Annotated in this window: 81 protein-coding genes, 1 tRNA gene and 1 riboswitch; of the genes, 54 read left to right on the top strand and 28 right to left on the bottom strand. The window is 59.5% G+C overall.

What is annotated here, in order from left to right; all coding sequences use genetic code 11:
- Positions 1-461: 461 nt before the first annotated feature.
- A complete protein-coding gene (gene rpsA / locus HMPREF2928_RS07875; RefSeq protein WP_005506223.1) occupies positions 462-1,916 on the top strand; it encodes a 30S ribosomal protein S1 in 1,455 nt (484 codons plus the stop codon).
- Positions 1,917-2,140: 224 nt separating this feature from the next.
- On the opposite strand, the gene coaE is transcribed toward rpsA, so the two are convergent.
- The gene (gene coaE, locus HMPREF2928_RS07870; protein ID WP_070688125.1) at positions 2,141-2,776 is read right to left on the bottom strand and encodes a dephospho-CoA kinase; all 636 of its coding nucleotides are present in this window, start codon (positions 2,774-2,776) and stop codon (positions 2,141-2,143) included.
- A 58-nt stretch (positions 2,777-2,834) separates the two neighbouring features.
- On the opposite strand from coaE, the gene HMPREF2928_RS07865 reads away from it, so the two are divergent.
- From HMPREF2928_RS07865 to HMPREF2928_RS07850, 4 genes are all read left to right on the top strand, one after another.
- Positions 2,835-3,521 carry an IMPACT family protein gene (locus HMPREF2928_RS07865; protein WP_012903629.1) on the top strand — a complete coding sequence of 229 codons (687 nt, stop codon included), beginning with the start codon at positions 2,835-2,837 and terminating at the stop codon, positions 3,519-3,521.
- Between the two features lie 526 nt (positions 3,522-4,047).
- Complete coding sequence (locus tag HMPREF2928_RS07860; protein WP_070688123.1) at positions 4,048-5,376, top strand: 2-oxoglutarate dehydrogenase; 1,329 nt, start codon at positions 4,048-4,050, stop codon at positions 5,374-5,376.
- 146 nt (positions 5,377-5,522) lie between these two features.
- Positions 5,523-7,691: an excinuclease ABC subunit UvrB gene (gene uvrB, locus HMPREF2928_RS07855; RefSeq protein WP_070688120.1), complete on the top strand. Its 2,169-nt coding sequence runs from the start codon at positions 5,523-5,525 to the stop codon at positions 7,689-7,691.
- A 165-nt stretch (positions 7,692-7,856) separates the two neighbouring features.
- Positions 7,857-8,636 (top strand): ornithinee aminotransferase, encoded by a 780-nt coding sequence (locus HMPREF2928_RS07850; RefSeq protein ID WP_246823586.1) that lies wholly within the window; start codon positions 7,857-7,859, stop codon positions 8,634-8,636.
- A gap of 99 nt (positions 8,637-8,735) precedes the next feature.
- Here the strand turns inward: HMPREF2928_RS07850 and HMPREF2928_RS07845 are convergent, their stop codons facing one another.
- Complete coding sequence (locus tag HMPREF2928_RS07845; protein ID WP_083311403.1) at positions 8,736-9,197, bottom strand: winged helix-turn-helix transcriptional regulator; 462 nt, start codon at positions 9,195-9,197, stop codon at positions 8,736-8,738.
- Between the two features lie 189 nt (positions 9,198-9,386).
- On the opposite strand from HMPREF2928_RS07845, the gene HMPREF2928_RS07840 reads away from it, so the two are divergent.
- On the top strand, positions 9,387-9,989 hold the full coding sequence (locus tag HMPREF2928_RS07840) for an NAD(P)-dependent oxidoreductase (protein WP_070688117.1): 603 nt from the start codon (positions 9,387-9,389) through the stop codon (positions 9,987-9,989).
- A gap of 339 nt (positions 9,990-10,328) precedes the next feature.
- Positions 10,329-11,534, top strand: coding sequence for a TerC family protein (locus tag HMPREF2928_RS07835; protein WP_070688115.1), 1,206 nt, complete (start codon positions 10,329-10,331; stop codon positions 11,532-11,534).
- A 142-nt stretch (positions 11,535-11,676) separates the two neighbouring features.
- On the opposite strand, the gene HMPREF2928_RS07830 is transcribed toward HMPREF2928_RS07835, so the two are convergent.
- A complete protein-coding gene (locus HMPREF2928_RS07830; protein WP_070688112.1) occupies positions 11,677-13,128 on the bottom strand; it encodes an alpha/beta fold hydrolase in 1,452 nt (483 codons plus the stop codon).
- A gap of 81 nt (positions 13,129-13,209) precedes the next feature.
- Positions 13,210-15,810 (bottom strand): DEAD/DEAH box helicase, encoded by a 2,601-nt coding sequence (locus HMPREF2928_RS07825; RefSeq protein ID WP_070688111.1) that lies wholly within the window; start codon positions 15,808-15,810, stop codon positions 13,210-13,212.
- Between the two features lie 445 nt (positions 15,811-16,255).
- On the opposite strand from HMPREF2928_RS07825, the gene HMPREF2928_RS07820 reads away from it, so the two are divergent.
- The 3 genes from HMPREF2928_RS07820 (at position 16,256) to HMPREF2928_RS07810 (ending at position 22,044) form a co-directional block, all read left to right on the top strand.
- Positions 16,256-18,157 (top strand): ABC transporter transmembrane domain-containing protein, encoded by a 1,902-nt coding sequence (locus HMPREF2928_RS07820; RefSeq protein ID WP_070688110.1) that lies wholly within the window; start codon positions 16,256-16,258, stop codon positions 18,155-18,157.
- 1 nt (position 18,158) lies between these two features.
- Positions 18,159-19,907, top strand: coding sequence for an ABC transporter ATP-binding protein (locus tag HMPREF2928_RS07815; RefSeq protein ID WP_070688108.1), 1,749 nt, complete (start codon positions 18,159-18,161; stop codon positions 19,905-19,907).
- Positions 19,908-20,117: 210 nt separating this feature from the next.
- Positions 20,118-20,304: riboswitch (TPP riboswitch) on the top strand.
- Positions 20,293-22,044: a bifunctional hydroxymethylpyrimidine kinase/phosphomethylpyrimidine kinase gene (locus HMPREF2928_RS07810; RefSeq protein ID WP_210399881.1), complete on the top strand. Its 1,752-nt coding sequence runs from the start codon at positions 20,293-20,295 to the stop codon at positions 22,042-22,044. It overlaps the preceding riboswitch by 12 nt.
- Positions 22,045-22,501: 457 nt before the next feature.
- Here the strand turns inward: HMPREF2928_RS07810 and HMPREF2928_RS07805 are convergent, their stop codons facing one another.
- The 4 genes from HMPREF2928_RS07805 to HMPREF2928_RS07790 form a co-directional block, all read right to left on the bottom strand.
- Complete coding sequence (locus HMPREF2928_RS07805; protein WP_158676578.1) at positions 22,502-23,212, bottom strand: YoaK family protein; 711 nt, start codon at positions 23,210-23,212, stop codon at positions 22,502-22,504.
- Positions 23,213-23,464: 252 nt separating this feature from the next.
- On the bottom strand, positions 23,465-24,238 hold the full coding sequence (locus HMPREF2928_RS07800; RefSeq protein ID WP_005506196.1) for a slipin family protein: 774 nt from the start codon (positions 24,236-24,238) through the stop codon (positions 23,465-23,467).
- A 287-nt stretch (positions 24,239-24,525) separates the two neighbouring features.
- Complete coding sequence (locus HMPREF2928_RS07795) at positions 24,526-25,368, bottom strand: transposase (RefSeq protein WP_070629640.1); 843 nt, start codon at positions 25,366-25,368, stop codon at positions 24,526-24,528.
- Between the two features lie 2 nt (positions 25,369-25,370).
- Complete coding sequence (locus HMPREF2928_RS07790; RefSeq protein ID WP_005506188.1) at positions 25,371-27,788, bottom strand: nitric-oxide reductase large subunit; 2,418 nt, start codon at positions 27,786-27,788, stop codon at positions 25,371-25,373.
- Positions 27,789-28,407: 619 nt separating this feature from the next.
- On the opposite strand from HMPREF2928_RS07790, the gene HMPREF2928_RS07785 reads away from it, so the two are divergent.
- The 9 genes from HMPREF2928_RS07785 to HMPREF2928_RS09105 all read left to right on the top strand — a co-directional run bounded on the left by HMPREF2928_RS07785 (position 28,408) and on the right by HMPREF2928_RS09105 (position 43,720).
- Positions 28,408-29,088, top strand: a complete 681-nt coding sequence (locus HMPREF2928_RS07785; RefSeq protein WP_049357039.1) for a lysophospholipid acyltransferase family protein — start codon at positions 28,408-28,410, stop codon at positions 29,086-29,088.
- A 200-nt stretch (positions 29,089-29,288) separates the two neighbouring features.
- On the top strand, positions 29,289-31,229 hold the full coding sequence (gene uvrC / locus HMPREF2928_RS07780; protein WP_005506184.1) for an excinuclease ABC subunit UvrC: 1,941 nt from the start codon (positions 29,289-29,291) through the stop codon (positions 31,227-31,229).
- A gap of 198 nt (positions 31,230-31,427) precedes the next feature.
- Positions 31,428-32,633 carry a methionine adenosyltransferase gene (gene metK / locus HMPREF2928_RS07775; RefSeq protein ID WP_049341317.1) on the top strand — a complete coding sequence of 402 codons (1,206 nt, stop codon included), beginning with the start codon at positions 31,428-31,430 and terminating at the stop codon, positions 32,631-32,633.
- Positions 32,634-32,666: 33 nt separating this feature from the next.
- On the top strand, positions 32,667-35,063 hold the full coding sequence (locus tag HMPREF2928_RS07770; RefSeq protein WP_070688106.1) for a primosomal protein N' family DNA-binding protein: 2,397 nt from the start codon (positions 32,667-32,669) through the stop codon (positions 35,061-35,063).
- Between the two features lie 237 nt (positions 35,064-35,300).
- A complete protein-coding gene (locus tag HMPREF2928_RS07765) occupies positions 35,301-37,781 on the top strand; it encodes an aconitase (protein ID WP_246823584.1) in 2,481 nt (826 codons plus the stop codon).
- 231 nt (positions 37,782-38,012) lie between these two features.
- Positions 38,013-38,264: a DNA mismatch repair protein gene (locus tag HMPREF2928_RS07760; RefSeq protein WP_070688104.1), complete on the top strand. Its 252-nt coding sequence runs from the start codon at positions 38,013-38,015 to the stop codon at positions 38,262-38,264.
- Positions 38,265-38,615: 351 nt separating this feature from the next.
- On the top strand, positions 38,616-38,867 hold the full coding sequence (locus HMPREF2928_RS07755) for a DNA mismatch repair protein (RefSeq protein WP_070634098.1): 252 nt from the start codon (positions 38,616-38,618) through the stop codon (positions 38,865-38,867).
- 419 nt (positions 38,868-39,286) lie between these two features.
- A complete protein-coding gene (locus tag HMPREF2928_RS09110; RefSeq protein WP_141754965.1) occupies positions 39,287-41,149 on the top strand; it encodes a hypothetical protein in 1,863 nt (620 codons plus the stop codon).
- A gap of 477 nt (positions 41,150-41,626) precedes the next feature.
- Positions 41,627-43,720 (top strand): hypothetical protein, encoded by a 2,094-nt coding sequence (locus HMPREF2928_RS09105; protein ID WP_141754964.1) that lies wholly within the window; start codon positions 41,627-41,629, stop codon positions 43,718-43,720.
- Between the two features lie 387 nt (positions 43,721-44,107).
- Here HMPREF2928_RS09105 and HMPREF2928_RS07745 read toward each other — a convergent pair whose 3' ends face one another.
- Positions 44,108-45,235, bottom strand: a complete 1,128-nt coding sequence (locus tag HMPREF2928_RS07745) for a glycosyltransferase family 4 protein (protein WP_049337671.1) — start codon at positions 45,233-45,235, stop codon at positions 44,108-44,110.
- Positions 45,236-45,244: 9 nt separating this feature from the next.
- Positions 45,245-46,300 (bottom strand): alpha/beta fold hydrolase, encoded by a 1,056-nt coding sequence (locus HMPREF2928_RS07740; RefSeq protein ID WP_070688101.1) that lies wholly within the window; start codon positions 46,298-46,300, stop codon positions 45,245-45,247.
- 288 nt (positions 46,301-46,588) lie between these two features.
- Here HMPREF2928_RS07740 and leuS point away from each other — a divergent pair, with 288 nt between their 5' ends.
- The 18 genes from leuS (at position 46,589) to HMPREF2928_RS07655 (ending at position 73,141) form a co-directional block, all read left to right on the top strand.
- On the top strand, positions 46,589-49,030 hold the full coding sequence (leuS, locus tag HMPREF2928_RS07735; RefSeq protein WP_210399882.1) for a leucine--tRNA ligase: 2,442 nt from the start codon (positions 46,589-46,591) through the stop codon (positions 49,028-49,030).
- Between the two features lie 195 nt (positions 49,031-49,225).
- The gene (locus HMPREF2928_RS07730; RefSeq protein ID WP_070688097.1) at positions 49,226-50,284 is read left to right on the top strand and encodes a DegV family protein; all 1,059 of its coding nucleotides are present in this window, start codon (positions 49,226-49,228) and stop codon (positions 50,282-50,284) included.
- Between the two features lie 635 nt (positions 50,285-50,919).
- Positions 50,920-51,924 carry a type I glyceraldehyde-3-phosphate dehydrogenase gene (gene gap, locus HMPREF2928_RS07725; RefSeq protein ID WP_049327141.1) on the top strand — a complete coding sequence of 335 codons (1,005 nt, stop codon included), beginning with the start codon at positions 50,920-50,922 and terminating at the stop codon, positions 51,922-51,924.
- Positions 51,925-52,267: 343 nt separating this feature from the next.
- Positions 52,268-53,491, top strand: a complete 1,224-nt coding sequence (gene pgk / locus HMPREF2928_RS07720) for a phosphoglycerate kinase (RefSeq protein WP_070688095.1) — start codon at positions 52,268-52,270, stop codon at positions 53,489-53,491.
- A gap of 438 nt (positions 53,492-53,929) precedes the next feature.
- Positions 53,930-54,520: a DUF6318 family protein gene (locus tag HMPREF2928_RS07715; protein ID WP_070688093.1), complete on the top strand. Its 591-nt coding sequence runs from the start codon at positions 53,930-53,932 to the stop codon at positions 54,518-54,520.
- A gap of 16 nt (positions 54,521-54,536) precedes the next feature.
- Positions 54,537-55,388, top strand: coding sequence for a DUF6318 family protein (locus HMPREF2928_RS07710; RefSeq protein ID WP_070688091.1), 852 nt, complete (start codon positions 54,537-54,539; stop codon positions 55,386-55,388).
- A gap of 485 nt (positions 55,389-55,873) precedes the next feature.
- A complete protein-coding gene (locus HMPREF2928_RS09160; RefSeq protein ID WP_168165537.1) occupies positions 55,874-56,050 on the top strand; it encodes a hypothetical protein in 177 nt (58 codons plus the stop codon).
- A 44-nt stretch (positions 56,051-56,094) separates the two neighbouring features.
- Positions 56,095-56,688, top strand: coding sequence for a DUF6318 family protein (locus tag HMPREF2928_RS07705; protein WP_070688089.1), 594 nt, complete (start codon positions 56,095-56,097; stop codon positions 56,686-56,688).
- Positions 56,689-56,690: 2 nt separating this feature from the next.
- Positions 56,691-57,572, top strand: a complete 882-nt coding sequence (locus HMPREF2928_RS07700) for a DUF6318 family protein (RefSeq protein WP_070688087.1) — start codon at positions 56,691-56,693, stop codon at positions 57,570-57,572.
- Positions 57,573-57,636: 64 nt separating this feature from the next.
- Positions 57,637-58,194 carry a hypothetical protein gene (locus HMPREF2928_RS07695; protein WP_049354609.1) on the top strand — a complete coding sequence of 186 codons (558 nt, stop codon included), beginning with the start codon at positions 57,637-57,639 and terminating at the stop codon, positions 58,192-58,194.
- A gap of 244 nt (positions 58,195-58,438) precedes the next feature.
- Positions 58,439-59,215: a triose-phosphate isomerase gene (gene tpiA / locus HMPREF2928_RS07690; RefSeq protein ID WP_070634090.1), complete on the top strand. Its 777-nt coding sequence runs from the start codon at positions 58,439-58,441 to the stop codon at positions 59,213-59,215.
- Positions 59,216-59,440: 225 nt separating this feature from the next.
- Positions 59,441-59,905: a hypothetical protein gene (locus tag HMPREF2928_RS07685; RefSeq protein WP_070688085.1), complete on the top strand. Its 465-nt coding sequence runs from the start codon at positions 59,441-59,443 to the stop codon at positions 59,903-59,905.
- 108 nt (positions 59,906-60,013) lie between these two features.
- A complete protein-coding gene (gene secG, locus HMPREF2928_RS07680; protein ID WP_005506130.1) occupies positions 60,014-60,271 on the top strand; it encodes a preprotein translocase subunit SecG in 258 nt (85 codons plus the stop codon).
- Positions 60,272-60,461: 190 nt separating this feature from the next.
- Positions 60,462-61,871 (top strand): SWIM zinc finger family protein, encoded by a 1,410-nt coding sequence (locus HMPREF2928_RS07675; protein WP_070688083.1) that lies wholly within the window; start codon positions 60,462-60,464, stop codon positions 61,869-61,871.
- A gap of 82 nt (positions 61,872-61,953) precedes the next feature.
- Entirely contained in the window at positions 61,954-64,704 is a 2,751-nt protein-coding gene (locus HMPREF2928_RS07670) for a DUF6493 family protein (RefSeq protein WP_070688081.1), read from the top strand.
- A gap of 65 nt (positions 64,705-64,769) precedes the next feature.
- Positions 64,770-67,676, top strand: coding sequence for an endonuclease (locus tag HMPREF2928_RS07665; protein WP_070688079.1), 2,907 nt, complete (start codon positions 64,770-64,772; stop codon positions 67,674-67,676).
- On the top strand, positions 67,669-70,035 hold the full coding sequence (locus HMPREF2928_RS07660; protein ID WP_070688077.1) for a DUF6493 family protein: 2,367 nt from the start codon (positions 67,669-67,671) through the stop codon (positions 70,033-70,035). The genes HMPREF2928_RS07665 and HMPREF2928_RS07660 overlap by 8 nt, the downstream gene beginning before the upstream one ends.
- A 460-nt stretch (positions 70,036-70,495) precedes the next feature.
- Entirely contained in the window at positions 70,496-73,141 is a 2,646-nt protein-coding gene (locus HMPREF2928_RS07655; RefSeq protein WP_070688075.1) for a TerD family protein, read from the top strand.
- 116 nt (positions 73,142-73,257) lie between these two features.
- Here the strand turns inward: HMPREF2928_RS07655 and HMPREF2928_RS07650 are convergent, their stop codons facing one another.
- From HMPREF2928_RS07650 to HMPREF2928_RS07610, 9 genes are all read right to left on the bottom strand, one after another.
- Positions 73,258-73,602 carry a type II toxin-antitoxin system HicB family antitoxin gene (locus HMPREF2928_RS07650; RefSeq protein ID WP_070604265.1) on the bottom strand — a complete coding sequence of 115 codons (345 nt, stop codon included), beginning with the start codon at positions 73,600-73,602 and terminating at the stop codon, positions 73,258-73,260.
- Positions 73,595-73,846: a toxin HicA gene (locus tag HMPREF2928_RS07645; protein WP_005506120.1), complete on the bottom strand. Its 252-nt coding sequence runs from the start codon at positions 73,844-73,846 to the stop codon at positions 73,595-73,597. Before HMPREF2928_RS07645 ends, HMPREF2928_RS07650 begins: the two co-directional genes overlap by 8 nt.
- 119 nt (positions 73,847-73,965) lie before the next feature.
- Complete coding sequence (locus HMPREF2928_RS07640) at positions 73,966-75,069, bottom strand: 6-phosphogluconolactonase (protein WP_070688073.1); 1,104 nt, start codon at positions 75,067-75,069, stop codon at positions 73,966-73,968.
- A complete protein-coding gene (locus HMPREF2928_RS07635; RefSeq protein ID WP_070688071.1) occupies positions 75,062-76,048 on the bottom strand; it encodes a glucose-6-phosphate dehydrogenase assembly protein OpcA in 987 nt (328 codons plus the stop codon). Before HMPREF2928_RS07635 ends, HMPREF2928_RS07640 begins: the two co-directional genes overlap by 8 nt.
- Positions 76,045-77,592, bottom strand: a complete 1,548-nt coding sequence (gene zwf / locus HMPREF2928_RS07630) for a glucose-6-phosphate dehydrogenase (protein ID WP_070604267.1) — start codon at positions 77,590-77,592, stop codon at positions 76,045-76,047. Before zwf ends, HMPREF2928_RS07635 begins: the two co-directional genes overlap by 4 nt.
- Before the next feature lie 393 nt (positions 77,593-77,985).
- Complete coding sequence (gene tal / locus HMPREF2928_RS07625; RefSeq protein WP_070506337.1) at positions 77,986-79,086, bottom strand: transaldolase; 1,101 nt, start codon at positions 79,084-79,086, stop codon at positions 77,986-77,988.
- A gap of 171 nt (positions 79,087-79,257) precedes the next feature.
- Positions 79,258-81,360 carry a transketolase gene (tkt, locus tag HMPREF2928_RS07620; protein WP_070688069.1) on the bottom strand — a complete coding sequence of 701 codons (2,103 nt, stop codon included), beginning with the start codon at positions 81,358-81,360 and terminating at the stop codon, positions 79,258-79,260.
- Positions 81,361-82,025: 665 nt separating this feature from the next.
- Complete coding sequence (locus HMPREF2928_RS07615) at positions 82,026-82,976, bottom strand: ABC transporter permease (RefSeq protein WP_070688067.1); 951 nt, start codon at positions 82,974-82,976, stop codon at positions 82,026-82,028.
- Positions 82,973-84,106, bottom strand: coding sequence for an ABC transporter ATP-binding protein (locus HMPREF2928_RS07610; RefSeq protein ID WP_070688065.1), 1,134 nt, complete (start codon positions 84,104-84,106; stop codon positions 82,973-82,975). Before HMPREF2928_RS07610 ends, HMPREF2928_RS07615 begins: the two co-directional genes overlap by 4 nt.
- Before the next feature lie 175 nt (positions 84,107-84,281).
- On the opposite strand from HMPREF2928_RS07610, the gene HMPREF2928_RS07605 reads away from it, so the two are divergent.
- From HMPREF2928_RS07605 to HMPREF2928_RS07580, 6 genes are all read left to right on the top strand, one after another.
- Positions 84,282-85,130, top strand: coding sequence for a helix-turn-helix transcriptional regulator (locus HMPREF2928_RS07605; RefSeq protein ID WP_070688063.1), 849 nt, complete (start codon positions 84,282-84,284; stop codon positions 85,128-85,130).
- Between the two features lie 220 nt (positions 85,131-85,350).
- A complete protein-coding gene (gene sufB / locus HMPREF2928_RS07600; protein WP_049341273.1) occupies positions 85,351-86,808 on the top strand; it encodes a Fe-S cluster assembly protein SufB in 1,458 nt (485 codons plus the stop codon).
- The gene (gene sufD, locus HMPREF2928_RS07595; RefSeq protein WP_070688061.1) at positions 86,808-88,082 is read left to right on the top strand and encodes a Fe-S cluster assembly protein SufD; all 1,275 of its coding nucleotides are present in this window, start codon (positions 86,808-86,810) and stop codon (positions 88,080-88,082) included. Before sufB ends, sufD begins: the two co-directional genes overlap by 1 nt.
- 19 nt (positions 88,083-88,101) lie before the next feature.
- Entirely contained in the window at positions 88,102-88,860 is a 759-nt protein-coding gene (gene sufC / locus HMPREF2928_RS07590) for a Fe-S cluster assembly ATPase SufC (RefSeq protein WP_044150468.1), read from the top strand.
- A 40-nt stretch (positions 88,861-88,900) separates the two neighbouring features.
- Positions 88,901-89,230 carry a metal-sulfur cluster assembly factor gene (locus HMPREF2928_RS07585; RefSeq protein WP_012903572.1) on the top strand — a complete coding sequence of 110 codons (330 nt, stop codon included), beginning with the start codon at positions 88,901-88,903 and terminating at the stop codon, positions 89,228-89,230.
- A gap of 236 nt (positions 89,231-89,466) precedes the next feature.
- On the top strand, positions 89,467-90,036 hold the full coding sequence (locus HMPREF2928_RS07580) for an Ltp family lipoprotein (RefSeq protein ID WP_049356988.1): 570 nt from the start codon (positions 89,467-89,469) through the stop codon (positions 90,034-90,036).
- Positions 90,037-90,114: 78 nt separating this feature from the next.
- Here HMPREF2928_RS07580 and HMPREF2928_RS07575 read toward each other — a convergent pair whose 3' ends face one another.
- Positions 90,115-90,615: an HD domain-containing protein gene (locus HMPREF2928_RS07575; protein ID WP_049356986.1), complete on the bottom strand. Its 501-nt coding sequence runs from the start codon at positions 90,613-90,615 to the stop codon at positions 90,115-90,117.
- Positions 90,616-91,156: 541 nt separating this feature from the next.
- Between HMPREF2928_RS07575 and HMPREF2928_RS07570 the strand changes: the two genes are divergently transcribed.
- The gene (locus HMPREF2928_RS07570; RefSeq protein WP_070688059.1) at positions 91,157-92,011 is read left to right on the top strand and encodes a DUF4253 domain-containing protein; all 855 of its coding nucleotides are present in this window, start codon (positions 91,157-91,159) and stop codon (positions 92,009-92,011) included.
- A 79-nt stretch (positions 92,012-92,090) separates the two neighbouring features.
- On the opposite strand, the gene HMPREF2928_RS07565 is transcribed toward HMPREF2928_RS07570, so the two are convergent.
- The 3 genes from HMPREF2928_RS07565 to HMPREF2928_RS07555 are packed head-to-tail and all read right to left on the bottom strand — an operon-like array spanning position 92,091 to position 94,316.
- Positions 92,091-92,765 (bottom strand): energy-coupling factor transporter transmembrane component T family protein, encoded by a 675-nt coding sequence (locus tag HMPREF2928_RS07565; protein WP_049356983.1) that lies wholly within the window; start codon positions 92,763-92,765, stop codon positions 92,091-92,093.
- Entirely contained in the window at positions 92,755-93,642 is an 888-nt protein-coding gene (locus HMPREF2928_RS07560; protein ID WP_070616338.1) for an energy-coupling factor ABC transporter ATP-binding protein, read from the bottom strand. Before HMPREF2928_RS07560 ends, HMPREF2928_RS07565 begins: the two co-directional genes overlap by 11 nt.
- Before the next feature lie 32 nt (positions 93,643-93,674).
- Entirely contained in the window at positions 93,675-94,316 is a 642-nt protein-coding gene (locus HMPREF2928_RS07555) for a biotin transporter BioY (protein WP_049358339.1), read from the bottom strand.
- A gap of 291 nt (positions 94,317-94,607) precedes the next feature.
- Here HMPREF2928_RS07555 and abc-f point away from each other — a divergent pair, with 291 nt between their 5' ends.
- Positions 94,608-96,206 (top strand): ribosomal protection-like ABC-F family protein, encoded by a 1,599-nt coding sequence (gene abc-f / locus HMPREF2928_RS07550; protein ID WP_070688057.1) that lies wholly within the window; start codon positions 94,608-94,610, stop codon positions 96,204-96,206.
- Positions 96,207-96,975: 769 nt separating this feature from the next.
- On the opposite strand, the gene HMPREF2928_RS07545 is transcribed toward abc-f, so the two are convergent.
- Together HMPREF2928_RS07545 and HMPREF2928_RS07540 are read right to left on the bottom strand one after the other, a co-directional pair.
- The gene (locus tag HMPREF2928_RS07545; protein ID WP_049341259.1) at positions 96,976-97,704 is read right to left on the bottom strand and encodes a metal-dependent hydrolase; all 729 of its coding nucleotides are present in this window, start codon (positions 97,702-97,704) and stop codon (positions 96,976-96,978) included.
- Between the two features lie 186 nt (positions 97,705-97,890).
- Positions 97,891-98,118, bottom strand: coding sequence for a hypothetical protein (locus HMPREF2928_RS07540; protein ID WP_049341258.1), 228 nt, complete (start codon positions 98,116-98,118; stop codon positions 97,891-97,893).
- Positions 98,119-98,404: 286 nt separating this feature from the next.
- On the opposite strand from HMPREF2928_RS07540, the gene HMPREF2928_RS07535 reads away from it, so the two are divergent.
- The 6 genes from HMPREF2928_RS07535 to HMPREF2928_RS07510 all read left to right on the top strand — a co-directional run bounded on the left by HMPREF2928_RS07535 (position 98,405) and on the right by HMPREF2928_RS07510 (position 103,846).
- Complete coding sequence (locus HMPREF2928_RS07535) at positions 98,405-99,121, top strand: beta-ketoacyl-ACP reductase (protein WP_005509097.1); 717 nt, start codon at positions 98,405-98,407, stop codon at positions 99,119-99,121.
- A gap of 73 nt (positions 99,122-99,194) precedes the next feature.
- Positions 99,195-99,938, top strand: a complete 744-nt coding sequence (locus tag HMPREF2928_RS07530) for an SDR family oxidoreductase (RefSeq protein ID WP_049356976.1) — start codon at positions 99,195-99,197, stop codon at positions 99,936-99,938.
- Between the two features lie 227 nt (positions 99,939-100,165).
- Entirely contained in the window at positions 100,166-100,954 is a 789-nt protein-coding gene (locus HMPREF2928_RS07525; protein WP_049327170.1) for an ABC transporter ATP-binding protein, read from the top strand.
- Positions 100,951-101,829: a TrmH family RNA methyltransferase gene (locus tag HMPREF2928_RS07520; protein ID WP_070629680.1), complete on the top strand. Its 879-nt coding sequence runs from the start codon at positions 100,951-100,953 to the stop codon at positions 101,827-101,829. The genes HMPREF2928_RS07525 and HMPREF2928_RS07520 overlap by 4 nt, the downstream gene beginning before the upstream one ends.
- A 253-nt stretch (positions 101,830-102,082) precedes the next feature.
- Positions 102,083-102,337, top strand: coding sequence for a type B 50S ribosomal protein L31 (locus HMPREF2928_RS07515; protein ID WP_070688056.1), 255 nt, complete (start codon positions 102,083-102,085; stop codon positions 102,335-102,337).
- A 336-nt stretch (positions 102,338-102,673) separates the two neighbouring features.
- The gene (locus HMPREF2928_RS07510) at positions 102,674-103,846 is read left to right on the top strand and encodes an LCP family protein (RefSeq protein ID WP_049356971.1); all 1,173 of its coding nucleotides are present in this window, start codon (positions 102,674-102,676) and stop codon (positions 103,844-103,846) included.
- Between the two features lie 200 nt (positions 103,847-104,046).
- Here HMPREF2928_RS07510 and HMPREF2928_RS07505 read toward each other — a convergent pair whose 3' ends face one another.
- Both HMPREF2928_RS07505 and pepN read right to left on the bottom strand, forming a co-directional pair.
- On the bottom strand, positions 104,047-105,303 hold the full coding sequence (locus HMPREF2928_RS07505) for an HIRAN domain-containing protein (protein ID WP_070629684.1): 1,257 nt from the start codon (positions 105,301-105,303) through the stop codon (positions 104,047-104,049).
- A 388-nt stretch (positions 105,304-105,691) separates the two neighbouring features.
- Positions 105,692-108,364: an aminopeptidase N gene (gene pepN / locus HMPREF2928_RS07500; RefSeq protein WP_070688054.1), complete on the bottom strand. Its 2,673-nt coding sequence runs from the start codon at positions 108,362-108,364 to the stop codon at positions 105,692-105,694.
- 222 nt (positions 108,365-108,586) lie between these two features.
- Here pepN and HMPREF2928_RS07495 point away from each other — a divergent pair.
- Positions 108,587-108,672, top strand: a tRNA-Leu gene (locus HMPREF2928_RS07495).
- Between the two features lie 201 nt (positions 108,673-108,873).
- Here HMPREF2928_RS07495 and HMPREF2928_RS07490 read toward each other — a convergent pair.
- Positions 108,874-109,959 carry a 2,3-butanediol dehydrogenase gene (locus HMPREF2928_RS07490; protein WP_070688051.1) on the bottom strand — a complete coding sequence of 362 codons (1,086 nt, stop codon included), beginning with the start codon at positions 109,957-109,959 and terminating at the stop codon, positions 108,874-108,876.
- A gap of 339 nt (positions 109,960-110,298) precedes the next feature.
- Between HMPREF2928_RS07490 and HMPREF2928_RS07485 the strand changes: the two genes are divergently transcribed.
- Positions 110,299-111,873, top strand: coding sequence for an amidohydrolase (locus HMPREF2928_RS07485; RefSeq protein ID WP_070688049.1), 1,575 nt, complete (start codon positions 110,299-110,301; stop codon positions 111,871-111,873).
- Between the two features lie 276 nt (positions 111,874-112,149).
- A complete protein-coding gene (locus HMPREF2928_RS07480; protein WP_012903553.1) occupies positions 112,150-113,109 on the top strand; it encodes an L-lactate dehydrogenase in 960 nt (319 codons plus the stop codon).
- Positions 113,110-113,155: the final 46 nt, after the last annotated feature.

Genomic DNA, 113,155 nt, shown 5'->3' with positions numbered 1-113,155 from the left:
GGCGCGGAGGAAATATGCGGCGCCCCGCCCTTCCCAGGTTGAGAGGAACGAGGACGAGCACCGTCCCGCGAGTCGTCTCCGTCCTACCTGCAAAATAGGGGAGCAAAACCGGGCGCGTAACCATTGACGACACGCCCGGGATTCCCGTACACTATTAATCGCGTGTACCAACGTACGGGTTTTCTATGCTCTTTTTCTCCTTAAGTTCTCCTTAAGAAAACGGGGAGAAAACGGGCACGGACTGCTCGTGCACCCTGCTGAGAGCATCTGCTTCCGGTGGGTGGTACACATTGTAAGTATCCGTCAGCTCGACGTTTCCTCACCCCGTTCAAAGGCGTTATCGGCCCTATGCCGTGCGCGCCGGGGTGAAAAAGTGAGCCGGTCGGCGCCTCCACCCGGGGGTGTTGAGCGGTGAACCGGTAGCGTCGACCTATTAGAAATCCAATTGGAGCCCTCACTACATGAGCACCAACATCCCTCAGGTCGCAATCAACGACATCGGCGACGAGCAGGCATTCCTCGAGGCAGTCGAGAAGACCATCAAGGTCTTCAACGACGGCGATCTCGTCTCCGGCCAGGTCGTTAAGATCGACCACGATGAGGTTCTGCTCGACATCGGTTACAAGACCGAAGGCGTCATCCCCTCCCGCGAGCTGTCCATCAAGCACGACATCGACCCCTCTGAGGTTGTCGAGCTCGGCTCCGAGGTTGAGGCACTCGTCCTCACCAAGGAGGACAAGGAAGGTCGCCTGATCCTCTCCAAGAAGCGCGCACAGTACGAGCGTGCATGGGGCGACATCGAGAAGGTCAAGGAAAACGACGGCGTCGTTACCGGTACCGTTATCGAGGTTGTCAAGGGTGGCCTTATCCTCGACATCGGTCTGCGTGGCTTCCTGCCCGCATCCCTCGTTGAGATGCGCCGCGTCCGCGACCTCGCACCTTACATCGGTCAGCAGATCGAAGCTAAGATCATCGAGCTGGACAAGAACCGCAACAACGTTGTTCTGTCCCGCCGTGCATACCTGGAAGAGACTCAGTCCGCTGTTCGCTCCTCCTTCCTCAACGAGCTGGAGAAGGGTCAGGTCCGCGAGGGCGTTGTCTCCTCCATCGTCAACTTCGGTGCATTCGTGGACCTGGGTGGCGTGGACGGTCTGGTTCACGTTTCCGAGCTGTCCTGGAAGCACATCGACCACCCGTCCGAGGTTGTCGAGGTTGGCCAGCCCGTTACCGTCGAGGTTCTCGAGGTGGACCTGGACCGCGAGCGCGTGTCCCTGTCCCTCAAGGCAACCCAGGAAGATCCGTGGCAGGCATTTGCTCGCACCCACGCTCTGGGTCAGATTGTTCCCGGCAAGGTCACCAAGCTCGTTCCCTTCGGTGCATTCGTGCGCGTTGAGGACGGCATCGAGGGCCTCGTCCACATCTCCGAGCTGGCAACCCGCCACGTTGACCTGGCTGAGCAGGTCGTCTCCGTTGGTGAAGAGGTCTTCGTTAAGATCATCGACATCGACATGGACCGCCGCCGCATCTCCCTGTCCCTCAAGCAGGCAAACGAGGGCGTTGACCCCAACGCTACCGAGTTTGACCCCGCTCTGTACGGCATGGCTGCAGAGTACGACGAGGCTGGCAACTACAAGTACCCCGAGGGCTTCGACCCCGAGGCTAACGAGTGGCTGGAAGGCTTCGACGCACAGCGCGAGGCTTGGGAAGCACAGTACGCAGAGGCACAGGCTCGCTTCGAGGCTCACAAGGTTCAGGTTGCTAAGGCTCTCGAGGCTGACGCAGAGGCTGCAGCAGCAGCTCCCGCAGCAGCTGAGCCCGCACCGACCTCCTACTCCTCCGAGGAGCCCGCTTCCGCAGGTACCCTCGCATCGGATGAGGCACTGGCTGAGCTCCGCAAGAAGCTGACCGGCAACTAATCTGCCGCTCAGATGAGCACTCATCAGGCGTAATAGCCGATAGGTAACCCCCGCGTGGGGTGCCTAGAGCAGAGGAACCCCCTCACCTCCCGTTTGGGAGGTGAGGGGGTTCTTTGCGTTATTGGGGGCCGGGTGAGTCGGGGTTGGGGGACGTTGGGAGCCGGGGTACGTGCCCGGTGTTGCTGTGCTCTGTATTGCTGCGCCCCGTGTTGCTGGGGAGGATTTTAGGCGGCGGTCATCTGCTCCCAGACGGCGCGCACCTGCTCGGCGGTTTCCTCCAGCGAGCCGCCATTATCGATAATCCAGGTTGCGACCGCCTCACGCTGCTCGTCGGTTGCCTGCGCGGCGATGCGGGCGCGCGCATCCTCCTCACTCATGCCGCGTGAAGATACGAGGCGCTGCAGGCGAGTCGCCAGGGGAGTGCGCACCACGACCACGCCCTCAAAAGCGGACGGGTCGCCGGTCTCCACGAGCAGAGGAATATCCTCCAGCACCACGCCGCTAAAACCGGGTTCGGACTGCGCCTGCTCCACCAGCTGTGCGGCACGCTCACGAATGGCCGGATGCACGATTGAGTTCAGGCGCAGGCGCGCCTGCTCATCATTGAACACGATACGCGCCAGGGCGGGGCGGTTGAGGCGGCCGTCCTCATCGAGCAGATGCTCACCGAACTCCGCGACCGTGCGGGCGAGCACCGCCTCGCCGGGCTCCATGAGGGAGCGGGAGATAGCGTCCGCATCCACCAGGAATGCGCCCTGCTCCACGAAAAGGGAGGCGATGGTGCTCTTACCGCTACCGATACCGCCAGTGAGAGCGTAACGGCGCAGGGCAGTAGGCGCGGGGGAAGAAGACTGGGACATGGACGGTGCTCCTGACGGGCTGTGCCACAATAGATAGGTACTGATTAGAGGAGGACACATGCAGGAAGAAACCCGCGCCAACCGCTACCTTGTGCCGCGCGGCGATGAGCCCTATGAGAGCCTCCTCGAAATTAAGCGTAGCGAATTTATTGGCCACATCAAGCGCGTGAGCACCGTCGAGGAGGCGCGCGCCTACATTGAGTCGGTGCGCAAGACCTACCACGATGCCCGCCACGTGTGTTCGGCGTTCATTATTGGTGCTGACCGCGATATTCAGCGTTCCTCCGATGATGGTGAGCCCGCCGGTACCGCCGGTGTGCCGATGATGCAGGCGTTGCTGGCGCGTCAGACCCGCGAGGACGGCACCACTGACCTGTCGGATGTGGTTGCGGTGGTCGTGCGCTATTTCGGTGGCATTAAGCTCGGCGCGGGCGGTCTGGTGCGTGCCTACACTGATTCGGTGGTGCAGACCCTGGATGGCGCGCTATTCGATTCGCGTGAGCGTCTGCGCGTGGGTAAGGTGCCCAGTTCGCATGCGGATGCTGGCCGCCTGGAGAATGAGATTCGTGCCGCCGGTCTGAACGTTCTGGGTACTGAGTATGGTGCGGAGGGGGCCACGATTTCCCTGGGTGTGTTTGACCGCCCGGAGGAGCTGGCGCGTGCCGAGGAGCTGGTGGTGAGCTTGAGTTCCGGTGCGGCGAGCGTGACCTGGGGGGACACGCAGTGGGTGGATTTGCCGGTCTAGGTTACCGGCCTCTAGATTCCCGGTCTTAGATTTCTGGGCTAGATTTCCAGTCCTAGATTTCGGGGCTAAAGCGCCTGCGTAAAGCCCTCAAAACCCAAAAGGTAGTCCAACCTTAGTTAATAGTTACTCTAGCCCTAGTAATTGCCTGCTAAAGCTGATAGCCTAAAAAGCGTTGCGGAACGCACACGCCCCTCCACGGCACGGGCAACGGGTTCGTCACCAGCGGTAACCCAGTCCGGCGCCTCCACGAGGGAACGCATGCGCCCGCACTGACGGGCAGGGCTCAACGCTGACATCTCAGTGCTGAGAACTGGGTACTATCTCAGCGCTGAGGTCCTGATGCTGACGTCTTGAAGCTATAGCTTAGTTGCTCAAGGAACGAGGCACAGCTGTATGCCGGTACTATACGATTCGGCAGACGGTCGAGTGTGTGCACGAACCATCTGCCGGTAGGCGCTGAGCCCCGCCCGTCACCTTACGAAGAATCAGCTAACGAACGCTCTGAAGAGCGCAAGGTCGTGAAAACGTGACGCAGTCGGGAACCTACTATCAACAAGTAGACGAACAAGCAGGCAAAAACTCATCAGAGCAGTCCGCGGGCAGCCGCGGCACCACCGCAACCCTCAACCGGCAGGGAGCGCGCCTCCCCAAGATGGGCACTGCCGAGCAGCTTGAACCCGCCACCGTCGCCCAGCTACTCAACGCCTACCGCCAGCAGAACCTCGGCACCCTCCTGGGCGTGCTCACGCAGCGTCCGGCGGAGTTTGCCCGTCAGCTCGGCAGACTCTGCCGCGTCTTCCCCGAACACGTTCACGCTATCGCTCAGGCGTTCGGCGCCGTGGGCCGCGCCCTGCCCATTGACGAGCTGGTGCGCCTGCACAACCGCTACTCCAACGCCGCCCGCGGAGTTGGCGAACACCTCAGCCTGGACAACTCCGGTGTGGCGCACCTGGTGCAGAGCCCCGCGCTCAGCCGCGAAGGCGCGGGTCACCTGCTCATGGCGATTGAACTCTGCCTCGCAGGCAGGATGCGCGGGCTCACCATCGCCATGCCCTCCACCGAGGCGTTCACCCCGGCTGATCAGGCGCCGAGCCTCGGATCCTGCAACCCCGCCCTGGACGGTGCACTCAACGCTTTCGAACCGGCTGGCTGGGAGCCGTTCTCCCTGGACGGCAGCGAGGTGCTACTCGCGACCGGTGTGCGTGATGTACCCGATGGCTACGAGCTATCCCTCTGGCTGCTCGACGACGACTATCAGTGCCGCGCCCGCATTGAGCGCGGCGCCCCGCAGGTGTGCGTGGCAAGCTTCTACGATGAAGAAGTCATCACCCGCACTGTGGAAGAAACCGGGTCGGGCGAAGCCGGTCTGGTCGAGAACTACCGTGTGGAGGAGTACGCGGAACTGGACTTCCTCAACGCCATGGACCGGCAGGTACGCTACGTGGCGGTCACCGCCGCGGTGGGGGAGCCGCTGCTGTCTGTGCTGAACGAGAAGAGCGCGGTACCGAATAGTATTCCCGACCCTGCCGCTTTTGCGAACGGTGCGGGCGCCTCCCGGTTCGTGAGGAGTGCCCGCCCGGATATCCGTACCGCTGCCGTGGTCGGTAAGGGTCTGCGCACCATCAATCACCGCGGCATGTTGCCGGTGTTGGGTGTGCCGAACCGCACCGTGTGCGCGGTGATTGACCTGTATAAGCAGCGCATCTGCGTGCCGGGTGTGGGTATTCCGCGCGGGCTGAGCGTGGAGGATGAAGAGCGCACCATGCAGCTGATTTTGAGCGCCCTGAACGGGTACCTTCCGCTGACGAACCGGGCGCTGATGAGCCTCGCCGGAGCGACCGTGGAGGTGCGCTAAATTCTTATCGACGAGGTGCCCCACTGGCGCGTAGCCACCGGTGGGCTGAGGGTATTGCGAGCGCATTGCGCGTGATTATATTGCGCCAGCAGAAAAGGGCGACCAATCCTGGGGCGTATTGGGCGGCTTTCCCCTAGGATGGATACATGAGCTACGCACCCGAAATTAACCGCATCGTCGCCCCCTTTGAAGTGGTCAGCCCCTTCCAGCCTGCCGGTGACCAGCCAAAGGCTATCGCCGAGCTCACCGAGCGTGTGCAGAACGGTGAGAAGGACATCGTGCTGATGGGCGCTACCGGTACCGGTAAGTCCGCGACCGCAGCCTGGCTGATTGAGGCGGTGCAGCGTCCGACTCTGGTGCTCGTGCAGAATAAGACTCTGGCGGCGCAGCTGGCGAATGAGCTGCGCGAGCTGCTGCCGAATAATGCGGTGGAGTATTTCGTCTCCTACTACGACTACTACCAGCCTGAGGCGTACGTGCCGCAGACCGATACGTTCATTGAGAAGGACTCCTCCATCAACGAGGAGGTGGAGCGTCTGCGCCACTCGGCGACGAACTCCCTGCTGACTCGCCGAGACGTGGTGGTGGTTGCGACCGTGTCCTGCATTTACGGTCTGGGCACGCCCGAGGAGTACATTAAGCAGATGGTGACTCTGCGTCGCGGTGAGGAGATTGACCGCGACGAGCTGCTGCGCCAGTTCGTGGCGATGCAGTACGCGCGTAACGACATGGACTTTCACCGCGGCACGTTCCGTGTGCGCGGCGATACCGTCGAAATCATCCCCATGTACGAGGAGAACGCGATCCGCGTTGAGTTCTTCGGTGATGAGATTGAGGCGATTTACACCCTGCACCCGCTGACCGGCGAGGTAATTCGCGAGGAAGAAGAAATGTATGTCTTCCCCGCAAGCCACTACGTTGCTGGCCCGGAGCGCATGGCGAAGGCTATTACCTCCATCGAGGATGAGCTGCGCGAGCGCCTGCAGACCCTCGAATCCCAGGGCAAGCTGCTGGAGGCGCAGCGTCTGCGCATGCGCACCACCTACGACCTGGAAATGATGGAGCAGATGGGCTTCTGCAATGGCATTGAGAACTACTCGCGCCATATTGACGGTCGTGCCGCCGGTAGCGCCCCGAACTGTCTGCTGGATTATTTCCCGGATGATTTCCTGCTGATTATTGACGAGTCGCACGTGACGGTCCCGCAGATTGGTGCCATGTATGAGGGCGATATGTCCCGTAAGCGCACCCTCGTGGAGCACGGTTTCCGTCTGCCGTCGGCGATGGATAACCGCCCGCTGAAGTGGGAGGAGTTCCTGGAGCGTATCGGTCAGACGATTTACCTCTCGGCGACCCCCGGCAAGTATGAGCTATCGCAGGCTGATGGTTATGTGGAGCAGATCATTCGACCCACCGGCCTGATTGACCCGGAAATCGTGGTCAAGCCGACCAAGGGGCAGATTGATGACCTGCTCGAGGAGATTCGCGTGCGCGTGGAGCGCGACGAGCGCGTGCTGGTCACGACCCTCACCAAGCGCATGGCGGAGGATTTAACCGAATACCTGTTGCAGCACGGAGTGAAGGTGCAGTACCTGCACTCTGACGTGGACACCCTGCGCCGTGTGGAGCTTCTGCGTGAGCTGCGCCTGGGCACCTTTGACGTGCTGGTCGGTATTAACCTGCTGCGTGAGGGCCTTGACCTGCCCGAAGTGTCCCTGGTTGCGATTCTGGATGCCGATAAGGAAGGCTTCCTGCGTTCGACCACTTCGCTGATTCAGACCATTGGTCGTGCGGCGCGTAACGTGTCCGGTCAGGTGCACATGTACGCCGATAAGATTACGGATTCTATGCGCGTGGCGATTGATGAGACGAACCGCCGCCGCGAGATTCAGCAGGCGTACAACCACGAGCACGGCATTGACCCGCAGCCGCTGCGTAAGAAGATTGCCGATATTACGGATGTTCTTGCCCGCGAGGAAGAGGATACCCGCGAGCTTCTGCAGCAGCGTAAGAGCGGTAAGAAGGGTGCCCGCACGGTGAGTGCGGGGGCGAAGACCGGTTCTGCGACCTCGTCGAAGATTGCCACGAGCACCCCGGAGTCGGAGGAGCTTCTCGCCCGTGCGGAGGCGCGCGTTCGTGCCGACGGTCTGGCGGCGGCACCCGCCGAGGACCTGCTGGATTTGATTGAGCAGATGAACGAGCAGATGCGCGTGGCGGCGGAGAACCTGCAATTTGAGTTGGCGGCGCGTCTGCGTGATGAGCTTGCCGATTTGAAGAAGGAGCTACGCCTGATGAAGGAGGCGGGTCACGCCTAAACCCGGTGTTCTAAGCCCGGCGTTTAGGGGCCGACGTGGGTTTTTCGCCATGAGGTAACTCATTGTTCATGAAGTTCTACTGAGTGCAGATACATGCTGTACACTATCAAGGTGTTTTACGTGTCAAATAAAACCTTGATGCTTCCGAACGATAAAGAAAAATCTGTGACTATTTCTCATAACTCTTCAGACGAACACACTACGGGAGCTCGTTCCGTTACCCGCCGCAACCTCACCCGCGGCGCGCTCTGGGCTGTGCCCGCTATTGCCGCCTCTACGGCGGTGCCCGCATTCGCAGCCTCGGCTGATGATTGCAAGACGGTTAAGGGCCCGGACTTCACCCAGGTCGGCGGCTGGATGATCACCAACCCCGCCAGCGGCGCCCTGCAGTCGCGCACCAAGAACAAGCCCGTGACTGCGCCGGTGACCGGTCAGGCGTGGTGGTCCATGGAGAATGCAACCTCCCCGAACCCCGCAACGATCCGCCTCATGTCCGTGTACGAGGCGACTCACGGCCCCGAGGGCGACCTCAACCTGAACTGCGGTGAGTTCGTGATGACCTACAACGTCTCCGCGGTGGAGGCGACGGCCGGCACCACGCACCTGCACCCGTCCATGGACATTTATCTCTTCTCGCCCGAGGGTGAAATCATTGACCGTCAGGTCTTCACGACTGACCCGACCGGCGTGGCAACCGTCATGACCCGCAACGGTAAGACTCAGACCGTTCAGGGTCAGGTCATCCCGTTTGCGTCGAGCGTGAACGATCAGGCGACCGGTGTCTCTGCGCGTTTTGCGTTGCGTGGCAATACGCTCATGGAAGGCATGTACCAGTTCGAGGTGGTTATTACCGTCCCGACGATTCAGGAGAACGGCACGCTTGATACGAACAAGCAGGTGAACGCGATTGCTTTCACCCCGCCGACCTTCAACATGGTTTCCTAACTGAATATCCTCATTGAATGAAATATAAAAGTAGCCCTCCCCGTAATAGTTCACGGGGAGGGCTACTGCTTTATCTGGAGGTTGTTCAGAGTGCCTTTTTTACGCGTCGCCGCTCTCTAGTGCGGCGGCGTCGTAGCGCTCGCGGGATTCGAGTACCGCCTGCATATTGTCCTGCGCCCAGTGACGCAGGGCGGTCATCGGCTCAATGAGGGTCGTACCGAGCGCGGTCAGTTCGTAGTCCACACGCGGCGGAATGGACGCGGTGACCCGGCGTTCCACCAGGCCGTCGCGTTCCATAGAGCGCAGGGTCTGGGTCAGGACCTTGGGGGAGACGCCCTGAATCATCGCCTTGAGCTCACCGAAGCGGGCGACGGGCTGCTCGGAGAGCGCCGCAACAATGAGCGGGGTCCACCGGTCGGTGAGGTGGCGCATCACGGTGCGGGAGGGGCAGGCGCTGGCGAGAATATTGGCGGGCAGGTCGTCCTGCGGGGTGCGGGCGGCTTCTATGGTTTCTCGTGTGTCTGTGGTTTCTCGTGTGGGGGAGGTGAGCGTGGTGGTCATAGCTGCTGTCTTTTCAATCTGCTGAGGGGCTGTTATGGGGCGGTGAGGGGTGCGAAAAATATTTTTAAATATTTTCGATACACCCCAAATAGTTACCTTGAGGTACCCAGTTTCTAATAGATACTATAAAACCATCACGCGGAACACCGCAAGAAAAACTACAGAAGACCTACCCGAAAGAAAATCCTCATGAACATCGCAATCATTGGCGCAACCGGCATGGTCGGCGCACGCACCGCAGCAGAAGCAATCTCCCGCGGCCACCAGGTCGACGCCTACACCCGCTCCGGCAAGGCACCCGAAGGCGCTACCGCCCACAGCATCGACCTTGCAGACACCGCAGCACTGGTCGACATCGTCAACAACCACGACGTCACCATTGTTGCCGTCCCGGGCGGTCGCGGCACCTCCGCGCAGCCGATCATTGACGCACACCGCGCACTGATCGTGGCGGCGCCCACCGGTCGCCTGCTGGTCGTTGGTGGCGCTGGCTCCCTCGAGGACGGTAACGGCAACCGCTTTGTTGATGGCGAAGGCTTCCCGGAAGATTACAAGCCCGAGGCGAAGGCATTCGCCCAGATTCTCGACGAGTACCGCGCATCCGAGGGCCTGAACTGGACCATGCTCTCGCCGGCGTTCGAAATCGCACCGGGTGAGCGCACCGGCAAGTACAACACCGCGCTGGACACCCCCGCAGGCGAGTTCGTTAGCGCCGAGGACTTTGCGGTCGCCCTGATTGATGAGGCAGAAGAGCCCAAGCACGCGGGCCGCCGCTTCACCGTTGCCAACTAGACAGTGCTAACTAGACAGCGCCAACTCATAGCGGTGCCAGCTAGACAGCACTAGCTGGCAAGCGCGTATTCATCACGCAGAAACGCCGCATCCGATGGGATAACCCCGCCGGATGCGGCGTTTCGGCGTGCTTCGCTCTTGAAAAATCCTCCGGAGGGGCTCCTGTGCGAAAACCTCAACCTGCTGTATAATCGTTCACCGAGCAAGGGAGTATCCCACCAATCGACTCATCGTCAGCACGTTAGCCGAAGGCGCCTAACCGGTGAATCGAGCCGACCTCCATTCAGGTCGGCGGGAGAGACTTGTGGTCCTGTACGCACACCACAAGAAAGGCTCCCCATGGAAGTTACCGGGTTGCAATGGTTGGTTACTATTCTCATCATCGCGGGTCTGTTGGCCTTCGACTTCGTGTTCCACGTTCGTAAGGCGCACGAACCCTCTGTCAAGGAAGCGGCCATCTGGTCGAGTATCTACATCGGCATCGCGATGCTGTTTGGTCTGTATATTTTCGTGACGAACGGCCCCTCCGCTGCCACCGAATTCTATGCAGGCTACATCACCGAAGAAGCTCTCTCGGTCGATAACCTCTTCGTCTTCATGATTATTATGGGCACCTTCCGTGTCGCCCGTGAGAATCAGCAGAAGGTCCTGCTCTTCGGTATCGTCTTCGCGATCCTTGCGCGCGGCTCCTTCATCTTCGCCGGCGCAGCAATCATCAACTCCTTCGCCTGGGTGTTCTACATCTTCGGCCTGGTCCTGCTCATGACCGCAGGTAACCTGCTCAAGGACGAAATCACCGAGGGCGATGGCGACGACGAAGCAGACAACATCATGGTCCGCCTCGCCAAGAAGTACCTGAAGACCAGCGACCACTTCGATGGCGACAAGCTCTTCACCATCGAAAACGGCAAGCGCGTCATGACCCCCATGATGCTCGTCATGGTCGCTATCGCCGGTTCCGACCTGCTCTTCGCGCTCGACTCGATCCCCGCGATCTTCGGCCTCACCCAGTCCGTCTACATTGTGTTCACCGCGACCGCGTTCTCCCTCATGGGTCTGCGCCAGCTGTACTTCCTCATTGACGGCCTGCTGGACCGCCTCGTCTACCTCTCCTACGGCCTGGCGACCATCCTCGCATTCATTGGTGTGAAGCTCATCCTGCACGCAATGCACGAGAACAACCTGCCGTTCATCAACCACGGCGAGCCCGTGCACGTGGTCGAAATCAGCACCGAAATGTCGCTGATGGTCATCGTGGGCGTTCTGATTATTACCGTGCTTGCCTCGCTGCTCAGCCCCAAGGGCCGCGCACTGCAGACCATTCAGCGTGTTCAGGCGCTCTCCGAGAAGTACCTGGCACTGCCCGAGGATGCACCCGCCGCCGAGCGTGCGGACATCACCGCCCGCTGGCAGCAGGAAACCGAGAAGCTCAAGACTATTCCGCATAAGCTGCGTGACGAGCTGATCGAGAAGGAAGACGAATACCACGCCCTCGTGATGCGTGCCCGCACCGCACAGGATGCGCACGCTTCCTCCTCGAAGTAGTTTGAGCTACTGAGCTTGTAGCCTCACCAGGCTGGTGCTAACACTAAGCCCCTCACACCGGATCAACCGGGGTGAGGGGCTTTAGCTATATCAAAATATATTCGGGGATGCACCCGGGGCAGAATGACTACCCGGCGAAGAATTACTGGTTGTGAACCTCAGCCAGCATGTTCTTCAGGTGACCCAGAATGGTCAGCGAGTCAGAACCGAAACCGTCGTGGTGGTGGGTCTTCGAAGTCCACACGTGGGTGTTACCGACCCAGCGAGCGGTCTCCATGGAGTGCTCAAAGTCCACGTACACGTCCGGGTTGTACGCCGCAGCCACCACGGGAACCTCGTTCTTGTGCAGCTGTGCGTGGTCGTACAGGCGACCCCAGTCCTTCTTCTCAGCCAGCAGGTTCGCAACCTCAGCCAGCGGACGCAGCGAGGGATCCTCCTCGTAGTACCAGGGGAAGATGTGCTCGCCGGTGAAGAGCAGACGGTCCGCATCCGGTGCGAACTCGGGGCGGGAAGCCGCCACGCGAGCAGCAGACCAGTTGGTCGGCGCGGGGGAGGGGGACAGCTCGTAGCCGGGGATGCCGGGCAGAACGCCGTCAGCGGGGCCGTCAGCGTAAATGGTCTCGTGCATCAGGGCGTACAGCGGGTTCGCCTGGAAGGTCACCTCGGCACCCATAGCGGTCAGGAACTGATCGGACAGGTGGTCGTTACCCTCAGCGAAAGCGGTCTCCAGGAAGTAGTGCAGACCGCGCTCGCGCCAGCGGCCACCCAGGAAATGGCCGGCCATCTGGAAGCGGTGATCGGTCAGACGCTCACCGGTGGGCAGGTACTCCTTGTGGGTGCGCAGGTGCTCAGCAATGCGGGTAGCGAGCTCAGCGTCCTCGGGGAACCAGCTGTAGTACTCCTCAACACGTTCCTTCATGCGGTCGAAGGTGTGCTGGTAGACGTTGTCCACGGAGGTGCGAATCGGCGCCAGGCCCGCGGTGATGCGGCAGTCACGCAGCGACTGCGGTGCGAACGACAGGTAGGACAGGGTCAGGAAGCCACCGAAGGACTGACCAATGGTGGACCAGCGCTTGTCGGCACGGTCAGCCAGCAGCACCTCGCGGACAGCCTCCGCGTCAGCGATGATGGAGTCCGCACGGAACAGCTCAGTGTACTCAGCCTGAACCTGCGCGTCACCCACAGCGGTGATGGTGCGAGCAGACAGCGGGGAAGACATACCGGTACCGCGCTGATCCAGAAGAATCACGCGGTGAGTCTTCGCCAGCTCAGCAATCCAGCCGCCAATGGAGCCGGTCTTCGGCGAACCGAAACCGGGGCCGCCCTGCAGGTACACAATGTAAGGACGCTTATCAGCCGAAACGGTCAGAGTCTCGTTGGTGCTCACAACCTCGCGGGCGAACACGGTGATGGTCTGGTCCGCGAAACGGGAGGAGAGAGCGGCATCCTTGCCCTTGGAGAAAATCAGACCGTGGGTCAGGGGAACCTGGAACCAGTGGTCGGTAATCTCGTAGCCGTCGTGCTTGACGACCGAACCCTTGCGGTACTCAACCTTGGGAAGCGAAGAAACGGTCAACGGTGAACCTTCTTTCATTCAAATAGATAGATACTCTGTATTCTAGCCCACTATGGGCAACATCGTGGCAGAGCCTCGGGCGGAGTCTCAATCGGAGTCTTAGAACTCGCCCACGCTCAGAATCTTCAGCACCGGGTAACCCGCCTCATCGGATGCCGCCAAATCAACCTCGGCACGAATACCGAAGTCGAAGTTGTCTTCGGGGTCGGCGAAGCTCTGCTGAACCTTCCACACGCCAGGATGCGCGGCGGTGTCCTCATCCATGCTGACCAGGCGAGGCGAGCGCGCGTCGGCGTCCGTGTAGATGTCGTCGTAGGTGTCGAAGTAGTCGTCCATGGCGTCCGCCCAGCGGTCGGCATCCCAGCCGCACCACTCGTCCAGGGCGCCCAGGGCGCGGTCACGCTCGTCAGCGAAGAGCTCCACACGGCGGAAGAGGGCGTTGCGCACCATCACGCGGAAAGCGCGCAGGTTCTTCGTCACGGCGGGAGGCTCTTCCTCCTCGATGGAGGCGTGCTCGGCCGCAATGGTTGCGGTGTCTTCGCCGGCAGCCAGCTTCTCCCATTCGTCCACCAGGGAGGAGTCGGTCTGGCGTACCAGCTCGCCGAGCCACTCGATGATGTCGTCGAGCTCGTCAGTCACGGCAGAATCGGGGATGGTGTGTCGCAGTGCCTTGTACGCGTCGGAAAGGTAGCGCAGAAGCACGCCCTCGGCGCGTTCCAGCGAGTAGAACTGCACGAAGTCGTTGAAGCCCATTGCGCGTTCGTACATGTCACGCACAATCGACTTGGGGCGCGGTTCAAAACGAGCCACCCAGGGTGCGGACTGCTTGTAGGTCGTGTACGCCTGATCGATGAGCTCCGCCAGGGGCTGCGGGTAGGTGACCTTGTCCAGCTCGTTCATGCGTTCGGTGTAGTCCACACCGTCCGCCTTCAGCTGTGCCGACAGTTCGTTCTTCGCCTTGCGTTCCTGCGCGTACAGCACCTGGTTCGGCGAATCCAGGGTCGCCTCAATGAGGGAGAGCGCGTCCAGTGCGTAGCTGGGGGATTCGGGGTCGAGCAGTTCCAGCGCGGCGACCGCAAAAGCGGACAGTGGCTGGTTCAGGGCAAAGTTATCCTGCAGGTCCTCGGTCAGGCGCAGGTAGGAGCCGTGCTCGTCCGGGGTGTTGGTTCGCTCAATCACGCCGCCGGTCAGCAGCTCCTTGTAGATGCCGATTGCCTTGCGCAGCAGCTCGCGGCGGCGCGCGGGGCTCTCGTGGTTCTCCTGAATGATGCGGTACGCGGCAATGACCGGGTTCTCCGGGCGGTGCATCAGGTTCAGTAGCATCGAATGGGTGATGTCGAAGGAGGAGGTCAGCGGCTCCGGGGCGGCTTCTACCAGTTGCTTGAAGGTCTTCTCGGACCAGCCAACGAACCCTTCCGGCGCCTTCTTACGCTTGGAGGACAGCGACTGGTTAATGCGCTTGGTGTCGTCACCGAACTTCGCCTGAGCCTTAGCCAGCAGGCGAGCGTTCTCAATATCGTGCTCGGGTGCCTGAACCACCACGGTGCCGGCGGTATCAAAACCGGCGCGGCCGGCGCGTCCAGCGATCTGGTGGAACTCGCGGGCACGCAGACGGCGGCTACGGGCACCGTCAAACTTCGACAGCGCCGTAATCAGCACGGTACGGATCGGCACGTTAATACCCACACCCAGGGTGTCGGTACCGCAAATCACCTTGAGCAGACCCTCCTGAGCCAGCTGCTCCACGAGGCGGCGGTACTTGGGCAGCATACCCGCGTGGTGAATACCGATACCGGCACGCACCAGCTTATTCAGCGCCTTACCGAAGCCCGGACCGAAACGGAACTTCGCAATCAGCTCCGCGATGCGTTCCTTATCTTCCTTCGAAGCAATAGCCACCGACAGCAGCGCGTTCGCCTGCTCCAGCGCCGCCTTCTGCGAGAAGTGCACAATGTAGACCGGAGTCTGCTTGGTCTGCACGAGCTCCTGCACCGTCTCCTGAACCGGGGTGGTGGAGTAGTAGAAATGCAGCGGAATGGGACGCTCAGAATGCGCCACCAGGTCGCTCTCACGACCGGTCAGCGCCGTCATCTCCTCCTGGAAGCGAGTCGTATCGCCCAGGGTTGCGCTCATCAGCAGGAACTGCGCCTGCGGAAGCTCCAGCAGGGGAAGCTGCCACGCCCAGCCGCGCTGCGGGTCAGAGTAGAAGTGGAACTCGTCCATGATGACCTGGCACAGGTCCGCATCCTTACCCTCGCGCAGGGCAATATTGGCGAGAATTTCCGCGGTGCAGCAGATAATGGGCGCCTCCGTATTAATGGCGGAGTCGCCGGTAATCATGCCCACGTTCTCGGCGCCAAAAATATTGATTAGGTCAAAGAACTTCTCAGATACCAGCGCCTTAATGGGGGCGGTGTAGTAGGAGCGCTGACCGGTCGCCAGGCCCGTAAAATGCGCGGCAACAGCCACCGTGGACTTACCGGAACCGGTCGGGGTTGCCAGCACCACGTTATGTCCGGCGGCAATGCTCAGAACGGCCTCGTCCTGGGCGGGGTACAGGGTCATACCGCGGGTCGAAATCCACTCGGTGAACGCCTCATAGATTTCTTCGGCGGTGAGGGGGTTGCTCTTAAAATCGCGTCGATTGTAGTCGCCGGGATTCTCACCCAGCGAGGGAGAAAGAAAATTCAAAATACTCATGAGGATTCCAGTCTATCGGGAATAGCGCGGGCGCGGGGGCGTTATCGTTACGAGGGAACAAACGGGTACTCACGGAGTGTTTGCGGGGTGTTCGCTGTATCTTTGCGGGGTGGTTCGCGGTTCCTTCGCGGGGCGTATATAGGGCGTTCGGGAGGCGCGGTGCCGCGCTAACGCGGGAATTCCCCAAATTCGTGTAGTGTAGAACAAAGCACTAAAAGTGCAGTGGTGCAAAAACCTGGTGCTCAGAAGGTCGAAAACGTAGGCCTCCAAGCCGCATAGATTACCGCGTAGATGCAGAATCCGCCGATTGATGTCGGTGTATGTTGAGCGGCTGATACACACCCCAAAATACGTTGCATAAATGACGACACGCCCATCTATTGCGTAAATAGTGTTGCGTGCCACATTGATAAAGGAATAGGGTAAGAGAAAGGAGAGACGTTGAATGACTGAATACAACGCTGACAAGGCACAAGAAAACGCCGCGCGTGAAGAAGCTACGCATGAAGAATCCATGCATAACAAAACCACGCAGGAAAAAGCCGCTCAGAAGAAAACTGCGCAGAAAAAAGCTGCACAGGAAGTAACCGGTAGCGAACAGCGCAAGGCAGAAGAGGAAGCCCTCAAAAAGCGCCTCGCCCTGCGCGTCACCGCACCCGGATACAAATACCCCTGGCACCGCTGGGCAATCCCCGTCCTGGGTGAAACCACCGCGGGTACCGGTGCGATTCTTATCCCCGTCATGGTGGGTCAATTCATCAACCAGCACATCGCCGGCAAAGCCCCCGACGCCTGGCCCATGTTCTGGGTAGTCGTCGCAGCCATCACCTTCATCGTGATCAACGAGTTCTTCGGCTGGGGCACCTCCATGACCCTCAGCGCGGAACTTGGCCGCGACTGGCGCATCTACATCAACCGGCTCATGGGGCGCACCCGCGCTGGCGTAGACTCCGGCGAAGCGGTCACCGTCATGAACAAAGACGTACGCCGCATTACGGACGTCTACTTCTCACTGCCGCTATTCGTCAACGCCATGATCATCGCGACCCTCGGTGCCGTGCAGCTCTGGCTCATCAACCCCGTCACCGCGATCGTGACCCTCATCGGCACGATTATCGTGGTCGGCGTGATCGCCTGGTACTCGACCTTCCTCGAATCGAAGATTGGCGAATACCGCGAAAAGGACGGTGAAGCCTCCTCACGCGCCTCCGATATCGCCACCGGCCTGCGCACCATCGCCGGCCTCGGTGCCGAAGAGCAGATGCGTGAACGCTACCACCGCGGTACCGACGAAGTTTTCGACAGCTACATGCGCTACGAAAAGACGCACCGCTGGATGTACCTCATCCGCGCGCTGCTCGGTGGCGCCGTGACCCTGCTCGGCATCGGCTTCGCCCTCACCGGCCACGTCGAAAACGGCCGCTGGGTATCCGACACGCCTGCCGCGTCCCTGGTGACCGTCGCCTCCATTATCGCGATGATGGGCGGCCCCATCTGGATTACCCAGAACTTCCTCACCGCATGGCGATACGCCAAGATTGCGCTCGCCAAGGTCGCCCGCCTCGAAGGTCACGCGGGCGTACGCCAGGGCGTGCTGAAGAGCCCGCGCACCGACGAGGAAATGGCGCAGCTGGCACGCGCCGAACAGGCAGTCGAGGCGAGCACCCTCGAGGTGCCCGTCCCCGTCGCCCCCGCCGGTGCAAGCAACCCGCGCATCGTGTACGTCAACCCGCGCGACTACAACCTCACCGCGCAAGACTACGCCGAGGCGCTCGCCCGCACCCTGCGACGCGGGGGAGAGGACCTCAAGGACGCCTCCGGCCGCCGCGTGCTGCTGAGCGAACCCAACCCCATGATTTTCGCCGGAACCCTGCAGGAGCACCTGCGCCTGGGCACCGTGCCGAACCCCGACGAGGAGCTGGCACAGGCGAAGGATGAGGAACTGCTGAAGATTACCGACTCCCGCGAAATCGCCTACCGACTGGGCGGACGCAACCCCGAAGACTACTTCGCCGCCCGCATCACCAGCGAAGGCGCGAACCTCTCCGGTGGTCAGCGTCAGCGTCTGGCACTCGCCCGCGCACTCGCACAGGATGCGCAGGTGCTCATCCTGACCGAGCCGCTGAACTCCGTGGACGAACCCAGCCAGCGCTACATCTACGATGCGATGGAAACCCAGATCGGTAGCGACCGCCTGCCCGTCGGCTACCCCGGCCTGCTGCAGGATTTGGAGCAGGTCTACGTTGTCTCCACGACCGCGGAGACGACTCGCCGCATGGAACGCGACGGCTACCCCGTCGCTCAGGCAGAAGCCCCCGCAACCACTCAGAATCAGGAGGTGAACTAGCATGGCAAAGCAACTCCCCATCGAAACCCCCGCCTACGTGGCACGCCGCATGTGGAACTACCTCGCGGCACATAAGGGGCGAGCCCTCTACACCTTCGTCATCTACATGGTCAGCACCCTCATGGGTGCGGTGGTGCCCCTGCAGATTGGTGCCACCGTGGACGACGTGGTGGCGGGTAAGTTCGCCAGCTACCCGTGGCAGCCGATTCTGATTATTCTGGCGGCGTTCATTGTGCAGGCGATAACCCTCATGGTCTCCTCGTACAGTGCGGCGCGACTGGGTGCGCTCGTCACCCGTGACGCCAACCAGGACACCCTCGACGGCACCCTCGACCTGGACGCACGCACCGTGGAAGAAGCCGGTAGCGGTGACCTGCTCACCCGCGTGACCGACGACCTCTCCTCGGCAGCAAAATCCGTCAGTGAGGACCTGCTCGGCGCGATTTACGTGCTGCTGTACTTCATTATCTCCACGCTCTCCCTGGCGTTCGTGAGCCCGGCAATGGGTCTGATTATGCTACCCATGATTGCCGGTCTTGCCCTCATCATGTCGAAGATGCTGCCGCTTATGGCGGCACGCAACCAGACCGCCCAGGAGCGCGTGAGCGACCTCAACAGCGTGCTGACCGAGAACATTCGCGGCACCTCCACAATCCGTGAGCTGGGCATTCATACCGCCCGTGAAGACGCCTTCGCCGGCGAGAACAAGCGCCAGTTCGCCGCGCAGCTGGGCATGGTGCGCATCCGCCAGCTGTACTTCACCGTGGACGCTATCAACGCCTGGATCCCCACGGTTCTGTGCATGCTCTGGGGTGCCGCCTGCGTGGCTCTCGGCTGGGCAAGCTGGGGCGCCGTAGCGACCGCCTCGGTCATGGTTTTCAGCCTGCGAACCCTCGCCGACATGCTGAACCACCACGTCAGCAGCCTGCGTATCATGCTCGTGAACATGGGCCGCGTGTTCGGTGTGGTCTCCCTGGCGAAGAAGCAGCGTGAGGCGCGTGCACAGCACCGCGCCGAAGCGTTCGCCGCCGTGTCTGATGAAGCCGTGAAGAACCCGGAGTACGCCATTGACTGCACCGACGTCTCCTACGGCTACTCGCCGGACGCCCTCGTTCTGGAAGGCATCAACCTGAAGATTCGCCGCGGTGAGGCGCTTGCCCTGGTGGGTCGTTCCGGTTCGGGTAAGACCACCCTGGCTCGTCTGATTGGTGGTTCGCTGACCGCCCTGGACGGCACCATCACCGTGATGGGTCGCCCGGTCGGTCACGGCGACTTCCCGACCGATGCCGCCGCCGACGGCCGCCCGCGCCTGCTGGTCTGCACCCAGGAAGCGCACGTCTTCTTCGGTACTCTCGCCGATAACTTTACGGTGGTCGTGCCGGATGCAACCGTCGAGCAGATGCGCGAGGCGCTGGACGCTATCGGTGCCCGCTGGTGGCGCGACCTGCCGCAGGGCATGGATACTGTCGTGAGCGGCGCGGATTCGCCGCTGACTCGCGATCAGATTCAGCAGCTGGCACTGGCACGTATTGTGCTTGCTGACCCGCACGCCGTGATTCTGGACGAGTCCACCACCCAGCTGGAGCTCGCGGACGCAACCGAGTCCCTGAGCGCCGTGCTGGCGAACCGTGCGGTGCTGATCATTTCGCACGATGCGCGTATCGCCTCGCTGGCTGACCGTGCGGTCCTGCTGCACGAGGGTAGGATCATTGCGGAGGGTTCACCGGCAGAGATTTTCGCCCTGACCTAAGCTCTGAGGATAAGCCCGGCTGATAGTGCCCGGCACTGCGTGAAGCGGTGCCGGGCACTACTCGTTTAACGGGTGGTTTCCGCACAAGGGTGCGCTGAAATCGGCGGCGGGGAGCCCTCGCCGCAACGCAAGACTTAAACGAAAATTTCGGAGAGATTCACTTGTCACCCGCAAAACTTTCAGTTACTAAGAATCATTGTGATAACCTGGCAGAGCGATATGGGGTGCCTTGAGACGCCCGCGACCCGCTAACCCGCCCAACGAAGGGCTACGGCACAGCGAAGAGCTACAGCACAGCGGGCGCACGAAACGGCGTAAGAACACTCAAGGCTGAGAGAATCACCCATTGAACCTGCTCTAGTTCGAACTAGCGAAGGGATTATCGATGATGGCAGAGCAGCCTACTGCGCCCGCGTGCGCACCCACCAACCCCTCCAACCCTGTACCCGGCGTGAGCGCCTCCGGAAACCCCCGGGCACCCCAGACAGCTCGGGTACCGAGGGTTCTCTCCATTGCGGGAACCGACCCCTCCGGCGGTGCGGGTATTCAGGCGGACCTCAAGTCCATTGCCGCATCCGGCGGTTACGGCATGTGCGTGACCACCTCACTGGTCGCCCAAAACACGTGCGGGGTTCGTGAAGTATTCACCCCGCCCCTGGAATTTTTGACCGCGCAGCTTGCCGCCGTTTTTGATGACGTCACGGTTGACGCCGTGAAAATCGGCATGCTCGGCGACGCAGACACGATCCGCACCGTCCGCACCTGGCTGAGCGAGCACCCCGTGCCCGTGGTCGTGCTCGACCCGGTCATGATTGCTTCTAGCGGTGACCGCCTGCTGCAGGCGGAAGCGGAGCAGGCGCTGCGCGATCTCGTGCCGCTCGTGAATGTGATTACCCCGAACATTCCGGAGCTCGCCGTGCTCTGTGAGAAGGAACCCGCCCAGACTTTCGATGAGGCGCACGAGCAGGCAGCGAACCTTGCGGCGGCGACCGGAACTACCGTGATTGTGAAGGGCGGCCACCTGTGCGGTCAGGACGCCGGTAACACCGCGGTCTTCCCGGACGGCACCTGCGCGCACGTGCGTACCCCGCGTCTGGACAGCCGCAATACGCACGGCACCGGATGCTCCCTGTCCTCCTCGCTGGCAACCCGCCTGGGTGTGGAGCTGCTCCAGCACACCGAAGCCGCAGAACACACTGAAGCCGCAGAACAGAGCGTTCTGACCAGCGAAGACACCCACCGCGCCCTGCAGTGGAGCACCCGCTGGCTCCACGAATCCATTGCCGCAGGTGCCGGTCTGCAGGTCGGCTCCGGTGAGGGCCACGGCCCGGTGGATCACGCCGCCCGTGCCCGCCGTCTGGAGGCTGCCGCCTCCGCGTACCCGTGGCATCACCTGCTCGCCACCACCGACTCTGAGGGCAATACTCTGGACGGCACCAGCCCAGAGCGCCTGCTACCGGTCAGCCCCGTGCCCGCCGGTGAAGCCGTCGTAAAGCCCGCCGGTCCCTGGACCGCCGCCCTCTGGGCAGCCGGTGGCGAAACCTGGCACCAGATCCTGGACCTGCCCTTCGTGCGTGCCCTCGGTGACGGAACCCTCGACGAGGACCTGTTCGCCTTCTACCTGGACCAGGACGCCCTTTACCTGCGCGACTATTCGCGTGCGCTCGCGACTCTCTCGGCACGTGCTGATGCCGCTGAGGCGCAGGTGCACTGGGCCGCCGGTGCGCATGAGGCGATTGCCGCCGAATCGCAGCTGCACGAGGGCTGGCTGGCGAACCGTGCGCGTCTGGGTGGGCCCTCGCCGATTACGATGGGGTACACGAATTTCCTGCGTGCCTCCGCCGCTGGTGATGATTACGTGGTCGGTGCCGCCGCTATCTTGCCCTGCTACTGGCTGTACGAAGAGGTGGGCGCTGTGCTCTCCTCGCAGAATCATGCGGACCACCCGTACGCGGAGTGGCTGAGTATGTACGGTGGCGAAGAGTTCGCCGCCGACGTGGCGCGTAGCCTCGCGGAGGTGGAGCGTGCGTTTGAGGCGGCTTCACCGGCTCAGCGTGTGCGTGCGGCGCGGGCGTACCTGTCGGCGTGCGTGTACGAGCGTGAGTTCTTTGACCAGGCACACCGAGCATTGCGTTAGTTCGTCGGGCGCTGCGCTAGAGGCTCGCGCGGGGTTTGGGACGCCGGTGCTTTAGGTGCCGATTTTGGGGCTGAATACCGCCCCGGCATGGCGTGAGATGGGTGATTGATGCTTCACTCAACCTGCCGCCGGTTCGGGTGCCTTGCCGGTTATGCTTAAGGCGTCGGTGAAAACCGTTAGCGGCAGGATTCCGGCCCTCACCCAACTGGCTGATGTACCTGCCGCGCCCGCACCTCTACGGCGTGTAACCGACCAGTTTGGCCCGTCGCAACCACCTCATCCAACCCCCGCGGCGGGCCAAACGCCTTCCTTCCCAGTTTTCGGGGCTTCGTTTGAAAGCGTGTGGCGTGTAAATCCCGCATAGAAATATCCCGTGCAGATACTCTCATCTGCACGGGATATTTTGCTGTTCTGTTTTCTGCTCTGCCCTCGTCTATAGCCGCAGATTGGGTGAATCTTATGCGCCCTGGTTCTCACGAACCTCTTTCTTTTCCGCCTGGTAGCCGAAGCAGAACGCAGCGCCCGCGATCAGCGCCGCCAACCAGATGGAAAATACGCCAAACCATCGGGTGACAAGCGCCATGAGAATCACGCCAGCTATGAAAGAGGCGACTACGAGAGAGTAATCAATGGCTTTGAGCAGAGCCGTACGGCGCTGTGCCTTCGCCTCATTTTTTGTGTCTCCGTCGGGGGTTTTCCGCGTGAGGTACAGCGAACCGGCGGTGTACCAGGCACTGAGCATTTTGCGCCAGTTGCCGCTGGTCATGAAGAGCGAAAAGGGGTTTTCGCCAATGCGTGTATCCGCGAGGGCGTGAATCATCAGACCGACGGTGAACGCCAGCGCGCCCACCTGAAAGCTATTGCTCAGAGTTCTATCCATGAAGGGTACCGCGAAGCAGACCAGAAGGAACGGCAGGAGTGTGCCGATGCGCCAGTGTCTCATCCGGGCACGTTGACCGAGTAGATCATGAATGAAATGCCCTGCCAGATACCCGAAGCTGAAAAGAATAACGGAGAGCCAGCGCAGGTGCACCACATGCGGTGCGTCACGGTGCAGATCGGCGATGAGCAGAATAAAGTTACCGGTCTGCGTGGCAACGAGCGCTTCATAGTGGATGTGCGAGAAGACGTCCACTGCGCCGCCCAGGGAGGCGAGGAGCAGAGCCATGACGCGCCCGTAGCGTCGAGGTGCTGGGATGCGGTGTAGCATCTCGCGGAGGTGGTGTAGCATGCGCCTTCTCTCACGGTGGGTGGGTCTGTGCGTAGCAGTAATGCCGCTGGTTCCATGCTACGGCATAAGTCAGCAGGGTACCGGAGAGGATAAGCACCCCGCCGGGTAACCCCTGTTAAAGCGAAGGCCCCGAGCAGGTGTCTGCTCGGGGCCTGCATACTATTCGGTTTTTAGCTCGGGGAGAGTAGCTTACTTGCTCTCGCCCTTGAGTGCACCCACGAGCGGACCAATCACGTCCATGGGCAGCGGGAAGACCACGGTCGAGTTCTGGTCGGCACCCAGCTCCAGCAGGGTCTGCAGGTAACGCAGCTGCAGGGAGGCGGGGGACTGGCTCAGAATGTCGGATGCTTCCTTCAGCTCGCTGGAGGCCTCCAGCTCACCGCGTGCCGAAATGATCTTTGCGCGGCGCTCACGCTCAGCCTCAGCCTCGCGAGCCATGGCGCGCTGCATAGCCTCGGGAATCTCAACGTCCTTAATTTCGACGAGCTCCACCTGAATACCCCACGGCTCGGTGCGGGAACCGATGATGGAACGCAGGTCCTCGTTCAGGTCCTCGCGGTGTGCGAGCAGGGTGTCCAGGTCAACGCGGCCGAGCAGGGAACGCAGGGTGGTCTGCGCAATCTGGCTGGTGGCAATCGGGTAGTTCTCAACCTCAAGCACGGCGTTCTTGGCGTTGGTCACGCGGAAGAGGACCACGGCGTTCACGCGGGCGGGAACGTTGTCCTTGGTGATGACTTCCTGCGGGGGAATGGTCAGGGTGATAACACGCATATCAACGCGCTGCAGGGAGTCAACGAGGGGGAAGACGACGTTCAGGCCGGGCTTCAGCTCCGAACGCAGGTGACCGAAGCGGAAAGAGATGCCACGCTCGTATTCGGGGATGACGCGGAACATACGAATCAGAATAAAAAGAACAATGACGGCAACTGGGATGAGGATAGTTGCCAAAGTGACGGGATCCATGGTTTTCCTTCACAAATATTGGGGGAGGACGGTATGTGTGCCCACCTGCCCGCGCCTCGTACGGTGCAGGTAGTAGGGGGTGCCCGGTAACCGGGCTGTGTGTGGGGGAGTCTTGGGAGGGGAATTTTCCGTCCCGGCGTACCTCGCGGCGGTCGGTGCTTTAGCGGCACCCCGCATGGAAAACTCAAAAGAGGAATAAAAGAGAATTCCATGCAGGGTGGCCGCCGAAGCTAACAGACGGAACCAATCGACCGGTCAGCCGCCGGAACGGAAAAACTTGTGCAGCGCTACTTCTTCGCCATCTGCTCTGCCAGCTTTTCAGCAGCCTCAACCTCAGCCAGGTTCTGCTCCTGCAGGACCTCGTTCGTGGTCTTGTGCAGTCGCTTAACCGAGGTGCCGGTGCCGCTCCATGCGGGGCGGTCCGGGTCGAGGGCAGAGGTACGAACCGGCAGGGTTGCCTCCGCAATCATCTGCTTGCGGGTCTGCTCGGTACGGCGCTTACGCTCATTCGACACGCCACCCCACTTCGCCGCGAAACGGTCCATCTTCACGTTCACCGATTCATCAGCGGTGGATGCGTGAATATGCTTCGGATCGTTCTCGAAGTTCGCGGGGGAACGCATGAGCTTCACAGCCAGCGGGTAGGTCAGCGACAGGCAGACCACCGCGGCGGCACCCTCCACCAGAAGCTCCAGCGGGGAGTGCCAGACGATGGCGGCACCAATCAGGATGACCACACCCAGCAGCGACACGGCAACCGCGAGCCCGCGGTGGAAACGACCCGACTCGGAGTAGGGCCATTCATCCACTTCGCGGGTGAGCTCGCGGCCGTTCGCCGAGACGGTGCAGCTGTCCTTAATCGGGCAGGTGTTGCACACGCTGGGCTTGGCGCGGTAACGCATCACTCGGTTGTCCGAGTCGAATGCGGTCGCCCACAGCCACTGGTCTTCGGGGCAGAGCCACGCGTCGCTCTCTTCGTGGTAGGTGAACCCGAAGGTTCGCGCCGCCACCATGCGCTGGCTGGTGCGCTTGGCGAGAATATCGAAGCCCCAACCCACGGCGACCAGGCCGAGCGCGTACACGCAGGCCAGCCACACGAGGAAAGAAACTCCAGCAATCTGCTCAGGCATGGTTAGCCTCGACGATCGCTACGGTAGGGGCTGGTCTGCTCGGGCAGCTCCTCGGCAGCCTTAGCGCCGGCGAACTCTGCGATGCGAGCGTCCTCAACCACCTCGTACAGCGGCGGTTCGGGCAGCTCCAGGACGGTTTCCTTAGCGTTCTTGGAGAAGATCTCCTTGATACCCAGCAGCGCCAGCTTAATCAGCGGGATAATGCCGACCAGGAAGATCACGTCACCGGGCATACGCATCCAACCCATCACAGCGGAAGCACCGTCGTGAATGAACGCGAAGGAACGAGCCTCGTAGTAGCCTTCACCCACGGACTTGTACAGCTGAGCAATACCCAGCGGCAGCAGCGAGATGAAGGACATCCACAGCAGACCAATATTCAGGGTCCAGAAGGAGAACTTCAGACCCTTCTCAGGCCACTTGTCCTCAGGGATCAGGTAGCGCAGACCAAACACCGCGAACGCGATTGCGAGCATACCGTACACACCCATCATGGATGCGTGTGCGTGGTTTGCGGTCAGTGCCGTACCAATCTCGAAGTAGGACACGATCGGCAGGTTAATCAGGAAGCCGAACACACCTGCGCCGAGGAAGTTCCAGAAGCCCACAGCAATCAGGAACATAACAGCCCAACGGTGCGGGAAAGGCTTGGTGCGGTTGGAGTACTGGCGAGCACCCAGCTGCATGAAGCCCCACGCCTCAACGGTCAGGAAGGTCAGCGGGATAACCTCAGCAGCCGAGAAGAACGCACCGAATGCCATCTGCTCGGAGGGGGTACCGACGAAGTAGGTGTGGTGCAGAGTACCGATCACACCACCGACGGAGTAGAGCACGGCGTCCATCATGATGATGGAGATTGCGATGCGCTCGCGGACCACACCGAGCAGCACGAAGATGTACGCCACCATGACGGTGGTGAACAGTTCGAGGAAGTCCTCCACCCAGAGGTGAACCACCCAGAATCGCCAGAACTCGGCGACGGTCACGTGAGTACGCTGACCTGCGAGCAGGCCGACCGCGTAGAACATGGGGATGGCGAGGCCGGAGAAGAGGAATAGCCACGGCAGGGAGGTCTTCTTCGAGCCCTTCAGGCGAGCGGAGAGGGTACGCCAGACGATGACAATCCAGATGAACATACCCGCGGTGAGCAGGATCTGGAAGAATCGCGGCAGGTCCAGGAACTCCCACTGCTGCGAGAAGAAGCCGGTGAATTCCTTGGGGATGAGGCCCTTCTGAGAGAACCATTCGTTCAGCAGCGAGCCGAGGACCACGAAGACCACGGCGCCGATGAGAACATAGGTGAGCAGACCCTGCTTCTTGGGTTCGCGGCGGGTAATCAGCGGGGCGATGAAGATACCGCCCGCCAGGAACGCGCCTGCGGTCCAGAAGAGGGAGAGCTGAAGGTGCCAGGTTCGGGATACCGTGTAGGGCAGCAACTGGCCCATGTCGATACCGAAGAATCCGGTGAGTTCTTCACGGTAGTGCTCGGTGAGCGCACCCACCAGAGCCTGCAGCAGGAACAGCACCAGGATCGTTGCGAAGAGCAGGCAGGCTGCCTTCTGCGAGGGGGTCAGGCGAACTTCGTCGGGCTGACGGAAGTCGAGGACGGGTGCCTCTTCCGCGTGCCAGCCGATAGCGCGGGACCAGCGGCCGTAGATAGCGAACATCAGACCGGTACCACCGATGAGGGCAATCAGGGAGAGTGCCGACCAGACCATCAGATCCGCGGTGGGCTTGTTGTCCACGTTGGGTTCGGAGGGCCAGTTGTTGGTGTAGGAGTAGGGCTGGTCGGGGCGGTCTGCCGCCGATGCCCATGCGGTCCAGCCGAAGAATGCGACGATGTCGTGCAGTTCTTCGTCGTTCTTAATGGCGTTGGGGAACAGGCCCTGCGAGGTGTCACCCTTCATCAGGGTTTCGCGGTAGTGCTTGAGCATGAGCTGGTAGCCCTTGGTCTCACCAGCGGACCAGGTGATGGTCTTAGTCTGCTCGTCGTACTTGTTCTCCTTGCGCCACTCGTTCTTGACGAGTTCGCGGGGGTCCTGCTTGCCCTGTTCACGGTACTCCTTGACGGCAGCATCGGTGGTCAGGCGCAGGTATTCTGCAGTGTAGTCGGGGCCGAGGTAGGCACCGTGGCCGAGGACGGATCCGTACTGCTGCAGGCCGCGTCCCTGGAACAGTTCCTGACCGTGCAGGATCTGTTCTTGGGTTGCGATAGTTTTGCCGTCGTTGCCGACGATTTTATCGGGGAGCGGCATGGAGAGTGCGTAGGTGCGCATTGCAAGGACTGCCATGATGGTGAAGCCCAGGAGCATCACAAACGCAACAGCCTGTACCCAGCCTTTTCCGGCATAGGCACCGACCGTGTCTGAGCGGCGGGCAATCTTTGCTGCCTGCGCACGCGAGACGGGTTTTGTAGCCATAGTGTATGTCTCCAGTGTGCGTGGAATTTGTAGGTGGAGTGGTCCCGACGCACATCCGCTGGAGGGGCGGCTCACTATGTTCAGGGTGAATCGTCCTTGAGGGAGGTGCGACAGCCCACCCTTGTTTCATTTTTGCATATTAAATGCGTATTTATAAAACTTTGCTGACGTAGCGTCATAATGTGACACGGCTATTTGACGGGGAAATCAGTAATCATAAGGCGGAAAACCTGAAATATTACGTTGAGGTTGAATCCTTAGCTTCCGTGGCTACTTACCCGCCTGCAACGGGGAAGGAGGCGGTGGGGCGAAAGTCATGCAGGCTCCCCCAGCTGGAGCTTCTACTCGGGCTCTTGCCGGGCCTCTCGCTGGAATTGTTGGCGGGAGGCGCATCCCAGCATGTGGAAGGGGAGCGCGGCACCTTCCACGTACCTACACTCGTGTGTGGAATAATAAAACCCGACGCTACTAAACACAGTACAAATTTTTGCGGTACAGATTATTGCAGTACAGATTTTGTGCTCTTTGGCGGCGTATATTCAGAAGGGGTCACTCACCCCGCATCCACGGCGGGTCGCCGCCACAGCCCGCAATCTATCGGCACCTCAGGAGAGTTCACGTGCTTCTCTACAAATCCACCCAGAAAGCAATCACCGGAATCCTGCGCACCGTCTTCCGCGCCCGCGTGACCGGACTCGAAAACTTCCCCGCCAACGGCCCGGTGATTGTCGCCTCCAACCACCTGTCCTTCCTGGACTCCATCATTATTTCCGCCATGATGCCGCGCCGCGTGGCGTTCCTCGCCAAGGCTGAGTACGTGAACACCCCCGGCCCGCGCGGCAAGATGATGAAGGCATTCTTCGAAGCCGTGGATATTATTCCCGTGAACCGCTCCGACCGTTCCGAATCGCTCAAGGCGCTCGACATTGCCCTGGAGAAGCTACAGGAGGGTAAGGTCTTCGGCATTTACCCCGAGGGCACCCGCTCCCGCGACGGCTACCTGTACCGCGGCAAGATTGGTGTGGCGTGGCTGGCGCACATGACCGGCGCGCCCGTGGTTCCGGTTGGTCTGATTGGCACCGACCGCCTGCAGAAGCCCGGCTCGAACATGATTTACCCGCGCCGCTTCACGATTCGTGTGGGCAAGCCGCTTTACTTTGAGAAGACCGGTGAGAAGATGACCGGCAAGCAGCGCCGCGTCACCACCGACACGATCATGGATGAGATTGCTCAGCTGTCCGGTCAGGCGCGAAAGCATGAGTACAACGTTTCGCCCTCAGCCGCACGTGACGCAGGCTAGGGCACTCGCCGCCTATACCGCGTAGACTTAAACCGCGCATTCACGCACCGACCCCCGCGTTATGGGGGAGATGGGTGTAGGATGCGCGGTTTGTCGTATGCGCGAGCCTGGGATGACCCCGGTAGCCCAGCAGTGGCAACCCCGCACCGACCCCCGTAGAGAAGCACCGTCAAGCCCAGTAGAGCGAGGAGAAAGTACCCATGGCAGAGCCTTCCAGCTACCGCCCCGCCCCCGGCGAAATCCCCACCGACCCGGGCGTTTACCGTTTCCGCGATGCCGACGGCCGCGTCATCTACGTGGGCAAGGCGAAGAACCTGCGCAACCGCCTCAACAGCTATTTTGCGTCCCCGCAGACGCTGAGCCCGAAGACCTACGCGATGGTGCATACAGCGGCGAGCGTGGAGTGGACCGTGGTGGCGAGCGAGATGGAATCGCTGCAGCTTGAATACACCTGGATTAAGGAGTTTTCGCCGCGCTTCAACATTGCGTTCCGCGACGATAAGTCGTACCCGTACCTGGCGATTACCGTCAATGACGTGTACCCGCGCGCGATGGTCACTCGCGGCGAGCGCCGTAAGGGCGTGCGCTATTTTGGCCCGTATTCGCAGGCGTGGGCGATTCGTGAAACCCTGGATGCGCTGCTGCGCGTGTTCCCGGTGCGCACCTGCACGAACGGCGTGTTTAACCGCGCGAAGAATAGCGGCCGCCCGTGCCTGCTCGGTTATATCGATAAGTGCGCGGCGCCGTGCGTGGGCAAGATTAGCGCCGAGGAGCACCGCGAGTTGGCGCGCGGGCTGACCCGGTTTATGGGTGGTGGCGCTGAGAAGCATATCGCCCAGTTGACCGCGGAAATGAAGGCCGCCGCAGCTGATATGGACTTTGAGCGTGCCGCGATTCTTCGTGACGATATTGCCGCGCTGACTAAGGCGTTTGAGCGTAACGCCGTGGTGCTTGGCGCGACCGTGGATGCCGACCTGTTCGCCTATGCTGAGGACGATCTGGAGGCATCCGTTCAGGTGTTCTTCGTGCGCGGCGGCAGGATCCGCGGCCAGCGCGGCTGGATCGTGGAGAAGGTCAACGACAGCACCGATGCGCAGCTCATTGAGCAGCTGATCGCGCAGGTGTACAGCGATATTGCGGCGAGCCTCGCCTCCCAGAAGGACGCCGAGAAGAGCCTGAACAGCTACGATATTCCGCGTTCCGTGCTCGTGCCGGTGGAGCCCGAGAATAAGGAGCAGCTGGCGTCCTGGCTGGCGGAGGTGCGCGGCGGGCCCGTGGAGATTAGCGTCCCGCAGCGCGGCGACAAGGCAGAACTCATGAAGACGGTCGCCGAGAATGCGCGCCAGTCGCTGACCCTGCACAAGAGCCGCCGTGCCGGTGATTTGACCACCCGTAGCGCTTCCCTCGTGGAGCTGCAGGAGGCGCTGGAGCTACCGGACCCGCTGCTGCGCATCGAGTGCTACGACATTTCGCATGTGCAGGGCACGAACGTGGTTGCGTCCATGGTCGTCTTTGAGGACGGCATGCCCGCGAAGAACGCCTACCGCACCTACAGCATTACCGGCGACGCCGCGCGTGACGATACCGCCAGCATGTACGACGTCATTACGCGCCGCTTCAAGAGGCACCTGGCGCAGCAGGCGGAACGCGAAGCCGCGCCCGTGCACTCCGGCGAGATTGACGCCTCCACGCCCGAGCCTGCGAAGTTCGCCTACCCGCCGAACCTGGTGCTCGTGGACGGCGGCCCGCCGCAGGTGGCTGCCGCATCCGCCGCGCTGAGCGACCTGGGCATTACGGACGTGTACGTCGCCGGCATCGCTAAGCGCCTGGAGGAACTGTGGCTGCCGGACGACGACTACCCGGTCGTGCTGCCGCGCACCTCGCAGGCGCTGTACCTGGTGCAGCGCATCCGCGATGAGGCGCACCGTTTCGCTATCACCTTCCACCGTTCCAAGCGTGGTAAGGCGATGGTTGCCTCCGCCCTGGATGAGGTGCCCGGTCTGGGCGAGGTGAAGCGTTCCGCGTTGATTAAGCATTTCGGGTCGGTGGCTCAGATTAAGCAGGCGAGCGCCGAGGAGCTGACGGCGGTGCCGGGTATTGGTCCGGCGTTGGCCCAGAAGATTCTGGCGGCGCTGACCTAATCCTCTGGCTGGTGCTGGCCTAAGTGCCTGCTGGCGCTGACCTAATCCTCTGGCTGGCGCTGGGTGAAGGCCCGCCCGGGGTGTGAACGTAGCACCCCGCCTCGTAATGGCGCTTAACAAACGTGTCATAATTGAAGGAAACCGTCATCATTACGAGCGCGCTATCTTCGCGCGCCCTCAACCAGTAGAGTGGAAACCGTGAGTAATAACCATCTGCGCCTATTCACCAGCGAGTCGGTGACTGAAGGCCACCCCGATAAGATTTGTGACCAGATTTCTGACGCCATCCTTGACGGCATCATCGCCCAGGATCCCGCAGCGAACGTTGCTGTGGAGACCATGGTGACCACCGGGCAGGTGCACGTTGCGGGTGAGGTGACCACCTCCAGCTACGTCGAAATCCCCTCCATCGTGCGCGAGACCATTCTGGGCATCGGCTACGATTCCTCCACCCGCGGCTTCGACGGCGAGTTCTGCGGCGTGTCCGTGTCCATTGGCGAGCAGTCCCCGGACATTAACGCCGGCGTGTACGAGTCCCTCGAGGTTCGTCAGGGTATTGCTGCTGACGAGTACGACCGCCAGGGTGCGGGCGACCAGGGCATCATGTTCGGTTACGCATCCAACGAGACCAACGTGCTGATGCCCGCCCCGATTTGGCTGGCGCACCGCCTCTCTGAGCGTCTGACCAAGGTCCGTAAGGACGGCCTGCTGACCGAGCTGCGCCCCGACGGCAAGACTCAGGTGACCCTCGGCTACGATTCGAACAACAACCCCGTCTCCGTGGACACCGTGGTTGTTTCGAGCCAGCACACCGCAAGCTACGACCTGGCTGACCTGCGTGCAGACATTGAGAAGCACGTTATTGCACCGGTTCTGGGTAGCGTCGACCTGGATTCCTCCAACGCTAAGTTCATTGTGAACCCCGCTGGCCGCTTCGTTCAGGGTGGCCCCGTGGGTGATGCGGGCCTGACCGGCCGCAAGATTATTGTGGACACCTACGGCGGTTCGGCTCGTCACGGTGGTGGCGCGTTCTCCGGTAAGGACCCGTCGAAGGTGGACCGTTCCGCAGCGTACGCAATGCGTTGGGTTGCGAAGAACATTGTGGGTGCCGGTCTTGCCGACCGCGCCGAGGTTCAGGTTGCGTACGCTATCGGCCAGGCAGCGCCGGTCGGTCTGTACGTTGAAACCTTCGGTACCGAGAAGGTCGACCCGATCAAGATTGAGAAGGCTGTGCGTGAGGTCTTCGACCTGCGCCCGCTGGCAATCATTAACGAACTGGATCTGCGCCGCCCGATTTACAAGAAGACCGCAGCTCACGGCCACTTCGGTCGTACCGAGCCGGAATTCACCTGGGAGCGTCTGAACCGCGTGGATGCACTGCGTTCGGCAGTGTCCTCCTCCTAATATCTGTCAGGGTAGAGGAGCACGCTGATTCGGGTGACTCAGAGCAGTTCTGAATCGAACTCTTCGGCACCGTTGGGTGCTCAGCAGGAATCCCTGCAACAGCTTGACCTGTTGCAGGGATTTCCTGCTCTTCGTGATGCCCTGATTCCGGCTACCCCGGAGCCGGTAAACGTTGCCGCCGAGTTGGAGGCGAGCGGCGTGCCGAACCCTGTGGCGCGTGTGCGCGTGGACAGCACCCTGCCGCAGGTGGACCGCACGTTTGATTACCGCGTGCCCGCCGAGCTGAGTGAGGATGCGGTGCCCGGCGCCCGCGTGCGCGTGCTGTTCAACGGCCACGAGCTGACCGGTTACATTGAGGAGCGCGCCGCCACGACTGATTGGACGCGCACCTCGCTGCTGCCGCTCAAGTCGGTGCTGTCGCGTGTGCCCTCTGTTGCGCCCGAAATTTTTGCGCTTGCCGAGGCGCTTGCTGACCGTTACGCCTCCACGGTGGCGAACGTGCTACGCCTGGCGGTGCCGCCGCGCATTGCCGCGCTGGATAAGAAGTACGCGCCTCTTCTGCCGGGGTACGAGTCGGCGTATTTGGGTGATTCTGCCCCGGTAAGCACTTCCGATGCTCCCGAGAACGCGGCTCCGGAGCACGCGGAATCTGAGCCTTCTACCGCCGCCGCTGCCTCCAGTGCCGCTGTCTCCAGCGCTACCGACCCGTACGCGTGGCTTGCCACCCCCGGCGCGCCCGCACCCTTCGTGCTGGACCCGCCGGCGCTGAACCCGGACGCGCCGGATGCCGCCTCCGTCTTCTCTGATTACGAGAACGGCGCGGAGTTCATTGAAGATGTTGCTGCCGGTGCTGCGACTCGCGCCGTGATGACGGTTCTTCCCGGCCACCTGGAGCACACGTGGGCGGATGTTTTGGCGACCGCACTCGCGGCTGCTGCTACCAGTGGTCGCGGCGCTATTGCGGTGGTTCCGACCGCTAAGAACCTGGATCTTCTGGAGGCGGCGCTCGCCGAGCGTCTACCGGCTGACGCGTTTGTGCGTTTGAGTTCTGATTCGACTCCGCATACTCGCTATCACGGTTTTGTGAAGGCGCGTTTGGGTCGGGTGCCGGTGGTGATTGGTACCCGCGCGGCGGCATACGCGCCGGTGGCGAACCTGGGCCTGGTGGTGTGCTGGGATGACGGCGATTCTTCGCTGGTGGAGCAGCGCGCCCCGTATTGTCATGCCCGTGATGTGTTGCTTCTGCGTGCTTCTGCTGAGAATACTGCGGCGCTGTTTGCCGGGTTCAGCATGAGTAGTGAGGCGGCGCGTCTGGTGCGTACCCGTTGGGCGTCTCATGTGCGTGCGCCGCGTGCGTTGGTGCGTGATTATTCGCCGCGTATTTTTTCGACGGGTTCGGAGTTTGAGTTGGCGCGTGACCCGTTAGCGGCGATGGCGCGTATTCCGCACCTGGCGTTTGAGCATGCTCGTCGGGCGTTGGCGCGTGGTCCTGTGTTGGTGCAGGTGGCGCGTAGCGGTTATATTCCGTCGTTTTCGTGTGAGCGTTGCCGCATGCCGGCGCGTTGTGGCGAGTGTAGTGGGCCTTTGTCGGTGGCTTCGGGTTCGTCGGTTCCGTCGTGTTCGTGGTGCGGTCATTTGGCGCAGCAGTGGCGTTGTTCTGAGTGTGGTTTTACGCATTGGCGTTATTCGGCGGCGGGTGCGACTCGTACTGCTGAGGAGTTGGGCCGTGCGTTCCCGAATGTTCCGGTGATTTCTTCGGCGGGTGACCATGTGCGCGCGTCGGTTGGTCCTGAGCCTGCGTTGGTGGTGGCGACTCCGGGTGCTGAGCCGGTGGCTTTTGGCGGCTATGCGGCGGCGCTTCTTCTGGATGCCGATAAGATGCTTCGTTTTGATTCGTTGCGTGCTCCGGAGGCGGCGTTGCGTCGCTGGCTGAATGCGGCGGCGTTGGTTCGTCCGGCGGCTCTTGAGGGTACGGTGGTGACGACTGCTTCGCCGTCGCCGGTGGAGCAGGCGCTGGTGCGTTGGGATCCGGCGTGGTTTGCACGTGAGGAGCTGGAGGAGCGCGCTCAGACGGGTCTGCCTCCGGCGGTTCGTACGGCTGCGGTGACCGGCGCGGAGGCGGATGTTCGCGCCTTCATGGAGGAGTTCTTGGGCTCTTCTGCGCTGCCGGAGCGGGTGCGTGAGCAGTTGCGTATTGTGGGTCCGGTTCCTCTGGATCAGGGGTATTTTGCCTGGTCGGAGTCTCTTGAGGAGGATTCTGAGGAGGCGCCGGTTCAGGGCGATTGGCGTACCCTGATGTTTTTCTCGTATGGCATTGCTCAGCAGGTGACTCGTGAGTTGCGTGCTACGCGTGCAACGATTGCGGCGTTGAAGAAGAACGTGGGGGAGCGCCCGGTTCAGATTCGCTGTGACGGCCTGGACGTGCTGTGATTTTCTAGTCGTGCTGTAGTGTTCTAGTGAGGGGCAGGTTTGTCCCGGGTTGGGCGTTGGCACGCGGGTTTGCGGGTGCGCTGTGCGCAGAGGCGAGGAGGTGAGAGGCATGTCGAAGGTGCCTCATCTGCTGAAGGGTAGTGCGCTGTCTGATGGTGAGCAGCAACGGCTGGCTGAGTATGCTTCTGCGCATCCGAGAGTGCCCTGCACCGCAAGGGCCAGCACCATGATGCGGCGGTGCTGCTGGTTCACGGTATCGGCTACCAGAATCACGGCGAGACGCTCGCGTATTTTGGCAAGCCGGTGGCGCATAGTGTGCAGACTCTGCTGGCGCTGAACACGGATTCTGTCGCCGCCTCCGAAGAGAACCCTGCTGCAGAGGCTTCTGCGCGGGTTCGTGTTGAGGTGATTCCTGACGGTGATACCCTCCCGCCTGCCGCTGAGGTGAACCCGCTGAGCCACCACAGCGAGTTGACGTATTCGTTGACGATTGAGCGCACGGAGTACCCTGCCGACCCCGCTGACTCGGTTGAGGAAAGCCCGCAGGTTGAAGAGAACTCCGCGCAGAAAGAACCCGCCGAAGCCTCCGAGCCCAAAGAATCTACAAAAATCAGTCTGCCGAAAATTGAACTTCCGAAGGTTGAGTTGCCCAAAGTGGAGTTACCCAAGGTGGAGCTCCCTAAGATTGAGCTGCCGAAAATTGAGCTTCCCAAGGTAGAGCTCCCGAACATCGAACTCCCGAACATCGAGCTGCCTAATCTTGAGCTTCCGCGCCTGCCTCAGCCGAAGCCGCGCCCGGTTCGCACGGTCACTCGCCGCAGCCTCCTTTTTCAGGAGGGCTTCTGGCGGCCCAGACATTACCGCCCGTTGAAGGAGCATTTGCCCTGGTTGGCGTCGGTTTTGCCGCTGTTTTTGATGTTCTGCTTCTACTATGAGCGCCCCGGCGCGACCTGGCGTGAGCGTGCCGGGCACCTGCTGCGTTCTACGGCGCGGTTCGTGAACGTGGCACTGTGGCTGGTGCTGGCGGCTATGGCGCTCATGACGTTCCGTGATGCTTTTGTGGCGTCTCTGGGTACTCCGCAGGGTGCATTTACGGGTCTGGCGGCGGCACTCGGCCTGGGTATTGTGGGCTGGGTTTTGGCTCGTCGTGCCCGTGAGCTGTGGGCGCTGATGAAGGCTATTCCGACGCAGCTGATTCAGACGGCAACCAGCCCGGAGTCGCGCGATTTGGAGCGTATTTATGCGCGTCTGGATCGTCAGCTGGACGATTTGAGTTCCCGTAGCGATGCAGTGGGCATTATTGCCCATTCGCAGGGCGGCTATTTGAGCTATGAGCTTCTGCGTCGTCGTGCGGCGGCGGGTAAGAAGCCAATCCGTTTCTTCTACGGCCTGGGTAGTGGCGTGGTCCCGATTAGCATTATCGCTAGTGACCGTAACGACATTCCGGGGCCCCTGGATGTTGCAGGCAGCTACCGTAACCGCGCCATGCTGCTGTGGGTGAGCGCGGTCGCGGCGTTCTCCTGGCTGGTGGAGGCATCCCTGCTGTTTGGTCCGTACCGTTCACTGCTGCACTATACGATGCTGGCGCCCCTAGCGTTGAGCGTGGTGCCGCTGGTTGTGAGTGTGCCGGGTACCTTCAAGGGTAGGGCGCGTATTGGCCGCAAGAGTGCCCGGGACAGCGCCTCCGAAACTCCCTCCGCAACTCCTTCCGCGAAGAGCCCGGCGGATGTGCGCCTGGTCAACCCGTACGGCACGCGCGCCTACGTGAAGTGGCTGATCCCGCTGCTCTTCGTGCACGGCGTTTTCATGCTGTACGCGGTGTTCATGCTACTGCTGGCGCAGTTGCGTGTTGAGGGCGCGGTCCCTGAGCTAACGCCCGCCTCCGTGGCGTTTTGGGGAGCGCTGATCCTGGTACTCATGATGTCGGTGCGTAGCGCCTGCCACCTGTATGTGCGCGCCTACGCGCCGATGTTGCAGGATCTTGATGTGGCTGACCGGTGCGAGATTTCCGCTCGTGGTGACAGCATTGGCAGGTCGAATATTACTCAGCCCGCTGATGTGGACGTCAGCTTTGTGACTCTGCCGGGCCCGTCGGTGAATAGTCACATGCAGTATTTTGATGCGTGCTCGCCGGTGCCGTTGATGCTTGCGCACCGCCTGGTGCCGCACATGATGCCGGAGGGTGAGCAGACGCAGAAGGCGGCGGCTTTCACCGATATTGGTGCGGAACTGAACTGCGGTTTTGCGCGCGTGAAGAAGCTGATGCGCACCATGCATTACGGGCTGTATGCGGTGCTTCTGCTGATGCTGTCGGTGCTGCTGAATGTGGCGTCGCCGGTGAGCCTGTCCGCGTTGACGGGGCTTGATACCTCGCGCCTGCATTCGGAGGGATTTGACCGTCTGGTGGCGGATGCTCAGCAGCTGCGCGAGCAGGCGGGTTCTTCGGATCTGCTGCTGTGGATTCTGGTCAGCATTTTTGTGGTGGAGGCGCTGCTGATGATGGTGCTTTCGCCGTGGACTCAGCGGCGTTTGCAGCGTGCGTTCATGATGCGCAAGGTGGACCGTACGGGTCAGCTGAGCGAGTTCAATCCTTTGCCGATGGTGACTGCTCTTCTGGGTCTTGACGGTGAGGATGAAGACGCTGAGGATGCAGAGGAACATAACCCCGCAGGGGAGAAAAAGCAGGAGAATAAAGCAGGGCAGAGCGCTGTAGTTTAGGGTGCTTAGGTGGTGCCGCTGGAAGGGCACCCCAGAATTTTTATGCATTCGTGTGCACCTAAGATTTGCTGGGGTTTGGGTGATTCTAATTGGCGTAGTCTCCGTATCCACGGTAATATATTCAGCACTGCGGATACTATTTCGGCGCTTGTCGAGGTGGTATTGGCGGTATCTATCACTCAACTCCGCGTGCGCTTCACAACCGCACGCACCTAAGAAAGATAAATACTGATGACTCAGACTCTCATCACCCCCGCCTACGAAAAAGCAGGCGGAGGTTCTGTTGTTGCACGCGCTAACCGCATTAGCCACCCCAATGTTGAACTACTCGCGGACATGACCGTGGCTCAGCGTAATGCAGTGTTCCGTTACCTGGCGCGTTTCCCCGACCTGGATGACGCCCAGATTTTCTACGCGTACGGTCACGCTTACGAGCTGGCTCGTAAGGACGCTGAACGCGGTCTCTACGCAACTATGGCGTAGCATGCATAATTAGCTTTGGAAATGCTGCTGCACTCTGTGTGAGTGCGGCAGCATTTCTGCTTTTCAGGCTGGCTTTCGGGTGGGTTTTAGCTCGGTGGTGAACTCGGCGGTCGCATGCCGCTATGATGCCCCTGATTTCTTCCTGACAACCGGGAACGTGTCCACTATGGGGGCGTTCCCTGATGGTTCTTGAACATTGATTAGCTCTTGGGTAGTTTAGAGGTATCACAACCACTACTGCGAAGAGACTTCCGATGATCTCCGTAGGTTCTTTTCGCGGTGTTGCCTCCGGTAGCGTCTGCATTGTTGCGGTGCTGCCCTAAGAAACGCCCTAAGGAAAGGTTCTCGCCGATGAGCTTCACCAATATTGCCTATGATTACGAGCCGGAATTTGGCGATTCGGCACCGAGCCGCGACAACGGCATTACTCACCCGGACCCTGTTCTGCTGTCCTCGATGACGAAGGCTCAGCGTGGCGCGGTGTGCCGTTACCTGGCTCGTTTTGCTGAGCTGGATGACGCGAAGATTTTCTACGCGTACGGTCACGCGGATGAGCTGGCCGCGAAGGAAGCGGCTCGTACCGGTAGCTTTGCTACGGTCTAAGGATTCCTGCTCCGGTGTGATGCGGTGAGGCTGCACCTTCCGGATGCGCCCTCAGGGTGCCCGAGCTCTGCGAGGGCAGGTTCCCTGCGTAGGCGCGGAGGAAGTGTGTAGCGAACCGCCGCTGTACATCGTTGCTGTAAGCTACCCTCGCATACCGCCGCTACGCAGAATGCGTGCCGCATACGCCACCCTGCGCCCACGAATTGAATATGAGAATGCCGCCGCACCCTCCCGAGTTTCGGGGGAGTGCGGCGGCATTTCTGTTTGTGTTGCAGTGGCAGAGCTGGTTCTTTTCGGTCTTTAAACGTGTGTTGATAAGGGGCTATGCTCTTGTATGAATATAATAAGTGAGGCTGACCATAGGAGGTCGGTGCCATTGTATGACGACGTACGTACATCTAGTTTCAAGGAGGAAGACTATGGCAGAAGAGTTGTCACAGGATTCATCAAGGCCCCAGGAGACATCGAAAGAATCCGGTGTTAGTTCTGAGGAGCAATTGTCTAGCCCGACAGGGGAAAATACTATAGCGCAGAACAATCAAAAATCTCAAGCGGTAACTAAACAAAACAATCAGAATAATAAAAAATATGATTTAGGCGTCCTTTTCGTGCATGGAATAGGAGACCAACAAAAAGGGGATACATTCAAAGCGATGTATGAACCAATTAAGAAAGAACTTGAGGAAAATAAAGAAATTTTATTTGTTGAATTAAATAAAACTATTGCAGAGGCCAGATGTCCAGTTGTAGAAATGGGGCACTCAAAGAAAAATAAGAGAGCTGATGTTATATTTCGTGAATCCCACTGGAATAATCTAATTGGCAAAGTTAATTTAAAAAATCATATAAGTAATGTGTCTTCTTTATGTGGCTTTGCAGTCAGTCTTTTAATTGGTTCTCTAAGAGCACTCAATTATCTTCTAATATCCCTACTGGCCGCCTGTGTTTCACATATAAAGCTCCTCACTGTATTTATTTCACTCTTTGTTATAATTTCTTATATATATAAGGGAAAATTTTCACAAGATGGGGTAGATGCACTAATTGGTGCAGTAATCACAGTGATTGTAGCACTAATTATTATTTACCTTTACTGGTTGTATAAAAAAGGGTTCAAAAAAGGGCTCAGAAATTCTTTCTTGATGTTAATAAAAATCCTTAGGAAAATTATAGATATTTTTATTGTTCTATGTGATGTAAAATCTTGGATGCGTCTGTTTATAAAGATTAAGTCTATTGCAATCTTGTTGATTTGGCTTTATGTGCAGATTGATGAAATATCCAATGGAAAAACTAATCGAAATAATCCTGTCATCATTGTTCGAAACGATATTCAGAAATTATATAATAGCTGTAGTTCAGTTATTGTTATCGCCCATTCCATGGGAGCTTATCTTTCGGTTATGGCGATTCATCACATGCAAAATCTCGGAAGGGATAAGATTAATCTAATTACTTTTGGTAGCGGATTTGCCCCGGTGAGTTTATTGCGGGATTTGAATGGCAGTCGTTACCGTAAGATTAGGTTCTTTGTGAAGAATTTATTGATTTTTTTCACATTGATGGGAAGCATGTATTCCTTTATTTTCTTTACTGTTCTAGCGTACCAAGGGATGCCATTAGGAAAATCTTATGGGCTTTTAACTTTATTCTATGCTGCTACTTTCTATATTCTCTATAAAAATTCTATAAATGAATTATCTAAATCTCAAGCTGTGGACATAGGAAGCAATATCGTTTGGCAAAACCACTCATTCACATCTGATCTTGTTGGGAATTCTGTATCGCTTTTGCACTCAGGGGGTAGGTCTCGGTTAATTCCTGCATACAATCCTTTTATGCATTCAATTAAATCATATTTTCTGGGTTGGCCTATAATGCGCAAGGTTGTTTCTGAAAGTATTCTAAACTTGCTTAATTTAAATCTGGGGGGCAAGAATACTCCCAAGCATCCAGGGGATTATAAAATTTTTATAATTATTTATGTTTTTTTTGCTATTTTAATGTATTCCGGGATGTTTTTTGGAAAGTTAGGGATTTCTTCTGAGTCACTTCTGTATTTTTTGCTTTTTACTCCCTTTTTATTAGCTTCCATGATGTTTTTTTGGCAATTTAATAATTATGTCTATGGCTACAGTCCTTACTTATATTGGGATAAAAAGGCTGGGGTAAAAATCAATTCTCGCGATTTATATGTTTGTTCATTAATTTTTGGATTATGCGCAGGAATGACTGGTTTCTTTTTCCTGGATTTTGTTTCCCTATTGACATCAACTGGTTAATTCTATCTGTAAGGTTTTGATATATTATAATTTCGGGAATTTAATGCATGTTCGATGTTACTTATTTGCCCATTGGTGTAAGTAGTCGCTTCTAGATATAGATGCTCCATACATAACCTGTGCTGCAACGGCTCTTTCCTGAGTAATGGGATTTATTGAGGTCTCATCTGTGTGAGAGGAAACGACAGTCCTATGAATCATCTAGGAACTGCAAAGCCTATGGTGCACTATTACAGGCTGGAGATTCGATATAGACGTAAAATGCCGCCGCACTCTCCCGAAAAACCGGGGGAGTGCGGTGGCATTTCTGTGTTCGCTGCAGGGAAGGGGCTGATTATTTTTGGCCTTTGAATGTGGGTTGATAAGGTTTTATGACCGTTTTTGCTTCATATTTTTATATAATGAGTGAGACTGATCGCAGGAGGTCAGTGCCATGGTATGACGACACACGTACATCTAGTTTCAAGGAGGAAGACTATGGCAGAAGAGTTGTCACAGGATTCATCAAAGCACCAGGAGGCATCGAAAGATTCCGGTGTTAGTTCTGAGGGGCAATTGTCTAACCCGACAGGGGAAAATACTGTAGAGCAGAACAATCAAAAATCTCAAGCGGTAACTAAACAAAACAATCAGAATAATAAAAAATATGATTTAGGCGTCCTTTTCGTGCATGGAATTGGATTCCAAGAGCGGGGAGATGTATTTAATGAAATATATCCAGCAATTGTGAATGAAATTTCCTCTGATGAATCTGTAGTATTTGAAGAGATTCCTACTTCTTCAGAGAAAGAAAATCAGGTTAGAATAATACGCGACGGAAAAGAGAGTAGTATTTTATTCCGCGAATCGTATTGGCATGGTAGTGAAGAAGATTTAAATCAGACATCAGGGGGTGGGTCGAGCCGATTAATCACTACCCTTCTTTGCCTATCTTGGTGTGTTAGAATCCTGTGTTTGAAGTTTTCGCAAGTTAGGGTTGGGACTCCGATATTTTTTGCAAGTTTTGTAACTGCTATTTCTTTATTATTTGGTGATAATGCGGATATTATTAGAAATTTACTTCAAGCTACAGCAGATAGGCAAATGCCTCGATTAGTAATCGTAGTAGTCATTTTTATGATTGCGATATCCTGTATGTTTCTTGCTTGGTTCATGGATGTTTCTTCTGTAGAAGAAGAGAATGAAAGACTTAATGAAAATCTGAGTCTATATGACCTTCTATTACTTGAAAGACTGACAAAAAAACACGTCATCGTTTTTATTGTATATTTGATACTTTCGATTATCTATATTTTATCTGGCGCAATTCTCGCAATGGTTACGTTCCTTCTGATTATGCTGTTGGTTTCTTTGTATCTATATCCTGCATTTAAGATATTTATTTCTAAAGTTGTTGGTTTATGGACTCAAATTGATACGTGTGCTGATTACATTAGGTCAAATAAAGATTTATTCTATCTCGATCGTGTTGAATCTGATTTGGATGAAATTCTGGAGGAGAGCAGTAAGGTTCTTATTGTTTCTCATTCAATGGGTGAATATTTATCATATAAAGTGTTGACTCAGGATAAATACTTCAATTTATCTAATATCCGCCTTGTTAGCATTGGTGGTGGATTGGGTGCAGTTTCACTTATTGGAAATTCAAGAGTTAGTGATTCCGAAGGCAATTATTCACCTATAAATACCCTTTTAGTTTCTTCATGTGTCGCCTTTGCTTCAATGTTGAATATATTTTTATTTGTATACTCATGGTCGCACCTTTTTGTGGATTTATGGTCGATTTACAAGAATTTCCAGGGTGACCCTTTTAGTGGATTAATTTCCTCTCTGATTGATATACTGGGAATTGTCATATCATTTTTTGTGGGGCGCGATATAATTCGATTTAGTGGAATCGTTGAAAATACCTCAAAATTTAGATTCCATAGGTACACGCATTTTTTTGACCCGGTAGGAAATTTCTCAAACTTTGCATACGGCTTGAATATAATAAAAAATGTAACACCGAAGCTAAGTTTTGGACACGGTGTGAGTACTTATTTCTTTGGGGCAAGTCGCATAGGTCAGCCAGGAAAAATTGATGATATCAAATTTATGAATATGAAATATATGCAATTCCAGTTGGTGAAGCATTTTAATGAGTTTCTCTCCATGGAACCATGTCACGACCATCGGACTGAGAATGCTGATTGCAGGAAATATCGATTTTCTCGAAAATCAATATATTTTTTGATGGGTCTTATTGGAACTGTATTATTTGAATTTTTGGGTATTGCTACTGCGGTTCCTCTTTATAATCTATTGAATCGAACCAGCTATGTCATTGACGACCCTTTTAAATATATAGTTGCATTTGGGATATTTGAGTATTGGGGGTTTAATATATTCTACGTGTTTCTTAATAAAACAATTGATATTCATCGCCCTAAAGATTCTATGAATAGACTCTTTTGGTTTTGGGTATTTTGGCCTTTCTTTAGCTTTTTAATCGGGGTTTTGTTTATGAGTTTATGGTGTGCGGGGTTTGGGATTCTGAAATATGTCTTGTCTGTAAAGACATTATTATAAATTATCTATTTTGAAGGAATCGATATAGGGGTCTAACTGGGGTAATTATTGATTACTAACCTTTCTTTGTGAATTTTGGTTGATGAATTAAATATTAGGATCGAAAGTGTAAGTGTCACTAAAGTATGCTCTATTGTGTCCCATCTTTTGGTGAATTAGATTACTTTGAGTGGATTGGAAATAGAATAAGACAAGAGTCCCCGTGGAAATTGCGCTGTGAGCGATGTACTGCGAACAATCTGCCCCAGCTGTTGAATAAGAATTGAATACGAGAATGCCGCCGCACCCTCCCGAGCTTCGGGGGAGTGCGGCGGCATTACCGTGTCTAGCGCCGTAATTTAGCGCCGCGCTGTATACGCCGCGCACGCTTTAGAGCCCGCGCACGCTTTAGAGCCCGCGCACGACCTCCAGCAGTTTGAGTGCCGAGTCGCGCCAGGAGTAGCGGCGCACATCCGACAGGCCGTCAATAATCACGCGCTCGCGAACGGCGGTGTCCTCCAGGGAGCGGATAGCCTTGACCCAGTCGGCGGCGTGTGCCTCCGGGGCACCGTCAACCGGCGCGAACACGGCGTGCGGCGCAATCTCACGGAAAATCGGGATGTCACTAATCACCGCGGGGCAACCGGCAGCCTGAGCCTCAACCACGGGCAGGCCGTAACCCTCCTCGCGGGAAGCAGTCACCAGGGCGTGCGCCTGGCGGAGCAGCTGCTGGTACTCCTCGTCGCTCACGCCGTTGTGCACCTCCACGTTCTCACCGATGAGGCGCTCGTCGGTGAGCTGCACCAGGCGCTGCGGCGGCATCTTCGACAGCAGATGCAGGCGGTAATCAGGCAGGGAACGCATCGCCAGCAGCAGGGTTTCTACGTTCTTGTACGGCATGAACGAACCCATGTACACCAGGTGCTTGACGGGCTGCTCTTCGCGGGTGGTGGCGCGTTCCAGCGCGGTCTGGCGGGAGACGACGCTACCGGGCTGCGGGGCGTTGGGCACCACGAACAGCGGCTTGGTGGTCAGCTCATGCTCACGAATCAGCGAGGCGGTCGACTCGGAAACCGTCACGACCGCGTCGCCGTGGTTGAGCAGAAAACGCTGCGGGGTGTAGGTCTTGTGGAAGAGTCGCCAGCCCACGCGCACCGGTGCGGGCAGGAACCCGGGCGGGGTCGGGTGCGAGTAGTAGATCAGGTCGTGCAGGGTGAGAATCAGCTTGAATTTGCGTCCGGTGGAGCCGATAGTCTGCATGGGGGAGAACACCACGTCCGGCGCGTACTTATTCAGCTGCAGGGCTGCGGTCGGTTCGAGCGGGCCGGTGGGCGAGCAGATCTTCACGTGCGGCAAATCCGGCAGCATCTCCAGCTGACGCTCATCGCTGATGATCATGGTCAGGTCGAGGTCGGCGGCGGCTTCGTCACCGGTGTCGATGAGGGTTTTGAGTGCGCCCAGCAGGGATGCGGTGTAGCGGCTGATGCCGTCGTGGAAGCCGATACGGGTGTATCGGGCGTCAACCATGAGTTTCATGTTGGTTCCTTACTTCTCGTTCCCTGAGTGGTCGGCGGCGAAATCGGCGATGAGTTCCGCGGCGCGGCGAGGGGTTTCGTAGTGGATGAGGTGCCCGACTTCGGGGATCATGTCCAGGCGCTCGCGGGCGCCGGTCGAGGAATCAGGCAGGTCGCGGGAGGTGAGCGTCGCGTACATGGCGCGAGCTGTTTCGGGGGTGCCCAGGTCGTCATCTTCGGCGACGAGCATCTGCACCGGTACTCGGATGGCGGCGGCGTATTCGGCGGCGGTGTGCGTAATGGACGCTTCGTAGGCGCTGAGCACTCCGCGGCGGGAGCCGAAGGAGCCGAAGTAGGCGGCGTGCTGGCCGTTGATGAAGCGGCGCATTGCCTTGTCTTTGGTGCGCATCATGACTTCGCTGGAGGCGCGGGTAATTAGCTGCGAACGTAGCAGCGGGTAGCCGATTTTTTCGGGGAGTGCCGCGCCGGCGCGGTAGTAGAGGGAGGCGAGGCGGGAGGCGACGCGCTGGCTGCCTTCGAGGGCGGGCTCGCTAATCGGGTTGATGAGCGAGAGGAGCGCGAGCGAGTTCGGGTGTGCGGCGGCGAAGGCGCTGGTGACGATGGAGCCGAAGGAGTGGCCGACCAGGTGCAGCGGCAGGGGCTGTGCATCCTCGCGGGCGGGGTTAGTGTGCTTCACAAAGTCGTTTAGCCACGCCACGTACGCGTTGATGTTGTCCTCGCCCTGAGCGCCTTCGTCCTGAGTGCCTTCGGGCAGGTCTGCGGAGCGGCCAAAGCCGGGCAGGTCAGGGCTGATAATGCTGACGTTCGGGATGAGCTTCAACAGGTAGTTCGCGATGATTTCCAGGCCGTGGTGGTCGCCGCGGAAACCGTGCACGAGCAGCACAGGGTAGGAGCCTTCGGGGAAGAGCCCAGCGTTCATGCCTTTGCCGTACTGCCAGTAGCGGGTCATGACCGCCTGCGCGCCGTCACCGATGAGGGCGTCGTGGCGGGTGCCGGGGATGAGCGGGCCGGGCACACCCTCAAGAACTGAGGTGTTGGGGGAGTCCGGGGTAACGGTGGAGGTCATGGGTACCTTTCGCGGGTTGGGTACTGGGACGGCAAAGTCCCGTTCTTAATTCTAGGGGAGAAGCCTGAAAGGGCTCTGAAACCTGACTGTCGCATCGGTGGTTGGCCGGGTGATCGGGCGGGCGGTGCCGTCCATTTGGTAGTCGAGGCGGCCTCAACTCTGGCGCGGTGCGGGTTTCGCGTTACACTTGGAGGGTTAAGTTTTTATCAACCTGTCTTTATTTAAGGAATCGCTGTGTCTGCTCAGGTAGAGACCGAACGCAACGAAAATGCGTACGACTTCCGCGCTATGGAAGCCAAGTGGCGCCCCTACTGGGACGAAACGAAGGTTTTCCAGCCCACCGGTGACGCCCCCAAGGGCCGCAAGTATGTGCTGGATATGTTCCCGTACCCCTCCGGTGACCTTCACATGGGTCACGCGGAGGCATTCGCTATTGGTGATATGAACGCCCGCTACTTCAAGCAGTGCGGCTACGATGTTCTGCACCCGATTGGCTGGGACTCCTTCGGCCTGCCCGCTGAGAACGCAGCCATTAAGAACGACACTCACCCCAAGGAGTGGACGTACAAGAACATTGAGACTCAGGCTGAGTCCTTCAAGCGTTACGCTATTGCCGCTGACTGGAGCCGCCGCTTGCACACCTCGGACCCCGAGTACTACAAGTGGACTCAGTGGCTGTTCGAGCAGTTCTACAAGAAGGGCCTGGCGTACCGTAAGGACTCCATGGTCAACTGGTGTCCCAAGGACCAGACCGTGCTCGCGAACGAGCAGGTTGTGAACGGTGCGTGTGAGCGTTGCGGTACTACCGTGACTAAGAAGTCCCTGAACCAGTGGTACTTCAAGATCACTGATTACGCACAGCAGCTGCTGGATGACATGGAGCAGCTGGAGGGCAAGTGGCCTGAGCGTGTTCTGCTCATGCAGCGCAACTGGATTGGTCGTTCTGAGGGTGCTGAGGTGCGCTTCGAGATTGAGGCGACCGAGGACCAGCCTGCTGAGTCCTTCACCGTGTTCACCACCCGCCCGGACACCCTGTACGGTGCAACCTTCATCGTGGTTGCTGCGGATGCGGCGTTCGCCGAGCAGATTGTGGCACCCGAGCACAAGGCTGCCCTGGAGCAGTACCGCGAAGACATTAAGGCACTGAGCGATATTGACCGCCAGTCCTCCGACCGTGAGAAGACCGGCGTGTTCACCGGCCGCTACGCAATCAACCCGCTGACCGGCGCGAAGCTGCCCGTCTGGGCTTCTGACTACGTGCTCGCTGACTACGGTACCGGCGCGATTATGGCTGTGCCCGCGCACGATCAGCGCGACCTTGAGTTCGCCCTGAAGTTCGACCTGCCCATCGTGAAGGTCCTGGACGTTGAGGGTGCTGAGGACCCGGCTACCAGCGGTGTTGCCGCAGCTGGTGACGGCGTGCTCATCAACTCTGGTGAGCTGACTGGCCTGCCGAAGGCTGAGGCGCTCGCTAAGGCTATTGAGCTGGTTGAGGCTGCCGGCACCGGTGAGGGTAAGGTCATTTACCGTCTGCGTGACTGGCTGCTGTCCCGCCAGCGTTTCTGGGGTACCCCCATCCCCGTGATTCACTGTGAGGATTGTGGCGAGGTTCTGGTTCCTGAGGATCAGCTGCCGGTGCTGCTGCCCGATAACCTGCGCGGTGAGCAGCTGGCTCCTAAGGGCCAGTCGCCTCTTGCCGCTGCTGATGACTGGGCTATCGTGCCCTGCCCGAAGTGTGGCAAGCAGGCTCGCCGTGACTCGGACACCATGGACACCTTCGTGGATTCCTCCTGGTACTTCCTGCGTTACGTTTCCCCGAACTACGACAAGGCTCCTTTCGACCCGCAGGCTATGAGCGAGTGGGGTGCCGTCGACATGTACGTTGGCGGTGTGGAGCACGCTATTCTGCACCTGCTGTACGCACGCTTCTTCACCAAGGTTGTTCGCGACCTCGGCCTGATTAAGCACGATGAGCCGTTCAAGGCGCTCATGAACCAGGGTCAGGTGCTCAACGGCGGCAAGGCAATGTCCAAGTCGCTGGGTAACGGCGTAAACCTGGGCGAGCAGCTCGACAAGTTCGGTGTGGACGCTATCCGCACCACTATGATTTTCGCGTCCCCGCCCGAGGACGACGTGGACTGGGCGGATGTTTCCCCGGCTGGTTCGCAGAAGTTCCTGGCTCGCGCATGGCGTGTGGCTCAGGACATCACCAGCGAACCCGGCGTGGACGCAACCACCGGTGACCTGGAGCTGCAGAAGCTGATTGCTCGCACCGTGCACGAGGTTCAGGGCCTGCTGGATAACGGCAAGTTCAACGTGGTTGTTGCTAAGACCATGGAGCTTGTGAACGCTACCCGTAAGGCTATTGACTCCGGTGCTGGCGCGGCTGACCCGGCTGTCCGCAAGGCTGCTGAGACCATCGCGATTCTGCTGTCTCTGTACGCACCCTACACCGCTGAGGACATGTGGCACGCTCTCGGCCACGACACCCCGGTTCTGACCGCGGGCTTCCCCGAGGTTGACCCGGCTCTGCTGGTGGATGACACCGTCACCGCTATTGTGCAGATTAAGGGCAAGGTCAAGGCTCGCCTGGAGGTTGCGAAGGATATTTCCGAGCAGGAGCTTCAGGAGCTGGCTCTGGCGGATGCCGCTGTTCAGCGTTCGATTGGTGACGCCGAGATCCGCAAGGTGATTGTGCGTGCGCCTAAGCTCGTGAACATCGTGATCTAAGCTTTTTAGATAAAGGAAGTTTCTTAGATAAAGTACAAGCCCCGCTGTGGCTTCGGTTCGTTCTACGGAACGTGCCGGAGGCGCTGCGGGGCTTTGCTGTACTGCGGTAGTGATGAGTGCCATAATGTTCAGGGAACGCTAGGAGAGGGTTCGTCATCGAATCACGCACTGACGAACCGGAAGAAGGGCCGGAATATGGAGCGAGAGAACAAAGCAGAGAACCGCATTGCCGTGGTAACCGATAGCGCCGCCGCCCTCGACCCGGAGCTCGTGCAGCGCCTGAGCGCTCGCGGTAATTTTGTGCTCGTTCCGATGCCGGTGACTATTCGCACGCCCGGTTCACCGGATCGTCAGCTGCAGGATTTGACCGCCGCCGAGGTGGATGAGGCGATTATGCTTGCACACGTGATGGGTCAGACGGTGAGCACTTCCGGGCCCGCGCCGGGCGTGTTTGCTGATGTGTATGACGAGTTGGCGTCGCGAGGTTTTACGCATGTGGTATCGGTGCATCTGTCCGGTGAGCTCTCGGGCACGGTGGAGGCGGCACGCACCGGTGCCCGCCTGAGCCGCCTGGGTTCTAAGGGCGTGAGCGTGGTGGATAGCCGCACGGTCGCCGGTGCCTACGGTCATGCGGTGGTGCGCGCCCTGGAGGTGCTGAACTCTGCTTCCTCTGATTTTGTTCCGAGCCCTGACTACCCGAGCTCTGACTACCCGACTGTGGCGCAGCTGGTGGACTACATTCAGTCCGTCTGCGAGCAGTCCACGCTCTACTTCTATATCCCGACCCTGGATGCGTTGCGCCGCGGTGGCCGTGTTTCCCCGGCGTTGGCGATGGTGGGTCAGATGTTCCAGATTAAGCCGATTGGCACGATCACCGAGGGCAAGCTGGCGTATGTGGAACGCCCCCGCACTGCGGCGCGCGCCCTGGAGCGCCTGGTGGAGGTGACGGTGCAGACTTGCCGTGAGCATCAGCATGCGGCGGCGCTCAGCTCTGCTTCAGTGGGCTCTGCCGCTGCCGACCCCGCTAGTTCTTCGCTTGCCGCATCCCCGCGCGGTGAGGTGGTTGCGGTGCATCATGTGGGCAATGCGGCGCAGGCGGTGCAGCTGTACGAGCAGGTTCAGCAGATGCTGGGGGAGAGCTCCCTAGTTCATGATGCCGCCGCTTCTTCGGCGCCGGAGTTTTTGGTGAGTGCGCTGCCGCCGGTGCTGTCGGCTCATTCGGGGCTGGGTGCTGTGGCACTGGTCGTTTATTAGGATCGTGTACTAGTCGCCTATCCAGCGTGCCCGTGTTGACCCTGCGCTGTGTGCTTGTGCTGTGTGCTTGTGCCGTGTGTCCGCGGATGTGCTCATGCGGTGTTCCTGCGCGGTGTTCCCGTATAATGCGCCGCGGGCGACACGAAACACGACACGAAAACTGTGTGCCGGGAGCGTATTTAACCCGTTTTGAGGCTGTGGTGTGTCTTACGTTGGGCTCGTCTGTTTTCGCGTGAGAAATTGCACTGCGTGCGAGCTCATGGGGCGTCATTGAAACCCATTCGCAGGTGAAAGGGTATTTTTTACCCTCAGATTTTGCCTTGATATGGCGCGGTTTTTAGTAAATGTGTGTTTCATGTGTGTTTATGTTGCCGTGACCGTATCGCAACATTTTCTAAGCATGAACACAACGCAAACCAACAGAAAACAACGGGTTTTTGCTGGTTTTTATGGCGCAACTCACAAAAATTTCTCGATATAACACACCAAAACACACACAAACTAGGGTAGGATTATTACCAACAACGGCGGAACGCACCGGGCAACATAGAGCACGGACAAATCCGACTAAACCAGAGCCCACAAGGCATCGGATTTGTACACCGCCACCAACGCACTGACAAGGAGATACTCCAGTGACTGTACGCGTAGCAATCAACGGCTTCGGCCGCATCGGCCGCACCTTCTTCCGCGCAGCTCAGACCGAGGGCGTCGGCTTCGAGATCGTCGCAATCAACGACCTCACCGATGTTGAGACCCTGGCACACCTGCTCAAGTACGACTCCATCATGGGTCGCTTCAACGCAGAGGTTGAGGTCAAGGAAGGCGCGCTGGTTGTTGACGGCAAGGAAATCAAGATCCTCGCTGAGCGTGACCCCCAGAACCTCCCCTGGAAGGACCTGGGCGTTGACGTAGTCCTCGAGTCCACCGGTTTCTTCACCGAAGGCAGCAAGGCAAAGGCACACATCGAGGCTGGCGCTAAGAAGGTTATCCTCTCCGCTCCCGGTAAGAACATCGACGGCACCTTCGTCATGGGTGTGAACGACGACCAGTACGATGCAGCTAACCACCACATCGTCTCCAACGCATCCTGCACCACCAACTGCCTCGCTCCGATGGCTAAGGTCCTGAACGACGCATTCGGCATCAAGCAGGGTCTGATGACCACCATCCACGCATACACCGCTGACCAGCGTCTGCAGGATGCTCCCCACCGCGACCTGCGCCGTGCACGCGCAGCAGCTGTGAACATGGTCCCCACCTCCACCGGTGCAGCAGCAGCTGTTGGCCTGGTTCTGCCCGAGCTGAAGGGTAAGCTGGACGGCTTCGCAGTCCGCGTTCCCACCATCACCGGCTCCATCACCGACCTGACCTTCACCGCTGAGCGCGAGGTCACCGTTGAGGAAGTCAACGCAGCAGTCAAGGCAGCAGCTGAGGGTCCCCTGAAGGGCATCATCAAGTACAACGAGGATCCCATCGTGTCCAAGGACATTGAGGGTGAGCCCATCTCCACCGTCTTCGACGCACCGCTGACCAAGGTCATCGGCGACCAGGTGAAGGTTATCGCTTGGTACGACAACGAGTACGGCTACGTTGCACGCCTCGTGATGTTCACCAACAAGGTTGTGGCATCCCTCTAAGCCCCCAATAGGCTTACGACGCTCACCGAGTGTAAGCGTCACCCCGCGTAACTAACGCATAGTGAACCCCGGCACCACCGCATCAAGCGGGGGAGTCGGGGTTTGCTGTACCAAGGCCCTATGTAAAGGGTCTTAATAAAACCCCAAAATGTATAAACATACTATTTTCCGTCGCCCTTTTTGGGTCAAAAATACCGTAAGGAAATAGCTGACAGAGAGTGCGAATATCCGCGATATTCTGCGGAAAAACACCATATAAAAGCTATTTACTAGGCTGTCAATCACCCTAATGTTCGGTATGATGGAAACGGTATATAAACCCACCTATCCAGGAGGAATTCCTATGGCTAAGGCACTGTCCGAACTGCTCGAAGAAGGCGTCGCAGGCCGCCACGTTCTCGTCCGTTCCGACCTGAACGTACCCCTGAAGGACGGCGTTGTCACCGACGACGGCCGCGTCCGCGCATCCCTGCCCGTCATTGAGAAGCTTGCCAAGGCTGGCGCACGCGTTATCGTGACCGCACACCTGGGCCGCCCCAAGGGCAAGGTCGACCCCCAGTACTCCATCGCACCGGCAGCTGCACGCCTGGCTGAGCTGGCATCCGTGCCCGTGAAGGTTGCAACCGACCTGGTAGGCGAGGACGCAAAGGCTAAGGCAGCAGCCCTGGCTGACGGCGAAGTTCTGGTTGTTGAGAACGTCCGCTACGACGCACGCGAGACCTCCAAGGACGACGCAGAGCGCGGCGAATTCGCTGACGAGCTGGTCGCACTGACCGGCGAGAACGGCGCATACGTGAACGACGCATTCGGTGCAGTTCACCGCAAGCACGCTTCCGTCTACGACGTTGCTAAGCGTCTGCCCGCATACCTGGGTGACCTGGTGAAGAAGGAAGTTGACGTTCTGGCTAAGACCCTGAACGACCCCGAGCGTCCCTTCGTTGTGGTCATGGGTGGCGCTAAGGTTTCCGACAAGCTCGCCGTGATTGACAACCTGATTGGTAAGGCTGACACCATCCTCATTGGTGGCGGTATGGGCTACACCTTCGCATACGCACAGGGCTACGAGGTTGGCCAGTCGCTGCTGGAGAAGGACCAGGTCGACAACGTTCTGCGTTACCTGAAGGAAGCTCCCGAGAAGGGCACCGAGATCATCACCGCAGTGGACGTTGTCTGGTCTGACGCATTCTCCGCTGACGCTAACACCGAGATCCGCCCGATTGAGGACCTGACCGGCGGCAAGCTGGGCGCAGAGGCTGAGGGCCTGGACATTGGCCCCAAGACCCGCGAGATTTTCGCTGAGAAAATCAAGGGTGCAAAGACCATCTTCTGGAACGGCCCCGTTGGCGTGTTCGAGATCGCTCCCTTCGCTGAGGGTACCCGCGCAGTGGCTCAGGCTATCGTTGAGTCTGACGCGTTCTCCATCATTGGTGGTGGCGACTCCGCATCTGCAGTCCGTAACCTGGGCTTCAAGGATGAGCAGTTCGGCCACATCTCCACCGGTGGTGGCGCTTCCCTCGAGTACATTGAGGGTAAGACCCTGCCCGGCCTGGAGGCACTGGGCGCCTAATCTGGGTGCACAGATTTAGTACACGGTTTTAGTGTAAGGAACCCCCGCTGGGGCGGTATTTCGGTACCGTTCCGGCGGGGGTTTCTGCATGCCCGCTCATGCCCGGATAATCCTGCGCGGGCAGATGGGCGGGGCTGTTTCCTGGCTATATGCTGTGGATTCCCTGGGTGTGCGGCTTGTGCTGGGGAGGGTTAGAGGTGCCTCTAATAGACTGGAAATGTAGAGGTTCCCGGCGCTCCCCCACGGTACCCATATGGTTACCGCGGGGGAGCGAAGCAGGGGACGCACGCACCTCCACAGGCAAACAAATACAGACAAGCGAATACAGGCGGGCGAAGACGCCCAGCCGTTGAACCCAACCGCCCCGAGCAGCCCAGAACCACCTCGGCAGCTCGTGAAAACGGCAACTAGTGAACATCGAATCCAAGGAGGCAAAGAATGACCGTAAACGCTCAAATGCTCTTTGACGAAAAAGACTACACCGGAACATACCCGTATGTAGCCGACTGCGTAATCGGGCCCTACACACCCGCAAACCGGGACCACCCCGCCTACTCGGCACCCGCCCCGGGCGTGAGGTACACGCCGAATGCTTACAAGGTGTCAAACCTGCGCCCCTACCTGGGCTACTACTACGCCTGCCAAAACTACATGATTCTCGCCTCGGAACCGGCAGTTCTGCGGATCGACAATATCAGCGAAGAAATGTTCTTCCCCGCCATTCAGGACCTCTACGAAGAGGGTAAAGGCTGGGTCATCACGCCTGCCTCTAAGGTTCTGACCATGAACCTTCTGGAGGGGCAGCCGCGCCTCATCGACGAGACGCTAAAAATTGTGGAATGGAACGTGCGGTTCGATATTCTTCCCGAAGTTAAGGTGTACCGCAAAGACACAAACCAGGTGTACCCCATCACTGATTTTGATACGCGCGGCCTGATCCGTGACGGCGCAATACACGGGACTCTACGCACACAATTCACGAATGAGTGGAGGCCCGTCCAATTCATCCCAGAAAATAGTTTGAGCTAGGAGAGGGGAGAGCAACATGACGAATAACTTTGGTGGACCCGGATACGGCGGACCCGGATACAACGAGCAACGAGCGCTCATGAGGTCTATGATTTCTCGCGCCAAGTTTATACGAGCTGGCGTGTTCGCCGGTGCCGCCCTCGTCGCGATAGGTTTTGGCTGGGGCACTAAACTGCTCAACGGGACGGGCTCGGAGTCCCAGGCCGATAAGAAGCGTGACCAGGAGTTTGTGCGCCTGGAACCCACGGAGAAGTACGATGAGCTCCACAGCTTGGGGCCTTCCTCCGGGCCGCTGGTTTATACGGCATTCGAACGTAAGGGGCGCTTCATTCCTGCCACCGAGGCGCAGGCTGCGCAGAACGTGCCGTACCCTATTCAGCAGCCCGGAATGGATAACTACGACCGCGCTGGCTTGTACGCATTCTTGGCGTACTTCTTTGCGTCGATGAATTACTTCTACCACACGGGCGATACGGAGCCTCTTTCTAAGGTCACGGACCCGGAAAAGGTGCTGCACCCCGAAATTCTTCGCCTGTACAGGGAGAAGCGCGGATGGGTTATTTCGGCTGATAAGAATGTGCTGAGCGCCAATGTTGCTGATGATCTTATCGCCGGTGAAAAGGCTAAAAATACGAGCCGAAAAATCCTGGTGAGCACCCTGTACACGACTAAGGCTAAGGACCTTGCGTTTTATGTTAAGGAGACGGGGGAGAAGCAAGATATCCGCAAATATTTGAAGTATCTGGGGCGTTTCTCGCTGGCTGTGGAGCATCTGCGTGGGCAGTGGGTGATTGTGGTTGCCCGCGACGGCTACAGCAACCGCAACACCTACGAGCCGATCTACCCGCAAGGATTCGGGCAGCTGTAGTTTTTCTAGAAACCCCCGCCGGGCAGTACTTTCGGTACTGTGCTGGCGGGGGTTTCTTGCTGGGCTTTCCCGGTGGGCTCTTCGCGGCTGACTATGGGAGGTGGAAGCAGAGGGAGGTGGAATCCGTCCTACTGAGTTCGTGTGCAGAGTGTGCGTGTGTTACCTTGAGGTGTGGGCGAGGAAGCTCGTTCACCGTCACATCAACTTCAACTTCCGGAAGCTAAATATATGGTTACTTTTCAGGCGTATGCCGTCCCTGTACCTTTTCAAGGTGAGTACGCTGAGGTTCTCACGACGGGGCTCTCACGATGCTGCTCAAGCATCTAACTCAGACAAGTCAGATGTTTACTCGCTAAAGGTATTTATTCGTTTAATGATCTCATTTGTTATCTGAACAATGAGTGTTCTTCTTAAGCTGGTGCATTAGATATTTTAACTCACAACAAATGTAGACGGAATTGTCGATATATGGAGACGCCTATTTTGTGTATCGCGATACCGGCGAAGTGAAATATTTTCGGGATATGTTTCATACTGACCGCCACCCAAGCATTTCTTTCTACGGTGAATTTTTGGATGGACGCTGGGTAAGCGTTGACGAAAATCTGCAAGGTGATCTCTTATTGCCCAAGGGTGCTTCTGTTGCTGGATATACGAAATAGAGACGAATTTTGAAATGCCTACCGTAATCTAAGGAGGGATAAATATGACCGAGAAGATAAATAAGCCGTTTTACGACGATAAGGATTATCGGCGTGAATATAAATTGCGTGAGACTGATCTAATTGGAATCTATACCTCGGCAAACCAGCAGCACCCTGCATATTCTGCGCCGCCGCCAGACTACACCTACACGTTTACTAAATTTCTAACGTCCGCTGATTTGAAATTCTATAATAGCTACTATTATCAATGCCAAAACTATATGCTTTTGGCATCCGATTCGCGTCGCCTCGAATATGCAATGACCGCCCAAGAAATGTTCTTCCCCGCCATCCAAGATATCTTTGACGACGGAAAAGGGTGGGTCATCACCCCCAACCAACAAATCTTGACCATGCACATTCTCGAAGCACAACCGCGCATCCACAACGAAGAACAAAAAATCTTCGACTGGAACGTCAAATTCGACATCCTTCCCGAAGCAAAAGTCTTCCGGAAAGACACCGGGCAGCTACAGCCCATCACCGAATTCGACACGCGCGGACTCCTTCGCGACGGAGCAATCTACGGTACCCTGCGCTCGCGTTTCCTCGATCCCGGATGGGATATTCACTTCATCCCCGAAAAGGAGGTATAACCATGGGACCCCAACGTAAGGAACAGGAGACGAGCGCCCAGCAGAATTCCTCCCAGGAAGCTCATCCGGTATCTTCTGGTCAGCTACTTGCTCATCAGTCGGAGTCACGGAAGCCCCGTTTTTCTCGTCGTACCCTCGCTGTAGCAGGCGTGGGCACCCTCGGTGCCCTCTTCGTCGGTCGACAGGCCGGTATCCTCGCCACCAATGAGGAAAAGCAGGAAATGCGTCTTCTTAAATGGGATAGGGCACTAATCGCTCTAGAACCTGATGAGAAGTTTGATGCTGGTTACGTAGACCGTGGAAGCGCAGCGGGGTTTATGGTCTACACCGCCTACGAACGCAACGGCAGGTACGTACCCGCCACTGAAGAGCATGCAGCCCAGAATGTGCCCTACCCCGTTCTGCAGCCGGGAATGAATGAGTATAACCGCGGTGGTTTCTATATTTTTCAGGCGTACTTTTATGCCGCCCTGAACTATTTCTACTACACCGGAGATACCAAACCGCTCTCTGAAGTGATCAACCCCGAAGAGATTATTTCCCCTGAGCTTCTTCGGCTGTACCGGGAAAATCGCGGCTGGCTTATCGCCGGTCAGGATGTGTACCGCCTGCAGGTTACCACCGCCGGTATTAATGACCGCAGTAAGAATGGTCGGCAGATATTGAGATACCAGGCAAGGCGACGTATTCGCGATGAGGCTGTCTTCTACGTGCCCCAAACGGGGGAGAAGCTACCCATCGATAAGTTCTTGAAGACCGGTGAGGAAGAATACGCTTTCCTCTGTGCAGAGCACCTGCGCGGCCGTTGGGTGCTGGTGGAAGACGATAAGGACGCCACGCCGCTGTACCCTCCGGGATTCTCCCTCGAAGGGCTAGAGGTATAAGAACCCACCTTCCCGGTAACCGCACGACATCACCGATAACCACACCAACCACACTAGGAGACATATGGAACAGTCACCCCAGAACCCCGGCGTGCCCGCGCAGGCTAGCACCATGCAGGGCAGCCCCTTGCCGGAGAATACTGCGCAGAACAATGCCACAGAAAGCACCACGGTAGAAGCTACTGCAGTACCTACCGCAACCGCCCTCCAGAGCCCTGCACAAGACCCCGCCGTAGATGGTGCCGCATCCGCAGCTTCTGCCGAGGCGGTAGCACCCGCCCCCGCAGAGCCCAAGCGCATGGGCCTCTACTCGCTTATCTGCCTCCTGGTTGCGGTTCCCCTTGGAGTGTCTATCGGCGGGATACCTCTAATGTCGCTATACCTGACGTACACGACAGGGCCTAACGCGCCCCTGCTGATTATTGCGAGCATCATTATCTGGGTGTGTATCGCCTTCGCATACTGTGCACTTGTCACCTGGATTACCGAAGCAATCGCCACCCGTAAGATGCCCTGGGCACAGTCCCTCGGCTTATGCGCACGAGTGATGGCACTCGAAGCAATCATTATCGCCATTACCTTTTCTTTTCTGCTGTCCGCTCTCAACGGCGGCAGGTACTAACACACCGTAGACAAACACCACCGGCAGAATACCGGCAGGGTAGAGCCCCCTAAGCTCCGCCCTGCCGGTACTTCGTATCCGGGGTTCCGCGCAATCAGCGAACGCGGGGTGAGAATAGTCAAGGCACAGCATAAAACCGCGCCGAACCAGTGAAAATATGCCGCCAACCCTCTAAAATAGAAAAGGAAAATTCCGAACAACAACCCCGCCCGGCATACCGCGCGGGAAAGCTAAGGAGCGAACTATGTCGCGTAAGCCCCTCATCGCAGGCAACTGGAAGATGAACCTCAACCACGCAGAGGCAGTCACCCTCGTCCAGAAGCTCGCATGGACCCTCGACGACGCAAACTTCAACTTCTCCGCAACCGAAGTAGCCGTCTTCCCGCCCTTCACCGACATCCGCTCCGTGCAGACCCTCGTCGAGGGCGACAAGCTGGACATCCTCTACGGCGGCCAGGACCTCTCCGTCCACGACTCCGGCGCATACACCGGCGAAATCTCCGGCGCATTCCTCTCCAAGCTCGGCGCAACCTTCGTACTCGTCGGCCACTCCGAGCGCCGCACCTACCACCACGAAAGCGACGAGCTGTGCGCAGCAAAGGTCCAGGCAGCATACAAGCACGGCCTGACCCCCGTCCTCTGCGTCGGTGAGCCCCTCGAAATCCGCGAAGCAGGCACCCACGTCGAGTACACCCTCGAGCAGCTGCGCGGCTCCATCGCAGGTCTGACCGCAGAGCAGGCAGAGACCCTGGTTGTTGCCTACGAGCCCGTCTGGGCAATCGGCACCGGCAAGGTCGCAACCGCAGACGACGCACAGGAAATGTCCGCAGCAATCCGCGCAGAAATCGCTAAGCTCTACTCCGCAGACGTTGCAGAGAAGGTCCGCGTTCTCTACGGTGGCTCTGTCAAGTCCTCCTCCGCACCCTCCATCATGGGCAAGGAAGACGTGGACGGCGTGCTTGTCGGCGGCGCATCCCTGCAGGCTGACGAGTTCGCAGCAATCGCACGCTTCGACGCATAAAACCCCGACGCATCACAGCGTCTCATAGCGTTACAGCGCCCGGCGGGTACCCACCCGACCGGGCGCTGAACCATTAAACCGCCACCGGAGATAGCGGTGGATGTAAGAGCCGGGAGTAGGAATCAGGCATAAGAGGCGAGGGTAAGAGCCGAGCGCGTTCGCCCCTAACCGCAAAACCCACCCAGAACACGCCAACCCCGCAGTTCGCCCCGTACACTTAACGGCATGTTCAGCTTTGGTTTTTCCCTGGTCATCGCAGCCCTCGTCGGTATGATCCTCTACAGCTACCTGCGCAACCGCAAAGTGTCCGCCCCGCGCCTACCCGGCAATGACGGCGGCAACATCGGCTACGCAGGCGGCGCAGAATACCAGGAACCCTCGCCCGAATACCAGTACTTCGAGAGCCGCCGAGAAGCATTCCTCGACCAGCTCTACAGCCGCACCTCCTCACCGGAAATCCCCGTCACCCTCACCCTGCGTGACTGGGTAGACCAGGGCTTCTACGCTGAAGGAGGCGCCTACTGGGCAGCCGCGCAGCAGTTCACCTACTACCTCATCGAGGGCGGATACGTGCGCGCCTACGACACCGAAGGCGACGAACTTACCGCCCAGCGTGTGCTCACCGACCGCCCAGCAGCACTGCAGCTGACCCCCAGCGAATACCAGCGCCGCAGCAACCACGCCGCATAAAAAGCCGCCTCAACGTGACCGAATGGCGGCTGTAGCGTATAGTTAAACCCGTCTGTCTGCGCCCCGCAGCCCAGGCACCCCACCAGAAGACTACGAAGGAAGGTCCCCATGGACGTCATCATGAACGTACTCATGGTCATCATCGCCATCACCAGCGTGATCGCAGTAATGCTTGTGCTGCTCAACCGCGGTCAGGGCGGCGGCCTCTCCGACATGTTCGGCGGCGGTATGACCAACTCCCTGAACTCCTCCGGTATGGCGTCCAAGAACCTGATCCGCCTGACCGTCACCGTGATCGTCATCTGGGTTATCGCAGTGGTCCTGTACGGCCTGGCAATGCGCTTCAACGGCCAGATTGTCGTCTAGCCAGAGCCTCTCATCAGAGCCCACGCCCACCCCACCGAGGGTGAGCCAATAGAGCTTCTCCCCGGCACTTCTCAACCGAGAATGCCGGGGATTTTTTATGCACAAAACGGCAATGACGAAAGCGGTAGCGGGGCGCGAATCTTTACGGCATGATAGGACATATACACCACATACGAAAGGCAAAGAAGCCATGAGCGCCTACACCCTCGACTACACGTACACCGCCCCGTCAGCCCTCATCGACGGCGCCGACTCCCGCGCGCTCAGCCTCGCCACCAGCGGCGGCAGCACCCCCGAAGGTGCCGCCTCCCACCCGTACTTCTTCTCCGGGTTCCTCGAACGAGCAGACGTCTACGCCACCGCACTGCTCGTCGTCGCCAGGGTCGCCCGCACCCGCTTCTACGTACCGCCCAGCTCCCTCGCCGGAGCCCTACGCGCCGCAGACCCCGTCGTCACCAGCACCGCCGAAGGCCTACGCTTCGAATCCTTCAGCGCCTGCTGCGGAGTGTACGCGCGCCTCGACGTTGACTCCAGCGCACTCGACGCCAGCCACAGCGCCGTAGGTGTCACCAACGTAGACGTCAACCCGCCCCTGCGCGCCGCGCTCGCCTCCCTGCGGGCGGGGGAGCCCATCCACCTGAACGTTGGCGACGACGGGCTGCTCACCACCACCCTTGACGGCTCCGTCATGGAAGAAAAAGTGCCGCTACCCATCCGCTGGCTCAAAGGCTTTGCAGAAACGCAGATGCTCTCATCCCGCATGAGCCCCGTGCACAGCCTGGACGCTGCTGCCGCCCGAACCTTCATCCACTCCCTGCCTCGTAACTCCAGCACCAAGGCGGTGCTGTGGGCGACCCGCGCCGTGCGTTCCCTGCGTCTTGCCACCCGCGCCACCGCCGGATCCGTATGCGTGGCGGGCCCCGAACGTCTGCGCGTGCTTGAACCGCTCATCCGCCACATTCAGCGCCTGGACGCGTACAGTGAGCCCGTGAGCGCCGGTAACGCGCCCGTGCCCAGCGTGTGGGTGGCGCACCTGCCCGGCGCGCGCCTGAGCATTGGTCTGAGCCCCGAAAAGTCACGCGGGTTCTCCGGTGAGGGATCCGTGCTGCAGGCGCTGTCTAACCCGAATACCGCCCAGAACGCCGACATGCTCAGCGTGCTGCTCTCCTTCGAGCCGCGCATTGACGTGCCCGTCATGTCTGCCCGCGCTGGACTGGATGAGGCGGCAACCCGTGACGCCCTCGCCCTCCTGGCTTCCTCCGGTCAGGTTGGTTTTGACGCGCATGCTGGCGAGTATTTCCACCGCCCGCTGCCCGTGCATCCGGAGGCGCTGACCGCCATGCACCCGCGCCTGGTCGGCGCGAAAAAGCTTGCCGACTCCGGCGCTATTGAGCGGGTTGGTGTGGGGGAGCACGGCACCGGTGAGTACAGCGTGCGCAGCGGTGAGAACACGTACACCGTGGTGCTGCCCGCCGACCCGTACGCCGTGGAGGGGTACCTCTGCTCCTGCCCCTGGTGGTTGAAGTACCGCGGTACGCGCGGCCCCTGCAAGCACGCGCTGGCGGTCAGTATTCTCTACCGCGAACACGCCGCCGGCTAGGGTAAACGCCCCGACACACCACGCACCGCACTAAAAGACGACGCCCCAAAAGCTCGCTTCAGCTTCCTTCCGAAAGACCATCATGAGCAAACGCCCCGAAACGCACACCTTCCCCGAAAGTGTCATCACCGAGCCGCTTCCCGGTGAAGTCATTTACCCGCTCCTCAGGCAGCAGAAAACCTGGAGCGACATCATGCACTTCAACCGCAACCTCGCCAACATCCTGGCGGTCGGCGGTACCCTCGAACAGATTTACCGCCGCTGGCAGTACTTCGACATCACCACCACCCCATACGGCTCCCAGCTCGGTAAAAACACGCCCGGAACCGTCACCCAGGACCGCGTTAAAGCCTACGCAGAGTTCGGCTGGTTCACCGGAGGCGTTGCCATGCGCCTAGCTGAGCTCTACGGCGGGGCGCGCCTCGAACATGACGAGGAATACTACACCGCCCTCATCAACTGCGACCGCGAGCTGATCCTCCCGCTGCTGCGCGAGGACGAACAGCTCCGCGAAGAACTCATCTGGGGTATGCTCGCCGTCGAAGGTAACCGGGACGTATCCCTCACCCAGCGTGACTCCTACAAGCCCGGGCAGAAGGTCAACAACCCCGGCTGGTCCTGTGCCCTCATCGAAGCCAGCGAAACCGGGCTGATTAGCCGTGACCGCCTCATTGATGCGCTCCTGATCTCCCTCATGAGTGACTTCCCGGCGTACCGGGTCGGCTGGTTCTCACGCCTGGTCACCGGTCTCAAACTCACCGCCGAAGAAATTGCGGCACGTCAGAGCGAATTTCTGACGCTTTTCTCCTCGCCCATCGGTCCGAGCGTAACCCTCGGCGTGCAGCATATTCACCGCCTCTGGAGCAAAAACCCGCAGGCGCTGGATGCCGCCGCCTTCGCCTACGCGGCACCCGCCGTATGCGCCGGAACCAAGGCAAACGCACTCAAAACCCTGAGCATGCTCCAGGCGCTTTACCGGGCGGGCACCCTCGACGCTGCCGCCTGCGAAGACGCGGTGGTCATGGCGCTCAGCCACACCCACGCGCAGGTTCAAGCCGCCGCCCTCACACACCTCGAAGAATGGGTGAAGGCGGGCGCCGCAGACGATGCGAGCGCTGAGACTATCGTGTTTGCCGAGCGCGCCCGCGAACTCTACCGCGACTACCGATCCCAGCTGGATCCGCTTGTCGTGGCGCAGATTCAGGAGAACGGCTCGCCGCTGCTAGAAGAGACGCGCGACCCGGAGAATGGACAGGGGAGCGGTGCGGAAAGCGCCCTCACTGAACCTGCAGGCATTGAGGCCGCCGCCTCCCGAGCCGTCATCCACCGGTACTGGGACACCCCCGTGCGCCCCGTTACCGCATCTGACGTGCAAGAACGCGCCCGTGCGCTCCTGCACCACCAGGTCGCGCCCTGCGCCACCCCCGATACGCTCAACGAAGCAGACCAGCCCGAAACGCACGCCGGATGCGAGCTGGAGCTGGAACTGCTCACCGCCTACCTGCTCAGTACCGACGGCACCGCGCAGAGCCCGAACCTGCTCGAACAGCTTGTTCCCCTCTGCCTGAAAAAGCTGAACCACTGGGGCCTGGATTGGTTCGACATGCGCGTGCATTTGACGGTTCTTGCCGCCGCCGGGAAGCTGCGTGAGCGCGAGCAGGCATCGGAGATGACCCAGAGGGAAGGCCCCGGTACGGTGCCGAACCTGCACTACATGTACTCCCGTCACGCCGCGTTCTTCAGCACCGGCTTCAAGGATGCCCTCGGCGTGTTGAAGAGCAGGCAGAGCTACACGCCGCTCGCCACCCCTGAACTGTTCGGTGGGTGGGTGCATCCGGATACCCTGGTGCGCCGGTACGTCAAGAACCTGGCTGATGGAGCCCCCATCCTGCGCCCGGATTTCACGGCGGCGCTGTTGCGTGTGCGTGTGCCGGAGGTGTTGCCTCCGTACGCTACCGATGAGCAGCGACAGGACGCACAGAGCCGTCGCGCTGAGGCGCTGACCCTGCTTGAAAGCCTCGAAGAGCAATACGTGAAGAACGCCGATCAGGATGCTCCGCGCTCTGCCCCTACCCAGGTTCGTGTGCTCCGCTCCGCCCTCGACGGCACCCTCGCCACCGGGCGCGTCAACCCCTACCTGGAATCCATCACGGTATCCCAGAGGGAGAAAAGCTGGGGCCTTCAGCTGAACGGGGTGGCGCACGGTGCTTCCACCCCCGAGCTGAACGCTTTCCGCGGCCTCGCCACCGCCCACCACGACGAAGAAGGACAGTACGCCCTGCTCTACCCCTCGCGGGCAGAACCGCTGGCGTACTACTGCGCTAGCAGCAACTGGTACATCTTGGATCACAGCGCTTTCGACCGGAGCCTGTATTTGGCGTTGGAGGCACACCCCGGCGCGTGGGGTCCCGCCTGCGCGTTCGTGTTTGCCGCGGGCTTCTCGGAGCAACGCGTTGAGATTCGTTCCCTCGCCGTGGAAATCATGCACCGCGTGCTGGACGACCAGCTCAGCCTTGAGGACACCACGGCAGGCTTCGTGAACTTTGCGCCGCTGGCGATGCTGAACCGTTGGGCGCTCGCCCTCACCGACTTCGCCCAGCTGGATGCGCGGGCGGCAGTGCGCTTCTTCGCGCGCCTCATACCGCACCTGGATACCGGGGCGAACTCGCTCGGTAAGCTGCTGGGCGCCTTCAGCCAGGCGTTGGCGACTCTCGATCCTGCTACCCGTGCGGAGCTTGTGGATGAGCCGCTGCGTGCCTGGTTGGGTACGCTGACCGGTTCTTCGCAGAAGGCGCGGTACGCCCGGAATATCCTCAACCAGGTGCAGGGCTAACCGCCCCGCCCGCACCCGTTCAACTCTTCACAACCATTCACCATCAACTCTGAAAGCAGGTACCAATGACTGATACCGCCCAGCCGCACAACCCTAACGAGCGCAGCGCCAGCGATCATAACGCCGGTGAGCGCACCCTCGAAGAGCGCCGTGCCGCCCTCAAAGCCCTCATGGCGGCAGAATCAACTGACGTGCAGGAATACCACGCCGTCATCACCGGCGCCACCGAGGAGGAGCGCGCCTCCCTCGCCCGAACCCTCACCCCTAAGAGCGTTATCGGTAGCGACCACATTAACCGCACCCCGCTTGCCGCCTACGTTGCCGGCGCACTCGTGCGCACCCCCGACGGTGACCCGTGGGAATACCACCGTTCCGCCGGCCGCGCCATGCGCACCCTGCTCTGGGAGGGGCGCCCGGATCAGCAGCTGATTGACGCGTTCCTGCTCGGCGCCACCGAACGCCCCGACGAGTGGATTCTGCGTTTTATTGAGGGCCTGTCGAACTCTTGGGCGCGCTCGAAGAAGATTTGGGAAACCTGCTACACGCTGCTTCGCGCCCGCAACCTGAGCTGCGATGCCCCCGAATACCTGGTCCTTTTCCTGCACGAAGCCCTGCCCTGCGTGAAGAAGGACAGCGCCAGCAACCACGCCCAGCTCAAAACCTTCTTCACCCGCGACATGACCCTGCTCGACCAGGAGTTTTGGGCTGTTTTCCGCACCGAAGGGGTGCTCTTCAAGGGCTATGGCAACTACATGGGCGAAAGCGCGGAACTGTGCCGACTCATGGGCGAATACTTCGACATTCGCGACGAGATTCTGGACGCCCTGCTACGCGGCCTGACCAGCGATTTCAGCGCCTTCAACTCGGCTGCATTCCACTCCATCTACACCGACCTGCAGCCCACCGACGCAGAAAACCGGGCACGCTTCGGGCAGCTCATGGCTGTACTCACCGCAGAGCCCAGCGCCTCCGTCGGATTCGCCCAGACCATGCTGCAGAACGTGCTCAAAGCCTGCGCACCCGCCGCACTGCAGAAAACCCCCGACCTGCAGCCCCTCGAACAGGTTGAGCTGGAACAGCTCATCGACGCACTCGGCGCGAACCTCTACCGCACCGAAAAGAAGATTCAGCGCGGCGCCCTGCGCCTGCTCAAGCTCATTGCCACCCAATACGCCGGTGTGAGCAAAGCCAAGCGCAAGAAGGCGCAAACCGCCGAGCAGGTGGCGCTCGCCAACTATGTTGCTGACCGTGTTCTTGAAGCCTACGAGGTGCTACCCCTGGAGTTGCGCGGCGCTGCGGAAGCCTGCCTGCCCGAAGACCGCCTACCCCAGCCGGAAGAGGCGGAGGCGGCGGGCGCCTCCGTAGAGGTGCCGCCGGTGCTGTTGCCCGGCACCCCGCACCATGAGTCGTTCACCCCCATTGCGGATCTGGACGAGTTCTGCGCCCTGCTGATCGAGGAATCGAACACCACCTCCGGCCGTGTGGCGGGGGAGAAGAGCCCCCGCGCTACTGGTGAGAACCTGGTGCGTCTTTACCACTTTGCAGCAACTGGGCAGCTGGCACCGGTGGATCAGCAGCAGCTTCGTACCCTGCGCAAAATTGCTGACCATTACAGCTACAACAACGTCGCGTACATGCCTGCGCTCTGCGCCGTGTTGGAAGCTAACGCCGAGGCCGCGGGATACAAGTCTGAGGAAATTTCCGAAATGGCTTCGATCATGCAGCGTTTTGAACGTAGCCAGCTGATATGGCGGCGCTCCAGCGACCATAGCAAGCTCATTTCTACAGAAGAGATGGTGCGCCTGGTCGTCCAGAATAAGCACCACCTCTGGGACCCTGGCTACACGTCGCTAGAAGGCTACCGTGACCTCTACAAGATCTTCCGCGAGCAGATGCGTGCCGTCGCCGCCGGGGGAGAGTACCACACGGAAGGTCGCACGGTGCCCCTGCTGAGCGCACCGCTACCCGCCCGTCAGCTGACCTACAGCGACTGGACTTATCGCACTGTTTCTGCCCTGGATATCCCCTGGAGCGTCTACTATTCCGGCCTTAATGACAGCAAGGTTGAGGAATACCGTAAAGCTAGCCAAGCGGGAGAACCCACCGGAAAATTTGTTGCCGCCGACTTTGTTCGTCATGAACCGATGTGGCAGGTCGAGAGCGATATCGTGGATACCGTGGATGAGGCGCGCGAGGCGCTGAGCCACGCAACCGCTGGCATGAGCCCCGAGGAGGCCATCGCCTACGAGGTGCTGAACACCGCGTTCATTCCCTTCACCTTTTTGCCGAATGCTTCTGAATCATACGGATGGCAGGGCGACTTCATGACGGCGCTTACCGAGTGGTCCTCCTGGCTGCTTCAGAACAACCCGGACCTGCTCTCTGCATACTTCCTGTTCGCCGCTTCGCAGTGCGTTGAGGAGAAGACCGTCACCCCCGTTCCCGTGCTGATGCGTGCGTTGAGGGAGCCCACTGTGCAGGTGGGCGCCCCGACCTGCACCCTGCTCGGCTATGTGGCGAGCGCGAAGAATCCTGAGTACCGTCTGGCGGCGGCAGAGGCCATTGCGGCGCTCTTTGAGGCGGGCCTGCTGGATGCGTCAACCTTCGCGGAGACCCTGAAGTGGGCTCTGGAGGACGGGATGGTCCTTGCGAACCGCCTGGTGGCGACCCTGCGTGAGGTGTCGGCTATTAGTCCGCTGGCGGGTTGGCGTGTGCTGCAGGTTCTGCGCCTGCTGCTGCCGATGGTTGGTGAGTTGACGAAGGGCGGCGACTATGTGCGCCTGGCGGTGGAGCTTGCCGAACTGTACGGTACGCCGGTTGAAATCCCCTCCGAGCTGGAGCCGAAGATGAAGGGCTCTACCGTGCTGGCGAAAGCACTACGCGCCCTGGCTGCGGTGACCCCGCGCGTGACTGAGGAGGCGCTTGCCGCCCACGAGGCCGCGCTTGCGCTACTGGGTGAGAGCGGTGCCTAATACTGTGCCTGAAGGCGTGCATCCTGCGGCGCCTGCGTGGAGCGCCGAATACCTGCAGGAGTTCCTGTGGCGTATCGTGCCGGGTCGTTCCATGCGCTCTATGGATGATGAGGTGATTGCCGAGTTTTTCAGGGAGCATCCAGAACACTGGGAAAAAATCTGGGCGCTGTTTACCGTGGAGGGCGCCATGCCCTCGAATGGTCTAGCACTCTGGTTTATTTATGATGCGCAGCTGACTATTTGCGGTCATGATTTGCTGGTGTATTTGGCGGAGCGTTTTCCGCAGTATCGAGCCCGGATTGAGCAGGAGTGCGTTCAGGCGTTGCTACGTGATTATGCGCCGCAGAACGCCCGCGTTTTCTCTCGTGCCTTTGAGGCTCTGACGGCGGTTCCGAAGGGGCTGCGCGGCGCTGAACGTAAGCAGGCTTTGGTGGGTCAGGCGCAATCCTATGCTCGGCACGGTGCGCTGATTCCGGCGTTGTTGGCTTCGCCGGTGGCGACCACGGCTGCTGTGGGTGCGCAGATGCTGCAGAGTGTTCTGCAGGTCTGCGCGCCGTCTGGCGGTTCTGCCCCTGCCGGTCTGCCGCCGCTGCCTGCTGGTGAGCTTCAAACCCTGGTGGCGGAGGCGCTACCTGGCGCCGCGCAGCTGCTGTTCCGGCGTGAGAAGAAGCTGATGACTGCCGGTTTGAAGGTGCTTGAGTTGAGTGTTCGGGCGGTGCCGGAACGTGCCGGGGAGGTGTCTGCTTACGCGCAGGATGCTGTGGAGGTTCTTCCTCTGGAGCTGCGCGATCGCGCGCAGAAGCTGTGCCCTGACACTGTGCCTGCACAGCCTAGTTCGATTCAGCCTGGCTCGGCTCAGTCTGCCCCCACCCAGTCTGCTGCCTCAGATCAGCCGCCCCGTAGTGTGCAGATTCCGGATGTCCCTGCCCTTGGGCTCTCAGCCTCGGAGGTGAACGCCGCCCTCAACGCGGCGCCGCAGGCGGGGCGCGCCTCCGAAGCTACCCGGGATGCTATTCGCAATGACCGGGACTGCGAAGAGCTGCTGTTCGCCCTCTACCACCTCAACGAGAGGGAGCAGTCTGTCCGCCGCATCCCGGCGCTGCTGAGCTACCTGCACCGGGCGCATCAGGAGGGGCGAGTTATTGAGTTCAGTCCCGCTTTTCAGAAGCATCTGCGCCGCTACCTGAGCCGTGCCTGGCATGACGGTCGCGACCAATTGCGGTATCTGGCGTACCGGCTGCTGGTCCAGCATGTGCACGCCGCAGACCCTGACCCGCAGGCAGCACTCACCGAGCACACGGGTCGTTTTCAGGGTGCTGATTTTCATTTCAGGGGGTACTCGCGCAAGGGTAGCGAATATTGGGCGTACCGTTCGCCCACGGCACTATTCCACGAGCAACTTCGCGTTGCGTTCGGGGATCAGCCCTATAGTAGCGAGGGTGCGGCTGGGCAGGGCTTTGCGCCTCTGCTGGCTGAGCCGCTGCCTGCGGTGGAGCGTTCTTTTGAGCGTACGGTGATTCGTTTCAAGTCGTACCGTGAGGCGTTTCCGAAGGTTCTGCACGGCGAGTATGAGGTGAATGATTCCACCTATGAGCTGTGGCAGGTGCCGGGGGAGGAGCTAGCCACGGAGCGGAGTACGTTCACGGCGGCGGCATACACGGTGGCTGGTGCCTGTGTGGAGTATCCGGGGCGTTCCCTGGAACATGCCGAGGTGCCGTCTGTTGCCCTAGTATGCGGCTGGTACGCCTGGGCGATGCGCCACAACCCGGACCTTCTGGCGGCGCAGTATAAGCCGCTGCTGAGCGTGTATCAGTTCTCTCGTCTTCACGGTTTTGAGGAGGTTATGCAGACGCTCGGTGCGGCGGAGCGTGCTCTGGGTGTGCCGTCGTATAACTTCCTGGCGTGGGCTTCTGTAGTGTACGCCCCGGAGCGTCGCGCGTTGACGGCGGAGACGATTGCCTCCCTCATTGACCGCGGCAACTGGGATGCGCACCTTTTCGCCAGTGAGCTCGGGTACCTCCTGGAGCACGGCTGGTTCGGGGCGAATCGTCTGGTGCAGACGTTGAACGATGCCGCTTCGTTGAGTCCCTTGGCGGGGTGGTCTGTCTTCCAGACGGTGCGCTGGATTCTTCCGTTGGCTCCGCAGGTGGGTCAGGGTGCGTCCCTTGTGAAGCTTGCGGTGGAGCTTGCCGAGCTGTACGGCACGCCGGTTGAAATCCCCGCCGTCCTGGAGCCGAAGATGAAGGGCTCCACGGTGCTGGCGAAGAGCCTGCGTGCCCTGGCCGCGGTGACCCCGCGCGTGACTGAGGAGGCACTTGCCGCCCGCGAAGCTGCGCTCGCCCTGCTCGGGGAGTCCTAACCCGAAAAACCTACCTGCCGGTGAGGCTACTTGTTCCTTAGCTAGAGCCTCACCGGCGGGTGGAAAACCCGAGCATGCTTCGGTGACGAAACGGCTTGACCACCGTCGCGGGGCGGGAGTACTCTATAGGTAATGGCGGATCATGAAGAGTCCTACTTTCTGAAATATCTTTTCCTATATTTATCGGATTCTTCGCTTCCCGCCATTTTTCTTTTAATCCCCCGTTCCCACGCGGCTGACAGATAAGCGGCTGATGGACAAGCATGCGGCGGATAAACAAGCGGCGGATAAACAGGCGACGGATAAACACCGCCTAGGCTCCGCTTACGTAACCGCCTGTTGCCCCCGCAGGTCACCGATGACCAAACCCCGCGACAACCCGCACCCACGCCGCTACGATAAGAACATAGACACACCACCGACGGTGACAGCCGGGTGAGACCAACGGAAAGGACGACCCGTGACCACTCCCTACGATGCATCCCCCTACCTGCAGGAATCACCCTATTTCAACGAATCCGCCTACCTTCACGGCGAAGCGCCCGAGGGCCTCAGCCCCCTCGTGCGCCTCATCCTGATGCGCCGCTACGGCGTATACGTCTTCACCGACCTGTACGGCCCCTACTACCGCTCGAACTACTCGAGCATTAACGAGCTGCACCACTCCGGCGCATTCGACACCGACCTGGGGCGAGTATCCGTCCTGAGCAATTGCGGTCTGACCCTCAGCCCTGAGTCCCTCGCCCAGGCGCTGAACGCCAGCGCCAACGAATTTGCCCTGTTCGCGACTATCTGGTCCTACGAATACGGGTACCGTCCCGGCCGCGTATTCCGCCGCGACTTTGATCTGCGCGCCCTGACGCTCACCGACGAGCAGCGCTACACCGAGCAGATCATGCACTACCTCTCCAACCCGTACTACAACCCGGACGGCACCGAGCGCATCCTTGGCGGCCTGCCCGAGAACTACGTGCCCTACGAGTGGCAGCAGCCGATGAGCCGCTCCAACTTCACCAGCATGGAACGCAACCGCCGACCCCTGCAGATGGTCAGCGGCGTGCAGAACGCCCTGATCATGGCGGGTGCCCTCTACCAGCAGCTGCTCGGTCAGCAGCAGGCGTACAACCAGACCGACCAGCGCGACCTTGTGGCGTTGCGTCGTTTCCTCGCCCAGCATGACGCGCTGCCGGTTGCCCGACCAGAGAACACCAGCCGCGAGAACCGCGTGTTCATCGCCGCCTGCCTGCACCCCGAAGACGCTGAGCGTCTGCACACTATGAAGGAGGCGCTCGCTCTCGCCGCCGCATACTCGCGTCTGCGCTTCAACGGCACGGTGGGGGATCTGAGCCTGAGCATCGCGCCGCGCCTGAAGCTACGCCGTAGCGAACGCACCCGCATCGCTCACCTGCTCAACCGGGTACTGGAGGCTGACCCGGTTGGTGCCCGCTACGACAGCGCGCCCAATGCAGAGATGTACAAGCGCCTCGTCAAGGCAATTCACCCCGGCGACTACCCGTCACTGACCGCGCTGAGCCGCTGGGCTGACGACCTGTACTGCGGCGAGGTGTACAGCTTCGAGTCGCTGGTGGACCGCGCCTACGCAACTCGGGATGCGCAGAACGTGGCACGTCTGCTCTCGACCCGTCCCGGCGTGTTTGCACGCCAGCTGGTGCGCGCCCTGGATGCTTTCGAAGCGCCTCGCTACGGCATCGATACCGCACCGAGCCCCGGCCAGCAGGTCATCTTTGACGCGTTTGCCGCCGTGGCGCCGCGCGTTTCCGCGCCCATCCTGGTGCAGATCCGCAACCTGGTGACCCTGCAGCGTAACGCGCTTGCGAACCCGCCGAAGGAGCGCCCCGCCAACCCGGTGGCGGTGCAGGAGGACCGGGAGCTCGCCGACTACGCGCGCCGCAACCCGGAGGGCGTCGCGAGGGTTCAGAACATCATGCAGAACGCGGGCATCCCGAACCCGCTGGGCTCGTTCTTTGGGGATAATTCCGGCCCGGAGAACCCGCTGCCTTCTATCCCGGTCGGTTCCGAACCTGCCGCGAGCCAGCGCGAGGAGCGCCGCGCGGCGTCCGCTCAGAAGACTCAGCCTGCCGCCCCGCAGCGCATGAACCTGTCCAAGACCGGTATCGCCACCATGATTCCGGCGCGCGAGTACAGCCCGGTCGTGCTGGACCTGCTGGAGCGCCTGGTCGAGATTGGCCTGTCCGGCCGTCTTGCCGAGACCAGCATCTACCTGCCCGAGCAGGTGGGTGATACGATTATGCCGCTGAACACACGCAGTGCCCGCCCCTCCCTGGACGGTATGGGCCGCTACAACACCTCGACGGTGCACCTGCCGCCCACCGGCGTGATTCGCCTCTTCTGCTTCTGGGATGAGGGCGTGGACATTGACCTGTCGCTGATGATGTTCGACGCCGAAGGCAACTACATGGACAAGATCAGCTACTGGTCGCAGACCGTGAAGAACAGCCAGGGCGCCATTTACGCGCATCACTCGGGCGACATTACGGACGGTACCGGAGGCGCCTGGGAGTACATCGACATTGAGGCTCGCAAGGCGCTCAAGGCGGAGGTGTGCTACCTCGTGCCGGTGGTGCAGCTGTACTCCGGTTTCGGGGAGGCACACACCCTGGCCGCGGTGAACGACTTGCAGGCGGGCTTCATGGTGGTTCCCGCCGTGGGTGTGGGCGAGGTGCACGAGGTGAGCCAGGTGCACACCAAGTTCACCTTGCGCGCTGAGAGCCGCGGCGTGCTGCCGTTCATCGTGGATCTGCAGAACCGCGACCCGTACGACATTCCTGATGAGACTGACGCTATCGTGAAGGTGACGGATATTGGTCTTGCCCGCGGCATTAATGTGCTGCAGTCTGGCGCGAACATCACCGCCGTGCGTGAGCACTTTGACTGGGCGCAGCCCATGACGGTGCGCGAGTACCTGCAGTTGACCGGCGCGAAGCTTGCGGCGAGCCCCGAGGAGGCGCAGCAGGTGCTGGAGGCGACGGTTCCGTCGCTGGCGGCACTGTACGTGGGCTTTGAGAACGAAGCGGAGGAGGCCCAGGAACAGGATCCACAGAATCCTGCCGCTGCTGAACAGTAGGTAGGCGTAGCAAAAGAGTGGAGCCCCGGATAGTCGAAACTATCCGGGGCTCCACTCTTTTGTCATGTCATAACATTTTGGAATCTTCGTTGGATGATGAAGACATACTGGCTTACTTAGGCGACTGCTTCGAGCTGTTGGCTCACGTACTGGTTCAGGCTCTGGTGAGAAAGCGCTGCCTGCTGAACCAGACGACGATGCAATTGCGGTGAAACACGCAAGTTGAATCGTCCTGAGAAGGAACGCAGAGAGAACGGTTCGGGTGCCTCGCGGCCGTCTTCTTCAAGGATTTCGAGGGTGTCGGCGACGACTTCTCGGATACCTGCGAATGCCTCGGTCGAGGTCGGAGCCAGGTATGAGAGGCTGGGAAATTCGGCGACAGTTCCGACAAATTCCTGGTCGTCTTCAGACCACTCGACGCGGTAGGTGTAGAGCTCTTGGCGGGGGAGAGTACTAGTCATCGTTATTCTCCAGTTTTCGAATGGCAGTTAGAACCTGCTTGACTTGGTATTTCTTTGCTTTACCGGAGTTTCCCTGTTGAATGTTGACAATAGGGTCACCATGCCAGGGGGTGCTGTAGTAGTGGTGAGAACCGCGGATACGCGGCGCTCCAAAGAAATGGGTGCATACCTTTTGAAGTTGAGTGAAAGTAACGTTTTGAGGGCTGGAGGCCATCTTCGCAACTAAATCTTCAATACTCGGCATACTTTATAGTACCACTTCTAGTACCATTCGGGGTGGTGTAAAACCATAGAGAAAAGCCCCGGATAGTCGAAACTATCCGGGGCTCCACTCTTTTGTTGATGCAGTTCAGAACCAGAACCTTACGGGCGGTTCTCAGGAGCCAGCGACTCCTCAGTAGCAAAAATCAGGGTCTGCTTCTTACCGCGCGCACCCACCGCCGGGGTCTCCAGCAGCAACTCCGCGTTCAGGTCCTCAGCGTCCAGCTTCGCGCCAGCCAGAAGGCGGCTGGTCGCGTCCTGCTTATCCTCACCGGTGATGAGGAAGAACACGTGACGCGAATTATTGATAATCGGCAGGGTCACCGACACGCGCTCAGCCGGCGGCTTCGGCGAATCAGAAACCATCACGGTCACAGCCTTACCGCCCTCAACCGGGTCCTCCGGCAGGCCGGTACCCAGCAGAACCTGCTTACGGCCCGGGAACAGGGAAGCAATATGACCGTCCGGGCCCATGCCCAGCAGGGTGATGTCAAAGACCGGCGCGGGCCACTGGCCGCCACCACCGCAGCCTCCGCCGCCGCATCCGCAACCACCTGCGGGCTCAGCAGCCTCAGCATCAAATTCATCCAGGGTGGTCTCTTCGATGGACTGCTCGGGTGCGGAAGAACCACAACCGCCGCCACCACAACCGCCGCCACCACAACCACAGCCACCGGAGCCGCCGTGCTCATGACCTGCGCCACCACCGTGACCGCCAGCCAGCGGCAATTCGGTTGCGCCCTCGGGCATCTGCACGCTCACAGCCGGTGCAGAACCGGCGTAGTCACGCATCTCAAAGGCGTAGTGCTCAGCTGCAGCTTCCAGGCCGGTAAAAATATCGGACGGACCCATGCGGTGCACATTGCCCACGACCAGGCCGTGCGACAGCAGGGGAGCGAGCAGCACCTCAATAGCCTGACCGTCATTACGTTCGGGGCTACGCTCGGGCACGTAACGCTCATCGGAGAACCAGAAGTGCACGCGGGACCAGTCGATATCCTTCACGCGCTCGTTCTCAGCCCACGCCTTCAAAGTGGCGATACCCATGGTGCCGCCGGTCAGCGAAATGTGGGCAATCGTGCGCTCAGAGAGCACGTGCTCAATGATGTCGAGGATGCGGGTCACCGCGTCCTCTGCGAGAGCGTCGCGGGTCGGGTGCGCCACCAGGGTGGGGGTGGATGCGCCCATGTTCTGAATCTTAGGCATCGAAAACCTCCGGGTATTCTTCGAGGTCCAGCATGTCTTCAGGCTGGCAGGTGTCATCGACGAGGGTTACGGTGCACAGCGCCTGCTTCAGCACGTCACCGTAGGTGTCGTCCGGGTCGAGGCGGCGCAACTCCTCAGAGATGCACTCGGCGAGGGTGCGCACCGGCAGTGCAATCTGCTGGTCGGGTGCGTACGGGGTGGAGATGGTCGCCACGGAAATGCCGGGGCGGAACATCGTCACCGAACCGTCTTCACGCTCAATGCTGACGCGGTACAGGCCACGGTTTGCCGCGCCGATGGTGGCGAGGTGCACGGGCGCTTCAAGCTTCCAACCGAGCCACGTACCGAGCAGCACCACGGACGGGGACTTGCTCGAACCCCACACAACCACGCGGCGCACGGGGGAGGAAGGCATCTGCTCCATGAGCGCTGCCAGCTGGGTGCGCCACAGGGTGAGGCGGGTCCATGCCAGGGCGGTGTCGCCTGCCCGGAATACGTCGGTGAGCTTACGCAGCGCTTCCTTCGGGTCGTCGGCGCGTGCAGAGTCGGTAATGCGACGCTGCGCGATACGACCGATGGAGTGCTGTGCCGGGTTCTCGGGCACCGAGTGCGGCCACCAGACCACAATCGGGGAGTCCGGCAGCAGTAGACCGGAGATCAGTGCTTCGGTCGGGCGAGATGCGCTACCCCAGCCGCGCAGAACAATCATCTCGGATGCGCCGGTGTCGCCGCCGAGGTGGATTTCTGCATCCAGCTGGTCGGGGTCGAGCGGATCGTGGGAGATGTGCACAATAATGCGGCTCGGGTGTTCGTGGGAGGCACGAATCGCGGCGCGCATTGCTTCGCGGGAGTGGCCCTTTTCCGCGAGAACAACGAGGGTGAGAACTCGTCCGCTGCTGAGGCTACCGTTGGCGGCAGTCAGGTGGCTCAGTTCCTTGTTGATAGCGGAAACGGTGGTGTTATGCAGGTGCGAGATCACGGGCGCCTCCAAGCGCGGTTGTCACGCTCAAGCATCTCGTGTGCTGAACGCGGACCCCACGAACCGGACTCGTAGGGTTCAGGCTTAATGCGGTTTTCTTCCCAGTACTCTTCGAAGGGGTCGAGGATCTTCCAGGAGAGCTCAACTTCTTCGTGGCGGGGGAACAGCGGCGGCTCGCCGAGCAGAACGTCCAGGATGAGGCGTTCGTAGGCTTCGGGGGACTCTTCGGTGAAGGAGTGGCCGTAGCCGAAGTCCATGTTGACGTCGCGGATTTCCATCTGGGTGCCGGGCACCTTCGCGGAGAATCGGATGGTCATGCCTTCGTCGGGCTGCACGCGGATGACGATGGCGTTCTGGCCGACCTGCGGGTTTTCACGTTCGCCGAAGAGACGGTCGGAGGATTTCTTGAAGACCACGGCGATTTCGGTGACGCGGCGGCCCAGGCGCTTGCCGGCGCGCAGGTAGAAGGGGGTGCCTTCCCAGCGGCGGTTTGCGATGGACACCTTCAGCGCTGCGAAGGTTTCGGTGCGGGAGTCTGCGGGGATGTCGTTTTCGTCGAAGAAGCCGTTGACGTGCTCGCCGCCCTGGTAGCCTGCGGCGTACTGGCCGAGCGCGAAGGAGTTCGGCAGATCGTCAATGCGGAGCGCTTCGAGGACCTTAGCCTTTTCGGCGCGCAGGTGCTTGGCGTCGAGGCTGAGGGGCTCTTCCATGGCGGTGAGGGCGAGCAGCTGCAACAGGTGGTTCTGGATGACGTCGCGGGCTGCACCCACGCCGTCGTAGTAGCCTGCGCGGGAGCCGATGCCGATGTCTTCTGCCATGGTGATCTGGACGTGGTCAACGTAGTTGGAGTTCCAGAGCGGTTCGAACATCTGGTTGGAGAAACGCATCGCCAGGATGTTCTGCACGGTTTCCTTGCCCAGGTAGTGGTCGATTCGGAACACTGCGTCGGGTGGGAAGACTGCCTCCACGATGGAGTTCAGTTCGCGTGCGCTTTCAAGGTTGTGACCGAAGGGCTTCTCAATGACCACGCGGCGCCAACCGTCTACGGGGTTGATGGTGTCGTTATCGCGGGATGCGAGGTCGTGTTCGGCGAGCTTGGTGAGGACCTGCTCGAATGCCTTCGGGGGGATGGAGAGGTAGAAGGCGTGGTTGCCGTGAGCGCCACGCTCGTCGAGTTCGGCGAGGGTGCTCTTGAGCTGTTCATAGGCTGCGTCGTCGTCAAAGGCACCTACGACGAATCGCATGCCCTGCTGGAACTGGTTCCATACGTCTTCGCGGAAGGGGGTACGGGCGTGTGCTTCAACGGATTCGCGTACGTAGGAACGGAAATCGTCATCGCTCCAGGGGCGGCGGCCGAAGCCGACAAGGCCGAAGCTCGGGGGGAGCAAACCGCGGTTCATGAGGTCATACACTGCCGGAAGCAGCTTCTTGCGGGCCAGGTCACCGGTTACGCCAAAGAAGACGAGCGCGGACGGCCCCGCAATGCGGGTAATGCGGCGGTCGCGAGTGTCCCTGAGGGGGTTCGCTTCATGACCGATAGTCACAATATATTCCTTTGATTGCCTTGGTTGGTTCGTGCGGCGCGCGGTTCGTACCTTGTCGCGCGGAGGCGATGCCGCATTCTGGAAGGTGTGTACCCTGTATTGTACCGGTTTTGACGGGATTGTCTCAGTGGCACCCTAATTCGCCGAGATTCCCTGGGACGCCCCGGGCGGTGAAGCCCTGCGGGAACCCTGGCGAAAATCCCGGTCAGAATCTCTACGAGAATCCCGGCGGATTGGTGCTGTGCCCACAATATGTTGGGCGTGCATATCGGTTGGTGTGCGTCGGGTGGTGCACACCGGGAACGCATTGGTCATGCGCTATATTTCAGCGGCTGCTGAACTTCAGTGGCTTCCGAATTTCAGCAGCTGTAGATTCGGCTGTGTCGCCTGGTTTTACTTAGCCTGCTCGAGTGCTTCGCGGACGGTCTGCAGCAGCTCTTCCCAGGAGACGTCGAACTTGGACAGGCCCTCAACCTCGAGCTTTTCCACGACCTCCGGGTAGGAGACGTGAACGGAGATAGCGTCCAGAACGTTGTTGGACTCGGAGTAGTTCGGCACGATGGTGTTGCCGGTAACCTCGCCGTGATCGGCAACAGCGTTCAGGGTTGCCTCGGGCATGGTGTTCACGGTGTTGGGTGCGACCAGGCCGGTGACGTACAGGGTGTCCGGCAGCGAGGGGTCCTTCACACCGGTGGATGCCCACAGCGGGCGCTGTACGTTTGCGCCGTGTGCCTGCAGGCGTGCCCAACGCTCGGAGGAGAACATTTCCTCGAACACCTCGTAGGCGAGGCGTGCGTTTGCCAGGCCTGCCTTGCCCTTGAGCTGCACAGCGTCGCCGCCGGCAGCTTCGAGGCGTGCATCGATTTCGGTGTCTACGCGGGAGACGAAGAAGGATGCGACCGAGTGGATGGTGGACAGGTCCTTACCGTTCTCCAGCGCCTGCTCCAGGCCGAGCATGTAGGCGTTGATGACCTCGCGGTAGCGGGTCAGGGAGAAGATCAGAGTCACGTTCACGCTGATGCCAGCAGCCAGGGTTTCCGCGATGGGGCGCAGGCCTTCCTGGGTTGCGGGGATCTTAATCATGACGTTTTCGCGGCCCACGCGCTCGTAGAGTTCACGTGCCATCTTGGCGGTGCCTTCGGCGTCGCGTGCCAGGCGGGGGTCAACCTCGATGGAGACGCGGCCGTCAAAACCGTTGGATGCCTTGTAAACGGGTGCAAACACGTCGCAGGCTGCGCGCACGTCGTCGCAGGTTGCGGCGAAGACTGCCTCTTCAACGCTTGCGCCGGCGGCGGCAAGTTCACGCATCTGCTCGGCGTATGCGGCGCCCTTGGAGAGCGCGCCAGCGAAGATGGTGGGGTTGGTGGTCACACCGACGACGTTGTGGGTCTTGATGAGTTCGGCGAGGTTGCCGCTGGTCAGACGCTCACGGGAGAGGTCGTCAAGCCAGATGGAGACGCCGGCGTCGGAAAGCTTCTGAGTGGACTCAGACATGTGAAAACCTTCGATTCTTTGTCGAAATTGAAATTTGAGATATCAGTGAAATCTTCTGGGCGGCGGGAGGCTCCGGCTGAGCGGTCAGCCGGAGCCTACCCGTTGCGTCCGCACCCCACCCGTACAGGGGGAGCGCAGTGTGCGCGGCAGTTACCGCGGCGTTGTTACTGCCTACTTAGCGGCGTCGATGGAATCCTTAGCGGCGGCCACGACAGCCTCCGCAGTGATACCGAATTCGCGGTACAGGGTCTTCGCATCGGCGGATGCACCGAAGTGCTCGATGGATACGGCGCGGCCGGCGGTGCCGAGCAGGTCGTACCAGCTCATCGCCAGGCCAGCCTCGACGGAGACGCGGGCTACAACCGAGGAGGGCAGAACCGACTCGCGGTACTCTGCGTCCTGCTCAGCGAACCACTCACGCGAGGGCATGGAGACCACGCGAGCCGCGATGCCCTGCTCTGCGAGGGTTGCGCGAGCCTGAACAGCGAGCTCAACCTCGGAGCCGGTAGCGATCAGGATGACGTCCGGGGTGCCCTCGGTGTCAGCCATGATGTAGCCGCCGCGTGCGGTGCCCTCAGCGGAAGCGAACTTCTCACCCTCAGCGTCTGCGTGCACGTCTTCACGAGCCCAGACGGGCAGGTTCTGACGGGAGAGCACGATACCTGCGGGGCGGTCGGACTTCTCCAGGATGGTGCGCCATGCGACGGCGGTTTCGTTAGCGTCCGCGGGGCGAACCACGTCGAAGCCGGGGATAGCGCGCAGAGAGGAGAGGTGCTCGATCGGCTGGTGGGTGGGGCCGTCCTCGCCCACACCAATGGAGTCGTGGGTCCACACGTACAGTGCGGGAACGCCCATCAGCGCGGAGAGACGAACAGCCGGACGCTGGTAGTCGGAGAACACGAAGAAGGTGCCCGAGAACGCGCGGGTCGGGGAGGAGAGCACGATGCCGTTGACGATGGCTGCGGCAGCCTGCTCACGAATACCGAAGTGCAGCACGCGGCCGTAGGGGTTGCCGGTCCAGTCTTCGGTGCTGCGCGATGCCGGGTTGAAGGACTCTGCACCCTTGATGGTGGTCAGGTTCGAGCCGGCGAGGTCAGCGGAGCCGCCCCACAGTTCGGGGAATGTGTCAGCGATAGCGTTGATGACGGTGCCGGACGCCGCGCGGGTTGCCACGGAGGTGCCAGCCTCGAACACAGGGAAGGCAGCCTTGTAGTCTGCGGGCAGTTCGCCTGCGACGAGGCGCTTGTACAGTTCGGCGCGCTCGGGGTTAGCCTTGGCCCAGGCCTCGAACTTCTCGTCCCATGCCTTGTGTGCCGCAGCACCGCGCTCAACGAGCTGACGGGTGTGTGCCAGCACGTTCTCCTCGATGAAGAAGCTCTTGGCGGGGTCGAAGCCGAGCACCTCCTTGGTTGCGGCGACCTCTTCAGCACCGAGCTTGGAGCCGTGCACTGCGCCGGTGTTCTGCTTGTGCGGTGCGGGGTAGCCGATGATGGTGCGCAGCTCGATGAACGAGGGCTTGTCCGTGACGGCCTTCGCGCGCTCGATGGCGGCGTACAGCTCGGCGACGTCCTCGACGTACTCGCCGGTGCGGGTCCAATCCACGCGCTGAACGTCCCAACCGTAGGACTCGTAGCGCTTGGCCACGTCCTCGGTGAAGGCGACGTCGGTGTCTTCCTCAATGGAGATGTGGTTGCGGTCCCAGACGACAATCAGGTTGCCGAGCTCCTGGTGACCTGCGAGCGCGCACGCCTCGGCGGTGACGCCTTCCTGCACGTCACCTTCGGAGGCGATGACGTAGACGTGGTGGTCGAAGGGGGAGGTGCCCGGCGCTGCTTCGGGGTCGAACATACCGCGCATACGGCGCTGTGCGTAGGCGAAGCCAACGGCGGATGCCAGGCCCTGGCCGAGCGGGCCGGTGGTGATTTCTACGCCCTTGGTGTGCTTGTATTCGGGGTGGCCGGGGGTGAGGGCACCCCAGGTGCGCAGGGCTTCTAGGTCCTTCATTTCCAGGCCGTAGCCGCCGAGGAACAGCTGAGTGTACAGGGTGAGGGAGGTGTGGCCGGGGGAGAGGATGAAGCGGTCACGACCTTCCCAGCGGTCGTCGGAGGGATCCTGGTTCATGACCTTCTGGAAGAGCAGGTAGGCGACCGGCGCCAGGCTCATTGCGGTGCCGGGGTGGCCGGATCCGACCTTTTCTACGGCGTCTGCGGCGAGGATACGTGCGGTATCTACGGCGCGCTGGTCGGTTTCTGTCCACTGGAAGTTCTCTGCCACGTGGGTGTCCTTTCACAACGTGAGTGGATGCGCCAGCAGGCTTGTGCTAGCGCGCTGTCCGTCGGGTGTAACGGTTCTCATCAGGCTGTTATTCCCGTGCCGTGTGTGGCTGGGTGCCCGGAGGATGTTTCGACCCTTTCGTTTTAACAGGATAGTTCACGAGGCGGCAGGATCCGGTGTGTGAATGCAGACATTCACAGGGTGATACGGGGCTGAGATGGAGAAAAAGCGACGCTACAACGCGGGCTCCGCGGATTTCGCGGTGCACGTTTGAGCTGTGTTTCTGAGCTATGCGCTGAATATTGTTCAGTAACGTAACAATTTTTGTGTAAGTGGTGAAGCTCATGTTAAGGTTGAGCAGGAAGGTTGCAGACCGAAACAGTGGTTGGGTCGGTCTGCATCTCGGTGATTGAAGCCCCTCCTCCGCGTAAGAACCATTGATTATCTTACTGTGGTGGTGAGATAAAAGGTTCTGGAGGAGGTGCTTTCTTTTAGTCTCTGACCGTGCACTTTGTGTGTGGTTGAGGCTAAAGGTTTGTGTTATATGAATGGGCGCCGGATATGTATCGGAACATATCCGGCGCCCGCCTTTTAATTTGCGATGAGAAGAAGTACTGTCTGCTCTTGCTCTGTCTGTGCTTGCGTTGTCTGTATTTGCGTTGCCTCTAGTCGGACCACTTGAACTTGCGCGAGGCAATAAACCCAATGACCACGGTCCACACAATGAGGACCCAGTGCGGGTCGGCGAGCCACTGATGCTGAATGAAGTTGCCACGCAACGCGTCACCCAGAGCCGCTGAGGGCGACCACGCCACGATTCCGGCGTACCAGTCGGGGAAGGACTTGAGCGGGAACACCACGCCGCCGGCACCGGCAAGAATTACCCAGGCGATATTTACGATGGCGAGGGTCGCCTCCGCGCGCACCGTGCCGGCAATGAGCAGACCCAGCGCCGTAAACGCGCCGGCGCCCATGAGCATCGTGATGATGGAGCGCGAGACGGCGATAGCGTCCGGGCGCCAGCCCAGACCGTACCCGAGCGCTGCCACCAGCGTGAACTGAATCGCCACGACCACCAGCACCGCAATGCACTTGCCCATGATCAGACCGTTACGGCCCAGGGGAGTGGTCGCCAGGAATCGCAGCACGCCGTAGCGGCGATCAAAACCTGTGGCAATGCCCTGACCGGACAGCGCCGTAGAAATCACGCAGAGCGCCAGAACGCCGGGGACCGCCGCGTCCATGCGGGAGACCCCCACCGAGTTCGCGTACTCATCAATCAGGCCGGTAAACCGCAACGCAATGAGTGCCATGACGGGAAAAATAATGTTGAGCATCAGCTGCTCGCCGTTGCGGAGCATCGCCATCGTCTCGTAGCGGCCCTGCTCGATTACGCGCACGAGCGGGTAGTTCGCGCGCGGGGGAATGTACTCCTCATCTTCGTCAATAGAAGAGACCTTGGGGCGGGTGTCTACGGCGGAACGGGTGTTCGCGGCGCGTTCTTCCATTCGGTTCCCTTCCGCTCGGCTCTCTTCTGCAGGCTTTTCTTTTACTTGGTTTTCTGTTGCCCGGTTGTTGGCCGCCCGGTTGTTGTTAGTGCGTGCGGTGTTGCTCATCGGATATCACGTCCTGAAATGTCGAGGAAGACATCCTCAAGAGTCTTCGGTTCCATGGTGAGAGAAATCGGCATGAGGTAACGTTCGGCGAGCGCTGAGGTGAACGCCGCCAGGTGCTCGGGGCGTAGTGCGCCGACCAGCTCATACGCGCCGGGCACGGAGGGTGCGCCGTCACGAGCCGGGGTGTAGGGCACCTTCTCGATGAGCTCCACACCGGCACGCAGATGTGCGGGCAGCAGTTGCTCACGGGTGGGGGTGGGTGCATCCAGTGTGTACTGCAGGCGGTTCGTGCCGTCGCTGGCGATGAGCTCGGAGACGGTACCTTCCTGAACCGTGGCGCCGTTTTCAATGATGTAGACGTAATCGGCGAGCTTCTGCGCGTCATCAATCAGGTGCGTGGTGAGCACGATTGCGGTGCCAAGTTCACGCTGTTCACGAATGATGTCGAAGACGACGTTGCGGGATTGCGGGTCCAGGCCCGCGGAGGGCTCGTCGAGGAAGAGCACGTCCGGGCGACCGATGAGGGCGGCGGCGAGGGAGACGCGCTGTTTCTGACCACCCGAGAGGCGGCGAATCGTGGTGCCGTTGAAGGCATCAATGCCGAGGCGTTCTGCAAGCTCTTCGACCGGGTACGGGTCGGTGTACATGGTCGAGATGTGCTCGAGTAGCGGAATGGGGTGCATGGCGTTGGGCAGGCCGCCGTCCTGGAGCATAATGCCGACCTTGGCGCGCAGCTCCGGGTCTGCCTGCAGCGGGTTTTCTCCGAGTAGGCGCACGGTACCGCGGGTGGGTTTGAGTAGGCCCTGGGCGCAGGCGAGGGTCGTGGTTTTACCGGCACCGTTAGCTCCGAGGAGGACGACCACCTCACCGGGGAAGACGCGCAGGTTGACCTTGTTGACGGCGCGGTAGAGCCCGCTGGCGGTGAGCCGTTCGGGGTATTTGGTGCGGAAGGCGCGTGAGGGTTTGAACTCTTTGATGAGGTCTTTAATGCTGAGCGCCGGTTCTTCGGTGATGATGCGTCGTCGTGCGGTGGGGGAGGCGCTGGGCTCCGTGTGGTGCTCAGCGTGTGCCGTTGGCGCGGCGGATGCACGCCCAGGGTGGTCCTGCTGGCCCGCGGTGGTGGTCTCCATAGACAGTCACTTTCGATTTTTGCGATGAAGGAGCGTGTGTGCCCCTTCATCTTATGCCCTAACTCACGTTCAAGGCACGCCCGTTACGACTCAAAAGTTCACTTTAAGGTAGAAAAGTTAGCAAGTAGGGGTACCTAACTAGCCAAAGAAAAACTAATTAGGACATACTTTACTTGTGTATTCCGTGAATAAGACCCCTCAGCGCGCCTCAACGAACGAGGCGCAGACCCGAAACGGCACCCGAACCGCCGCATCGGGCTCTACTGGTGCTTCCAGTACAAAGTCCTCCGCGGCACGCACATCCAAGCGCAAAGCCGAGGCAGAAGAACGCACCAGGGACCGCGTCCTGCGTGAAGTCCTCAATAACGGCCCCGTATCCGCAGCAACCCTCGGTGAGCTCCTCAGCCTCACCCCCGCAGCGGTACGCCGCCACCTCGACGCCCTCGAATCCAACAACATGATTGAGGTCGCGCCCATCAAAAAGCACGGCGCCGGAGCTGGACGACCCGCCCGCCGCTACGTGATTGCCCCCCAGGGCCACGAACGCCTCGGCAACGACTACCTCATCATCGCCCGCGACGCCCTGCAAATGCTCCGCGACACGGTTGGGCAGGAAGCCCTCGAAGCTTTCGCCTCCGCCCGCGCCGCAGAAATGGAAGCCCGCTACCGACCCATCGTAGAAGCCGCCGGTGATGACGTGGCAGCCAGAGCGCAGGCGCTCGCAGAGGCAATGAGCAAGGACGGTTTTGTGGCGACCGCTCAGGTCACCGCGCCTCCTGCAGGACGGACCGTTCCCGAGCATTTTCTGGCAAGTATTCAGCTTTGTCAGGGTCACTGCCCGGTACGTGACCTCGCTGGAGACTTCCAAGTGTTCTGCGAGCAGGAAACCGGGATTATTTCTGACCTGCTCGGCGTTGATGTCCGTAGGCTTTCAACCATGGCTTCGGGTGCTCACGTGTGTACCACGCACGTGCCCCTGAACCGCGTCACCGCCGAGAGTGAGAAGAACGCAGAAGAATCCTAGAGAAACTTATTCCTAGAGAAACCTTCCGCGTAACGCTTACCGCAGTACCCCGCGGTGCGCCCCGATGAACCCCTCAAGGGTGCGACCCGCACGCTGGAACCCGCCCGCCCCACGTTGCGTTAAACGCCGTGGTCGAGTGTGGCATCAGCCCCCTAAACTACCGCGCCTGCAACCGGCAGGTGACGGAGAGAAATGTAATAACCATCGAAGAAAGGCCGTAATGACTGAGAAAGTTGGGCAGAACGCCAACGACACCGTCATTTCAGAGATCCTGGAGATGAACCCCGAACTCGAGGGCATTGGCAACTACGAGTACGGTTGGGCAGACTCCGACGAAGCAGGCCAGGTAGCAAAGCGCGGCCTGGACGAGAACGTCGTGCGCGACATCTCTGCAAAGAAGAACGAACCCCAGTGGATGCTGGATATGCGTCTGAAGGCGCTGAAGTTCTTCGAGCGTAAGCCCATGCCCACCTGGGGTGCGGATCTTTCCGAAATCGACTTCGACAACATCAAGTACTTCGTGCGCTCGACCGAGGGTCAGGCGGCTTCTTGGGAGGAACTGCCCGAGGACATCCGCACCACCTACGAGCGTCTGGGCATTCCCGAGGCGGAGCGTAACTCGCTGGTCGCGGGTGTGGCGGCACAGTACGAGTCTGAGGTCGTGTACCACCAGATCCGTGAGGACCTGGAGAAGCAGGGCGTGATCTTCGTCGATACCGACACCGGTCTGCGCGAATACCCCGAACTGTTCAAGGAATACTTCGGCTCCATCATCCCGATTGGTGACAACAAGTTCTCCGCGCTGAACACCGCCGTATGGTCCGGTGGCTCCTTCGTGTACGTTCCCCCGGGAGTTCACGTGGAGATTCCGCTGCAGGCGTACTTCCGCATTAACACCGAGAACATGGGCCAGTTCGAACGCACCCTGATTATTGCGGACGAAGACTCCTACGTTCACTACATTGAGGGTTGCACCGCCCCCATCTACAAGTCCGACTCCCTGCACTCCGCAGTGGTTGAGATTGTGCTGAAGAAGAACGCACGCGTTCGCTACACCACCATCCAGAACTGGTCGAACAACGTCTACAACCTGGTGACCAAGCGCGCGGTTGCGCACGAGGGCGCCACCATGGAATGGGTGGACGGCAATATCGGTTCGAAGGTCACCCAGAAGTACCCGGCTGTTTACATGGTCGGCGAGCACGCTAAGGGTGAGACCCTGTCCATCGCATTCGCGGGTGAGGGTCAGCACCAGGACACCGGTTCGAAGATGGTTCACATTGCACCGAACACCTCCTCGACCATTGTGTCCAAGTCCGTGGCACGTAACGGCGGTCGCAGCGCATACCGTGGCCTGGTTCAGGTGCGTGAGGGCGCTAAGCACTCCAAGTCCTCCGTGGTCTGTGACGCACTGCTGGTGGACACCATCTCCCGCTCCGACACCTACCCCTACGTGGATGTCCGCGAGGACGATGTGACCATGGGCCACGAGGCGACCGTTTCCCGCGTCTCCGAGGACCAGCTGTTCTACCTGATGCAGCGCGGCCTGAGCGAAGAAGAAGCAATGGCGATGATTGTCCGCGGCTTCGTTGAGCCTATCGCCCGTGAGCTGCCGATGGAGTACGCACTCGAACTGAACCGCCTGATCGAACTTCAGATGGAAGGATCTGTGGGCTAATGCCGACCAACGAAGAAACCCTGGGTTACCACTCCCCGATCATCCCCGGCATGGACCAGGAGGGCGAGAAGCTCGCCACCGAGTTCGCCCACGATGACACCCTGATGCGCGCCACCGAGGCACACCACCAGGGCTCCAACCCGAACAACGTCCAGAAGGTACTCGAAGCATCCCGTGCAGAGCGTAAGACCTCCTACAATGTGGAGGACTTCGCGCCGCTGACCGGTCGTGAAGAGGACTGGCGCTTTACCCCGCTGAAGCGTCTGGGCGGCCTGCACCTGGAGAAGCTGACCGGCACCGCACCGGCACCGCAGATCACTGCACCCGAGCAGGTTCAGGTTGAGACCGTCTCCCGCGAGGATGCACGCATCGGCTCCGCGGGTATCCCCGAGGACCGCGTGGCAGCGAACGCGTGGTCCAGCTTCACCGAAGCAACCGTGGTGACCATCCCCGCCGAAGCTGAACTGGCTGAGCACGTGGAAATCGACATCACCGGCACCGGTAACGAGGCTGCCGCACAGCACATCGTGATTGAGGCTAAGCCCTTCTCGAAGGCTGTCGTGGTTCTGCGCCACACCGGCTCCACCGTCCTGGCACAGAACGTTGAGTTCGTGGTGAACGACGAGGCTGAGCTGAACGTTGTTTCCGTGCAACAGTGGGCTGACGACGCAATCCACGCCTCCGCACAGTACGCTAAGCTGGGTCGCAATGCACGCTTCAAGCACGTTGTGGTGTCCCTCGGCGGCGACCTGGTGCGCGTGACCCCCTCCACCAAGTTCACCGCTCCCGGCGCTGAGACTGAAATGTACGGCCTGTACTTCGTAGACGCAGGTCAGCACATTGAGTCCCGCCTGTTCGTGGACCACTCCGTACCCAACTGCAAGTCCCGCGTGACCTACAAGGGCGCGCTGCAGGGTAAGGGTGCGCACTCCGTATGGGTTGGTGACGTTCTGATTGGTAAGGATGCAGAAGGCACTGACACCTACGAGCTGAACCGTAACCTGCTGCTGGAAGTTGGCCCCCGCGCCGACTCCGTGCCGAACCTGGAGATTGAGACCGGCCTGATTGAGGGCGCCGGCCACGCATCCACCACCGGCCAGCTCGATGAGCAGCACCTGTGGTACCTGCAGGCTCGCGGTATTCCGGAGGCTGAGGCACGCCGTCTGGTCGTGCGCGGCTTCCTGAATGAGATCATTCAGCAGATTCGTGTTCCCGAACTTGAAGAGCAGCTCACCGAGGCCCTTGAGGCAGAGCTCGCCCTCAGCAACAACTAAGCTTTACCAGGAGAAATCAATGTCTACTCTTGAAATCAAGGACCTTCACGTCTCGGTTATCCTCGACGACGAAACCACCAAGCCCATCCTGAAGGGCGTTAACCTGACCATCAACTCGGGCGAGATTCACGCAATCATGGGCCCGAACGGTTCCGGTAAGTCCACTCTGGCTTCCACCATTGCTGGCCACCCCAAGTACCAGGTTGACTCCGGTCAGATCCTGCTCGACGGTGAGGACATCACCGAGATGAGCGTGGACGAGCGTGCACGCGCAGGCCTGTTCCTGGCTATGCAGTACCCGGTTGAGATCCCCGGTGTGACCATGTCCAACTTCCTGCGTTCCGCTAAGACCGCTGTGGACGGCAAGGCTCCCTCCCTGCGTACCTGGACCAAGGACGTTAAGGAAGCCATGAAGAACCTGGAGATTGACCCCGCGTTCATCGCACGTAACGTGAATGAGGGCTTCTCCGGTGGTGAGAAGAAGCGCCACGAGATCCTTCAGCTGGAGCTGCTCAAGCCCAAGTTCGGCATCCTGGACGAGACCGACTCCGGTCTGGACGTTGACGCACTGAAGATCGTTTCTGAGGGCGTGAACCGTGCGCACGACGAGAACGACATGGGCGTCATGCTGATTACCCACTACACCCGCATTCTGCGCTACATCAAGCCGCAGTTCGTGCACGTGTTCGTGGACGGCAAGATGGTTGACCAGGGCGGCCCCGAGCTGGCTGACCGCCTGGAAGAAGAGGGCTACGTTTCTTACGTGGGTAAGAAGTAAGCTTCTTCTCCTTATCGGATTCTGATAGAAAGATAGAACTATGACTGAGACTGTGCAGGTTCGTGTTCCTCAGGAAGAAATTGAGGAAGCCCTCAAGGAGGTCATTGACCCGGAGCTCGGCGTCAATATTGTTGACCTTGGTCTGCTCTACGGTCTGCGCTGGGATGAGGATGGAACCCTCATTCTGGACCTGACTCTGACCACTGCGGCGTGCCCGCTGCAGGAGGTTATTGAGGAGCAGGTTCAGAGCAACCTGGAGAACCTGGTTGATTCTTGGCGTGTGAACTGGGTTTGGATGCCGCCGTGGGGTCCGGAGCGTATTACTGAGGACGGCCGCGATATGATGCGCGCGCTGGGCTTCAACATCTAAGCTCCTGACTCGCAGATAAGGTACCCGCCCGGTGCCGAAGGTGTATGCCTTCGGCACCGGGCGGGTATTTTTGTGCGATATCAGATATGTGAGCAGTGGATGCTTGTTCTGAGCAACGCCAATTTTTGCCACTTTGACAATGGGGGGGGGTCAAGTATATTTCCTTGTGAATTATCCACTCACTTCATATTGGTTTCTTCATGCGACGGTTGCTTGAGGAAAGCTGAAAGGAAATCATGGCACAAAAGATTATTGCCGCTGACGGTTCTGTCTACGTTAAGAAGAAGCCTTTCTACCTCCGTTGGTGGTTTATCACTCTCGTTATTCTTGTTCTTCTTGGCGGTTGCGCTTCGATGATGGGCGGCGGCTCCAGCAAGTCTACGAGTGCTTCTTCGTCTTCGGCAGCTGCTGGTTCTTCTGCTGTTGCCGAAGCTTCTCAGGACTCTAATGGCGGATCCTCCTCCGCGGCTACGAGCGAGTCCAACGCAAAGCAGAATGATAACAGCATTCCCACTGAATATAAGTCTGCTTTGAAGAAGGCAGAATCTTATTCTCGCACTATGCACATGTCCAAGCAGCGTATCTACGACCAGCTCACCAGTGAATTTGAAAAGTTCACGCCTGAAGCTGCTCAGTATGCTGTAGACAACATGAAGGCTGACTGGAACGCGAATGCCTTGGAATCGGCAAAGAGCTACCAGAAGACCATGAACATGTCTCCTGAAGCAATCCGTTCTCAGCTGACTTCTTCCATTGAAGGTTTCACCGAGGAAGAAGCTGACTACGCAGTCTCTCACCTGAACTAATTCAATAGATGATTCATAGAAGCCGCCCGGCATGGAACACAATCCATACCGGGCGGCTTCTATATGGTCAGCTTGAACCTAGTCGTTCAGGTGCAGCAGCTTCAGCGAGTGCTCATACTTGATCATGAGGCAGGTACGAGTCGGTTCCTCCAGAAGTGCCAAACGCTGCGGGTCAGTATTATCCGCAATATCGGCAAGCTTCACCAGACGAGCCAAATCATTCACACGCACCCGGCTCAGATACGACTCACGCGACTCACCCGGGCGGCGGGTCAAGGCCTCAATCGCATCCACAATACGCGCCGAGAAGTGACGAGCCAGATATGCGAGGGAAACGCCGGTATCCTCCACCGTGTCATGCAGCAGCGCCACGATCTGCGCTTCAGCCTTCAGCTCCTCCAAAGAAATATCAGGGTGAGTCGCGGCAGCCAACTCACACGCAAGCTTACGTACCCCAAGAGCCACACGGCGAGGGTGGGAGATGTAGGGCCAGCCGTTACGGTCAGTCTGCCCCTCATGCGCCTTATCAGCGATGCTGTCTGCCAGGCGAACCATCTCTTTGTAGTAGTTATTCGACATGAGAACCTCCGTTGGTTTGAACTCCTGCGAGTTGATGGTCTCAGCGACGTTTTCCGCACCAACGCGGCACGGGTGGTAGCTGGTACCAACACTCTACGCCAGCTGTGGGGCTGCGGTGGCGGAACTCGCCCGAAACACCCTTAATACGTCAAATATGACGCGCCGAAGAAGAAAATAGGGTGCTTTATGTCTGCAAATCATAAACTTGGTGCCTGTTCTACCAGAGTTCTGCAGCGGATACCGACCCGCAGGAGGCGCCCCGCACCACCGCGAAAGTGTCTGCCGCACCCTTTGGCGCCGCCCGGTGTAACTCGCCCAAAATCTCATATGGTGGCAAAAAAATTTCTAACTTTTTCTGGCGAAAACAGGTGCTCAAACCGCCCAACACAAAGGCAGTTTAAGCGTGTTTAGCACACACCGATACACACTCATCAAACGAAAAAATTACACGCCCTCCGTGCCCTGCTAAAACATCCAAAAACCCGGATTTTTGTGCGAAAATACGCGATAAACTGGGGGCAACCAAACATCGGAGAACACCATGGCAGAGCTCTACGAGCGCTTCGTCGCTTTGTATCCCTACCCACACGAGCGAATCCGCCACGGCGCCCCACGAGCCGAACTTAACCGGCGATACCTCGAACACCTCTACGAGGGCAAGAACCGGGGAACAACCCCCATCGTGGTTGCCCTCGACCCGACCCTGCTCGGAACCATTGAGAATAACGTCTCCCTACGTACCTCAACCCCAGTACAGGACATCACCGCCGACACCGTCAAGCGGTACGCACACGAGCTCATCACCGACCAGCATCGTTACCTGGATCAAGTCGGTGTAGAAGTCGCCGCGCACGAGGCGTTCCGGCACCTGAACGAGAGCACCTACCTGCAGACCTACCGCCGCCTCATGGAGAACGGCGAACTCGGCGAAGACGATATTTGCACGCCCCTGAAAGCGGAGTACCCCTTCGAACTGACCGCCGGCATCATCAATGAGAAGGTTAAGGCCACCGACATTGACAGCGCCGCGGAACTGCTCATCATGGACCTGCCGCTGCGGGACGCATCCGGGGTGTTCGCCTACCTGCCCTTTGGCGGGTGGGATTCCAGTCCCAGCCCCGAGGCGATGCTGTCCATTGCCCGCTACTGGTTTGAACGCGACGACGCCTACCCGGCTGTTATCGCCTCAGACTTTATCGAGTTCTACACGCCGGTGCCGGTCACAACCCGCCGCGACGCCGAAATCCTGGCGGTCGAGCACACGATGGTTTCCTCGGCGATGCCGGTGCGTGTCTACCGCGGCTTCGACAAGCTCGTGGAGGCGCTCTACGGTCAGCACGACTGGTACCTGTGGTGGGAGCAGCTCCCGGCGGTGCTCCTCATTGAAACGCCCTAAACCAGCCTAGCTAGGCGAGTTAAAGCGAAGGGGCGGGATGAACCTACACGGTTCACCCCGCCCCTCTCGCGTATCTGCGCTAGTTCAGCTCGTCCACGTGCCGCGCCCGCAAAGCACGAGCGGTCGCCGTCGCGTAATCAACCGCCTGCACCACCCACGGAATCAGCAGCCGCCAATACATGCGCTTGGGCAGGTTACGCGCCACCGCCGCCCTGCGCAACGCACCCCAACGGTCCATGAGCGCCGGAATTGACCGGATCATCAACGCAATCAGCAGACCCAGACGCTCTGGGGAAAGACCAACGAAACGTAGCGGCGAACACAGCCTCACAAAGCCGTCAATCAGAACCGGCAGGGGAGTGCTCACCAGCAGAGCGCGGGACGCATAAAAAGCCGTCAGCATAGTCGCGATAGCATCCGCGCCGGAGGCGTACTGACCCGTAAACACGTAATAGCCGACCATAATCAGTAGCAGCAGAGACAGCGTGCGAACCACCAGCCACAGCTGGGAGGCAGGCACACCAGCCCATAGAGCGCACAGCGTGGAGGCAACCAAAGCCACCAGCGCCACCTGCCAGCTGGTCACCGCCAACAGCAGAAACAACCCAAAGAAGAGCGTGCCCTTGAACCACAGCGGCGCCCGATGCACCGGCGTGTTCAACGGCTGGTAGAAACCCACCAGCAGAGTACCGGGGATGAAATCCGAGCCCTGGCCGGCGGGGCGAGGATTCACGCGCGGCGTGTTAGCGCCCATGCGCGCCTCCTGCCGAATCCAGACCTTCGGTAGCGCCTTCGTTGGGGAACCCTTCGGCACACCAGGTGCGGTACTGCTGTACCAGCTGCACCGCATCCCCCTGAGCGAGCAGGCGCCCATCGTGAATAATGACGGCTTCATCGCAGGACGCCGCCAAATCCAGATCGTGCGTGCTGAGCACCAGCATCTGATCCAGCGACTCCAAGTGCTTGAGCAGCCGCGCGCGATTGCGCAAATCCAGCAGGGTGGTCGGCTCATCCAGCAGAAGAATCTGCGGGCGTGCCGCCAGTACGCTGGTGAGAGCGACCAGCTGCTTTTCGCCTCCTGAGAGGGTGAAAACGCTCTGGTTTTCAAGGTGTTCGAGGCCGCGCTCGCGGAGCAGTTCACGAATCCGTTCGAGGCGCTGCTCACCGCTGAGGGCGCTACCTTCAACGGCGGCGGCACGGCGCAGACTCAGGTCAATATCTTCGGCAACGGTGGGCATAATCAGCTGCGCCTCCGGCTGGGCGAAGAGCATGCCTACACCCTCAAAAGCGCCCTGGGAATGACCGCGAGCGCCCGTCGAGCCGCGGCTCGGCGCATCCAGGGTGTCGACACCGTTCACACGCACAATACCTTCATCCGGGTGGGTGAGCCCATTGAAAAGCCCCAGTAGGGTGGACTTGCCGCTACCGTTCAGACCCAGCACCGCGGTGCGCTTCGCCGTGAACCGCAGGCTCACATCCTTGAGGATACGGCGATGCCCGCCTTCGGGCAGCTCGGTGAAAACACTCACCGATTCAAGCTCAAGGGCGGGCATGCTGGTAGAGGCGCTCACCGCCTGCTCGCCTTGCACCTGTTGTGGTGCAGGCTGGCGCGTGGAGCGGCGAAAAAACATAGCTATCCTCTCGTGTGGCACATCGTGTGCTTTTAACGCTGGGCAGAAGCCAGGGACGGGAAGGCGCGGCGTACCGACAAACCAACCAGAACCGCGATCGTGGACTTCACCAGATCCCAGGGAACGAACACCATTGCCGCGCTGAATGCGGCGTTAAAAGTCATGTGGGCGTTCACCATCATACCGGCGATACCGCAGGCGGTCAGAACCACAAAACCGCAGAAGTTCGCGACCAGAGCCATAAGGAAGGTCGCACCAATCGAACGGGTGTTGCGGGTGAACAGGTAGGCGAGGGTACCGGCAATAGCGGCGAAGGGCAGGAATCCGAGCAGGTAGCCGGCACTCGGGGAGGCGAGCGTACCCAAACCGGCGCCGCCCTTAGCGAAGATGGGCAGGCCAGCGAAACCAACCAGCAGGTACAGCGCCACGGAGGCGGTGGCACGCTTGCCGCCGAGCACCTGTGCGGTGATGTAAATGCCGAGGGTCTGGAAGGTGAAGGGAACCGCAACGCCGCCCAAGCTGACGGCGGGCATGATGGCGAGCGCGGCGATGAAGCCCGCGAACACTGCGATGAGGGAGAGATCGGTGGCGAGGGAGGTCTTTGCCGCTACGTTACGGCGCGGTGCCTGAGTTGCCTGGGGTTCCTGGGCTGATTCGCGCACGGAATCGGTCATTGGGGTGGTACTCCTTTGATACGTATTGCTCTGCAGATTTTTCTACAGAGTTGAGGGTGGCGGTGGTTGACTGCTTGTCACAACCCAGTTTTGAACAATGTTCTATGAATGGTGTCCGGTATGTATAGTACACCGCACACCACAAAAACAAAAGGTGCCCCACATGCGCACTCGGCACACCTGCACTAAAATTGATGAGGTGCTCCGCGCGCTCGCCGCCTCTAACCCGGCGAATCCCGCCTACCGAGCACTATCAACCCACACACCAGACCGCCATCCGGAAAGGCACCCATGATTGCTGTACAGAACCTCGAATTGCGTGCAGGCGCGCGCCTGCTCATGGAAGAGGTCACCTTCCGCATCGATAAGGGCGACAAGATCGGTCTGGTGGGCCGCAACGGTGCCGGTAAGACCACTATGACTAAGGTGCTTGCCGGTCTGACCCTGCCCGCTGACGGTACGGTCACCCGCAGCGGCACTATCGGCTACCTTCCGCAGGACCCGAAGGTGGATGACATGAGCCAGCTGGCGCGTGACCGTATCCTTTCGGCGCGTGGCCTGGACGGTGTGGCGCGTAAGATGCGCCAGGCGCAGGACGATATGGCGAGTGAGGACCCGGCGGTGCGCGCTAAGGGTATGCGCCGCTACGACCGTCTTGAGGCTGAGTTTATTGCCGGTGGCGGCTACGCGGCTGAGTCGGAGGCGGCGGTCATCACCTCCAACCTGGACCTGCCGGAGCGTGTGCTTGCCCAGCCGCTGTCTACTCTGTCGGGTGGTCAGCGTCGCCGCGTGGAGCTGGCGCGTATTCTCTTCTCCAATGCGGACACCATGCTTCTGGATGAGCCGACCAATCACCTGGACGCCGATTCGATTCTGTGGCTGCGCGACTTCTTGAAGAACTTCTCGGGTGGCCTGATGGTCATTAGCCACGATGTTGACCTGATGGAGCTGGTCGTCAACCGCGTCTTCTACCTGGACGCGAACCGCTGCGTGATTGACCAGTACAACATGGGCTGGAAGAACTACCTGACTCAGCGTGAGCAGGACGAGCACCGCCGCAAGCGTGAGCGTGCGAACGCGCAGAAGAAGGCGAATGCTCTGATGGAGCAGGCGAATAAGATGCGCGCGAAGGCGACGAAGGCTGTTGCTGCTCAGCAGATGATTAAGCGTGCTGAGAAGCTTCTGCGCGGCCTGGAGGAGGAGCGTCAGAGCGATAAGGTTGCGGCGATTCGCTTCCCGGATCCGGCGCCGTGCGGTAAGACTCCGCTGTCTGCGCAGGGCCTGTCGAAGTCCTATGGCTCTCTGGAGATTTTCACGGACGTTGACTTGGCGATTGACCGCGGTTCGCGCGTGGTGGTGCTGGGTCTGAACGGTGCCGGTAAGACCACTCTGCTGCGCATGCTGGCTGGTTCCACCGAGCCTGATACGGGTGAGGTCGTGTACGGTCACGGCGCGAAGCTGGGCTATTTTGCGCAGGAACACGAAATTCTTGATGGTGACCGCACTGTCTTTGAGAACATGAAGTCTGCTGCGCCGGATCTGGATGACACCCGCGTGCGCACGATTCTAGGTTCGTTCCTGTTCTCCGGTGATGACGTGGATAAGCCCGCCGGCGTGCTTTCCGGTGGTGAGAAGACCCGCCTGTCCCTGGCGACCCTGGTGGCATCGAGTGCGAACGTGCTGCTGCTCGATGAGCCGACCAACAACCTGGACCCCGCCTCGCGTGAGGAGATTCTGAACGCGTTGAAGGCGTACCAGGGTGCTATCGTGATGGTTTCTCACGATGAGGGCGCTGTGGAGGCGCTGGATCCTGAGCGCGTGCTGCTTCTACCGGATGCGGTGGAGGACCTATGGTCGAAGGATTACCAGGATTTGATTTCGCTGGCGTAAAGCATTATCCGCTGACATAAAAGTACGGGGGAGGCTCCGGTACCGTGTGGTACCGGGGCCTCTTGTGTATTGCGCGTTGTTTTATTGTCTGGGGTGTATTGTTTGTGGCGTATTGTCCAGGGCGTATTTTTGTGTTCTGAAAATGTGTTGCGGAGATATTGCCGGTATTTTTTCTCGTGAATAGTGCGGAAAAATGTGACCTGACCCGTGGGGTTGTATTGTTTTCTGAGCGTGTGTGCTGTTATTGCGTTCCTGTGCATGGGAACTGTGGGTTCTGACACACGAAACTTGCGGCGTATTTGACGGGAAATAATGTTGTCTTGTGGGTTTTTCTGAGGTAAAGAAAAGCTCTCAGGCGATATTTCAGGGGGTCTGTGTGGGATTTTCGAATTTTTCATGTGTCTCTACATACATTGTGGGAAAAATGGTAGAAACACAACATGCGTGGGGCGTAGACTTATAACTGTTCCCGCCATTGCGAGGACGCAAATGCGAAACATTAGGGCTCACTACCGATGGTGAGCTAACGCGGGGGAGAAGAGATTCCCGCCCGCTCACGAAGGAGAACTGCCAATGCACAACACTGAGTTCGAGAAGTACCCCACCTCCGGTGAAGAGAACGTTGAGGTTGACGTCTTCTGGCCCATCCAGGACGCTTAATCTCTCACCCCGATAGGTCGGGATAAGGATTAGAAAAGCGCCCCGTCGCTTCCGTAGGGAAGTGACGGGGCGCTTCGCTGTCCTCAGTAGAATTTAGTTATGCGGCACGTTATGCGGCGTGAATACCCAGTCCGAACATTTGCAGAGGGTATTCGGTAAAGCCCATCATGGCTGCCGCATACCAGGCGACGTACCCGGTCAGTGCTAGAACAAGTGCCTTCTCGCGTACGCTGCCAGCATCACCCAGGATCGGCAGTGCCATGTAGCCGCTCTTTTTCCATAGGGGGGACGCCACCAGGGGCTTGATGACGATGGGGTAGAGGGGCAGCAGTCCGCGGGTTGTCAGCAGGTCGCCAATCAGGTGAATGGTCGCGCCGACCGAAATAGCCCAGGGGAGCAGTGCCAGCGAATCAGTCGTGTAGGCGGCGTACCCGAGGGCGACGGCACCGATCCATCCACCCGGTGCGCCGAGCACGCGCAATGCCAGACCGCCCGAGAATGCGGCAAGAAGAAGTGAAGCCCAGGGGATTCCGTTGTAGCTCAGGTTGGCACTGAAATAGGCGATTGCCCAGAAAGCTACCAGACCCAAAATGGAGTGCGTTCCCTTGCGGTGCCCGCCGCTGACTGCCCCGACAATGCGTGCTACCCAGCGTGAAATGGGCGGAATGGAGTTGGCGATACTGCCGTTGTGGTGGTCAATATCCGGTAGCATGCCCGCACCGGCGCACGCCAGGGTGGTCACGATGATGGTGGGGGTATCGGGAACCTGCACCACTCCCGTCTCGACGAGCACTAGCCAGCCAGCTGCGGCGCTGACGGTGTGCGAATAGCCCATCATGGGGAGGTGCCTCCTTGAATGCGATTGCTCAGCGAGTGTGATTGCCCTGCGAGTGTGGTTGCCTGGGTGCCGGGATGTTCACTCGAACTAATTAGAACAAATATAGCATATATCGAAATTACTTTCGATAGGCTGGGTTATTACTCAAGCGGAGCCACCTCAAGCGGCATCACCTCTCAAGTGGCACTACCCCTTAAAGGGCAGAGTCTGCTTCCAGAACTCACGCTCGCGCAGGTAATTCTCCAGCCAGCCCACGTGCTCGGAGCACGCCAACCAGATCTTGCGGCGCTCGGGGGCGTGCACCTTCGGGTTGTTCCAGAGCAGCTGAAATTCTGCCGCCTGCTGGCAACCCTTGCGGGAGCATTTGGCGTACTCGGGCTGTGCATCCTGAGAAAGTGAACCGAGCAGATCCATGTCTTCTTATCCTTACTATTGCGCCTCTACGTGCGGTGTTATTCCGTACCCGCGCGATTCCGTGGAAAAAGGGTGCGGGTTGTTCCGCTTCAGTTAGTGTACGCGCCCGATGAGGCATGTAAAAGAAGGGGAGTAGGGGTTCAGTGTTCAAAAGTGGAGTGTAGCCTGCGGCACCTTTGCGCTAAAACGCGGTAAAATAAGGTTCGACTGTCCATCCGTCCACACCCCAACCGCGGAGTCGCTGCATCGGCTCCAATCGTGAGGGGTCGACTCATCAAGGAAGCTCATGAGCGAGAACACTCCCAAGACCGTGCTGGTCACCGGCGGCAACCGAGGCATCGGCTACGAAATTGCCAAGGAATTCCAGGCAGCAGGCCACAACGTCTGCATCACCTACCGCAGCGGTGAAGCCCCCGAAGAATTTTTCGCCGTCAAGGCAGATGTACGCGATGCCGACAGCATTAACGAAGCTTTCAAGGAAATTGAAGCAGAATTCGGCCCCGTGGAGGTGCTGGTCGCCAACGCAGGTATCACCCGCGACATGCTGCTGATGCGCATGAAGGAATCCGACTTCACCGACGTGGTCGACACCAACCTCACCGGTTCTTTCCGTGTGGTTCAGCGCGCCATCAAGGGCATGCTGAAGCTCAAGCGCGGCCGCATCATCCTGGTTTCCTCCGTGGTGGGTCTGTACGGTTCCCCCGGCCAGGTCAACTACTCCGCATCTAAGGCTGCACTGGTCGGTATGGCACGCTCCATCACCCGTGAGCTGGGCGGCCGTAACATCACCGCTAACGTGGTGGCACCGGGCTTCATTAACACCGCAATGACCGAGGTTCTGCCCGAGGAAACCAAGAAGAACTACCTGGCGTCCATCCCCGCTGGTCGTTTCGCGGAGGCGGAAGAGGTCGCTCGCGTGATTCGCTGGCTCGCATCCGATGAGGCTAGCTACATTTCTGGCGCTGTCATCCCCGTTGATGGCGGCCTGGGCATGGGTCACTAACCCCACCCCGTACGGACTGCACGAAGCGCCCGAACGTGGGCGCACCCTTTCTAGACTTTAAGGACATAAAACTATGGCACAGCTGACCGGCAAGACCATCATCATTACCGGCTCCTCCCGCGGCGTTGGCGCAGACACCGCACAGATTCTCGCCGCTGAGGGCGCGAACATTGTGGTGAACTACCGCTCCAAGGCACCGCGCGCGAACAAGATCGTCAAGGCTATTGAAGAGGCTGGCGGCAAGGCAATTGCAGTGCAGGCTGACGTGACCAACAATGATGACCTGCAGAACCTCGTCAACACCGCCGTGGAGACCTTCGGTTCCCTGGACTACCTGATTCTGAACGCTTCGGGTGGCATGGAAACCGGCATGGGCGAAGACTACGCAATGCGCCTGAACCGTGACGCACAGCTGAACCTGGCACGCCTGGCTGCAGAAAAGATGCCCGAAGGCGCACGCATCGTGTTCGTGACCAGCCACCAGGCGCACTTCATCCGCGAGGTTGAGACCATGGACGAGTACAAGCCCGTCGCAGAGTCCAAGCGCGCAGGCGAAGACGCACTGATTGCCGAGATTCCCGCACTTTCCGAGAAGGGTATCTCCCTGGTCGTCGTGTCCGCTGACATGATTGAAGGCACCGTCACCGCAACCCTGCTGAACCGCCTGCACCCCGGCGCTATTGAGCAGCGCCGCGAGACCGCCGGCAAGCTCTACACCGTCAACGAGTTCGCGCAGGAAATCGCGAAGATGGTCACCGCAGACGTTGAGACCGGCCACGTTGAGCTGGTCGGTGGCGCACGCGGCTTCATCGACTAATAACTTCAGCTGCTATAGGTGCCGTTGCGGATGCGCCCGCCCCTCTGACAAGGTACATTTGATCAGGCGCGCCGCCCCTGACGCGGCGGCACCTATAGCCCATAAGGCTTCGCGCGAGGAACCCAATGTGGGGTACCCGCGCACTATGCGCCAACCGCTCCGATAACCCGGCACGGGTTGCGGGGTGGGGGCGCATCCCATCCATCTAACTCACTGGAAGAAGAACCATGAGCACCGTACTCAACCTTCAGAATGTCTCCGTGATTCGCGGCGGCCGCAAGATTCTCAACGACGTTTCCTGGACTGTGAACGAAGGTGAACGCTGGGTTGTTCTGGGCCCCAACGGCGCCGGTAAGTCCACTCTGCTGTCGGTTGCGGCAGCCCGCCTGCACCCGACCAGCGGCGAGGTTGAAATCCTTGACGAGACCCTCGGCGCTGTTGACGTGTTCGACCTGCGCCCGCGCATTGGTCTGTCCTCCGGTGCTTCGGCAAACCAGATTCCCGCCAACGAGAAGGTTTCCGACGTTGTCGTGACCGCAGCGTACGCTGTATCCGGCCGCTGGAAGGAAGAATACGACGTCATGGACGACGAGCGCGCCACCGAGCTGCTGGCTGAATGGGGTGTCGACACCCTCGCTGACCGCACCTTCGGCTCCCTCTCCGACGGCGAGCGTAAGCGTGCACTGATTGCCCGCGCCCTCATGACCGACCCCGAACTGCTGCTGCTGGACGAGCCCGGCGCAGGCATGGACATCTCCGGCCGTGAGGACCTGGTCGAGCGTCTGACCGCACTTGCCGCCGACCCCTACGCACCGGCTACCGTGCTCATCACCCACCACCTCGAGGAAATCCCGGCGGGCTTCACCCACGCCCTGCTGGTCCGTGACGGTGGCGTGGTTGCTGCCGGCCCGATCCTGTCCACCATTACCGAGGCGAACCTCGCAGCAACCTACGACATGGACCTGGCTCTGACCGTCACCTCCGCGGGTCGTTACTCCGCGTTCAAGCGCGCATGAGCCGTGCCCCGAAGCAGCTGAGCGCCGAACAGATCGCTGAGCGTGCCGAGCGTGTCTACGCCATCGAGTCGGTCACTGCTCTGGCGCAGGCACCCGAGCAGGCTTTGCGCTACTACACGCAGCTGACCGATGTGAAGCTCCGTAGCGCCATGGAATCGCAGTGGGGTATTTACATTGCGGAGTCTTCCAAAGTGATTCGTCGTGCGCTCGCTGCCGGTCATCAGCCCGTTTCTTTCCTGATGAGTGAGAAGTGGGCTGATGATTTGGCGGATGTTTTGCGCGCCCATCCTGACACTCCCGCGTATGTGGGTAGTGAGGAGCAGCTGGAGCAGGTGACCGGTTTTCATCTGCATCGTGGTGCGTTGGCGGCGATGGCTCGTCCTGCGCCGCAGCTTCTGGAGCAGTTGCTGCAGGGTGCCTCTCGCGTGGCAATCCTGGAAGATATTGTGGACCACACGAATGTGGGAGCTATTTTCCGTTCGGCTGCCGCGCTGAACGTGGATGCTGTACTGGTGACTCCGCGGTGCGCTGATCCGCTGTATCGCCGCTCGATTCGCGTGTCGATGGGTACCGTTTTTCAGGTGCCGTGGGCTCGCCTAGAGTCGTGGCCTGCAGACCTGCAGGCCCTGCACGAGCTGGGCTTTAAGAGCGCAGCGCTCGCACTGGAAGAGGACTCGCTGACCCTGGAGGAGCTGTCTGCCCGCCGGGATGAGAAGCTTGCGCTGATTCTGGGCACGGAGGGGCACGGACTGTCGCCCCGCACCCTGGCTGCGTGTGACGATACGGTGATGATTCCGATGTCGCACGGCGTGGATTCTTTGAATGTTGCGGCGGCGAGTGCCGTGGCGTTCTGGGAGACCCGCCCGCGTTCATAACCTGAGTTCTCACCTGATTCTTAACCCGCGTGAGTGCCTTCTGGGGGGTGCCCTTGCGGTGTGCGGGTTGGCGCCTGCGAGGGAACGTACTGGGATTTAATCCGTGAAGGTGGTACCCTTAATGGGTTGTGCGCGCCCTATGCGGGCACAATGGTGATGCGCTCTGAGATTTTCTCGATAGCTGCACATCGAAAAACCTACTCCATCTATATAAGGGCTACTGGCAAAATCCAGTAGCAGAAGAAGGTAATCAATGAAGGCAGAAATCCACCCGGACTACAACCTGGTTCTGTTCCGCGACCTCGCATCCGGCAAGGTCTTCCTGACCCGTTCCACCATGACCTCGGACAAGACCGAGAAGTGGGAAGACGGCAACGAGTACCCGATCGTCGAGGTTGAAATCTCGTCCGAGTCGCACCCGTTCTACACCGGTAAGCAGCGCATCATGGACTCCGCAGGTCGCGTCGAGCGCTTCAACGCACGCTTCGCAAACTTCGGCAAGAAGTAAATCTTCTTTTCAGGTTTTGCTTTATAGCGAAATCAATGCCCCGTTCTCCTTGGTTTTCAGGGAGGCGGGGCATTGTGCGTTCTGGCGCCTGTAGTCGCAAGTTTGGCGCGAACGTGAGGAAAGTTGTGAGGAAAGTTGTAACGTAAAACCTTTCGTGCGCCGGTGCGTAGACCAGCTGACGGCGTTACAATGGGAAAGTATTTTGCGAGCTGTGCATTTTCTGTGCTTTTCAGTGCCGCCCCATATCGGCGGGTTATTTCCGGCTCTCTATTTTAGAGACTTCGCTGGATGCGCTGTGCACCTCGCGTATCACCACCTCAAACAAAGGACAACTTAATGAGCGACGCTCACTCTGAACCGTCGCAGAAGAAGAAATGGGTCAAGCGTATTCTGCTGATCCTGCTGATTCTTCTGCTGGTTATTACCCTCGGTATTGGTTTCTTTATCTGGCGTGCTGGCCACACCTGGGATAGCAAGACCGAGAAGTTTGACTCCATCACTAAGGTGGATGAAGACCTCAGCAAAATTAAGGAGCAGCTTGGCGAGGCTAAGAAGCTCAACGTGACGGAGCTGAAGGCTCCGACCGTCACCAACTCGAATACCGGCAAGAACGGCTCCGATGCTGCTGCGGCTCTTGCAGCTAACGCGAGCGATCACGATAAGGACGGCGACGGCATCTTGGATGACGGTTACAGCTACAATGTCGTGAAGGGTCCGGGTAAGAACATCCTGCTGCTCGGTAGCGATACCCGTTCCGGTTCTGAAGCAGCTCAGGTGAGCGGCTCCCGTGCAGATAGCATCATGCTTGCTCACATCCCTGCCGATGGTAAGGGCGTGTACCTGGTTTCGATTATGCGTGATACCTGGGTGAATATCCCTGGTTACGGTTCGGCAAAGATTAACGCGGCGCTGAACTATGGCGGTATTTCTCTGCAGGTGGCGACCGTTGAGAACCTGCTGGGTATCAAGATTGATCACGTGGCAGAGATCGAGTTCGAGGGCTTCAAGGCTCTGGTGAATTCTGTTAATGGCGTGGATGTCCAGGTACCTTTCGACTTCGATATCAATGCGTGGTCTTTCAAGCAGGGTATGCAGCATATGGATGGTGGTGCGGCTCTTGCGTTCGTTCGTGCTCGCTACCCGTTCGCTGACGGCGACTACCAGCGTGTTCGTAACCAGCGTGCGTTCCTGCGCGGTCTGTACAGCACGATGAAGTCTAAGGGTGCACTGGAGAATGTGGGCTCTTTCCAGTCTGCTGTTGAGTCTATTGCTGGTTATATGCGTGTTGACTCTGGCCTGGACGCGGCGCAGATTGCCCAGATTGCGGCTCCGGTGCTGACTAGCGGTGATACCACGATGCGTATGACCACCCTGCCGAACGCAGGCCCGGGTTGGTCCTACGACGGTCAGTCGATTGTTATCGTGAACCAGGCTGCGAATGCTAACCTGTCCTATGCTTTGCAGCATGACAGCATGGATCAGTTCATGGCGACTTACGGCCAGGACTAAGATCTGACTCCTTGCGGGGGTGAAAGCTGATGAGGCTTTCGCCCCCGCTGGTTTTTAACTGTTCCCGAAAAGCTGTCGGAATGTAGATACCTGGAAGTACCTCGTTGGCGCTTAGAGAGCTGCTGGGGCGCACAAAAGGGCGGCTACCTCACCGTGATGGTGGGGGAGCCGCCCCATTCGTACCGTGCTCTTAGAGGGAGTTAGGCTTTCGAATCGGCTTCTTCTGCTTCCTCGGCAGATTCTTCCTCTTCGTACTCATCGTATTCGTCGTAGTCTTCGTAGTAGGGCTGGCGGCCAAAATAGAATGCTACAGCCGCGATAGCGCCACCCAGGATTGCGATGAGGATGCCAAGCATCGGGGTCCACAGCATTGAAATTAGGCCGGCGACCAGAACGGCGAGGCCTGCACCCTTGATCAGGTTCAGCAGACGGTCACGTTCGTTCGGCTCGTAGTATTCCTCTTCCTCAATGCTGTATTCGATGACAGGCTTCTCCGCGGCGGGTTCGCTACGGGTCGGCTCGGCGGGTGCCGAAGAACCACCGGTCAGGGAGCTCATGAAACCGCGACGCTTCTTCGGAGCCTGCTGAGCGGAGGACTCCAGGTAGTGGCGCTCACCTTCGGTGGGCACGAATGCGGCGGGCACATCGTACTCTTCACCCACCGGCAGCAGAGCCGGAACATTGTTGGGCAGGGTCTCATACCATTCCTGCGGAATATCGGCGGGGCGTGCAGCCTGAACGGTCAGGGACAGCTCAAGGGTGTTGCCGCGAATCGTACCCCACGCGCTGGTGAGGCGGTCGTTCTCGAATGCGTAACGAATCACGGGGGCGAGCTGCTCAGACATCTGGGTGCTCAGGCGGCCCACGAGCTTGCGGTCGTGGCGTACCTCAACACTGTCAACGAAACGGCCGTCGGAGGTCTTCAGCTGGTTAGCTTCCAGGGTCAGAATGACGCGACCCTCACCGCTGGGCGGCAGGATGCTGTGCAGGTATTCGGAGTGTTCCTTCTCATCAAGCACCTTCATCGACGGGCCCTGGGGTAGCAGGGTCGCGCGAGTCGGTGCGTCGTTGAGGGGGAAGAGCGAGCTAGGAGCGGACAGCGAGAGCACACCGGTGCTCTTCACTCGCATGTTACCGCTCTCGGTGCGAACCGCCACGGCGGAAAGCTGCAGATGCGCAATAGGCTCGTAACCGGAGGCGACCACGCGGGTAATGGAATCCCAGTACGCGGCGGAGTCCTCCACGCTCATGCGGCCCACCTTGAATTCGTCAATGTAGACGGCAATGCTATTGGGCTCGTAGGGGTTATCCGGTTCGGGAACGAGGCGCGCTTCACCGTACCAGATACGTTCACGGTCGATGTGCAGTTCCTCAAAGATTTGGAGGGTTTCTGCTTCGTAGTAATCATCGGTGACAATGTCAACGCTACCGCGGTCACCGAGTGCGTAATCGACCACTGAAAACTCCTTCTGATGTGTCTAAGCGAGCGGATACCTAGTCTATTCTCTCATGCTTTCAGTGTGGACAGCTCACAAAAACGGGTGACATTTATCTGTCTTTTAGCACCGGGTGCATATAGTTTTGTGCCCTGGTGAAACTGCCCCGGTAATAAGTGCCCTTGTCAGTATGTGAACCACTGTATGAGGGAAATATTTAGACGGCATACCGCCGCTATGAATTCTATAGATGAGCCAGAAAAAGACCACCGCCCGGCGCGTCCCGGTACGTTACCGGGGGCGTGCCGAACGGCAGTCTCTCAAAGAGGCTAGAGAACCTAGCGGGGGAGAGCGGAACCTAGTCTAGATACCGGCTCACCCCCCGCCACAAGCCCTCAAACCATGCAGCTTAGTCCTGCAGGGAGGCGTTGAACTTCTGAGCCACAATCGAACGGTGGCCGTGATCCTGAGCCTCCAGAACCAGACGACGCAGAGCCGAAGGAGCCTCGGGGTTCGCCTCCAGCCAACGCTGAGCCAATGCAACGGAGGGGTTACCCTCAACGCCCAGACCCTCGGTGGAGCCGGTGTTGTACGGAGCCTTCGGGTACAGGCCACGCACAATGCGGGTCGCCATACCAATCGAACGGGACGCCCAAATGGGCAGCAGAGCCTCAAAGTAGGAGTCGTAGTAGGACTCACGCAGCTCAACCGGACCGCGAGCAAAACCGTTAATGGTCGAAGCCAGAGCGTCGTTCGACAGCGACTCGTCTTCCATGATGGTCTTGTACGCGGCTGCCTTACGCTCAGCAGAGGGCAGGGCAGCAATCGCGTACGCGTAACCATTCGAAGAAATCGAGGAGGGGCTGTACTTCGCCGCACGGTCCAGATCCTCAACGGTCACTAGGTCGCGGCTTGCGAGCGCACCCAGTGCACTCCAACCCAGGTTCTGGTCGTAAGGAATGCCGGTTGCGTCAGCAATATCGCCGGTGGTGTCTTCGAAAGCACCGCGGGCAATATCGCGGCAGAGCTCTTCACCCTTGGTCGCGTTGGTGGAGACCGAAATCAAGGCGCGCAGCAGAATCAGCTGCTCGTCGGAGCCGGGCTTAGCCTGCGCCAGTGCGGCTGCGAATGCGTCGTAGAGAGCGTCGTAGAGGCGCTCGCGGCCGGTGGGTGCGGAGAAGGTTGCGATAGCGACCTGTGCGTTGTTGACCATGGTGCCCAGCAGGGATGCGCTCGGTTCCTTGGAGACGTTGCGTACGACTGCGTCGACGTAGGTGGTGACAGGCAGGCGTGCATCGCGCACGTTCTCCCAGAGGGAGCCCCAGATGAGGCCGCGGGAGAGCGCGGATTCGAGGGTGGAGACACCTTCGATAGCTGCCTGCAGGCCGTCTTCGTCGGTCAGGGCAACCTTGGCGTAGGTGTGGTCTTCTGCGTTGAGCATGAGCAGGTCAGCTTCGCCAACAAGCTTCTTCTGCTCGTCGGTGAGCTCTACGCGGTGCTCGGAGACGGGCTCTGCCGGGTACTCGAGGGAGAGCAGACCGGTGGAGACGAGCTTGCCGTCGGTCAGCGCGAAGGTTTCCAGCTTTGCCACGTGGGGGCGGCCCAGACCTGCGGGCTGCTGTGCGGGCAGTTCCTGGGTGAGGATCAGGTCGGTGAGCTGGCCGTCTTTGCCGTAGACGCGCTTGGTGCCCAGTGCGGACACGCCGGAGGTCTGCAGCCATGCGTTAGCCCATGCCTGCATGTCGCGGCCGGACACCTCGTTGAGTACCTGCAGGAAGTCGTTCAGGGAGGTGTTGCCCCACTCGAAGCGCTTGAAGTACACGCGTGCTGCCTCGATGAAGGTGTCGAAGCCGACGTAGGCAACCAGCTGCTTGAGCACGGATGCGCCCTTTGCGTAGGTGATGCCGTCGAAGTTCTGCGATGCTGCTTCCAGGTGGGGGATGTCAGCGACGATGGGGTGGGTGGTGGGCAGCTGGTCCTGCATGTATGCCCATGCCTTGCGGTTGTTCGCGAAGGTGACCCATGCGTCGTTGAAGTTGTTGGCTTCCTTAGCGCCGAGGGTGCCCATGAAATCTGCGAAGGATTCCTTGAGCCACAGGTCGTCCCACCACTTCATGGTGACGAGGTCGCCGAACCACATGTGTGCCATTTCGTGGCAGATGGTGTTGGTGCGGCCTTCGAGGTCGTCCTCGGTTGCGCCGGAGACGAAGATGTAGTCTTCGGTGAAGGTGACCAGGCCGGGGTTCTCCATTGCGCCGATGTTGTATTCGGGCACGAATGCCTGCTCGTACTTGGGGTACGGGTAGGGGTAGTCGAAGAGGTCCTGGAAGAAGTCCAGGCCGTTTTCGGTGACCTTGAAGATGTGGTCGTAGTCGAAGTGCGGCTTGAGGGACTGGCGGCAGTATACGACCAGGGGAATGTCACCGCTGTTGACCTTGCTCTTGGGCTTGTAGGTGGTGGTTGCAGTGAAGTATTCGCCGGCAACGATTGCGGTGATGTAGGTGGAGATCTTTGCGGTGGGGGAGAAGACTCGCTTGGTGATGGAGTCGTCGGTGGGGTCTACGACCTGGCTTTCGAGTACGCCGTTGGAGCTGACGACCCAGTCCTTGGGTGCGGTGATGCGGAAGTTGAAGACTGCCTTCAGGTCGGGCTGCTCGAAGTTCGGGAAGACTCGGCGGCAGTCGGAGGGTTCGTACTGGGTGTACAGGTAGACGCGACCGTCGGAGGGGTCGAAGTAGCGGTGCATACCTTCGCCGGAGCGGGAGTAGTAGGAGCGACCGTGGATGGTGAGCACGTTTTCTGCCTGCAGGTTGGGCAGGGTGATGCGTGCGCCGTTGACGACATCAGCCAAGGTCAGTTCGGTGCCGTTGAGCTTAACGGAGTCGACGCTGTGGTGGATGTAGTCGATGAAGGTTTCTGCACCGGGGGTGTTGCAGGAGAATCGGACGGTGGTGACGGTGGGGTAGGACTCGAATTCGGGGTCCTTGGCGTTAGTCAGGTCGACATGCACGTCGTAGGTGTCGACACTGATGAGAGCCGAACGTTCTGCGGCTTCTTCGCGGGAGAGGTTCTCATTATTCATGCTCTTTATTCTAGTCGTTATGACCGAAAATATGGCAGTTGAGTGGGCGTGCCGGTCATATTACTCAAGGTGCGAGAAGATCGCCGGGGGTGTTGGGAACCAACCAACCTCTAATATGTGATGCAGAACATACTCTTTCGATTTGCGGAGTGCCCAGAAAGCCCGTATAGTATTACGTGTTGCTTCGAACGGCACCGAAAGGAAAACGTTCGAAAGTCACCTGCGCGGGTGGCGGAATAGGCAGACGCGCTAGCTTGAGGTGCTAGTCCTCGTATTAGAGGGTGGGGGTTCAAGTCCCCCCTCGCGCACAGATAATCCCCGGTTCTTTGGAACCGGGGATTTTTGTATGCCCGGTAGAGTATGCCCGGTAAAAAGTACACAAAAAAGTAGTGGGGTGAGGCTCCTTGATAGGAGCCTCACCCCACACTAGCTACGCTAAGGAAGCTAGAAGAACAGCTGCATCAGCTGAAACTGAACGAATCAGTATCATGCAGTCTCACTCGAAGAGATTACTCAGCCAGACGCTCCGGGTCGGTGGTGACCAGAATCTTCACAGCGGTCTCGTTGTGGTTGATCAGGGTGTCGAAGCCCTTGTCAATCAGGTCTTCCACAGCGATCTTGCCGGTGATGAAGGGCTTGAGGTCAATCTTGCCGGACTCAACGAGCTTGATGGTCTCCGGGTGGGAGTTCACGTATGCGATGGTGCCGCGGATATCGAGCTCCTTGAGCACAACCTTCTGAACATCCAGGGAAGCGGGCTTACCCCAAATGGAGACGATAACGAGCTTGCCGGTGGGCTTGAGAGCATCCAGAATCAGGTCCAGTGCGGGCTGAACGGAGGTGCACTCGAACGCGATGTCAGCGCCACGGCCGTCGGTCAGCTTGTGAATCTCAGCCAGAACGTCAACCTCAGCGGGGGAGAAAGCGTAGTCAGCAACGCCGGAGTCCAGAGCCTTCTGGCGGCGCAGCGGGGACAGCTCGGAGATGATGACCTTAGCGCCCTTAGCCTTCAGAACTGCGGAGGTCAGCAGACCGATGGGGCCAGCACCGGTAACCAGTGCGAATGCGCCCTCTTCGAACTCGCCTGCACGCTCAACAGCGTGGTAGCCAACGCTCAGGGGCTCAATCAGTGCAGCCTCGTCCAGGGGAATGGTGTTGGGGATCTTGTGAACCCAGCGGCGCTTGACGGCAACCTTCTCGGACAGACCGCCACCGCGACCTGCCAGACCGATGAAGTTCATGTCCTTGGACAGGTGGTAGTCCTTGGAGTCGGGGCCGGTGTAGACGTCATCACGAATGATGTAGGGCTCGACGACAACGTGGTCGCCAACCTCAAGGTCGTCTACGCCTTCGCCTAGTGCCTCAACAACACCGGAGAATTCGTGACCGAGGGTGACGGGGGAGTCTTCACCAGAAATGGGGTGGGGATGACCGTGCTGGGGGCAGAAGATGGGGCCGTCCAGGTATTCGTGCAGGTCGGTACCGCAAATGCCGCACCATGCGACCTTGACCAGAACCTCGCCCGCAGCGGCTTCGGGTGCGGGGATGTCTTCAATGCGGATGTCGTGGCGGTCGTAGAAGCGTGCTGCCTTCATGGGATGGAGCTCCTTAGCGTGGTTGTGGCGCTCACTGCGGTGTGTGCTTGCCGGTACGGTTCGCATCCATGGGTCTGTCACAGTATTGACAGAGGCCCAAACGACATGGTCTGGACCGGTTGTGAACTGTCCTGCCGGCATTCGCATCGCTAGCGCCGGATGGTGATGGGTGCGGCTGGATTGTCGCTCCCATGTGCTTAACGCTACTCCTATGAATCAAAGATTCCTAGGATATATACAAATTTTCTTTTATGTGACACAAATTTCTTTTTGGGTGTTTTCGACTCCATCACGCCCGAGCATCTAGCGCCCGGCGAGCGCAGACGGTAGCGTAGAAGTATGACTGACGCGAACGCACAGGGCACCGCCGCCCACACCCAGCCCACTTCTGACAGCTCCGGTCGAACGGCACCGAACCGACCCGCCGCAATAACCCGCCACTATGACGCGCCCGATGCTGATTGCGTGCGCGGTAGCGAGTACTCCGAGATTCTTGCCCTCGAAACCGAGCGGCGTAAGCGTGCCGCTGAGCACCGCCGCAAGCGCGGGCACGCGCATCCCGAGCAGGAACATGCTGACCACGGTCAGCCCGAGCAGGAACGTAGCCACGGCAACCGCCACGGTCATGGAAAGGGGCACGGTCACCGCCTCGACGAAGACAGTGGGCTGGCGCATATTCGCCGCGACCTCGCCGAATCCGTCGCCACCCGCGCGGATTCTTTGACCGCAATTCTCAAGGCGATTCATGCGCATCCTGAGACTGCCTACGAGGAGTATTTTGCCTCCCGCACGCTCGTTGATGCGGTCCGCGAAGCCTACCCGAACCTCAGGATCGAGTACCCCGCCTTCGGTCTGGATACCGCGTTCAAGGTGGAGCTCACCAGCGCCGACTACGACCCCGCCAAGCACCGCACCATCGCGATTCTCTCCGAATATGACGCACTGCCGGGCATCGGTCACGGCTGCGGCCACAACGTCATCGCGGTATCCGGGCTGGGCGCTTTCCTTGCCCTGGCGGATGCGCTCGCTACCAGCCCCGAGGCGTTCAGTGGCAGGGTCCTCTACTACGGCACGCCCGCCGAAGAGTCCGATGCCGGTAAGGAGCTGATGGCGCGCGCCGGCGCGTTCGAGCAGGTGGATGCCGCCATCATGGTGCACCCCTACTTTATTGATGTGGCTGATCAGGCGTGGTTGGGTCGCCGTGAATGTCGCGTGACCTATACGGGCGTGAGCGCGCATGCTTCCTCGCACCCGTTTATGGGTCGTAACGCACTGGATGCGGCAAACCTGGCGTACCAGGGTTTGGGTTTGTTGCGTCAGCAGATTCCCGGTTCTGACCGTATTCACGCGATTATTGACCACGGCGGGGACGCCCCGAACCTGATTCCTGCCTCCGCGAGCCTGCACATTAATATCCGTTCTAAGCACGCGCCGACTCTGCGTGCTCTGTCGCGACGGGTTGAGGAGGTGCTGCGCGGTGCTGCGCTTATGGCTGGCGTGAGTGCGGAGGTGACGTGGGATTCTTCGCCGATGACCATGCCGGTGCGCACGAACCGTCCGCTGTTGAAGCGTTGGGTTTCGGCTCAGCGTTCGGTGGGTCGCCACCCGTACCCGCCCGGAACGGTCAGTGACACCCTGGCGGCTTCTACTGATTTCGGTAATGTGAGCCTGCGCGTGCCCGGTATTCACCCGCTGATTCAGATTGCGCCCGAGGGTACCGGCATGCACACGGTGGAGTTCGCGCACTGTGCTGACACCCAGGCAGCGGTGGATGCTGCCCTGGATGCGGCGTTCGGTTTGGCGTCTGTGGCTTTGGACTTCCTGGTTGATGACGAGCTGGCGGATGCGGTTCGTGCTGATTTTGAGGCTTCCGGCGGCGCAGTGGATGTGGAGGGCTACTTTAGCGGCATGTGAGCTTGCTCAAAAGGTCAGAACGTCATTATTTGGTTTTGTGAGTGAAAAACACCCCTCATGGCCCATAAAGTCACCAGCACCCATCGAAAAAAGCAAAATAACCCAACACAAAACGCAAAATCTGCGGCATAATAGAACATAACGAAGCAAGCTCACCGGGGAAGGACGCCCACCCAAGGAAATTCAACCCCGAGGCACACACCCGCTTCCCGATAAACCACGCGAGAATCCTCTCGCACCACACGGATAACTCTCACGAAAAGAGGGCATACAGCAATGAACGGTGTCAACAACCCCACCAAGCTCGGCGTCATCGGTGCAGGCGGCGTCGGTAGCGCAACCGCATACGCAGCTATGGTCCGCGGCTCCGCAGACGAAATCGTCCTGTACGACATCGACGGCAAGCGCGCACACGCTGAAGCACTGGACATCGCACACGGTGCAATGTTCGCACACGAAGCAACCGTAACCGGTGGCGACGACATCGAGCTGTTGCGCGACTGCGACATGGTCATCATCACCGCTGGTGCTCGCCAGAAGCCGGGTCAGCCCCGCCTCGAACTGGCAGGCGCAAACGTCGCAATCCTCGAGAAGCTGCTGCCGAACATTCTGTCCGTAGCACCCAACGCGATTATCATGCTCGTCACCAACCCCTGTGACGTTCTCACCGTTGTGGCCCAGAAGATTACCGGCCTGCCCGCAAACCGCGTGCTGTCCTCCGGTACCGTTCTGGACTCCTCCCGCCTGCGTTGGCTGATTGCTAACAAGGCTGGCGTCTCCATCAAGAGCGTTCACGCAAACGTTGTTGGCGAGCACGGCGACTCCGAGTTCCCCGTCTGGTCCGCAGCAAACATCGGTATGGTTCCCCTGACCGAGTGGGAGCAGGACGGCAAGCCCGTCTTCACCGAAGAGGTCCGTGCAGAACTGGCAACCGAAGCTATGCGCGCAGCATACAAGGTCATCGAGGGCAAGGGTTCCACCAACTACGCAATCGGTATCTCCGGCGCACGTATCGCTGAGGCATTCCTCGGCGGCCAGAACGCAGTGCTGCCCGTCTCCACCACCATTGCAGGCGAGCTGTACGGCTTCAAGGACGTTGCACTGTCCCTGCCCACCATCGTCAACCGTGAGGGCATCCAGCGCGTGCTCGAGGTTCCCATGAACGAGGCTGAGCTGGCACAGCTGAAGGCATCCGCTGAGGCAATCCGCGCATCCGCAGCATCCCTGGGCTTCTAAAACCCCGGCTTCTCATTGAACTGCCTCCCGTTTCTTGGACAACGAA

Origin of the sequence: Rothia sp. HMSC072B04 (genome assembly GCF_001813725.1) — a bacterium.
Classification (GTDB): domain Bacteria; phylum Actinomycetota; class Actinomycetes; order Actinomycetales; family Micrococcaceae; genus Rothia; species Rothia mucilaginosa.
The sequence above is the reverse complement of the archived record's forward strand: the minus strand, read 5'-3'. Positions and strand labels throughout refer to the sequence as shown.

What these genes read in the sequence shown, in the direction of transcription:
- pgk (WP_070688095.1), top strand. Translation starts at nt 52,268, where the DNA reads ATGGCTAAGGCACTGTCCGAACTGCTCGAAGAAGGCGTCGCAGGCCGC.
- HMPREF2928_RS07835 (WP_070688115.1), top strand. Translation starts at nt 10,329, where the DNA reads ATGGAAGTTACCGGGTTGCAATGGTTGGTTACTATTCTCATCATCGCG.
- HMPREF2928_RS07535 (WP_005509097.1), top strand. Translation starts at nt 98,405, where the DNA reads ATGAGCGAGAACACTCCCAAGACCGTGCTGGTCACCGGCGGCAACCGA.
- HMPREF2928_RS07745 (WP_049337671.1), bottom strand. Translation starts at nt 45,235, where the DNA reads ATGAAACTCATGGTTGACGCCCGATACACCCGTATCGGCTTCCACGAC.
- HMPREF2928_RS07675 (WP_070688083.1), top strand. Translation starts at nt 60,462, where the DNA reads ATGAGCGCCTACACCCTCGACTACACGTACACCGCCCCGTCAGCCCTC.
- HMPREF2928_RS07865 (WP_012903629.1), top strand. Translation starts at nt 2,835, where the DNA reads ATGCAGGAAGAAACCCGCGCCAACCGCTACCTTGTGCCGCGCGGCGAT.
- HMPREF2928_RS07760 (WP_070688104.1), top strand. Translation starts at nt 38,013, where the DNA reads ATGACTCAGACTCTCATCACCCCCGCCTACGAAAAAGCAGGCGGAGGT.
- uvrC (WP_005506184.1), top strand. Translation starts at nt 29,289, where the DNA reads ATGGCAGAGCCTTCCAGCTACCGCCCCGCCCCCGGCGAAATCCCCACC.
- HMPREF2928_RS07790 (WP_005506188.1), bottom strand. Translation starts at nt 27,788, where the DNA reads ATGGCTACAAAACCCGTCTCGCGTGCGCAGGCAGCAAAGATTGCCCGC.
- HMPREF2928_RS07515 (WP_070688056.1), top strand. Translation starts at nt 102,083, where the DNA reads ATGAAGGCAGAAATCCACCCGGACTACAACCTGGTTCTGTTCCGCGAC.
- HMPREF2928_RS07740 (WP_070688101.1), bottom strand. Translation starts at nt 46,300, where the DNA reads ATGACCTCCACCGTTACCCCGGACTCCCCCAACACCTCAGTTCTTGAG.
- coaE (WP_070688125.1), bottom strand. Translation starts at nt 2,776, where the DNA reads ATGTCCCAGTCTTCTTCCCCCGCGCCTACTGCCCTGCGCCGTTACGCT.
- abc-f (WP_070688057.1), top strand. Translation starts at nt 94,608, where the DNA reads ATGATTGCTGTACAGAACCTCGAATTGCGTGCAGGCGCGCGCCTGCTC.
- HMPREF2928_RS07800 (WP_005506196.1), bottom strand. Translation starts at nt 24,238, where the DNA reads ATGGATCCCGTCACTTTGGCAACTATCCTCATCCCAGTTGCCGTCATT.
- HMPREF2928_RS07520 (WP_070629680.1), top strand. Translation starts at nt 100,951, where the DNA reads ATGAGCCGTGCCCCGAAGCAGCTGAGCGCCGAACAGATCGCTGAGCGT.
- HMPREF2928_RS09105 (WP_141754964.1), top strand. Translation starts at nt 41,627, where the DNA reads ATGGCAGAAGAGTTGTCACAGGATTCATCAAAGCACCAGGAGGCATCG.
- HMPREF2928_RS07490 (WP_070688051.1), bottom strand. Translation starts at nt 109,959, where the DNA reads ATGAAGGCAGCACGCTTCTACGACCGCCACGACATCCGCATTGAAGAC.
- HMPREF2928_RS09110 (WP_141754965.1), top strand. Translation starts at nt 39,287, where the DNA reads ATGGCAGAAGAGTTGTCACAGGATTCATCAAGGCCCCAGGAGACATCG.
- sufC (WP_044150468.1), top strand. Translation starts at nt 88,102, where the DNA reads ATGTCTACTCTTGAAATCAAGGACCTTCACGTCTCGGTTATCCTCGAC.
- HMPREF2928_RS07560 (WP_070616338.1), bottom strand. Translation starts at nt 93,642, where the DNA reads ATGTTTTTTCGCCGCTCCACGCGCCAGCCTGCACCACAACAGGTGCAA.
- HMPREF2928_RS07640 (WP_070688073.1), bottom strand. Translation starts at nt 75,069, where the DNA reads ATGCCTAAGATTCAGAACATGGGCGCATCCACCCCCACCCTGGTGGCG.
- HMPREF2928_RS07565 (WP_049356983.1), bottom strand. Translation starts at nt 92,765, where the DNA reads ATGGGCGCTAACACGCCGCGCGTGAATCCTCGCCCCGCCGGCCAGGGC.
- tpiA (WP_070634090.1), top strand. Translation starts at nt 58,439, where the DNA reads ATGTCGCGTAAGCCCCTCATCGCAGGCAACTGGAAGATGAACCTCAAC.
- HMPREF2928_RS07480 (WP_012903553.1), top strand. Translation starts at nt 112,150, where the DNA reads ATGAACGGTGTCAACAACCCCACCAAGCTCGGCGTCATCGGTGCAGGC.
- HMPREF2928_RS07650 (WP_070604265.1), bottom strand. Translation starts at nt 73,602, where the DNA reads ATGACTAGTACTCTCCCCCGCCAAGAGCTCTACACCTACCGCGTCGAG.
- HMPREF2928_RS07705 (WP_070688089.1), top strand. Translation starts at nt 56,095, where the DNA reads ATGACCGAGAAGATAAATAAGCCGTTTTACGACGATAAGGATTATCGG.
- HMPREF2928_RS07715 (WP_070688093.1), top strand. Translation starts at nt 53,930, where the DNA reads ATGACCGTAAACGCTCAAATGCTCTTTGACGAAAAAGACTACACCGGA.
- HMPREF2928_RS07710 (WP_070688091.1), top strand. Translation starts at nt 54,537, where the DNA reads ATGACGAATAACTTTGGTGGACCCGGATACGGCGGACCCGGATACAAC.
- HMPREF2928_RS07815 (WP_070688108.1), top strand. Translation starts at nt 18,159, where the DNA reads ATGGCAAAGCAACTCCCCATCGAAACCCCCGCCTACGTGGCACGCCGC.
- HMPREF2928_RS07555 (WP_049358339.1), bottom strand. Translation starts at nt 94,316, where the DNA reads ATGACCGATTCCGTGCGCGAATCAGCCCAGGAACCCCAGGCAACTCAG.
- HMPREF2928_RS07820 (WP_070688110.1), top strand. Translation starts at nt 16,256, where the DNA reads ATGACTGAATACAACGCTGACAAGGCACAAGAAAACGCCGCGCGTGAA.
- HMPREF2928_RS07700 (WP_070688087.1), top strand. Translation starts at nt 56,691, where the DNA reads ATGGGACCCCAACGTAAGGAACAGGAGACGAGCGCCCAGCAGAATTCC.
- HMPREF2928_RS07510 (WP_049356971.1), top strand. Translation starts at nt 102,674, where the DNA reads ATGAGCGACGCTCACTCTGAACCGTCGCAGAAGAAGAAATGGGTCAAG.
- sufB (WP_049341273.1), top strand. Translation starts at nt 85,351, where the DNA reads ATGACTGAGAAAGTTGGGCAGAACGCCAACGACACCGTCATTTCAGAG.
- HMPREF2928_RS07810 (WP_210399881.1), top strand. Translation starts at nt 20,293, where the DNA reads ATGATGGCAGAGCAGCCTACTGCGCCCGCGTGCGCACCCACCAACCCC.
- HMPREF2928_RS07530 (WP_049356976.1), top strand. Translation starts at nt 99,195, where the DNA reads ATGGCACAGCTGACCGGCAAGACCATCATCATTACCGGCTCCTCCCGC.
- pepN (WP_070688054.1), bottom strand. Translation starts at nt 108,364, where the DNA reads ATGAATAATGAGAACCTCTCCCGCGAAGAAGCCGCAGAACGTTCGGCT.
- HMPREF2928_RS07755 (WP_070634098.1), top strand. Translation starts at nt 38,616, where the DNA reads ATGAGCTTCACCAATATTGCCTATGATTACGAGCCGGAATTTGGCGAT.
- HMPREF2928_RS07610 (WP_070688065.1), bottom strand. Translation starts at nt 84,106, where the DNA reads ATGGAGACCACCACCGCGGGCCAGCAGGACCACCCTGGGCGTGCATCC.
- HMPREF2928_RS07545 (WP_049341259.1), bottom strand. Translation starts at nt 97,704, where the DNA reads ATGATGGGCTATTCGCACACCGTCAGCGCCGCAGCTGGCTGGCTAGTG.
- HMPREF2928_RS07685 (WP_070688085.1), top strand. Translation starts at nt 59,441, where the DNA reads ATGTTCAGCTTTGGTTTTTCCCTGGTCATCGCAGCCCTCGTCGGTATG.
- HMPREF2928_RS07525 (WP_049327170.1), top strand. Translation starts at nt 100,166, where the DNA reads ATGAGCACCGTACTCAACCTTCAGAATGTCTCCGTGATTCGCGGCGGC.
- HMPREF2928_RS07695 (WP_049354609.1), top strand. Translation starts at nt 57,637, where the DNA reads ATGGAACAGTCACCCCAGAACCCCGGCGTGCCCGCGCAGGCTAGCACC.
- HMPREF2928_RS07825 (WP_070688111.1), bottom strand. Translation starts at nt 15,810, where the DNA reads ATGAGTATTTTGAATTTTCTTTCTCCCTCGCTGGGTGAGAATCCCGGC.
- HMPREF2928_RS07840 (WP_070688117.1), top strand. Translation starts at nt 9,387, where the DNA reads ATGAACATCGCAATCATTGGCGCAACCGGCATGGTCGGCGCACGCACC.
- secG (WP_005506130.1), top strand. Translation starts at nt 60,014, where the DNA reads ATGGACGTCATCATGAACGTACTCATGGTCATCATCGCCATCACCAGC.
- sufD (WP_070688061.1), top strand. Translation starts at nt 86,808, where the DNA reads ATGCCGACCAACGAAGAAACCCTGGGTTACCACTCCCCGATCATCCCC.
- HMPREF2928_RS07570 (WP_070688059.1), top strand. Translation starts at nt 91,157, where the DNA reads ATGGCAGAGCTCTACGAGCGCTTCGTCGCTTTGTATCCCTACCCACAC.
- HMPREF2928_RS07540 (WP_049341258.1), bottom strand. Translation starts at nt 98,118, where the DNA reads ATGGATCTGCTCGGTTCACTTTCTCAGGATGCACAGCCCGAGTACGCC.
- HMPREF2928_RS07670 (WP_070688081.1), top strand. Translation starts at nt 61,954, where the DNA reads ATGAGCAAACGCCCCGAAACGCACACCTTCCCCGAAAGTGTCATCACC.
- HMPREF2928_RS07575 (WP_049356986.1), bottom strand. Translation starts at nt 90,615, where the DNA reads ATGTCGAATAACTACTACAAAGAGATGGTTCGCCTGGCAGACAGCATC.
- HMPREF2928_RS07645 (WP_005506120.1), bottom strand. Translation starts at nt 73,846, where the DNA reads ATGCCGAGTATTGAAGATTTAGTTGCGAAGATGGCCTCCAGCCCTCAA.
- HMPREF2928_RS07485 (WP_070688049.1), top strand. Translation starts at nt 110,299, where the DNA reads ATGACTGACGCGAACGCACAGGGCACCGCCGCCCACACCCAGCCCACT.
- HMPREF2928_RS07805 (WP_158676578.1), bottom strand. Translation starts at nt 23,212, where the DNA reads ATGGCTCTGCTCCTCGCCTCCCTGGGCGGCGCAGTGGACGTCTTCTCG.
- leuS (WP_210399882.1), top strand. Translation starts at nt 46,589, where the DNA reads ATGGAAGCCAAGTGGCGCCCCTACTGGGACGAAACGAAGGTTTTCCAG.
- HMPREF2928_RS07795 (WP_070629640.1), bottom strand. Translation starts at nt 25,368, where the DNA reads ATGCCTGAGCAGATTGCTGGAGTTTCTTTCCTCGTGTGGCTGGCCTGC.
- HMPREF2928_RS07585 (WP_012903572.1), top strand. Translation starts at nt 88,901, where the DNA reads ATGACTGAGACTGTGCAGGTTCGTGTTCCTCAGGAAGAAATTGAGGAA.
- HMPREF2928_RS07665 (WP_070688079.1), top strand. Translation starts at nt 64,770, where the DNA reads ATGACTGATACCGCCCAGCCGCACAACCCTAACGAGCGCAGCGCCAGC.
- HMPREF2928_RS07845 (WP_083311403.1), bottom strand. Translation starts at nt 9,197, where the DNA reads ATGACCACCACGCTCACCTCCCCCACACGAGAAACCACAGACACACGA.
- rpsA (WP_005506223.1), top strand. Translation starts at nt 462, where the DNA reads ATGAGCACCAACATCCCTCAGGTCGCAATCAACGACATCGGCGACGAG.
- HMPREF2928_RS07730 (WP_070688097.1), top strand. Translation starts at nt 49,226, where the DNA reads ATGGAGCGAGAGAACAAAGCAGAGAACCGCATTGCCGTGGTAACCGAT.
- uvrB (WP_070688120.1), top strand. Translation starts at nt 5,523, where the DNA reads ATGAGCTACGCACCCGAAATTAACCGCATCGTCGCCCCCTTTGAAGTG.
- tal (WP_070506337.1), bottom strand. Translation starts at nt 79,086, where the DNA reads ATGTCTGAGTCCACTCAGAAGCTTTCCGACGCCGGCGTCTCCATCTGG.
- HMPREF2928_RS07580 (WP_049356988.1), top strand. Translation starts at nt 89,467, where the DNA reads ATGGCACAAAAGATTATTGCCGCTGACGGTTCTGTCTACGTTAAGAAG.
- HMPREF2928_RS07830 (WP_070688112.1), bottom strand. Translation starts at nt 13,128, where the DNA reads ATGAAAGAAGGTTCACCGTTGACCGTTTCTTCGCTTCCCAAGGTTGAG.
- HMPREF2928_RS07615 (WP_070688067.1), bottom strand. Translation starts at nt 82,976, where the DNA reads ATGAGCAACACCGCACGCACTAACAACAACCGGGCGGCCAACAACCGG.